The following is a 113,338-nucleotide window of genomic DNA, read 5'->3' on the forward strand; positions in this document are numbered from 1 at the left end:
GATGTTCTGCAATGTCGTCCGGCCCGGCGTCTGCGCCAGCGCCATGGTGGCGCCAAAGCTCATCGCCGCGCCGAGGGCGATGGTAGATACGATCCGTTTCATGGTGGCAGCCTTTCCCACTCTGTCTGTTGCAGTCGGCGGCGACTGTTGATTCAGTCGCGCGGCGTGTCGTGCGGCTGACGGCCGTTCCCCTGATTTCAGGGCCGTCAGACCCCGCATATCTGCATCACAGGCCATCTCCAAGCGGGGGTCAAGGGCTTGACGCCTTCCCATCCGGCCGGGGAAATGACGTCCCTTCCCGGCCATGGCGGCCACACCTTCCGCAGTCTCGAGGCATTTCATGACAGGCTCGTCCGACACCAAGCGGCTCTCCGAGCGCACGCGGCTCGTCATCGGAGGGCGCAAGCCGGCCGAGCAGTTCGGCTTCGTCAATACGCCGATCTATCGCGGCTCGACCGTGCTCTACCCGACCTACGAGGAACTGAAGGCCCGCCGGCAGAAATTCGTCTACGGCACCAAGGGAACGCCGACGATTCTGGCGCTGGAAGAGGCCTGGGCCGACATTTCCGGCGCCGCCGGCACCGTCCTCGTGCCGTCCGGCCTTGCCGCCATCGTGGTGGCGCTCCAGTCCTGCCTCAAGGCCGGCGACCACATGCTGGTGACGGATTCCGTCTATCGCCCGACCCGGCAATATGCCGACGGCCTGCTGAAGCGCTTCGGCGTCGAGACCACCTACTACGACCCGCTCGTCGGGGCGGGGATCGCCGATCTGATGCGGCCAAATACCACGGTGGTATTTACCGAGGCGCCGGGCTCGCAGAGCTTCGAGATGCAGGACATTCCGGCCATCGCCGAGGCGGCCCACGCGCGCGGCGCCGTGGTGGTGATGGACAATACCTGGGCGACGCCCCTGCTCTTCCCGCCGCACGAGCGCGGCGTCGACATCGCCATCGAGGCCGGCACCAAATATCTCGGCGGCCATTCCGACCTGCTGATGGGCCTCGTCACCGCCAACGAGCGCTGCTGGCCGGCGCTGCGGCAGACCTATGACCTGATGGCGATCGGTGCCGGGCCGGAGGACACGTTCCTGGCGCTGCGCGGCCTGCGCACGATGAAGCTGCGGCTGGACGAGGCCGGCCGGCAGGGCATGGCCATGGCCGAATGGCTCCAGTCCCGGCCGGAGGTGAAGACGCTGCTGCACCCCGCCTTCCCGTCCCATCCCGGCCATGCCATCTGGAAGCGCGACTTCAAGGGTGCTTCCGGCCTGTTCTCGGTCATCCTGCACCCGGTGTCCGAGACGCAGCTCGCCGCCTTCCTCGACGGGCTGGAGCTGTTCGGCATGGGCTATTCCTGGGGCGGCTACGAGAGCCTCGTCGTGCCGTTCGACTGCGCGCCCTACCGCACGGCGACGGAGTGGAACCCCGGCGGCACGGCCTTGCGCTTCCAGATCGGTCTGGAGGACGTGAAGGACCTGCAGGCCGACCTCGCCGCCGGGTTCGAGCGGATGAAGGCGGTTTCCTGAGGCACGACCTCGAAAAGTGAGAACCGGTTTTCGGACCAGATCATGCTTCGCCGGGGAGCGAGCCCCGGCGGCTCGCTTCCGACGGCGTGAACCTGGCGCGAAGCCTCAGCCGCGCAGGCGGCGCCCGAAGGTCGCCAGCGCCTGCGCCAGTCTCCGGCGCGGCATGGGCATCGGCGCATGCCCGTCGCCGGGGAGGAAGACGAGGCCGCGGCGCGCGAACCAGTTGCGCGTCATGACCGTGAACCAGGCGCCCCAGAGCGAGCCGACCACGATATCGGTGAAATAGTGCGCATCGACGCCGACCCGGCTGAAGGCGACGACGGCCGCCACGGCCAGCAGCGGCCAGCGCCAGCGCGGAAACAGGAAGGCGAAGGACAGCGCGATGGCGAAGGCGGTCTGCGAATGGCCCGAAGGGAAACTCGCATAGGACGCCTGCCAGCTCGGGAACTGGAAATGCAGCGCGCCGAATTCCTCGAAATAGCGCGGCCGGCCACGGGCGATGATGCGCTTGACGATGGAGATGATCAGGCCGGAGCCGCCGACCGCGATGAAAACGAAGGCGAGCCGCGCGCAGAGCGCCAGCACCACCCGGTCGGCGAAGCGTCGCGCTGGCGGCACCACCGCGAGAATCGCGAGAATCGCCACGCCGCTCGGGATCAGCACCCAGCCTGACTTGCCGACATCGGTGACGATCTGGAAGAAGCGTGCCTGTCCCGGCGACAGCAGATGGCGGCTGCCCTGGATGACAGGATCGAGATAGGCCATGCCAGCCAGCACCAGCGCGAGGCCGAGGGCGACCGCGCAGAACCATTCGGCCCAGCTTGGAAACAGCGCGAAGACCGGCGTTGCCACCGGGCGCGGCGGGCGAAGGAGCCGGCGCACGCCATCGACGAAGGCGGCCGCGAACAGGTCGAGGCGCGCGCGCAGGCCCTCGGCGGGGCCCGGGTGGGTGTCGATGTGTGTCTCCGTCATGGTCCGGGGGCTATCCTTCGGTTGCCGGCCGCTTGCCTCATTCTAGAGCAATCGTCAGGCCGCGTCAGGGCGTGCGCCGCACAAAGCAGGTGACGACCGGTGCTTTCGGGTGTAGACGGCCGCGTTTCCAACGCTCTGCTTGGGGTCCGATGCTCGGTTATTTCGCCCTCACCGGCTTCATCGCCACCATTCCCGCCGCCAACTGGCTGATCGGCAATGTCGGCACGACCTGCGTGCCGAACGGCCCCTGCCTCATCCCGGTCGGTTTCGGGCTGATGGCGCCGAGCGGCGTGCTGATGATCGGCCTCGCCCTCGTCCTGCGCGACGTCGTCCAGCGCACGCTCGGCATCGGCTGGTCGCTTGGCGGCATCATCATGGGCGCGGCGCTGTCATGGTCCGTCGCGGCACCGTCGCTGGCGCTCGCCTCGGCCGCGGCCTTCCTGTTCTCCGAACTCGCCGATACCGCAGTCTATACGCCGCTGGCGAAGCGCCGACTGATCACCGCGGTCCTCGCCTCCAGCCTCGTCGGCACCGCCATCGACAGCGCGCTGTTCCTGTGGCTCGCCTTCGGCTCGGTGGCGCTGCTGCCCGGCCTCGTCCTCGGCAAGGTCTGGATGGTGTCGATGGCGACGCTGGTGCTCTGGCTCAACCGCCGCCGGTGGCAGGACAAGGCGGCCTGACCCGGGCTCCTATTCGATCCGGACTTTCGTTTCCTCGACGACCTTCCTCCAGAAGACGATCTCGTCCCTCAGCGACCGCGCGAACTCCGCCGGCCCCTTGTTGACGACATCGAAGCCGACATCGGCGAGCCGCTGCCGCGCCGCCGGCTGCTGCAGGAATTCCGAGACTTCGCGGTTGATCGTGGTCGCCACCTCGTCCGGCGTGCCGCGCGGCGCCATGATGCCGACCCAGGTGTCCCCGGTGATCTCCGGGAAGCCCTGCTCCGCCATGGTCGGCACGTTCGGCAAGAGCGGCGAGCGCCGCTCGCCGGTCACCGCCAGCGCCTTCAGCCGCCCGCCCGATATCATCGGGCCGGCGGAAGCCATGGTTGTCCAGGCGCTCGAAATCTGGTTGCCGACGACCGCCTGAATAGCCGGCCCGGCCCCCGGGAAGGTCACCGCCACCATGTCGAGCTTCTGCGTCACCTTCAGCCGCTCGGCGAGCAGGTGCCCCTGCGTGCCGAGGCCGCCATGGGCATAGTTCTGGTTCGGTCGGGCCCTCAGATCCGCGACGAAGTCGCGGGCATTGCCGGCCGTCACCGAGGGATGGACCGAGAGCACGTGGGTCGACGACACCGACTGGTTGATCGGCACGAAATCGGCGACCGGATCGTATTGGAGATTGCTGAAGATCGACGGATTGACCGCATGGGTCGAGAGCGCGAACAAGAGCGTGTAGCCGTCGGGCGCGGACCGCGCCGCCTGCGCCGTGCCGCGATTGCCGGTCGCGCCCGCGACATTCTCGACGACGAATTGCTGGCCGAATTTTTGCGACAGGTGCTGGCAGGCGAGCCGCGCATAGACATCGACCGTGCCGCCCGGAGCGAAGGTGACGATGGCGCGCACGGGCCGCGCCGGATAGGCCTGCGCCCGCACGACGGGTGGCGAGGCGAGCAAGGCAAGCGACCCGCCAGCAAAGGCACTCAGCCGTCTGCGGCTAACGAAGAAGTCGGAAGGCCCACCGGACCGGTCACGCGCGGGAGGCTTGCCCATCTGTCGTCATCCCCTGCCTGAGCCCGCGAGATGCCGGGCGCATCAGACTGACAGTGGGAATAGAGGGTGGCAATCGGCGGTGGCGCGCATTTTCGATGACGCGAGCGGGTGGGAAGCTTCGACACCACCCACAGAGCATCTCGCTTGCCATCGCCAGCGGCCACGTCCATACGAACGTTGGCTCCGCATGGTCCCGTAGCTCAGTTGGATAGAGCGACAGCCTTCTAAGCTGTTGGTCGCAGGTTCGAGTCCTGCCGGGATCGCCAGCCTTCGCCGGCGCTCAGTGCGTCCAGGCGCCGACCCGGTTGAACTTGAAATTATCGGAATAGGCGGCCATGCGCCGCTTCGGTTCCTCGGCCGCGGACACCTGATAGGCGATGCCGTTGCGCTCGGCATAGGCGACCGCCTCGTCCCGGGTGTCGAATTCCAGCCGCACCTGCTGGCGCATGTCGGTCGAGCTCGTATAGCCCATCAGCGGCTCGACGGTGCGCGCCACCTCAGGCTCGTAGTCGAGGCGCCAGCGCTCGGTCTTGGCGAGGCCCGACTGCATGGCCGTCTTGGCGGGCTTGTAGATGCGAGCGACCACGGCAACCTCCGGACTTGGTCGGGGCGACTGGATTCGAACCAGCGACCTAGAGTACCCAAAACTCTCGCGCTACCAGGCTGCGCTACGCCCCGTCCGCCCCGCAATAGCCGAGGCGGTGGCGGGCGGCAAGCCGCGCGGCCCGCGCGCCCTCACCCCGCGAAGAAGGGATGCTCGACGCGGTCGCCCGCGGCGAGGCCGAGGCGGCGCGCCGTGCCGGCGATGACTTCCAGCACGCCCTTCACCGGGCCACCGGACGAGATGGTCGCCTCGGAATGGGGCGTGGTGTTCTCGGCGATGTGGCGGATCTGCCCGTTCGCGCGGATGAAGACCATGTCGAGCGGGATGTAGGTGTTCTTCATCCACATCGAGACCTCGGTCTCGCGCGAGCCGAAGTCGAACAGCATGCCGCGACCGTCGGGCAGCTCGCGACGGAACATCAGGCCGCGCGACCGCGATTCCGGCGTGTTGGCGATCTCGAGCTGGAAGACGTGGCGGTCGCCCGCCCGCGTGACGATGGTCAGGCGGTTCATTTCGCCCCGCGCCAGAGCGGGGCGGGTCGCGACAAGCGTTGCGGAAGCGAGGAACAGGCGGCGGTCGATCATCATGGCCGGCAGGCTAGATCAATTTCCGGTTCGGTTGGACCGAAATTTCCGTGACCCTGCCCTCTGCGCAGGATCGCGCGGGGAGGCTTCGCCCACCCCGCCCGGCTCAGGTGTCAGTCAGTGCGAGGCCGGAAAGGCGACGCCGTCGGGCCGCACCTCGGCGGCCATCAGGCCCTTGGAGCCGTCGCCGAAGCGCACCAGCACCCACTGCCCCGGCCGCAGCTCGGTCATGCCGTAGCGGCGCAGCGTCTCCATGTGCACGAAGATGTCCGGCGTACCGGGACCGCGCGACAGGAAGCCGAAGCCGCGCAGCCGGTTGAACCACTTCACCTCGGCCCGCTCGAGACCGCTGGTCGGCACCACATTCACATGGGTGCGCGGCGGCGGCAGCTGCGCCGGATGAACGGCGGTCGAATCGTCCATGGAGAGGACGCGGAAGGTCTGGAGACCGCGCGAACGCGCCGTCGCCTCGACGACGATCCGCGCGCCTTCATGGGCGGTCTGGAAGCCGTCGCGCCTGAGGCTGGTGACGTGGAGGAGAACATCCGGCCCGCCACCGTCGGGAACGATGAATCCGTACCCCTTGGCGACATCGAACCATTTGATGGTGCCGGCAACCTCGACCAGATCGCCGGGCACCTCGTCAACCGAGGTCTGCCCCTCGGCACGCATGTGCAGGCTGTTCTTGCTGCCCAGGCCGTCCGGATCGGACCCGTCGGACGTCATCACACTCACCGCCGCTCTATCGGGATCGTTGGCCTCGATCCCACCCCGCCTTGATTCTCTGTTGAAAAGGATAACACCGGCCCCGGCCTCGCAAAGACCAAATTTGAGGTAGTCCACCATTTCGCGAGCGTTTTGGTGGACGTCTTATTGACGTCGTTCAACAATCGAGCCCGAGGCCAAGTTCCGTCGCGACCGCCATGAGAAGAGGGCCGATCTCGGCGGGAACGACGAGGTCGGCGATCTCGTCCAGCGGCGTCTCCTCGCGGTTGACGATGACCAGCCGCGCGCCATTCTGCTTGGCGGCGATCGGCAGACCGGCCGCGGGATAGACGACCAGCGACGAGCCGATGCAGATGAACAGGTCGCTATCCAGCGTCCACCGCGTCGCCCGCTGCATTTCCCTCTCCGGCATGGCCTGCCCGAAGGAAATCGTCGCCGACTTCACCGGCCCGCCGCATGCCTCGCAATCGGGCGCCGCGCCGCCCTGTGCGTCGAAGCGCTCCCTGACCCAGGCAAGTTCGTAACGACGCGCGCAGGCGAGGCAGGTGGCGTAGCTGCCGTTGCCGTGCAGCTCCACCAGCCGGTCGTCGGCGACGCCCGAATCCTGGTGCAGGTTGTCGATGTTCTGCGTGATGATGCCGGCGAGCCGCCCGGCGCGGGCCATGGTGGCGAGCACCCGGTGCCCCCTGCCCGGCGCGGCGCTGCGGAAACTCTCGTCCATGACGAATTTGCGCCGCCAGGCCTCGGTGCGCGCGTCTCGGCTGGCCATGAAGGCCTGGAACGGGATCGGCTTGTTCTGCGTCCACAGGCCGCCCGGCGAACGGAAGTCGGGAATGCCGCTTTCGGTGGACAGGCCCGCCCCGGTGAAGGCGATAGCGTGGCTGGACTGCCGGATGAGGCTTGCCAGATCGCGCGCCGCCGTCTTCAACTCCGCGTCCGACATCGTCACTCCCGCCCTCGCGAGGACAGCATGCGCTATCTGCACACCATGGTGCGAGTCACCGACCTCGACCAGTCCCTCGACTTCTACTGCAACAAGCTCGGCCTCGTTCAGGTCCGCAAGAACGAGTTCCCGCAGGGCCGATTCACGCTGGTCTTCCTCTGCGCGCCCGAGGACAAGGAACAGGCCGCAGCCGACCTTGCCGCCGGCCGCCGCGATTCGCCGATGCTGGAACTGACCTTCAACTGGGACCCGGAAGCCTATACGGGCGGGCGCAATTTCGGCCACCTCGCCTATGAGGTCGACGATATCTACGCCACCTGCGAGAAGCTGATGCGGGCCGGCGTCACCATCAACCGGCCGCCGCGCGACGGTCGCATGGCCTTCGTCCGCTCGCCGGACAACGTCTCCATCGAGCTCCTGCAGAAAGGCGAGGCGAAGCCCGCCGCGGAACCCTGGGCCTCGATGCCGAATACCGGAGCCTGGTAGCCGTTGCTCCCGCTCAACCCCGAAATAGCCGATACCGGCACGCCGCCGATCCCCGCCGCGCGCGCCTGGATGACGCGCTATGGCGGGGCATTCGGTCCAGCCATCGACCTGTCGCAGGCAGCGCCCGGCGCCCCGCCGCCGGACGACTTGCTGCAGCGGCTCGGCGCGGCGGCCGCCCGGCCGGAGGTCGCGCGCTATGGCCCGATCCTCGGCGACGAACTCCTGCGCGCCGCCTACGCGGCCGATGTCGCCAGTGTCTATGGCGGCGATATCGGCCCGGCCGATATCGCGATCACCGCCGGCTGCAACCTCGCCTTCCTCGCGGCCGTGCTGGCCCTTGCCGGCGCGGGCAATTCGGTGATCCTGCCGCGGCCCTGGTATTTCAACCACCGCATGACCCTCGGCATGCTCGGCATCGAGACGCGCGCGCTCGACTGCGACGCCGCCCGGGGCTTCGTTCCCGACCCCGCCGAGGCGGAGGCGCTGATCGACGCGACCACGCGCGCCATCGTGCTGGTGACGCCGAACAATCCGACCGGCGCGATCTATCCGGAGGCGACGATCGCAGCCTTCGCGGCGCTCGCGAAGCGCCGTGGCCTCGCGCTGATCATCGACGAGACCTATCGCGACTTTCTCGCGGACGGTATGGGACGCGCGCACGGGCTCATGGCGGAGCCCGGATGGCGCGACCACGTCATCCAGCTCTACTCGTTCTCCAAATCCTATGCCGTGCCGGGCCACCGGATCGGGGCCATCGCCGCCGGACCGCGCGCCATGACGCAGATCCTCAAGATTCTCGACAGCTTCCAGATCTGCGCGGCGCGGCCGGCGCAGGAGGCGCTCGTCTGGGCGATCGGCGGGCTCGCCAACTGGCGCGCCGCCATGCGCGCCACGATCAACGGCCGCATCGCCGCCTTCGCTGATGTGATCGATGCCTGTCCCGGCTGGTCGATCTCCTCGATCGGCGCCTATTTTGCCTATGTCCGCCACCCGTTCGAAGGCGTTCCGGCGGAGCGCGTCGCCGAGCGCCTCGCAACCGAACGTGGCGTTCTCGGCCTGCCGGGCAGCTATTTCGGAGAAGGGCAGGAACAGCATCTGCGCTTCGCCTTCGCCAATGCCGACGAGGCCGCCATCGCCGCGCTGCCCGGGCGGCTCCGGAATCTCTTGCCCTGAACCTCTAGAGCTCCATCACCGCCTGCACGCCCGGCACCGCCTTGATGGCTCCGGCGATCTGCGGCGAGACCGCGAAACGGCCGGGCAACTTGACCTCGACCTCGCTCGCGGCATCGGCGAGGCGCAGGACGAGGCTCACCTCGCCGTCGCCCTTGGCCGGCAGACGACGGGCGATGCTGTCAACCGCCGCCATGTCCTCGACGAAGACGCGGAAACCCTTCTGGACGCGCACGGCCGCCTCGTCGAGCGGTTCGACCGACTGGATGCGCACGCGGACATCCTCGCCCTGAAGCTCGGCGCCGACCGCCATCAGCACCGCCTTGCCCGGCTCGAGCAGGTCGCGATAGAGCGCCAGCCCCTCCGAAAACAGCACGGCCTCGTAGTGACCGGAGGCGTCCGACAGCGTCACGATGCCCATCTTGTTGCCGGTCTTGGTGCGCCGCTCCTGCCGGGCGGTGACCACGCCGGCGAGCCGGCCGGCGCTGGCGCCACGCCTGACGCTCCGCGAGAACTCCATGAACGGTTCGATGCGCAGGCGCCTCAGCGATTCCTGATAGTCGTCGAGCGGGTGGCCGGAAAGGAAGAAGCCGATGGCGCGGTATTCCTCGTCGAGCTTCTGCGCCGGCAGCCAGGGCTCCACCTGCGGCAGGCGGATGGCCGCGGGGCCGCCACCGCCGAACAGTTCGTTCTGGCCGCTGGCCCGCCCCTGCGCATGAAGCTGCGCCTCGGCCAGCACCTGCTCGACGGCCGCGAAGGCGCGGGCGCGATTGCCCTCCAGCGCGTCGAAGGCGCCGGCGGATGCGAGGTTCTCCAGCGTCTTGCGGTTCAGCACCTTCGGATTGATGCGGTGGGCGAAGTCGGCGAGGTCCGTGAACGGCCGGTCGCCGCGCGCGGCCACGATCGCCTCGACCGCCTGCGTGCCGACGCCCTTCACCGCCGCCAGCGCATAGAGGATCTTGCCATCCACCACGTCGAAATGGACGCCGGAGCGGTTGACGCAGGGCGGCTCGACCGTCAGCCCCAAACGCACCGCCTCGCGGCGGAATTCCGAGAGCTTGTCGGTATTGGACAGATCGAGCGTCATCGACGCCGCCAGAAACTCGACGGGATAGTTCGCCTTCAGATAGGCCGTATGGTAGGAAACCAGCGCATAGGCGGCCGCGTGGCTCTTGTTGAAGCCATAGTCCGCGAATTTGGCGAGCAGGTCGAAAATCTCGTCGGCCTTGGCCTTGGCGATGCTCCGTTCGACGCAGCCGGAGACGAAGCGCTCGCGCTGCTTGTCCATCTCCGCCTTGATCTTCTTGCCCATGGCGCGGCGCAGCAGGTCTGCCTCGCCGAGCGAATAGCCCGACAGGATCTGGGCGGCCTGCATCACCTGTTCCTGGTAGACGATGATGCCGTGCGTCTCGGCCAGCACCTGTTCCAGCAGCGGGTGTGGATATTCCGCCTGTTCGAGCCCGTGCTTGCGCGCGCAATAGACAGGGATGTTGGCCATCGGGCCCGGCCGGTACAGCGCGACCAGCGCGATGATGTCCTCGAAGCGGCTCGCCTTCATCTCGACGAGCGCCTTGCGCATGCCCGCGCTTTCAACCTGGAACACGCCGACCGTCTCGCCGCGCGCCATCATCTCGTAGCTCTTGGCGTCGTCCAGCGGGATCGCCGCTAGATCGATGTCGATGCCGCGCAGCTTGATGAGATCGACCGCCTTCTGCAGCACGGTCAGCGTCTTCAGGCCGAGGAAGTCGAACTTCACCAGACCCGCCTGCTCCACCCATTTCATGTTGAACTGGGTGACCGGCATGTCGGTCTTGGGGTCGCGGTAGAGCGGCACGAGCTCGACCAGCGGCCGGTCGCCGATGACGAGGCCCGCCGCATGGGTCGAGGCGTGACGGTTGAGGCCCTCCAGCTTCACCGCGATATCGAAAAGCCGGCCGACGACTGGGTCCTCGTCGCGCGCCGCCTGCAGCTTCGGCTCGCCCTCGATCGCCTTGTCCAGCGTGATCGGCGCGGCGGGGTTCTGCGGCACCAGCTTGCAGAGCTTGTCGACCTGACCGTAGGGCAGTTCCAGCACGCGGCCGACGTCACGCAGCACGCCGCGCGCCTGCAGTGTGCCGAAGGTGATGATCTGCGCCACCTGGCTGCGGCCGTAGCGCTGCTGGACGTAGCGGATCACCTCGTCACGCCGGTCCTGGCAAAAGTCGATGTCGAAATCCGGCATCGAGACGCGCTCGGGATTGAGGAAGCGCTCGAACAGCAGCTGGAAGCGCAAGGGGTCGAGGTCGGTCACGGTCAGCGCATAGGCGACCAGCGAGCCGGCGCCCGAACCGCGGCCGGGCCCGACGGGAATGTCCTGTGCCTTCGCCCATTTGATGAAGTCCGAGACGATCAGGAAATAGCCCGGGAACTTCATCCGCTCGATGATCGAGAGCTCGAAATCGAGCCGCTTGTGATAGTCCTCCTCGGTCAGGTCCGGCGCCGGACCATGCGCCGCGAGCCGGCGCGCCAGCCCCTCCCGCGCCTGCCGCGCCAGTTCCGCCGCCTCGTCGATCGCCGTGCCGCCCGGCTCCAGCGTGAAGCTCGGCAGGATCGGCTTGCGGGTGCGCGGCCGGTAATGGCAGCGCCGGGCGATCTCGATGGTGGAATCGATCGCCTCCGGCAGGTCGGCGAACAGCGCGATCATCTCGGCCTGCGTCTTGAACCGGTGCTGGGCGGTCAGGCGGCGCCGGTCGGGGTCGGAGAGAATGCGGCCCTCGGCGATGCTGATCAGCGCGTCGTGGCTCTCATAGTCACCGAGCGAGCCGAAATAGCACTGGTTGGTCGCCACCAGCGGCAGGCCCCGGGCATAGGCCTCGTCGATCAGGTCGGCCTCGACCGCCCGCTCGCCGTCGAGACCATGGCGCTGAAGCTCGACGTAAAGCGCATCGCCATAGATGTCGGCGAGGCGGGCAAGACGCGCCCGCGCGAGCGCCCCCTGCCCGTCCCGGAACGCCTGATCGACCGGCCCGCCGGGCCCGCCGGTGAGGGCGATCAGGCCGCCGGCATGGGCGGCGAGCCTTTCCAGGGGCACGGACACCTCGCCGGCATCGCCGCTCTCCATGAAGGCCATGGAGGTCAGCGCCATCAGGTTGCGGTAGCCCTCCTCGCTCGCGGCATAGAGCGCGATGGCGGGCGGCGTCTGCGGCAGGCCCGGCCGGCGCGGATCCGTGGCCCGGTCGGCGAAATCGATGTTGAGGGTCAAACCGGCGATCGGCTGGATGCCGCTGCCGGCGAGCTTGTCGGAGAGTTCCAGCGCCCCGAACAGATTGTTCGTGTCGGTGACGGCCAGCGCCGGCATGCGGTCGTGCTGGGCCAGCTTGGCGAGCTTGGCGATGGCCAGCGCCCCCTCCAGCAGCGAGTAGGAGGAATGAACGCGCAGATGCACGAAGCGGCGATCCGTCACGTCCCTCTCCTTCGCCTGAGTCGTTGATCCCTACAGGTTGCGGCTCCCGTGCCGGATCACAAGGGCCTGGCGGCCATGATGCCCGTTCTTCACAGCGCGTCTGCCGGTCACATGCCCTGGAAGGCCTGCGCCCACAGCGTCACCATGCCGGTGAACAGACCGAGAGCGACGAGCGATGCCATGTCTTCCATGAACTGCCTGATCATTGCGGCCTCCCCTGTTGTCGATGGAGGCATCATGTTCCGTTTTTGTTCTCATGGCAAGTGATGAGAACAAAACCGCAACATAATGGTTGACGTCAGGTGAATCGCAAGGGGATCAGAGCTCGACGATCAGCCCGTCGCGAATGGTGACGCGCCGGTCCATCCGCGCCGCCAGATCCATGTTGTGGGTCGCGATAACCGCCGCCAGCCGCGAGGCGCGAACGAGCTGCGTCAGCGCCTGGAACACGTGATCCGCCGTCTTCGGGTCGAGATTGCCGGTCGGTTCGTCCGCCATGAGGATGCGCGGCGCATTGGCGACGGCGCGGGCGATGGCGACGCGCTGCTGCTCACCGCCCGAGAGTTCGGCGGGCCGGTGGCTGACGCGTTCGGCGAGGCCGAGATAGCCGAGCAGTTCAGCGGCGCGCGCGCGCGCCTCCTTCTGGCCGAGGCCGCGGATCATCTGCGGCAGGACGACGTTTTCCAGCGCGGAGAATTCGGGCAGCAGATGGTGAAACTGGTAGACGAAGCCGATCTCCAGCCGCCGGATGCGCGTGCGGTCCTTGTCGGCGAGCTTCGAGGTCGCGGTGCCGCCGATATAGACCTCGCCGGCATCGGGCGCTTCGAGAAGGCCGGCGACATGGAGCAGCGTCGACTTGCCGGTGCCGGAAGGCGCGATCAGCGCGACGCTCTCGCCCGGCCAGACCGCGAAATCCGCGCCCTTCAGGATTTCCAGCGCGCCGCCCGCCTGCTTGTAGCGGCGCTCGACGGCCTTGAGCCAGAGCACCGGCGGCTCCTCGCCGGCAGCGCCGGCGACCGTCGCGCCCTGTTCGACCTGATCACTCATAGCGAAGGGCCTCGACCGGATCGAGCTTGGCGGCGCGCCAGGACGGATAGAGAGTGGCGAGCAGCGACAGGGTCAGCGCCATGATCAGCACGGCGAAGGTCTCGCCGGTGGACATGTCGGCGGGGATCTGGGTGAGGAACCTGACCGTCGGGTCCCACAGCGTCGTGCCGGTGGCCCAGGAGACGAATTCCTGGATCTTCTCGATATTGAGGCAGACGATCACCCCGAGCGCGAAGCCGGCGAGCGTTCCCACCACGCCGATGGACGCGCCGGTGATCAGGAAGATGCGCATGATCGAGCCGCGCGTCGCGCCCATGGTGCGCAGGATGGCGATGTCGCTGCCCTTGTCCTTCACCAGCATGATCAGGCCGGAAATGATGTTCAGCGCCGCCACCACCACGATCAGGGTGAGGATCATGAACATGACGTTGCGCTCGACCTGCAACGCCGAGAAGAAGGTGGCGTTACGCTGGCGCCAGTCGACGATGAAGACCGGCCGCTCGACGGCCTCCGACACCGCCCGCCGGTACTGGTCGATCCGGTCGGCATTGTCGGTATAGACCTCGACGGAGGAGGCATCGCCCTCGCGGTTGAAATAGGCCTGCGCCTCCGTGAACGGCATGAACACGAAGGCGGAATCGTATTCGGTCATGCCGACCTCGAAGATCGCCACGATCGGATAGGCTTTGATCCGGGGCGTCATGCCCATCGGCGTCGGCGCGCCGCGCGGCGAGATCAGCGTCAGGCTGTCGCCGAGGCGGAGCGACAACTGGTTGGCGAGCCGCTGGCCGACCATGACGCCCTCGGACGTGTCGAAATCCTCGAGGCCGCCCTGCTTGATCGAGGAGGAGATCAGCGGCAGACGCCTCAGGTCCTCGGCCCGCATGCCCCTGACGATGGCGCCGCCGCCGTTGAACGGCGAGGAGGCCAGCGCCTGCCCCTCGACGATGGGGGCGGCAAGGCGCACGCCCTGCACACGGCTCAGGCGCTGGGCGACCTCGGCGAAATCGGTCAGCGGCGTGTCGATCGGCTGGAGCACCATGTGGCCCTGCACGCCGAGAATCTTGCCGAGCAGTTCCTTGCGGAAGCCGTTCATCACCGCCATCACGATGATCAGCGTCGCGACGCCGAGCATGATGCCGATGAACGAGAAGCCGGCGATGACCGAAATGAAGCCCTCCTTCCGCCGCGCCCGGAGATAGCGCAGCGAGAGCATCCATTCGAAGGCGGAGAAGGGTTTGGTTCCGGTGGCGTCTGACATCGGCCGTTTGCGACTGAGCGCACGGCGGAGCGCCGCGCTGAATGCACAAACTATCTGATTCAGGCCTTCTCGCGACCAGGGCGCGGCGGTTTTTCCTTCCCGTGGTCGCTAGGCCGCATTGACCTTCCGGAACCTGTTGAAAAAAGCGAAGGGCGCGCCGGACAAAAGCGCGTCGAGATAGTGCAGCGACTGGAAATGGCCGTTGAGCGAGACGCGCGGCAGCGCGGTCAGGTGGCCGGCGTGCTCGGCGTGGATGACGCCGGGCCGCGTCGTCACCGCGGTCACGAAGCCAAGTTCGCGCGCCATGTCGAACTCGCGGATGCCGGCCGATGTCGGATCGCCGACCGGATAGGCGAAATGCTGCATCGGCCGGCCAAGCTCGCTCTCGATCCGCAGTTTCGAAGCGAGCATTTCCTCGCGCACCGTCTCGGCCGGGTATTTGGCGAGCATGACGTGATTGACCGTATGCGCGCCATAGGTGACCAGCGGGTCCTCGCCGAGCGCCCGCACCTCGTCCCAGGTCATGCACAGCGAGCGGCAGATATCGCGGAAATCGAGGCCGTGGCGCGCCGCGAGATCGCGGACATAGGCGCGCAGCTCCGTCTCGGGCAGCGAGCGCAGCCACCAGTAGATCTCGCGCCAGGCCTCGTTCTTCAGCGCCGCCGTCGAGCAGTCGAAATGCACCGTGCGGCCGCCGATCGAGGCCACCACGGTCCGCTGAGTCTGGATGGTCTTTTCGAGCACCAGCCACCACAGCTCGCCCTCGTGGTCGATGAACGAGGTCGGCAGATAGATGGTGAACGGCACGCCGTGGCGCTTCAGGATCGGATAGGCGAATTCCGCATTGTCGCGATAGCCGTCATCGAAGGTGAAGGCGACGAAGGGCCGCGCCTCGTCGCCGGACCGGATGCGCGCCGGCACCTCGTCCATCGCGACGATGTCGAACCCTTGGGCGCGCACGCGCTCGACGACGCTTTCGAGGAAACCGGGTGTCACTTCCAGCAGCGAATTGGGCGCGAACTCCGCCCCCTGCGCGGGCCGCACGTGATGCAGCATCAGAATCGCGCCGAGCCCGCCGAAGACGGGCCGCAGCATCCGGTGGGCGCCGGTGAAATAGAGCGTGCCGAGCCCCGCCTTGAAGAGGGTCGTGCGAATTCCGCTCATGACGCTGTCGCTCCCCCGCTTCCCCGCGCTGGATACCGGCGGCGGCGCTGCGATCCTGCCAACCATTTCTTGAGACTTCTTTGACAACCTCCGACGCTTGCAGAGCTCGGATGGACACCGATGACCCTGGTCCTCGACATGACGGCGGCGGACGCGGCGGCGCTTGCCGATGCGGGCAGTCCGGCGACGGTGACGCTCGCCGCCGGCTTCGATGAGATCGAGCCGGCGTGGCGGGCGCTGGAGACGACGGCGGTTTCCTCGGGTTATCGTTCGTTCGACTGGCAAAGCCGCTTTCACCGCCATCTCGGCGACGGCGGCACGCCCTGCCTCGCCTTGCTCGGCGACAGTACCGGCGCGCCCCGCGCCATCCTGCCCCTCGTGGTCGAGCGCTCGGCGCTCGGCGGCGTCGCCTCCTTCATCGGCGACAAGCACGCCAATTTCGGCATGGGCCTGTGGCAGCGCGATTTCGCCGCCGCGATGACCAGGCCGGTGCTGACCGGGGCACTCAGGGAGATCGCCCGTCGCTCGCCGGCGCGGATCGACCTGTTCCGCCTCACCAACCAGCCAGCGGTCTGGGATGGAATGGCCAATCCCTTTCTCGCCCTGCCGCACCAGCCCTCGCCGTCCTTCGGCTATCATCTGGCGCTGGGGCCGGACGCCGATGCGGTGCTCGGGCGGGTCGTCTCAAGCAGTTCCCGCAGGAAGCTGAAGAAGAAGGAGCGCAATCTCGCCGAGGCTGGTCCGGTCTCCTTCCGCGTCGCCGCGACGCCGGCGGAGGTGGAGCGGTTCACGGACCGGTTCCTCGCCTTCAAGGCCGTCAGGTTCGAGGCGCTCGGCATCGCCAATGTCTTCGGCACGCCCGGCATGCGCGATTTCATCGTCGGAGCCGCCAGCGATGGCCTCGGATCGCCGACGCCCGCGATCGAACTCTGCGCGCTGATGGTCGGCGACGAGCCGATCGCCTTCTTCGGCGGAGCAATCTCGCGCAACCGCTATAGTGGCATGTTCAACGCCATGACGCCGGGCCCCCTGATGAAGGAAAGCCCCGGCGAACTGCTGCTGCATCATCTGATCCGCCATTGCTGCGAGCGCAGCCTGGCCGTCTTCGACCTTGGCGCGGGCGAGGCGCAGTACAAAAGCAATCTCTGCGACGGGCAGGACGCGCTGTTCGACCAGTTCATCCCGATGACGGTACGCGGCCTTGTCGCCGCGAATGGCCTGTCGCTGACGGCGCTGGCGAAGCGCCGGATCAAGCAGTCGCCGCGGCTCTGGTCGCTGGTGACGAAACTGCGCCGCGCGCGCGGCCGCAGCGAAGGCTGACGGTTCGGCCGCTTCAGGCGGCGGCCACCGCCTCGTCCGCCGCCGCCAGCATCACCACCACCGGACGCAGGCCCGCGCCACGCAGCCGCTCGAAGGCCGAGACGACGCGCGGGTCGTTGGCCGATGTCTCCGCGACCACGACGGCGTCGCTCGCCAGCGCGGCGAGGCGGTCGAAGGCTTCCGGCTCCGGCGGCAGCAGCCCGGACGCGACGACCACGCTGTCATAGCTGCGCGCCAGCGCCTCGATCACGAAGTCCGCCGTATCGGGATCGGCTTCGGCGGCCGCGCCGAAGGGCACGATATGGACCGAGGACGCCGGGTCGGCATGCAGGATCGCGCCGAAACCGGCGCGGCCCCCGGCGAAATCGCCAAGACCGGACGCGCCGGGCGGCAGAAGCGCGGACAGCGCCCGCCCTTCGGCGTCCAGATCGACCAACGCCGCGCGCCGGCCGTCAGCCGCGACATGACGGCCGAGAGCGACCGCGACGCCGGCGGCGGCATAGCCGCGCGTCACCGGCACGACCAGCGTCCGCCCGCCGCCGGTCTCCGCCGGGTCGAGCATGGCGGCGAGCGCCGCGATGCTGTCGGGCCCCTCGGCAAACGACGCTTCCGTCTCGCCGGCCGTCTCACGCGATCCGGCAAGATCGACGGCGTCGAACGACGGCGCGGTCGGCGGAGCGCTGTCACCGGTCATGTCGGCGCCCGCGTCCGCCCGATCCTCGTCGCCGCGCGCGGCGACCGGAGCCCCGACGCCCATCAGCGCGGCCGTCGCGACGCAGCCGAAGGCCAGCAGCATCGTGCCGAGCGTCGATATCAGGATGGTCGGCAGCTTCTTCGGGAAGGCCGGGATGTTGGAGACCACGGCGCGCGAGACGATGCGCGCATCGGCCGGCAGGGCATCGGGCGTGTCGCGGACGGTGGCGTCGCGGTAGCGGCCGAGCAGCGCTTCGAGCTGGTCGCGCAGCGATTTCGCCTCGCGCTCGAGCACGCGGAGTTGGACTTCCTGCTCGCTCGCTTCGCTCGCCTGCCGCTTCACCTGATCGAGGTTCTGCTGGAGCGCCTCGACCCGCGCGCCTGCAAGGCGTGAGTCGTTTTCCAGCACCCGCACCAGCTTTTCCGCCTCGACGCGCACCTGGCTGTCGAGATTGGTCCGTTGCGCCTGCAACTCCGCGATGCGCGGGTGGCGCGGCCCAAGCGTCGAGGACTGCTCGGCAAGCTGCGCCGTGACCGCCGCGCGCTGTTCGTTGAGGCGGCGGATGATCTCCGAATTGACGATGTCGCCCGCTTCGATCGGCCGGTTTGAGCGCAGGAAGTCGCGCAGCAGGCGGGCCCGGGTCTGGGCGTCGGTCTGCTGGGCCTTCGCCGAGGCGATCTGGCTGTTCACCTCCGCCAGCTGCTGTGCGGTCAGGCTGACATTGTTGGAGCCGACGAACAGGTTGGCGCGGGCGCGGAAGCTCTCGACCCGGCCCTCGGCCTCCTCGACCTTCTTGCGCAGGGTTTCGACCTCGCCGGACAGCCACTGCCCGGCATTGCGCGTGCGGTCGCGCTTGGCCGCCTGCTGCGCCGCGATGAGCTGCGCCGCGATCGCGTTAGCCGCTTCCGCCGCGAGGCGCGGATCGTCCGATTCGAACTGGACGGCGATGATGCGGGACTTGTCGACCTGATAGGCCGCGAGTTTCTCGAAATAGCTGCGAAGCACCCGCTCCTCGGCGGTCATGCGCAGCGGATTGTCGGCGAGACCGACCAGCATCAGGGCCTGCCGGATCGGATTGACGCCGCGCAGCGCCGGGTCGAACTCGGGCCGGCGCGACAGTTCCAGCTTGTCCGCGACCGTGCGCGCGATGTCGCGCGACTGCACCAGCTGGACCTGGCTCAGCACCGTCTCCTGATCGATGGCGGCCCGCTCGCCGCCGGAGCGGTCGCCTTCGGCGCGCGTGTAGCCGGTCTCGCCGCTCTCCACGAGAATGCGGGCCTCGGAGCGGTAGGTCGGGCTCGTCAGATTGACCATCACCGCCGAGCCGACCAGCGCCAGCGCCGTCGGCGCGGCGATCCACACGCGCCTGCGCCAGATGGCTGCGGCGAGCGCAGACAGGTCGAGCGCCCCGAATGACGGGCGCTCCCTCTGGCCGGCGTCGTCTCCGCCCGTCGTCCGCATGTCGCATCTGCCTCAAGGAACCGATGCCTCATCAGAAATGATTAAGGTTGCCACCGCGTTAACCGCCGAACGCCGCGCGTGATGCGCTCAGCGTTTCTTAACCATGACGACGCATCATCCGCGCCATGTTGATTGGCATGCAGAGGCGGGACGCGATGCGTCGGTCAGGGATGCGCCGTTTGCTGGTCGCTTCGGCGATCGGGCTGACGCTGGCCGGCTGCGCCGGGCGCCCGGGCGCAGGACCCGGCACGCTGGTCGACACCACGCGCGGGGTCGTCGGGCCGGTCGGCGGCGAAGGCCATCTGGTTTCCCATGCCCAGATCGAGCCGCAGGGCCCCTATCTCCTGGATACCGGCGACCGCCTGCGCGTCGTCGTCTTCGGGCAGGAGGGCCTGACCAATTCCTATGCCGTCGATTCGGCCGGCGCCATTTCCATGCCGCTGATCGGCGCGGTGCCGGCAGCCGGGCGCTCCGCTCCGTCGCTCGGACAGGAGATCGCCTCGCGCCTGCGCGGCGGCTACATCCGCGACCCCAGCGTCTCCGTCGAGATCGAGACCTATCGCCCCTTCTTCATCATGGGCGAGATCACCGCCGGCGGGCAGTTCCCCTTCGTCACCGGCATGACCGCGCAGAATGCCGTCGCCATCGCCGGCGGCTTCACGCCGCGCGCCAATCGCTGGAACGTCGAGGTCACCCGCAAGGTGAATGGGCAGCTCTATCGCGCCGATGTGCCCCTCACCCATCGGCTCCAGCCGGGCGATACCGTCGTGGTGCGCGAACGCTGGTTCTGAGCACGGTGAACGCTAGCTTCTCGATCCTGCATGTCATGCGCTCGCCGGTCGGCGGGCTGTTTCGCCACGTCGTCGATCTCGCGCGCGAACAGACCGCGCGCGGCCACCGCGTCGGTATCGTCGCGGATGCTTCGACCGGCGGCGAGCGCGCCGAGACAATCCTGACCGAGCTCGGTTCGGAACTGGCGCTCGGCGTCACGCGCGTCGCCATGAGCCGCGAGCTCGGCCCGTCCGACTGGTCGGCCGGCCGTTTCGTGGCGAAGCGCATCGCGGACATGGGCGTCGATGTCGTTCACGGCCACGGCTCCAAGGGCGGCGCCTATGCCCGCCTCGTCGGCGGCAGACGGCTGAAAGCCTACACGCCGCATGGCGGCAGCCTGCACTATTCGCGAAAAACAGCGGTCGGTTTCGCCTATCTGACCCTCGAAGCCCTGCTGGCGCGCCGCACCGACCTGTTCCTGTTCGAGAGCCGCTACGGGCTCGACACGTTCCGTGCCAAGGTCTGTGAGCCTCAGGGCGTCACGCGCGTCGTCCATAACGGCGTCGCGGAGGACGAGTTCGCGCCGGTTGAAGCCGCGAGCGATGCGACGGACCTCATTTTCATCGGCGAACTACGCCACCTGAAGGGCGTCGACGTGCTGCTGGAGGCCATTGCCCTGCTCGCGCGCGATGGACGCCTCGTGACCGCCACGCTGGTCGGGGCCGGACCTGACGCGGAAACGTTCAGGGAGCAGGCATCGCGCCTCGGCCTTGCCGACCGCGTGCGCTTTCCGGGCGCCCTGCCCGCCCGGCAGGCTTTCACGCTCGGACGACTGATGATCGTGCCGTCCCGTGCGGAATCCCTGCCCTACGTGGTTCTGGAGGCCGGCGCCGCCGGCCTGCCGCAGATCGCCACCGCCGTCGGCGGCATCGGCGAGATTTTCGGCGAGGATGCCGGACGACTGATCCCGCCGGACGATGCGCCAGCGCTCGCCCGCGCCATAGCCGGCATGCTGGACGACCCGGCCGAAGCCGCTGTCTTCGCCGCCCGCCTGCGCGACCGCGTCGCCGGCGGCTTCTCGACCGCCGCGATGACGGAGGGCGTCCTCGACGCCTATCGCGCGGCTCTTTCCGCCCGCAGCGGTCGTTAGCCTCTGCCGCGAGCGATCAAGCGAAAAGCAACCATTGGTCTCTATCCTCACGCGCGGGAATACGGGTGAGGCAGGACCATGCTGGGCATAACCGGGCGGGATATCATCAAGGCCGTCGAGGCGGATCAGGCAGCAAAGCCGGCCGTCGACGGCGAGCGGCGCGAGCTGTCCGCCCTTGCGGCCAAGATCGCCGACGAGGCGGTCGGCGCGGCCTATTCGCCGGTTGTGCTCGGCGGCTTCGTCCGCCTCATCGAGTTCACCGTCGTCCTGTCGCTTGGCGCGGTCATCTATCTCGGCTGGGTCTATCCGGTCCACGGCCTGCAATGGACCTCGACCGTCAGCCTGTTCGGCCTCGCCATGCTGACGCTCGCGGCCTTCCAGGCGGCCGGGCTCTACGACGTTCACGTCTTCCGCACCCATGTCGCGCAGTTCAGCCGCCTCCTGATCGCCTGGACGCTGGTCTTCCTCGTCGCCGTGGCCGCAGCCTTCTTCTTCAAGGCCGGCGACGAACTGTCGCGGGTCTGGCTTGGCAGCTGGTACGCCACCGGGCTGATCATTCTCGCCTCAGCGCGCATCGCCCTCGCGCAGGTGGTCAAATCATGGTCGCGCGCCGGCCGCCTCCAGCGCCGCGCCGTCGTGGTCGGCGGCGGCGAGCCGGCCGAGGAGCTGATCCAGTCGATCCTCGCGCAGGAGGATTCCGACGTCACCATCTGCGGCACCTTCGACGACCGCACCGATGCCCGCTCGCCGGCCCATGCCGCGCACGTGCCGAAACTGGGAACAGTCGACGACCTCGTCGAATTCGCCCGCCGCACGCGCGTCGATCTCGTCATCGTCACGATCCCGATGACGGCCGAGGCGCGCGTGCTGACCATGCTGCGCAAGCTCTGGGTTCTGCCGGTGGACATCCGCCTTGCCGCCCATACGGCCAAGCTGCGTTTCCGCCCGCGCGCCTATTCCTATATCGGCAACGTTCCCGTCCTCGACGTGTTCGACAAGCCGATCCAGGACTGGGACGTCGTGCTGAAATGGATCTTCGACAAGGTCGTCGGCACGCTGGCGCTGATCGCGCTGTCGCCGGTCCTCATCACCACCGCCATCGCGGTGAAGCTCGATTCCAAGGGGCCGGTCTTCTTCCGCCAGAAGCGCTACGGCTTCAACAACGAGCTGGTCGAGGTCTTCAAGTTCCGTTCCATGTACACCGACATGAGCGATGCGACCGCCTCGAAGCTCGTCAGCAAGGGCGATCCGCGCGTCACCCGCGTCGGCCGGTTCATCCGCAAGACCTCGATCGACGAGCTGCCGCAGCTGATCAATGTCGTCTTCAAGGGCAATCTGTCGCTGGTCGGCCCGCGCCCGCACGCGGCGCACGCCAAGGCCGCCGACAAGCTCTATGACGACGTTGTCGACGGCTATTTCGCCCGCCACAAGGTCAAGCCGGGCATTACCGGCTGGGCGCAGATCAACGGCTGGCGCGGCGAGACCGACACGCCCGAGAAGATCCAGCGGCGCGTCGAGCACGACCTCTACTACATCGAGAACTGGTCGATCCTGTTCGACCTCTACATCCTCGCCAAGACGCCGATCTCGCTCGCCCAGCACCGCGACAACGCGTTCTGATGATCGCTGCGAACCCCGCCCGGAACGTCGCGGCCGCGGGTTACGGCACGGCCGGCTGGCTGGTGGACAGGGAAGCGCTGCGCCTGCGCGTCCTGTTCCTGATGCTGGTCGGCAGCGCCTTCGTCTTCGCCGAGCCGTCGCCCTATGAGATCGGCGCTCTCGTGGCGATCGGCTGTTTCGCAGCCACGGGCGGACTGAGGCTGCGCGCGGCTTTCATGCCGCTGGTGCTGATTCTCGTCGTCTACTGCCTCGGCCTGACGCTCTCGGCGATTCCCGTCCTCGGCGCGAAGAAGGTGGCGTCGTGGGTCGCGGTGTCCTGGTATCTCGCTGTTACCATGGTGTTCTTCGCCATCGTCGCGGCCGAGAACACCGCTGCGCGCATGGATGTGGTCGTTCGCGCCTGGACACTCGCCGCTGTCATCGCCGCTCTTGCCGGTCTCGCCGGCTATTTCCGCGCCTTTCCGGGGGCCTTCGACCTTCTCACCCTTTATGGTCGCGCCAAGGGAACCTTCAACGATCCCAATGTGTTCGGGCCGTTTCTGATCCTGCCGATGCTGACGGCCATGCAGGCCTTCTACGCGGGCGGCCGCGTGCAGATATTGCGCGCCGGCGCCGTCTTCGCGGTGCTGCTCGTTGCCCTGCTTCTCTCCTTCTCGCGCGGCGCCTGGATTCACTTCGCGCTATCGGCGGCGGTGATGACCGGTCTCCTGTTCCTCACCGCGCAGACGCGCGCCGACAGGCTTCGCATCCTTGTCGTGGTGACGGCCGGGCTCGTGCTGATGGCCGCGCTGCTCGCAGTGCTGCTCTCCATCGACAAGGTCGCGGACCTGATGAAGGAGCGCGCCAGCTTCAACCAGAGCTACGATCATGGCCCGATGGGCCGTTTCGGCCGGCACGCCTATGGCTGGCAGATGGCGCTCGACCTGCCGATGGGCATCGGGCCGCTGCAATTCACCCGCTTCTTCCCCGAGGATGTGCACAACGTCTATCTGAACGCCTTCATGTCCGGCGGCTGGACGGCGGGCATCGCCTATCACGTGCTGGTCGGGCTGACGCTGTTCGTCGGGCTTCTCGCCGCCTTCCGCCGCACGCCGTGGCAGCCGGCGGCCATCGCCGTATTCGCGACCTTCTGCGGCCTCGCCTTCGAGGGCAAGATCATCGACACCGACCACTGGCGCCACTTCTGGGCGCTCGGCGGTCTCTTGTGGGGATTGGCCGTCGCAGGCGGGTTGCAGCCGCCGCCGAAACGTCCTAAATCCCCCGGCACGGTCGGAGTGTAGCGCAGCCCGGTAGCGCACTTGCATGGGGTGCAAGGGGTCCCGAGTTCGAATCTCGGCACTCCGACCAATTTTCTCCGAATTATCCGACAGCACCGGCCGCCTGTTCGCTTGGTCGATCGGGGACCGGCGTGCCAACGACGTCTGCCAGCCCCCTCGGTCCGGTCGCGACCGGCGGGAAGGGGCCGTCGTCGTTCCAGCTTGTTCCAGTGCGGCGGTATTCGTTCGCTTTAGAGAACGAAACGCCACTGATAGCGGCAATGCAGTTTGTTATTCTGACCTCAATCCGGCACAACTTGCGCCAATCATCATGAAATTTCTCCAATCGGGCCGCAGATTGCGCTGCCGTTCTACAGGCGACCGTTCTTTTTAGAGAATGATTTTGTTGACAGGGCACCCCCGCGAACCGCATGATCAAGGCTCAGTCGTCGGCTTCGCTCCGGCGCCTGACGCGGCTTTTGATGGAGCAGCTTGCACCGCGTGACCAAGGGCTAAAGCGCCACGAATGAAGTTCGTGGGCTCCTCTGAGGAGTTGGTCCGATGAATTTCGTTGCTTCCGCGGCTTCGCGGCCGCGCTTCTCTTCCCAGACCTGGCTCTGCCGCCGGATGCGCCGCAACGGACGGTGTTGTCGGTCCATGTGACCGATACGCCTCTCCCACCCCCCGCGCTCATCGCAATGGAGACGCCGGCCCCGTCCGGCGGCAGGTCCGTCATGTTCCAGTCCCACGTCCCGCATCCGCTCCGCTCGGATGTCTCTCTCATCGAGTTCGACAACGAAGCCGTCGGCCTCGCGGTCCAGGATCGCGGTGGATTCCGCTTCTTCGCGGCGACGCCGACGCTGAACCGGCTGGACTCGCAGCTCTTCCGATCCCTGAAGGTGTTGCGACGCGCCATCGCCGATGCCCGGCGCGGCGTCCTGCCGGCTGCCGTCCTGCGCGCCGCCTGAACCTCATCGCCTCGCAACCCGACCAGTCTCACCACCCCCGCCCATTCCGCGCGGGGCCGGTGCCTCATTCCCCGAAGGCCGAGCCGCCATGAATGCACTGACACGCTTTCCAGATCCCGTGGCGATCCCGTCGTCCGGACCGCCCCCGGCGGAAGACCCGGGCCGCGCGGGTTCAGCCATCCTGTTCCGCAGCGTTTCCAAGGCGTTCCGGGCCAAGGGCGGAGATCCCGCCGTGACGGCGCTCGACAGCGTCGACCTCTCCGTGCCCGGCGGCGGTATCACCGGCATCATCGGCCGGTCCGGCGCCGGCAAATCGACGCTCCTGCGGATCATCAACGGGCTCGACCGGCCGACTTCGGGATCGGTCGTCGTCGACGGCGCCGAGGTCGGCGATCTCGATCCCGACCGCCTGCGCGACCTCAGGCGCAGCATCGGCATGATCTTCCAGCACTTCAACCTGCTGTCGTCGCGCACCGTGTTCGACAATATCGCGCTGCCGCTGGAGCTCGCGGGCACGCCCCGCGCGGAGATTCAGCGGCGGGTCGACGAACTCATCGAGCTGGTCGGCCTCGGCGACAAGCGCGGCCGCTACCCCGTCGAGCTATCCGGCGGACAGAAGCAGCGGGTCGGCATCGCCCGCGCGCTGGCGACGCGCCCGAAAGTGCTGCTGTCGGACGAAGCGACCTCGGCGCTCGACCCGGAGACGACGCGCGCGATTCTGGCGCTGCTCAAGCGCATCAACGCGCTGACCGGCGTGACCATCGTGCTGATCACCCACGAAATGCAGGTCATCAAGGAGATCTGCGACCGGGTCGCCGTCATCGAGCATGGCCGGATCATCGAAGAGGGTCCGGTCTACGATGTGTTCGCGCGGCCGCGGACGGAAACCACCCGCAACTTCATCGCCTCCGTCACCGGCAGCGCCCTGCCCCGCGATCTCGCGGATCGGCTGAGCGCCTCGCCAAACGGAGCGGGCTCGGCGGTGATCCGCATCGTCTTCACCGGCGAACATGCGACGGCGCCGGTCATCTCGCGGCTGTCGCGCTCCCTCGACATCGACGTGAACGTGCTGTCCGGCCAGGTCGACGAGATCGGCGGCCGGCCGTTCGGCAACCTCATCGTCACCGTCCCCGCCCGGCGCGATGTCGGCGACGCGCTGCAGGCGCTCGCCACGACGCACGGCCTCCACACGGAGATTCTCGGCTATGTCCCCTGAAATCGCGCGACTTCTCGCGGAAGCCACCTGGCAGACGCTCTACATGGTCACGGCGGCCGGACTGATCGGCACGCTGTTCGGCCTGCCGCTCGGCGTGTTCCTCGCGACCAGCGGCAAGGGCGAGCTGTTCCAGGCCGTCGCGGTCAACCGCGCGCTCGGGCTCGTGGTGAACGCGACCCGCTCGACGCCGTTCATCATCCTCGTCGTCGCGATCATCCCGCTCACCCGCCTCGTCGCCGGCACATCCATCGGCACGACCGCCGCCATCGTGCCGCTGACGGTCGCGGCCACGCCGTTCATCGCGCGCATCGTCGAGGCGGCGATCCGCGAGGTGGACCAGGGGCTGATCGAGGCCTCGCGGGCCATGGGCGCGACCGCCTTCCAGATCGTCCGCAAGGTGCTCCTGCCCGAGGCGCTGCCGGCCATCGTGCTCGGCCTCACCCTCACCGCTGTCAGCCTCATCGGCTACTCGGCCATGGTGGGCGCCGTCGGCGGCGGCGGCCTCGGCGATCTCGGCATCCGCTTCGGCTACCAGCGCTTCATGCCCGAGGTGATGGCCGCCGTCGTCATCGTCCTGATCGTGCTCGTCCAGGGCGTCCAGAGCGTCGGCGAATGGATCGCCCGCCGCGTCAACAGGCGGCTGCGCACCGCCTGAACCTTCAGCTCACTCCCCAAGCTCCTGCAAACCCAAGCCACTGCAAACCCAAGCCCCAAACCAAGGAACCTACCGATGACCTACTCCGCCCCCGACCGCCGCAGCCTCATCCTGTCGGCTGCCGCCCTCCTCGCCGCGCCCGCCATCGCCCGCGCCCAGGCGCCGACCAAATTGCGCGTCGGCGTCACCGCCGGCCCGCACGCCCAGATCCTCGAAGCCGTGAAGCCGGTGGCCGCGAAGCGCGGGCTCGACCTCTCGATCACCGAATTCTCCGACTACATCCTGCCTAATGCCGCGCTCGCCTCGGGCGATCTCGACGTCAATTCCTACCAGCACAAGCCCTTCCTCGATCAGCAGAACGCCGACCGGAAATACAATCTCGTCGGCGTCGGCTTCACGGTGAACTTCCCGATCGGCGTCTATTCCAAGAAGCACAAGCGCTGGGAGGAGGTGCCGGCCGGCGCGCAGATCGCCATCCCGAACGATCCGACCAATGGCGGCCGCGCGCTGCTGCTGTTCCAGGACAAGGGGCTCGTGAAGCTGAAAGAAGGTGTCGGCTACCGCCCGACCATCGCCGACATCGTGCAGAACGAGAGGCGCTTCCGCTTCATCGAACTGGAGGCTGCCCAGACCGCCCGCTCGCTCGACGATGTCGCCGCGGCCGTGATCAACACCAACTATGCGCTGTCGGCGGGCCTCACGCCCGGCCGCGACGCGCTGCTGCGCGAGGACCCGAAGGGGCCCTATGTCAACCTGATCGCCGTCCGCGACGCCGACAAGGACAAGGCCTGGGTGAAGCCCTTCGTCGAGAGCTACCAGTCGGCCGAGGTCAGGGAGTTCGTCCAGAAGACGTTCCAGGGATCGGTGCTGTCGTCCTGGTAAGGCAACGGGAGGAGCCTCGCCGCACTGGCGAGCTCCTCCCGATGATCGGACTTGGCTCGCCAACTGCGCGGCGCGTCAACAAAAAAACGGACGGCCGCACATGGCGACCGTCCCGGCCCCGTCGTAACCGTCGTTCCCCCGAAAGACGGCCCGAGATCAGGCCAACGTCATCATGGCAAATTCGGCAGGGACCGCTTTGATGCGGATCAATCGCGAGCCCGTCTCAGCCTCGCGCCAGCTGCGCCAGCCGGCCCTCGTCCAGAATGCGCACGGCCTCCGGCACGATGAGGATGACGCGGTCGCGCGCCAGCCGGGTGAGCGTGCGGCTCACCGTCTCGATGGTCAGGCCGAGATAGTCAGCGATGTCGAGGCGCTGCATCGGAAGCTGGACGGTCACCGACGCACCGCTGATGCGCGCCCAGCGGTCGCGCATGGTCAGCAGGAAGGCGGCGATGCGCTCCTCGGCCGAGCGGCGGCCGATCAGCGTCATCTGCTCCTGCGCGATGACCAGTTCATGGGTGGCGAACTCGTGGAGGCGGCGCAGGAAATGCGGCTTGGCCGAGACCAGCCGGTCGAACTCCGCGCGGTCGAACTTGCAGAGCGCCACGGCGTCCACCGCATCGGCGGAGAAGCCGTAGCGGTTGTGCAGGGCCAATCCGAGGAAGTCGCCGGGCATCGCGAAGCCAACGATCTGGCGGCGGCCGTCGGAGAGCAGCTTGTAGAGGCGCACCGTGCCCTCGACCACGGAGAAGACCGAGGTCGCGTCCTCACCCTGATGGATGAAGGTCTCCTTCGGCGCGACGCGGCCCTGATGGACGATGGCATCGAGTTCGTGCAGTTCACCCGCCTCGAGGGCGGCGCACACGGCGAGCGGCCGCACCTTGCACGCATCGCAATAGCTCGGCCCGCCGGGGCGGGCGCAGGCACTGCGCTGAGAAGGCATGGCTAACGCTGCAAGCGTGGTCATGGCAGTGACCCCTTGGTTGAGAGCGCTTTTGCTGAAGATCAAACTACCAGCAGGCGCGGGCCGCGCGATTGATCTAGCACAAAGACCGTGGCGTCGCGCGCGCCGATCCTCAGCCGGGCCAGTTGCCTTGATGGGAAGCCGCGCCCGATGTTCACCGCCCGCCTCGTGCATGGCGCAGATGCGATGGCCGCGCTCGGCATCGTTCGCATCTGCCATCCCGATATTGAAATCGAGAACTGGCGCGCCCTGTTCGACCATGACGAGGCCGGCGACAGCGGCCATTTCGGCTGCGTGGTGGTCGCCGACCAGCGCGGCTATGCGCATGCCGCGTGCCTGTTCCGCATCGCACTCGACCCGCGCTTCGGCCGGCGGCTGGAAGTATCCTACCTCTCGCGCGCGGATCTGCCCGCCAGCACTGCCTCCGACGTCCTGTTCGACTTCATCGACTCGCTGGCGGCGCGGCGGGGCTGCACCCAGATCGTGATCGAGGACGCCGATTCACGAATCGCGGCGGAGCGGATGACCAGCTGGACCGATATCGGCCAGGTGCTGACCGATCACCACTTCCGGCCGGGCTCCGTCGGCTTCGTCAAGTCGGTCGCCGTGGCGCCGACGGCCTGAGCCCCATCGGTCCCCAGCGATCCGTCCTCGTCGGCGATGGCGCGCCAGGCGGCGCCGTCGAGGTCTTCGTACTGGCCGGTGTTGAGCGACCAGAGAAAAGCCGCGAGGCCCAGCAGGCCAAGGCCGAGCGCGAGCGGCACCAGGAAGACCAGCACATCCATTCCAGCCTCCCTCAGAGCCGTGCCGACCGCGCGCGCAGCGCGTTGGCCGTGACGATGACCGATGAACCCGACATGGCGAGCGCGGCGATGAGCGGCGTCACCAGTCCGGCAATGGCGACGGGCACGGCGATGGCGTTGTAGACGACCGCGAGCCACAGGTTCTCGGTCATCAGCCGGCGCGCCTTGCGGGCGATGGCGAGCGTGGCGGCGACCGGCGCGAGCCTGTCGCCGAGGAACACGGCGTCGGCCGCGGCCTGCGTCAGGTGCACGGCCGTGATCGGCGAGATCGATACATGGGCGCTGGCGAGCGCGGGCGCATCGTTCAACCCGTCGCCGACCATCAGCACCTTGGCGCCGATGGACTTGAGGGCCTCGATGCGACTGATCTTGCCGGCTGGCTTCAAGCCGCCCTCGAAGGCCGTGATGCCGAGTTCCCGCGCGACTGTTTCGACGGCCTCGACGCGATCGCCGGAATAGATCGCAAGTTCGAAGCCGGCGCGGCGCAGGGCCGCGACGACCGCGACCGCGTCCGGCCGCAGAGCCTGCCGGACCGCGAAGACGTGACGCAGATCGCCGTGCGCGAAGGCGATCAGCGAGGCGTCCGGGTAGCGGGAGGCAACCTCCGCCGATTCGCGTTCGGCACCGCAGAAGGCCGGGCTTCCCAGCCGGGCCTCGGCGCCGTCGATGAACGCGCGCACGCCCTGCCCCGGCACTTCCTCCAGATCGGTGGGCGGCTGCGCCTGAGGCACCGAGACCGCCACGGCCCGCGCCAGCGGGTGGTGCGACCCCTGCGCCAGCGCGGCAGCGCGGCCGAGAGCCTGTTCCGGCAGGGCTCCGGCCTCCGCAATGGCCGGCTCCGGCAGGGTCAGCGTGCCGGTCTTGTCGAAAACGATCGTGTCGACCTCGGCGAGCCGCTCCAGCGCATCGCCGGACTGGAGCAGGACATTGGTGCGGAACAGCGCACCGGAGGCGACCACCTGCACCGCAGGAATGGCGAGGCCGAGCGCGCAGGGACAGGTGATGATCAGCACGGTGATCGCGATGACCAGCGCCGGCTGCCAGGCAAGGCCGAAGGCGAGCCAGCCCGCGAAGGTCGCGATGGCCGTGACGTGGACCACGGGCGAGTAGAGCGCCGAGGCCCGGTCGGCCAGCCGGCGATAGGTGGACCGCGACTGCGCGGCGGTCTCGATCAGCCGCTCGACCTCGTCCAGCAGCGTGCCGCGCGCCGCGGCCCTGACCGTGACGCGCAGCATGCCCGACAGGTTGGTCGTGCCGGCGAAGACCGGATCGCCCGGCGCGACCGTCTGCGGCAGCGTCTCGCCGGTGACGAGGCTCTGGTCGATGGCGGAGGTTCCGCCGGTGATCACCCCGTCCACGGCGATGCGCTCGCCGGGCCGGACCAGCACGATATCGCCGGCAGCTACAGCCGCGATGGGAACCTGCCGCAGCGCGCCGTCCGCCATGACCTTGAGCGCCGTCTCGGCCTTCAGCGCGGCGAGATTGGCCGCGACGGAGGAGGTCTTGCGGCGCATGAGCTGTTCGCAATACCGCCCGGTGAGCAGGAAGAACAGCAGCATGACGGCGCTGTCGAAATAGGCGTGGGTGCCGTGGTTCCAGGTCTCCGCCAGCGACAGGCCGACGGCGAGCAGGACGCCGAGGGAGATCGGCACGTCCATGTTGAGCTGGCCGGCCGCCAGCGCGGTCCGCGCCGACCGGAAGAACGGCCGCCCGGCATAGGCGACCGACGGCACGGCGATGAGCGCCGAGAGCCAGTGGAAGAAGTCGCGCTGCTCCTGCGTGATGTCGCTGACATTGCCGGACCAGACCGAGACCGACAGCAGCATGATGTTCATCATGGCGAAGCCGGCGACGCCGAGGCACTTCATCAGGAAGCGCGCCTCGGCCGCCTCGGCGCTCTCGGCGGCCTTCGGATCGAAGGGAAACGCCCTGAAGCCGAGCCGGTCGAGCCGCTTCACGACGGTCTCGGCGTCGGTGCGATCCTGCCGCCATTCGACCGCGACGCGCCTGTTGGTCAGATTGACCCGCGCGGCGACGACGCCGGGAACCGCCTTCAGCCCCTGTTCGATCACCGGCATGCAGGCGGCGCAGGTGATGCCATCGACCGCAAGATCGAGACGCGCCATGCCGTCGCCCAGCGGCTCGACGAACAGCGACAGGTCGGTGGCGGGCGGAACCGCGGCCGCGTCGGGCAGAAGGGCATCGGCCGCGGCGTGATGGAGGGCGCCCGCGGCGAGGGCAGCCTGGCTCATGGCAGCATGATCCGGTTGCGCGAGCGGAACAGGACGGCACCGTCGCGGCTGACCTCGACGACCAGGTCATGGGCGCCCGACGTCACGTCGGCGGCCGTGCCGGCATAGAGCCCGATGCCGGTCCTCGCCATGTCGAGGGGCCGGTCGAGTGCCCGGCGCGCGGGATGTTCGAGCCGCGCGGCAAGGCTCACCCCCTCGACCGGTCCGCCGGCCGGATCGCGCAGCGAAACCGTCACGGCGGCGAACCCGGCCGGATCGCGATCGGCGCGCGCGTCGACGGTCCAGCCGCGAGCGTCGCGCTCGCGCGCGGCCGCGAGGTCGCGATTGAAGCGCTGGCTCGCCTGATAGGAGCTCGCTGTCGTCAGGCCGGGCATGGTGTCGAGGGCCAGCGTCAGCATCAGCGCGTTGACGGTGAAGATGACGCCGAAGAAGGCGACGAACATCAGGAACACCATCCGGCCGGTCAGTCTGCGCGGCCGGCGATCCGAAGTGTCGAGAACAGCCATGGCAGTGGCTCCTCTAGCGGGCGATGAAATGGTCGCGGGAAGAGACCTTCTCGCCGGACCCGAGTTCGGTGATGCGGAAGGTGACGTCGGTCGAGGCCGGCAGCGACGCCGCGTTCGGCGCGGTCACGTGGACGATGACCTCGCGCGTCGCATCCGGCCCCACTTCGATCAGCGGCCAGCCGATGTCGGTGTTCGGGATGCCGACCGCGGTGGCGCGCGCCATCGGCAGCCCGTCCACGGCCAGAACGAAGATGCGATGCAGCGGCCGCTTGTTGAGCAGGCGCACCGTGTAGCTGTTGCGCACCGAACCGTCCGAGAGCTGCACGAACAGCGGATTGCGGTCGTGCAGCACCGACAGGTCGGTGAACGAGCGCGTCATCAGCCCGTAGAGCATGGCGAGGCCGACAAGCGCGATCATGCCGACATAGAGCACGGTGCGCGAACGGACGATCGGATAGGTTTCCTCGAGACCCTCGGCGCGCCGCGCGATATTGACGTCGTTGTCGTAGGCGATCAGGCCCAGCGGCCGGTTCACCTTGGTCATGACCGTGTTGCAGGCATCGATGCAGAGGCCGCACTGAATGCAGCCCATCTGCGAGCCATCGCGGATATCGACGCCGGTCGGGCAGACGACGACGCACTGACGGCAGTCGATGCAGTCGCCGGCCGGCTCCTCGGCCGCGCGCGCCTTCGCCGCCGACTTGACCGACATGCGCGGCTCGCCACGGTCGTAGCGATAGGTGACGTTGAGCGCGTACTGATCCGTCAGCGCGGCCTGGATGCGCGGCCAGGGGCACATGTAGAGGCAGACCTGCTCGCGCATCAGGCCGGCCAGCGCATAGGTCGTGAAGGTCAGGATGGCGATCCAGACATAGGCGATCATCGGCGCCTGGAAGGTGGCGAGGTCCTTCACCAGCGTCGGCGCATCGGCGAAATAGAGCACCCAAGCGCCGCCGGTCCACCAGGCGATCATCAGCCAGACGAAATGCTTGAGCGCGAGACGCCCGAGCTTCGCCGCCGTCATCGGCTTGGCGTCGGCCAGCATCCGCTCGCGGCGATCGCCCTCGATCCAGCGCTCGACCGTCATGAACAGATCGGTCCAGACCGTCTGCGGGCAGAGATAGCCGCACCAGACGCGGCCCGCGACCGCGTTGCTCAGGAACAGGACGAGCGAGGCGAGCACCAGCAGGCCGGTGAAGTAATAGACTTCCTGCGGCCAGATCTCGATGAAGAAGAAGTAGAATCGGTTGTTGGCGAGATCGACGAGGACCGCCTGATCGGGCTGGTTCGGCCCGCGATACCAGCGCAGGAACGGCAGGAAGTAATAGACGCCGAGGCAGATGAACAGCACCGCCCACTTGATGGTGCGCAGCCGCCCCTTGACGCTCTGCTGATAGATGCGCGGCCCGCCGACATAGAGCGGCTCGTCGTCCGGTGGGGGGGCGGTGGTCTCGGAAAGGCTCGCGGAGTTCTGCATGGCTGTCCCGGGGGAAAAGGTTCGCGCCGTCCCTGCACCCTGCCCCGCCGCCGGCGGAGCTGCCTTGACCTGTCTCAAGCGCGGTTCGCGACACGGACAAGGGCGCGTGCCGCTGCCACGACACGCGCCCCTCCGATCACGCCCCTTGCGGTTGGCGCTATTGCCCGCCGCCGAGCGCGTGGACGTAGATGGTGAGCGCCTTGACGGTGGTGTCGTCGAGGCGGCCGGTCCAGCCGGGCATGACCCCGCCGCGACCGTTGTTGATGGTCTCCACGATGGTCGCCTCGTCCGAGCCATAGACCCAGTTGGCGCTGGTCAGGTTGGCGGCGCCGAGCTCGCGATTGCCGCGGCCATCGGCCCCGTGACAGGCGACGCAATTGGTCTCGAACAGTTCCTTGCCCTTGGCAAGGTCGGTGCCCTGCCGGACCGAGAGCCCCGCCAGCGAGCGCACATAGTTGGCGACCGTGATCACTTCGTCGCGCTTGAGGACGCCGTTCGGGCCGCCGAGCGCCGGCATGGAGCCTTGACGGGAGCGATCGTCGCCGGTCCTGACGCCGTGGGCGATGGTCTGGCGGATCTCGGCGAGCGAGCCGCCCCACAGCCAGGTGTCGTCGCGCAGGTTCGGGAAGCCGCGCGCGCCGGTGGCGGAGAGGCCGTGGCAGGGCGCGCAATTATCGCCGAAGGCCGCCTTGCCCTGCGCCAGGGCGAAGGTCAGCAGGTCCGGATTGCGCTGGATGTCCTCCAGCGAGGCCGAGGCGAGCGCCGTGCTGCGCGACGCCCGCAGCGCCTTCAGGGCATCGAGCTCGACGACGACGCTCTCGCGGGACGAATAGCCGAACAGCCCCTTGGTGTAGCCGGTGACCAGCGGCCAGGCGGGATAGACGATCCAGTAGCCGATCGACCAGACGATGGTCGCGTAGAAGACGTAGAGCCACCACTTGGGCAGCGGCGAGTTCAGCTCCTTGATGCCGTCCCACTCATGGCCTGTCGTTGAGCGGCCGGTGGCGGCATCGATCTCGGGGGGATGGTTGGCCATTGATCAGTCCTCCCGCAGCGGGATGGTCGAAGCCTCGTCGAACCGCGCCCTGTTGCGCGGCCAGAAGGCGTAAGCGGCGATGGCGAGAAACATGCCGACGAAGTAGAGAAGTCCTGCCGTCTGGGCGAAACCGGCAAGCCAGGAATAGACGCTCATCGGTATCTCCTCAGCGGATGTTGGCGCGCGCGTCGTAGGTGCGGAAATCGACCATCGTGCCGAGCACCTGGAGGTAGGCGACCAGCGCATCCATCTCGGTGACGGTGCCGTTGGCCGCGGCGGACGCGTTGCCGCCGAAGGCGCGGACGATGGCGCCGGGATAGCGGCTCTGGAAGGCCGCGAGAGTAGGACCGTCCGGGTTCACCTGGGCCCGCAGGTCGCCCCAGGCATTGGCCACCTGCTCGGGCGAATAGGGCACGCCGCCGCGGCGGTTGGAGATGAAGTGGCCCTCGATCTGCTCGGGCCGCACCTCGGTCTGCGAGAGGAAGGCGTAGCCCGGCATGATCGACTGCGGCACGATCGAGCGCGGATTGGCGAGGTGGGCGACGTGCCACTCGTCCGAATACTTGCCGCCGACGCGGGCGAGGTCCGGACCCGTGCGCTTGGAGCCCCACTGGAAGGGCTTGTCGTACATGCTTTCCGCCGCCAGCGAATAGTGGCCGTAGCGCTCGACCTCGTCGCGCAGCGGGCGGACCATCTGGCTGTGGCAGTTGTAGCAGCCCTCGCGCACGTAGATGGCGCGCCCGGCCAGTTCCAGCGGCGTGTAGGGCCTGACCCCCTCCACCCGCTCGATGGTGCTGCGCAGGTAGAAGAGCGGAGCGATCTCGACGAGGCCGCCGATGGCGACCACGATGATGATGCCGATGGTCAGGATGATCGAGTTCTTCTCGAGGATCGCGTGCTTGTTCCAGAGCGACATGGGGGGTCCTCACTCGGCCGGCACGAGCGCGGGGGCGGGCTCCTGCTCCGCCTCCTCGCCGCTGCGCACGGTCATGATCAGGTTGAAGGCCATGATCAGGGAGCCGGCGACGAAGAAGGCGCCGCCGAGAGCCCGGATCGCGTAGTAGGGGTGCATGGCCGCGACGGACTCGATGAACGAGTATTCGAGGAAGCCGAGCGCGGTGTAGGCGCGCCACATGAGGCCCTGCATGATGCCGGCGACCCACATCGACGAGATGTAGAGGACGATGCCGAGCGTCGAGACCCAGAAGTGCCACTCGACCAGCCGGTTCGAGTAGAGCTGCTTGCGGTTGTAGAGCCACGGGACCAGGCAGTAGAGCGCGCCGAAGGACACGTAGGCGACCCAGCCGAGCGCGCCGGAATGGACGTGGCCGATGGTCCAGTCGGTATAGTGCGACAGCGAGTTGACCGCCTTGATCGACATGAGCGGCCCCTCGAAGGTCGACATGCCGTAGAAGGCCAGCGAGACGACCATCAGGCGCAGGACCGGGTCGGTCCTGAGCTTGTCCCAGGCGCCTGAGAGCGTCATCAGGCCGTTGATCATGCCGCCCCACGAGGGCATCCACAGGATGACCGAGAAGGTCATGCCCAGCGTCTGCGCCCAATCCGGCAGCGCGGTGTAGTGGAGGTGGTGGGGGCCTGCCCAGATATAGAGGAAGATCAGCGCCCAGAAGTGAACGATGGACAGTCGATAGGAATAGATCGGCCGCTCAGCCCGCTTCGGGATGAAGTAATACATGATGGCGAGGAAGCCGGCGGTGAGGAAGAACCCCACGGCGTTGTGGCCGTACCACCACTGGAACATGGCGTCCTGCACGCCCGACCAGACGATATAGCTCTTGGGCGAGTAGATCGACACCGGCACGGCGGCGTTGTTACCGAGATGCAGCACGGCGATGGTGACGATGAAGGCGAGATAGAACCAGTTCGCCACGAAGATGTGCGGTTCCTTGCGCCGCCAGATGGTGGCGAGGAAGACCAGCAGATAGACGACCCAGACCACCGTCAGGAACAGGTCCGCATACCATTCGGGCTCGGCGTATTCCTTGCCCTGCGTGATGCCGAGCAGGTAGCCGGTGCCGGCGACGACGATGAAGAGGTTGTAGCCGAGGATGACGAACCACGGCGCGATCTCGCCGGCGAGGCGGGCCCGGCAGGTCTTCTGGACGACGTAGAACGAGGTGCCGATCAGCACGTTGCCGCCGAAGGCGAAGATGACCGCCGATGTGTGCAGCGGCCGCATGCGCCCGAAATTCGTCCAGGGCAGATCGAAATTGAGCACCGGCCAGGCGAGCTGGCTGGCGATCAGCAATCCGATGGTGAAGCCGGCAATGCCCCAGAACACCGAGGCCCAGACCGCGAACTTCACCGGCTCCATGTTGTAGTTGGGCTTGCCGTCGATCTCGAGCGGGATCGAGGCCGGGCGCGCCATGTAGCGATTGCCGACCAGGAAGATGGCCGCGACCGAGGCCGCGGCGAAGATGAGCGCGTGGAACGTGTAGCCCTGATCGACAGAACCGGCGGCGATCACGAGGCTGAGCAGCGCGGTCGCCGCGAAGGCGAGTATCGAGCCCGCCTCCGCGAGGCTGAATGTCTTCTGGGCTTGCGCCGTCATGATGGTCTGCTCCTGGGGGCACCGGGCGGCGCAGGGGCCGGCACGGGATCACGTCGGACCATCGCAGGCGGCGCGCGCGTCTCATTGACCTGCGTCAATCGCCGACCTTTCCGCGCGCATCGGCCACGACGCGATTTGACGCCGATCAACGCGCGCCGCGCGCGCCCGTCGTTTGGTGGGCAGGAAGACATCCAAGGACCGGACGTCCCGCCATGATCGTTCCCCCGCCGGCCGGCGGCGCGCCAGCCGCCCGCGATCCCACTCCCATTCCGGCCGCGCTCGCGGGCCGGCAGGTGCCGCGCTACACCTCCTATCCGACCGCTCCGCACTTCCATTCCGGGGTCGATGCCGGCATCTACCGGGACTGGCTCGGGCAGATTTCGGCCGGCACGACCCTGTCGCTCTATCTGCACGTGCCGTTCTGCGCGGCCATGTGTTCCTATTGCGGCTGCCATACCAAGGTGACGCGGCGGCGGGAGCCGGTGGACGCCTATGCCGACCGCCTCGCGGCGGAGATCGACCTCGTGTCGGCATCGACGGCGGCCCGCCGGGTGGACCACCTCCACTGGGGCGGCGGCACGCCGAGCACCTTGCGGGCCGACGGCCTCGCCCGGCTGGTCGACCGCATGGCGCTGCGCTTCGCGCTCCCTGCCGGTCTCGACCACGCCATCGAGCTCGACCCGCGCACCGTCGACGACAAGTTCGCCGCCGCGCTCGGCGCCATCGGCGTGACGCGCGCCAGCCTCGGCGTTCAGGACCTGAACCCGCATGTTCAGGCGGCCATCGGCCGCGTGCAGCCCTATGCGGCTGTCGCCGCGGCCGTCGGCGCGCTGCGCAAGGCAGGAATCGCCGCGATCTCGTTCGACCTCATGTACGGCCTGCCGCACCAATCGACGGCCGATCTCGTCGCGACCGTCGGTCTCGCCGCCACGCTTCGCCCGGACCGCATCTCGCTGTTCGGCTATGCCCATGTGCCCTGGATGAAGAGCCACCAGCGGCTCATCGACGAGGCGGCCCTGCCGGATGCGGCGCTGCGCTTCGAACAGGAGCGCGAGGCGCGCGTCGCCCTCGTCGCCGCCGGCTATGTCGCGGTCGGCCTCGACCATTTCGCCCTGCCCGCCGACGCGATGGCGCAGGCCCACCAGGGCGGCGACCTTCGCCGCAACTTCCAGGGCTACACGGTGGACGACGCCGACGCCCTGATCGGTCTTGGCGCCTCGGCCATCGGCCGCCTGCCGCAGGGCCATGTCCAGAACGCGCCGGACACGGCCGGATATCAGCGCGCCATCGATGCCGGCAGGCTCGCCACGGTGCGTGGCCTTGCCTTCACCCGCGAGGACCGGGCGCGCGGCGAGGTCATCGAGCGGCTGATGTGCGGCTATCCCGCGGATCTGCCCGCCATCCTCAACCGTCACGACCTCGCGCCGAACCTGTTCGACGCCGCGCTGGATGCGCTGCGGGACCTTGAAGCCGAGGGCCTCGCGCGGCACGAAGGCGGCCTCGTCGAGGTCACCGAGGCTGGCCGGCCGCTGACGCGCCTCGTCGCGGCGGTGTTCGACGCCCGGCTCGGCCAGGCCGGTCGCCATTCGGCGGCGGTCTGACCATGTCGGCGACGCTGCCTCTGGCCCTCGGGAGCGGTTTCCTCGTCGGCCTTGCCTCCAGCCTGCACTGCGCCGGCATGTGCGGCAGCATCGGCAGCGCGCTGACCATGACCATCCACCCCGACGGCAGCACCGCCGCGGCGGCCCGGACGCTGGTGCTGACCCAGATCGGCAGGGTCGTCGCCTATGCCGTGGCGGGCGGCGCTGTCGGCCTCGTCGGCACGTCGGTCGTCCATCTGTTCGATCAGGCGGCCGCCTTCAATGTCCTCCGCACCGCGGGCGCCGCCGTGCTGATCTGGATCGGGCTGTCCACCGCCGGCCTCCTGCCCTCGCTCGCCCTTTTCGACCGCTGGGCCGCGCCCGTCGCCAATGCCGTCATCGCCGCATCGCGCGCCCTGCCCGCCGGTGCGGCCGGCGCGCCCATCGCCGCCGGCATCGTCTGGGGTTTCATGCCCTGCGCCATGGTCTATGCCGCGCTCTTCGCCGCGATGCTGCAGGGGACCGCCGCCGGCGGCAGCACATTCATGCTCGGTTTCGGGCTTGCCACCATGCCGGCCGTCATCGGCGCGGCGCTCGGCATTGCCGCCCTGCGGTCGGCCGCGCGCCGGGACGGCATGCGCCGGTTCGTTGGCGTCGCGATCGCCGGCGCGGGCGCGCTGTCGCTGGTATTTTCGCCGGTCGCGGCCTTCCTCTGCCTCCCGGTCTGAGGCCTCTTCGGGGGCGGAAGACGACGTTCGGGACCGCCAACAGGAGCTCGATCACCGCCTCGTTCCGCCGGCGGCTTGCGCAACGGGGGCGCCCCCGGCCACACTGATGCTCCGTCATGTCGGTGCTCGGGGTGAATCGATGAGAGTGACGAGCCGGCTGAGGCCGCGCCTGGCCGGGGTCGTCGGCATTGTGCTCGTGCTGGTCCTGCCGGCAGCCGCGGGCGCCGCCTATGTCAGCGCGATCAACGCGGCCAGTTTCGAGGACCGCAACCTGCTCTGGCAGGTGACGCTGGCGCTCAGCCTGCTCCTGCCGGCCGGTCCCTTGCTGATCCTGTTCGGCTCCGAAGTCGTGACCAGGCCCGACCCGGAGGCGCTGGCCAAGGTCGACAAGCTCATTTCCGAACTGGAATACGCCAACCAGCAGGCAAGCGACCTGTCGCACGGACTGGAACCGGTGCGGGACGTGGCGGCGCATATGAAGGCGCGGATCGACGAGGCGGCGCGGCCGCCTCAGCCGAACTGGAACCGGTAGGCGCGCCTAGAGAAGGCCGAGATCCGCCAGTTCCTTCGCCAGTTCCGGCGGCATGCCCTTGGTCGGCCCGGCATCGAGATCGGGCGGCGCGTCCTTCGCGTCGAAATAGCGCCAGCCCTGGAACGGCCCGCGCCGGCGCGGCTGGACGCGGACGATGAGCGGCTCGAGAATCAGGTCGCAACGCCCGATCCCCTCCGAATCCGTGAAGGGCCTGATGCCGAGAATGCGCTGGCGGCAGAGAATCGTGCCCTTGATCACCCAGTAGAGCGATCCCTCGCCGATGATCTCGTCGCCGCGCTTCGGCACCATGCGGGTGGTGTGGACCTGCTCGCCATGCATGCGCATGCGCCGGTCGACCCAGTCCTGGAGGTCCTCGACCGATTCCGCGCCGACGCAGAGCTTGATGAGATTGAGTGCCACGGCGCGATACTAGCGCCGACGACGCCCCGCCCCAAGGGGCGCGGCCTCAACGGTTGGGGACAAAGGGCGCGGGCCGCAGCGCCAGAGACATGCAATTGTCGGTGCGCCAGACCCGCCCGTCGCGCATGGCGGCGACGATCACGCGCTGGGTGACGCGAAACGGCACGCCGCAGGCGGCCGTGGAGCCCGGCGTCAAAAGGGTGAGCGAGGTGACGGGCGGCCCCTTCTCGATGCGCGAGACGTCGATGGTCGCCTGCAACAGGCCCCGCACCTCGGTCACCACCGCCACCGTGCCCTCGAACACGATATCGGCGCGCTGGACGATCTCCGCGCGGGAGAAATTGTAGCACTGGCAGGCACTTGCCGCTGCGCTTGTGAGCGCGAGCGCCGCGAAGCCGGCAGCAACCGACCTCACGCCGCCTTCTCCTGCCCTTCAGCCGCCTCGATGGCCGCGACCGGCGCGCCCTCGGCCACCTGTTCGCCCGCGAGCACAGCGACCATGGTCACCGTGCCGCCGGTCGGCGCGACCAGCGTGTGTTCCATCTTCATGGCCTCGATGACCGCGATGCGGTCGCCCTTCTCCACCTGCTGTCCCGGTTCGACGAAGACCTGCACGACCTTGCCGTGCATGGGCGCCTTCACCGAGCCGCCGCCGTCGAGATGGTCGAGGTCGACGTCGAGCGAATCGAAGGCGCGGACCTCGGTCTGACGGCCGTTGCGGATGACGAAGACGCGGTCGAGACGCTCAATAGCTCGCGCCTCACCGTCGATCTGAGCATCGTGGCCGTAAGGATACCATCTGCCGACTTGGTCCATTGGAAACTCGCGGCCCTCCAAGGTAACAACGGGGCCATTGACCGACCATCGCAGACCAACCGTCTGCTTTTCCCCATCGACCAGAATGCTTTGCGTTCTCGCCCAAGCTGTTGACGAAAGAACAAAGCCATCTGACCCGACAACGCTCCACGGATCTGCGGCGCGCATGGCGCTCTCCGAATCTTCCGAGCGAGCGAACCGCTTCAGTTGTTTCCTGATGAGATGATGAGCTCCCACCGCCGCCGCCTTCGCATCCATCGGCTGCGGCACGGCGCCCAGCGCCTCGACATTCCGGTCGATGAACCCCGTGTCGAAATCACCCGCCCGGAAGCCCTCGGCCTCGGTCAGCGCCTTGAGGAATGTCACATTGGTCCGCGGCCCCGCCACCACCGTTCCGCCCAACGCCTCGCCGAGCCGGTCCAGCGCCTCGTCGCGGGTCGCGCCGTGGGCGATGACCTTGGCGATCATCGGATCGTAGAAGGGCGAGACCTCGGCCCCTTCCTCCACGCCCGTATCGATGCGCACGCCCTCCGCCATGCCGAATTCCAGCGCATGCAGCTTGCCGGTCGAGGGCAGGAAGCCCTTCTCGGGGTCCTCGGCATAGAGCCGCGCCTCGACGGCGTGGCCGTGGATGGCAAGGTTTTCCTGCAACAGCGGCAGGCGCTCGCCGGATGCGACCCTGAGCTGCCATTCCACCAGATCCTGGCCCGTGATCGCCTCCGTCACCGGATGCTCCACCTGCAGGCGGGTGTTCATCTCCATGAACCAGAACCTGTCCGGCTGGAGCCCCGCCGAGCCGTCCGCGATAAACTCCACGGTCCCCGCGCCGACATAGCCGACCGCCCGCGCCGCCTCGACCGCCGCCTGCCCCATGGCGGCCCGCATCGCCTCGGGCATGCCGGGGGCCGGCGCTTCCTCGATCACCTTCTGGTGGCGGCGCTGAAGCGAGCAGTCGCGCTCGAACAGGTGGACGACATTGCCCTTGGTGTCGCCGAAGACCTGAATCTCGATATGGCGCGGCGAGAGCACGTATTTTTCGATCAGCACGCGCGGATCGCCGAAGGCCCCCTGCGCCTCGCGCTGGGCAGAGGCAAGCGCCTCGTCGAAATCGACAGCCTTGTCGACGCGCTTCATACCCTTGCCGCCGCCGCCCGCGACCGCCTTGATCAGCACGGGATAGCCGATCTCGTAGGCCTTCTCCTTCAGGAACTTCCCGTCCTGCATGGCGCCGTGATAGCCCGGAACGACCGGCACGCCGGCCTTCTGCATCAGCGCCTTGGCGCCGTCCTTCAGGCCCATGGCGCGGATGGCGGAAGCCGGCGGCCCGACGAAGACGATGCCGGCGGCCGCGCAGGCCTCGGCGAATTCGGCGCGCTCGGAGAGAAAGCCGTAGCCGGGGTGGATGGCCTCGGCCTTGGCCTGTTTCGCCACCGAAATGATCTTGTCGATGACCAGATAGCTGTCGCGCGCGGGCGCCGGTCCGATGGGATAGGCCTCGTCCGCCAGCTTCACGTGCATGGCGTTGGCATCGGCATCCGAATAGACGGCAATGGTCCGCAAACCCAGCCGCTTCGCCGTCCGGATGACGCGGACGGCGATCTCGCCACGGTTGGCGATGAGGACGGACGACAGCATGCTGGGCCTCGAAGCTACAGGGGTGCCGAATGTAGCGGGTTCGGCCGGGGATTCCAGCCGGACGAAGGAAAGAACGCCGCGCATGGCCCCTCAGCCGCCGCTGCCCCTTGCGGATCGGCCGCCCGGAGAGGAATTGTGGCGCAACAGCCTTCCGGAGCCTCTATGTCCGACCTCGCCGATCTCTCCGCAGCCGACCTGTCCAGGGCCTACAAGTCGAAGAAACTGTCGCCGGTGGAGGTGACCCGGGCCGTTCTCGCCCGCATCGAGGCCTGCGAACCGCATATCAACGCCATGTATATCGTCGCGGCGGAAGCGGCGCTGAAGGCGGCGAAATCGGCCGAGCGGCGCTGGAACCGCGGCAAGGCGCTTTCACCTCTCGACGGCGTGCCGGTGACCGTGAAGGAAAACCTGATGACGGCGGGCGATCCCGCGCCCATCGGCGTGCCGATCGCCGACATGACGCCGAAGGAGACGGATTCGCCGGTTCCCGCGCGCCTGCGCGAGGCCGGCGCGGTCATCCTCGGCAAGACCACCATGCCCGATTACGGCATGCTGTCGGCGGGCCTCTCCTCGCTGCACGGGATCACGCGCAACCCCTGGAACCTCGCCAAGAACCCCGCCGGCTCCTCCTCCGGCGCGGGCGCGGCGGGTGCCGCCGGCTACGGCCCGCTCCATGTCGGCACCGATATCGGCGGCTCGATCCGCCTGCCCGCCGCCCATTGCGGCCTGTTCGGGCTGAAGCCCTCGCTCGGCCGCGTGCCGATCAATCCACCCTTCCTCGGCCGTGTCGCCGGCCCGATGACCCGCACGGTGCGCGACGGCGCCATGCTGATGAACATCATTTCCAGGCCGGACGAGCGCGACTACCGGAGCCTCCCCTACCATCGTACCGACTACACGAGGAACCTCGAAACCCTGCCGCTCAAGGGCCTGAAGATCGGCGTGATCACCGCGATGCAGGCGGGCCTGCCGGCCGATGCGACGATCATCCGGGCTGTGAAGGCCGCCGCCAAGGCGCTGGAGGCCGAGGGCGCCATCGTCGAACCGGTTCAGGGCTTCCTGACCCATGAGATGCTCGACGGCATCTGCCGCTTCTTCGAGGCGCGCTCCTATGGCGACGTCGTCAAGCTCAAGGCCGAACAGAAGCGCCAGCTCCTGCCCTATATCGTCGAGTGGGCGACCTGGCGTGCCCGCAAGTTCACCGGCGACGACGTGATGAGCGGCTATCTCGCCGTGCAGGCCATGCGCGAGGCGGCCATCGCCACCAACGAGCCCTACGACTACATCCTCTCGCCGGTCACCTGCCCGGTCAGCTATTCGGCCGAGGCGCATTCGCCGACCGACGATCCGCACCGGGCGCTGGACCACATCCCCTTCACGGTCGCCGCCAACATGAGCGAGCAGCCGGCGGCGAGCGTCAACTGGACCTTCGCGCGCAACGGCATGCCGGTCGGCGTGCAGGTGATCGGCAAGCGCTTCGACGATGCCGGCGTGATGAAGCTCTGCGCGTCGCTGGAAGTGCTCAGGCCCCAGCAGAAGCCCTGGCCGGTGGTGGGGTAGCCGCGACGAACCCTCTCCCGCAACGCGAAGTAACCCTCTCCCATGGGGAGAGGGTTCATTCGCCCCTCAGATCGGCGCGACGCCCACGGTCATGCCGCCGCAGACATAGAGAATCTGCCCGGTCACGAAGCTCGCCCCCTCCGACAGGAAGAAGTCGGCGGCATGGGCGATGTCCTCGGGCTGGCCGAGGCGCTGCACCGGCACACCGCGGATGATCGCCTGCGTGCGCGGCGAATTATGCGGATTGGCGGACTTGAACAGTTCCGTCTCGATCGGGCCCGGCCCGACCGCGTTGACCGTGATGCCGTGTGGCGCAAGCTCCAGCGCCCAGGTGCGGGTGAAGCCGATGACGCCGGCCTTTGTTGCGGAATAGGCAGTCCTCAGTTCCTTGCCGAGCGCCGCGCGCGAGGAAATGGTGACGATCCGCCCCCTGCCCGCCTGTTTCATGCCGGGCACCACGGCCTGCGCGGCCAGCATGACCGCGCGCAGGTTCACCGCCACCACGCGGTCGAAATCCTCGAGCGTCGTCTCTTCCAGCGAAGCGGGCGGCGCGATGCCGGCATTGTTGACCAGCCAGAGCACCGGCTGGTCCGTGACGATCTCGTGCAGGGCGTCGCGGGTGGCATCGACATCGGTCAGATCGACCTCGACGAAATCCGCGCCGCTGTCCGTCTCCGGCGGCGCGCGGTCGAGATTGACGACGGGTATGCCGCGACGGATCAGCCGCTCGACGATGGCAGCCCCGATGCCTCTGGAGCCGCCGGTGACGAGGGCTGCGGGTTCGTGATCGTGTGCCATGCCTGTATGTCTCCGGCGCCCATGGTTCGAGCGCTCATCCCAACGTCATGCCCGGGCCACAGGCGGCCTATGGCCGCCGTTCTTCTCTCTTGAACGCCGAGGCAAAGCCTCGGCTATGCCGGCCATCCACGACTTGTCGTCGAGGTGAGTGTTCCAGCCGTGGACGGCCGGGACAAGCCCGGCCATGACGTGGAGGGGTGAGCGGAAACGACGGAGCGGGATCACATCCTGAACACGCCGAACTTCGTCGGCGGCACCGGCGCATTGAGGCAGGCGCTGAGCGCCAGCGACAGCACCCGCCGCGTCTCCGAGGGCAGGATGATGCCGTCGTCCCAGAGCCGCGCGGTCGCGTAATAGGGGTGCCCCTCGGTCTCGTAGTTCGAGCGGATCGGCGCCTTGAACGCCTCTTCCTCGTCCGCCGACCAGTCCTTGCCCTCGGCCTCGAAATTCTCGCGCTTGACGGTCGCCAGCACGCTCGCCGCCTGCTCGCCGCCCATGACGGAGATGCGCGAATTCGGCCAGGTGAACAGGAAGCGCGGCGAATAGGCTCGCCCGCACATGCCGTAATTGCCGGCGCCGTAGCTGCCGCCGACAAGCAGCGTGATTTTCGGCACCTGCGCGCAGGCGACCGCCGTCACGAGCTTGGCGCCGTCCTTGGCGATGCCGCCCGCCTCGAACTGCCGGCCGACCATGAAACCGGTGATGTTCTGGAGAAACAGCAGCGGAATGCGCCGCTGGCAGCAGAGCTCGATGAAATGCGCGCCCTTCATGGCGCTTTCCGAGAACAGGATGCCGTTATTGGCGATGATGCCGACCGGCATGCCGTGGAGACGCGCGAAGCCCGTCACCAGCGTCGTGCCGTAGAGCGCCTTGAACTCGTCGAACTCGGAGCCATCCACCAGCCGCGCGATGACCTCGCGGATGTCGTATTGCGTCTTGAGGTTGGTCGGCACCAGCGCTTCCAGCTCGGCCGGGTCGTATTTCGGCTCGCGCGGTTCGGCGAGCGCGATATCGATGGTCTTGACCGAGTTGACGTTCGAGACGATGCGCCGGGCAATCGCCAGCGCGTGGGTATCGTCCACCGCGTAATGATCCGCGACGCCGGACTGGCGGGCATGGACCTCGGCGCCGCCGAGATCCTCGGCGGTGACGATCTCACCGGTCGCCGCGCGCACCAAGGGCGGGCCGCCGAGGAAGATGGTGCCCTGCTTGCGAACGATCACCGTCTCGTCCGACATGGCCGGCACATAGGCCCCGCCCGCCGTGCAGGAGCCCATGACCACCGCGATCTGCGGGATGCTGGCGGCGGAAAGGTTCGCCTGATTGAAGAAGATGCGGCCGAAATGCTCGCGGTCGGGGAAGACCTCGGTCTGGTGCGGCAGGTTCGCGCCGCCGGAATCGACGAGATAGACGCAGGGCAGCCGGTTCTGCAGCGCGATCTCCTGCGCGCGCAGGTGCTTCTTCACCGTCATCGGGTAGTAGGTGCCGCCCTTGATGGTGGAATCGTTGGCGACGATCATCACCTCGCGGCCCTCGACGCGGCCGATGCCGGTGATCACGCCCGCGCCGTGGATCGGCTCGCCGTAAAGGCCGTTGGCGGCAAGCTGGGACAGTTCGAGGAAGGGCGAGCCGGGGTCGATGAGGCCCATGACGCGGTCGCGCGGCAACAGCTTGCCGCGCGCGACGTGGCGCTGGCGGGCGCGCTCGTTGCCGCCGAGGGCGGCGTCGGCGCGCTTCGCCTGAAGATCGTCGACGAGGCCGCGCCACGCCTCGGCATTGGCTTTGGCCTCGGGCGCGGCGGCATTGAAGGCGGATTTCAGAATGGCCAAGGCGGCAGGCTCCGGCGCGGAAGCAATTCCAGCAAAAGCGCGAAGCGGTTTTGCGTCCGGAATTGCGGGTAACGAGAAACGACGATTGGGCCGTCTTGGTTAGCCTGCAATCGACAGCCTGTCATCCGGGCGGAGCGGCGGAGGTCAGCGTCCCGCGGCCGGCTCCATGTGGACGGCCCGGATGGCCTGCTCCGCCGCCGGGCTGTTCATCAGCGCGATGAAGGCGCGCGCCGCCTCCGCCTCGCGCGGCTGCACCGCAAGGCCGGCGGAATAGGTGGTGACGAGTTGCAGCTCCGCCGGCAGCGGGCCGACGAGGCGGACGCCGCTGACAGGCATGATCTCGCTGATCTGGTGGAACACGACATCGGCCTCACCGCTGGCGACGAGTTCGGCGGCATAGCCGCCCATTTTCGGTTTCGCCTTGGCGCGCAGCACGTCGGCAAGGCCGAGGCGCTCGACCATGCGGACGAAATAGATGCCGCTGGTGCCGCCGCCGGCCGGATCGACATAGGCGATGCCGCGCGCATTGACGATCAGCCGCTTCACCGCCTCGACCGAGGAGATGTCGGGCACCGCCGCACCTTCCGCTATGCCGATCCCGATGCCGGTGCGGGCGAGATCAAGCCGCGACCCCCGCACGAGGCGGCCCGACATGGCGAGCGCATCGATGACGACCGGCGTCGCCACGACGACATCGGCCGCCTCGCCCGCCTGAATGCGCCGCTGGACGCCGCCCGCCGTGTCCGTGTCGAGAATGATCCGGTGGCCGGTCTGTGCCTGGAACAGGTCTCCAAGCATCTGCACCAGCGCCTTGGACGCCCCGGTGGCCATCACCCTGAGTTCGGCGGCGGACGCCCGGCCCCCGCCAACCGCCACCGCCAGCGTGAGAGCCAGGGCTCCGACAATCGCCTGCGCCGCGCCCGATGCCATATCCGCCTCCCCCGATAGCGGCGCCGATCATGCGGTGGCCTCAGCCGGTGGCAACCGGAAACGCGCGGCGCTCCAATCGCATTCGCGTGAGGCGTCAGATCACGTCGTCGCTGTCGGCGAGGTGCCACGGCTCGGCATCCGCCGCCTCTTTCCATTCCTGCCAGGCCGGCAGGGCCATGATCCGCTCCATATAGGCGCGCACCGGCGGCGGCACCGCCACGGCATAGGAATGAAACCGCGAGACGACCGGAGCGTACATGGCATCCGCGCCGGAGAAGGCGCCATAGAGGAACGGGCCGCCCGCGCCGAAACGGCTTCTCGCCTCCGTCCACCCGGCGACGATGCGGGCGACATTGGCCTCGACATCCGGGCCGAGGGTCACGGATTTCGGCGCGCGGCGGATATTCATCGGACAGCGGGAGCGCAGGGCGGCGAAACCGGCATGCATCTCGGTCGATAGCGAGCGGGCATGGGCGCGGGCCGCCCTATCGAACGGCCAGACCCGATCAGGGAAGCGGTCGGCGATATATTCGATGATCGACAGGCTCTCCCAGACGACGATGTCGCCGTCGATCAGGGCCGGCACCTTGCCGCCGGGCGAGGCGGCACGGATGCGCTCGGCGGAACCGTCGCGGTAGAGCGGGATCAGTTCCTCCTCGAACGGCAGCCCGAGCACCCGCATGAGCAGCCACGGCCGGAACGACCAGGACGAATAGGCCTTGTTGCCGATGACGAGCTTCATGACGCCCCCCGTTTTTTTGAGGCGTCACGATGCCCGGCAGCCGCTGCCCGCTCCAGCGAATTGCCGTGATCGGCCCATTCGCGGCGCTGATCGATCAGGCCTTCGCCTTCGGCACCCACGCCTCGACCGGGCCGCCGGTCTTCTTCCACGCGCCGAAGCCGCCCTCGACATGGGCGACAGGCTTCAGTCCCATGTCCTGCGCGGTCTTGGCCGCGAGTGCCGAGCGCAGGCCGCCGGCGCAGAAGAACACGAACTGCTTGTCCTCCTGGAAGATCGGCTTGGCATAGGGGCTTTCCGGGTCGATCCAGAATTCCAGCATGCCCCGCGTGCAGGAAAAGGCGCCGGGCACCTTGCCGTCGCGCTCCTGCTCGCGCGGGTCGCGGATATCGACGAGCACCACGTCGTCGCGGCCGTGCAGCGCCTTGGCCTCCTCGATGGTCAGCGTCTTCACCGCGCGATTGGCCTCGTCGAGCATGGCCTTGTAGCCGCGCGTGATGGTCTGGGGCATGTCGTCCTCCACTGTTTCAGCCGAACCTAGCACCGCCCTCGCCGCCCGGCACAGGCCCGCCGGCGCATGACGCTCTGGACGAAGCCGCGCGGCCCGCGCTACCGATTGAACTCATGCTTGGCCTGACGCTCCTCGACGGCATCGCTTTCGGCTATTTCGCCATCGCCTGGGCGACCTATGCCTGGATCGTCGAGGTCTGGGGCGGCCGCCGGCGCGGGCTCACCGCGATCATGCACGACTACCGGCACCGCTGGATGGCGGAGATGCTGGTGCGGCCCAACCGCATCGTCGACACCCAGATCAACATGACGCTGCAACAGGGCTCGTCGTTCTTCGCCTCCACCTCGCTGCTCGCGGTCGGCGCCTGCCTTGGCCTGATGAACGCCTCCGACCGGGCGCTGGAAGTGGTGCAGGGTCTGTCCTTCGGCCATGCCGGCTCGCGCCAGCAGTGGGAGGTGAAGCTCGCCGGGCTGATGGTGATCTTCGTCTATGCCTTCTTCAAGTTCGGTTGGGCCTACCGGGTGTTCAACTACTGCGCCATCCTGATCGGGGCTACACCCGAGGGCGACCGCCGGACCAGCGACGAGGCCAAGGCCATGGCAAACCGCGCCGCCAAGCTCAACGGCATCGCCGCGGCGCATTTCAACAGGGGCCAGCGCGCCTTCTTCTTCGCGCTCGGCTATCTCGGCTGGTTCGCGGGTCCGCTGGTCTTCGCCGCGACCACGACGGCGGTCTTCGCGGTGCTTTACCGGCGGCAGTTCATGTCGGAGAGCCGCGAGGCGGTGCTTTAACTACGACGCCTCGGGTCCGGGTGCCCATCGAGGCGCATCTGGAACAGGAAATAGGTCGGCGAGCAGTAGCCGAGACCGGCGACGCGGCCGATATCGGGCAGATTGGCGGGCAATGCCTGGCACATGAAATCCTCGCGGCAGAGGCGCTCCGCCGAGCAGGTCGCGCGCATTCCCCTCACGATGGCCCCACCGAGGCAGCCGGCGAAATCGTTGGTGGCGACGCAGAGGTCGAAAGCACGCCCGCCGGCAAAGCCGCAAATGTCGTCCGGCGGCGTCTGGCCCGGACGGAAGCCGGCGAAGCGGCGGTCCTGATCGTTGCACTGACGATAGGCAAGGCCCGCCGGCGTGCCGCCGACCGGCGGACGGCAGGTATGGTCCACGCGGTTGATGCGCGGCGCATGGGCGTTCAGCCGGGTCAGGACGGTGAAGCGATCGACCCATGGCCTGATGCCCGACGAGGGCTCGATGCGGCCAGCAAGGCACGCCTGCCCCGAAAACTCCCGGCTTCGCTCGTTGATCATGCACTGGCCGTAGTCGATGCCGACGGAAGGGTTTTCCGCCAGCACGGTGCAGGTCGCCCCGCCGCCGCAGGTCCAGCCCTGACCGATGTCGCGCCCCGTCACCGCCGGCAGACAGGCTTGGCCGAGCGTCGCCTGCCGGTAGGCCGGCCGGTTTCCCGCCCAGTCGGCGGGAGGGGCCGCCGGCAGCGGCCGGAAGCGCGCGGGATCGCGGCCGGACGCCACGGCATCGGCATAGGCGACACGCCGTGAACGCTCCGCGTGGAAATGCGGGGAATAGCCGACCAGCACCCGGTTCAGCGGCGAGATGCCGGGCTCGTCCTCGCCGATGACGTGAAACCCGGCCGTGGAGCCCGACTGGTGGCAGCCCTGACAGGTCATGCCGTCCAGCCGCTCGATGAAGCCGCGCACCGAGCGCACGAGACCTTCGGACCCGAACTCCGGGCCGGCGAAAGCGACGCCATTCTTGCCGAAGACCTGCGCATAGGGCCGGTTGCCGTAACGAGCCGATCCGTAGGTGGACCAGGACATGACGCGGGTCGCGAGAAAGCGGTCGGGCACGCGGATGACGCCTTGCTCGACCTCGCCGGTGCGCGCCTTGAGGAAGGCGACGAGGTCGTCGCGGAGCGCCGCGTCGTCCCGCAGCCGCGCCACGTCCGGCGTGTTCTCCAGCGGCTTGTCGGTAAGCGCGACCGCCCCCTCGCTCGCCGCGACGGCAAAGACGCGCATGAGGTAGGCCGCCTGCCCGCCGAACGCGACCTCCTGTCCCGACGGAAAGCGGACGATCTGGGCGTTGATCTCGATCTGCTTCGGGCGCACCGAGCCCGCCGCCAGAGGGTCGCCGGCGAGCCACGCCGCCTTGGCTGCGGCATCCCCGAGCCTCGGGGGAACGACAAGGCCGCGCGCGACATCGGCGCAGGTGCCGCCGGGCGGCTTCGGCAGGTCATGGACGACGTTGACCGAGAAGGGCATGCGCGAGGCATAGGTGCGGCCGTCACGCTGGAAGCTGTAGGCGAGACGGTAGAGCAGCCGGATCTCGCCGCAGGTCGCCTCGCGCTCGCTCTCGGCGGCGAAATCCCGCCGGTCGAGCCGCGCCACCACGCCGACCAGCGCGAAACGCGCGGTGGGCGACGACAGCCACGCCAGCTCGAAGACCCGCCCGGCATTGGCGCTGGTGATCTCGTGCAGCGGCCGGCCGGTCGCGGCCATGTCGGCGCGCAGCTCGCGGACATCGGCCGAAACCGTCTCGACGACCTGCCGGTAGGCCGGGCTCGCCTGATACAGGGCGGCGTTGGTCGCGCCGGGCACGCCGAAGGCACGGGCCATGCCGAAGCCGCGCGCTTCCAGCGCCCGCAGCGTGGCATTGTCGAGCGTGTCGAGAAACGGCCGCCCGGCCTCGAAAGCTGAGGCTGGCGCGGCGGCGGCGATCATGGCCGCCAAGGGAAGGATCAGGCGGAGCAGCATGAGGTCGTAAGTCCCACATCTGGATTTCCGCCGGATGCCGCGACGGGCTCGACGGCGTATCGGCACTCGGGCATGAGGGGGCATGACCCTCGAATCCGAACTCGAAGACGCTATCCTGACGCTGGCCCGCGCGCGCGGCCCGACCAAGTCCATCGACCCCTCCGAACCCGCCAAACAGGTCGCGGCGGCGCGGGGTAGCGACTGGCATGGTCTGATGCAGCCTGTGCGGCGCGCAGCGGTCAGCCTCGCCAAGCAGGGACGACTGGTCATCCTGCGCAAGGGCAAGCCGGTCGATCCCGCCGAATTCAAGGGCGTCTATCGGCTCACCGTGCCGCGCGAGGATTGAGGGCTTCGGGCAATTCGCGAGTCCAGGGAATCGCTTGGCTCGCGGTCTTGAGGTTTTCTCTCAACGCGAGTCGGGCGCCGGGAACAGCGCGTCGGTGCGCCCGCCGACGCGGTAGGCCAGCAATCCCAGCCATTCGCGCGCGATTCTGTCGACGAGGTCGAGGCCACGGCTGGCCGGCAGGATCGGCCGCCAGAGTTCGCGGTCGGTGTTCCGCGTCTCGAAGTCGGTGGGATAGGCGATCACGTCGAAGCCCGCACGCCGGAAGATGCCGACCGAGCGCGGCATGTGCCAGGCCGAGGTCACCAGCACCCAGCGCTCGCCGGGCTTCGGCCGCACCAGTTCCCGCGTCAGCGTCGCGTTCTCGAACGTGTTGCGGCTTTCGCGCTCGATAGTGATGCGCTCCGGCGCGATGCCGAGCTCGGCGAAGAGCTTCGCCGCCGATTGCGCCTCGTCGGCCGCGTCGCTTCGTAGCAGCGCGGACGAGCCGCCGGTGAAGACCAGCCTCGCCTCAGGGTAGCGGCGGGCGAGCGCCACCGCCTCGGTCATGCGGCCGGGAGCCGCGCCCATCGTCACCTGCCCGCCGCGCGCAGCGGTGGTCAGCTGGTCGATGGAGCCGCCGAGGACAAGGATGCCGGTCGGCGGCTGCATTTCCTGCGACTGGACGGGAAAGCGGTTCTCAAGCGGCCGGGCGAGCCAGACGCCGAGCGGCGAGAAGCCGCAGAAGGCAAGGCCGAGCGCGCCGAAAACCACGAAGCGGCGTCCGCCCCGGCTCCAGCGCGTGAACAGCAGCAGCGCGCCGACGAGCACCATGCCGATCAGCACATTGGAGGGAGCCGCGAACCACCAGACGATCTTGGAGAGGTAGAAGAACAGGTTGCTGAGAAAGCTCACGATGCGGGTTGCCTGCGCTGCGGGTGCCGTCGCCCCGGATTGAACTGGACGACGGCCGTTTCAGCGGCGTGACGCGAGCCCCGCCCCCTCACATCGTCTTCGCGAACAGCTCACGGCCGATCAGCATCCGCCTGATCTCGCTCGTCCCCGCGCCGATCTCGTAAAGCTTGGCGTCGCGCAGCAGGCGGCCGGTCGAGTAGTCGTTGATATAGCCGTTGCCGCCCAGCAGCTGGATCGCGTCCAGCGCCATCTTGGTGGCGTTTTCGGCGGCGTAGAGAATGGCGCCCGCCGCGTCCTCGCGGGTCGTCTGGCCGCGGTCACAGGCTTTCGCCACCGCGTAGACATAGGCGCGCGTGGCGTTCATCGAGACATACATGTCGGCGATCTTGCCCTGCACGAGCTGGAATTCGCCGATCGGCTGGCCGAACTGCTTCCTCTCGTGGACATAGGGCATGACCACGTCCATGCAGGCCTGCATGATGCCGATGGGCCCGGCCGAGAGCACGGCGCGCTCGTAGTCGAGGCCGCTCATCAGCACGTTGACGCCGCGTCCAACCTCGCCGAGCACGTTCTCCTCGGGCACCTCGCAATTGTCGAAGACCAGTTCGCCCGTGTGCGAGCCGCGCATGCCGAGCTTGTCGAGCTTCTGGGCGCAGGAGAAACCCTTGAAGTCCTTCTGGATCAGGAAGGCGGTCATGCCGCGCGCGCCGGCCGCCGGATCGGTCTTGGCATAGACGACCAGCACGTCGGCGTCGGGGCCGTTGGTGATCCACATCTTCGTGCCGTTCAGCACGTAGCGGTCGCCCTTTTTCTCGGCCTTCAGCTTCATGGAGACGACATCCGAACCCGCCCCGGGCTCCGACATGGCGAGGGCGCCGACATGCTCGCCGCTCATCAGTTTCGGCAGATAACGCTTCTTCTGCTCGGCATTGCCGTTCTTGCGCAGCTGGTTGACGCAGAGATTGGAGTGCGCGCCGTAGGACAGGCCGACCGACGCCGAAGCTCTGGAAATCTCCTCCATGGCGATGCAGTGCTCGAGATAGCCGAGCCCGGTGCCGCCATCCTCCTCCGGAACCGTCATGCCCAGCAGACCGAGGTCGCCGAACTTCTGCCAGAGGTCCATCGGGAACTGATCGGTTTTGTCGATTTCGGCGGCGCGCGGCGCGATCTCGGCCTGCGCGAAGTTGAACACCGTGTCGCGCAGCATGTCGGCGGTCTCGCCGAGGTCGAAATCGAAGGGGCGCGGCGTGTTCCTCAGCATGACATTCTCCCGGAGCCTTATGTTCAGCGTTATAGAAGGGCCGCCCGACCCTGTCATGATCGCCCGATCGGCGAGGGCCGCGCCAACGAGACCAGCATGAGCGAGACAGCCAACGATCGCCCGAACCGCCTGCCCCTGCCGCCGATCATCTATGTCGGCTGCCTGCTCGGCGGCTGGCTGCTGGCCGAATACGCGCCGATCCCCGTCGACCTGCCGCGCGAACTGATACGCATCAAGGGCGCGGTGATGATCGGCCTCGGGCTGATGCTGATGGTCTGGTCGTCGTCCACCCTGACGCGCGCGCGAACAACGGTCCTGCCCAACCGCCCCAGCACCGCGCTGGTGACGTCCGGGCCGTTCGGCGTCTCGCGCAACCCCATCTATATCGGCAATACGCTGGTTCTCGCCGGCTTCGGCGGCATTGCCGGCTCGCCCTGGTACTGGCTGGCGGCGGCCGTCGCACTGGTCCTCGTGGACCGGCTCGCCGTGCGCCCCGAGGAGGCGCATCTCGCCGCGCGCTTCCCCGCCGAATGGGCCGCCTATTCGGCGCGTGTCCGGCGCTGGCTGTGAGCTAGAACCGCGGCCGGGCGGCCGGCACCGGCGCCGTGGTCATTGCCGGCGCGTCGGCGGCCGGCACGGCCTGAGCCGGCACGCTGGTCGTCGCGGTGGACGCCTGCACCGGCGTCGTGCCGGACGAGGCGAGAACCGTTCCGCCGGCGGCGGGGGCAGCCGCGGGAGCCGGCGCGGCGACCGCCGTGCCGCCATGGCCGCGATGGCGGAAGCCGGTCTGGGCGATCTGCTGCCACTGGTGGCGCGTGCCGGCGAAGACGTTGCGGTCCACCGGCGTATTGATGCCGGCGATGCGGCCCGTCGCGGTGATCTGCCAGAACGCCCAGCGGCGGCCAGGATAGCGCTCGTGCGGTACGGTGCGCACCGAGCGCACCCAGAACGGATATTCGGCGAATTCGTTGCCGGCCAGCACCTCGCGATGGAAGGTGATGTCGGCGTAGATGATCGGCTTCTTGCCGTAATGCCGCTCCATGGCGTGCAAAAACTCACGCATCTTGGAACGGGCGAGATCCACCGAGACACGGCGCGGGCAGGTCGGCGAGTGGAAATTCCACTCGACGTCGAGCACCGGCGGCAGCGCGTCCGGCTCGTTCGGCACGTGGCGCTTGAACCAGGCGATCTGGTCGGCCATCGGCCGGCACCAATAGGTGAAGTGATAGGCGCCGCGCGGCACGCCGGCGCGGCGCGCGGCCTCCCAGTTCTCCTGGAAGCGGCTGTCGACGCGGTCGCCGCCCTCGGTCGCCTTGATGAAGGCGAAGGAGACGCCGGCCGCCCTCACCTGCTCCCAGTCGATCTGGCCCTGATATTTCGACACGTCGATGCCATGCACGGGATGGGCATGGTGGCCGGTCGTGTGCGTCAGGGTCGGGAACGGGTGCTCGCCGCCCACCGGGGCGGCCACTTCGGTCGGCACGCTGCCGCAAGCGGCGAGCGACAGCCCCATCAGGATCACGGTGGCGAAAGAGATGGAGCGTCGCGTCATCGGTGGCGCTTTGGTGGAGAATTGCGGCTGCCGCGTGGCAGCCCCCTGCGGCATCTTATGCTTTACGACCCGTTTCCTTTTCGTAACGAGCCTTGTTTTCCGCATTCGGCGGATAGAGGCCGGGCAGCGGAATGCCGTTCTCGACCTGCTGCATGAGCCAGGTTTCGAGATGCTCCTGCGCCTCCGCCGCCTCGACGACCGCTTCGAGCAGATCCTGCGGGATCAGCACCGCGCCGTCGCCGTCGGCGACGATCACGTCGTTCGGGAACACCGCGACGCCGCCGCAGCCGATCGGCTCCTGCCAGCTCACGAAGGTGAGCGCCGCGACCGAAGCCGGGGCCGAGGCGCCCGAGCACCAGACCGGCAGGTTCGTGCCCTTCACGCCGTCGCCGTCGCGCACGACGCCATCGGTGACGAGGGCCGCGACGCCGCGCTTCTTCATGCGCGCGCAGAGGATGTCGCCGAAAACGCCGGCTTCCCTGGAGCCCATGGCGTCGATCACCGCGATCACGCCGTCCGGCATGGCCTCGATGGCGGCGCGGGTCGAAATCGGCGAGGCCCAGCTGGCCGGCGTCGCCAGATCCTCGCGCGCCGGGACGAAGCGCAGCGTGAACGCGCGGCCGACCTGACGCTTGCCCGTATGGCAGAACGGCGTCGTGCCGGCCATCCAGACCTTGCGAAGCCCCTTCTTCAGGAGGACCGTCGTGAGCGTCGCGGTGGTGATGCCTTCGAGCTTCGTCTTGATGGCGGGATCGAGCGGCAGGACGGGCACGTTCGGCAGGGCTTGGGTCATCGGGCGGTCTCGGGACGGCGGAAATGCCAGGTCGCACTCATGCCCGAGCGCTGCTGCGATGTCGAGTTGGCGGGCGGCATGGCCGCATGGCGCGCGTGTCAGGCGACGGCCGCTCGATCCGCCTGATGCCGCCCATCGCCCCGAAGGCGTCGATGCCCATCGGCCGGCGGCCGCAATAGGCGCGACCTCGGCGTCAGATGCCGGCCAGAACATCGGTTGCCTTGTGATCCTCCGAAACACCCTCGGCGATGACGACCACGCCGTCCGAGAAATCCGTCCGAAGCCTCAGGATGTTCTGGTAGGCCGGCGAGCCGTACCATCCGACGAGCGAGGCGCGGTCCGGGAAGGCGATGACGATAATGTCGCCCTTCCAGTCGCCTTCCAGCACGGTCACATTGCCGCCGTGGACGATGAAGCGGCCGCCGAAGGGGGTGAGCGTCGCATCGATCCGCCGGAGATATTCGACGATCTGCGGGCCCATCTGCACGGACCTCAGCTGGGCGATGGCATAGGCGGGGACGGACTGGCTGGTGGCGGTCATTGGTGGTCTCCTCGGCGTCCGGCCCGTGCCGGATCCGAGGGGACCATGACGGGCCGCCCGCACTGAATCGATTACGCGAGAGGTAAGGACCGCCGTCAGGCCATGCGGAAGGGCGACGGGTCGCCGCGCTCGACAATGACCTGCTCATAGGCGCGCGCGGTTGCCCGCCGGTGCTGCCGCCAGATCTCGCCGATGCCGGGCGAAGCGGCACCCAGCGCCACATGAAGCCGCTCCAGCGTCGCCTCGGCCGGCTCGGTGACCGCCGACCGTGCCCATTCCACGCCATCGAGATCGAAACCGTGGCGGGCATTGAGGTGATCGGCGAGCAGGCGGATCGCGCGGATGCGGACGCGGAACTCGAAATCGTCGAGCCGCGCGCATTCGTGCTCCTGTTTGCGGGTCAGAACCTTGGCGACGTCGAGGGGCGGCATGGCGCCAGTGTCGCCCGTCCGCCCACCGGAGAAAACCCGGGCACGACGAAAAAGGGCCGCCCGAAGGCGGCCCCAAGTTCATGAAGAAGATGCACTGCGTCAGAAAATCAGTACCGGGCGACAACTGCCGACGGGCCGGTCGAGAACAGGTAGCTGACGGAGACCGCGACCTGGTGCACTTCAGTGCGAATGCGCGTCTGCGTGAAGGGCGCCCCCAGCGCTGTGTTGCCCGCACGATTCTCGCTGCCGAGATGGATATACTTGTAGTCGAGCCCGGCCACCCAGTTGGGCGTGATCTGGTAGTTCAGGCCACCACCCACGGCGAAGCCCGAGCGGAAGTTGTTGTTGGAGAAGGAGTCGAGACCCGCATTCACGCCGGTCGTCTGGATATTGGCGCCCGCGTAGCCGGCCGACACGTAGAGCAGCGCACGGTCGACGGCGACGCCGAGCCGTCCGGTGACCGTGGTCAGGAAGTTGGTGCGTGTCCCGTAGGTGACTGCGGGATTGAAGGCGCTTACGGCGCTGGCGCGCAGGCTTGCCGCCGAAAGCGCGACATCGAGGCCCAGCACGATGTTGTTGATCTGGTAATTGTAACCGAAATGAACGCCGCCGAGCACCCCGTTGGGCCTCAGGCTGACAGGCTCGGCCGTAAGGCTGACATCCGCCCAGGTCTGCCGACCAAAGCCGCCGCCGAGATGGGCGCCGAGATAGAAGCCGGTCCAGGCATAGGCCGGAGCGACCACCACCGCCGCAACCGCCCCGCGCGGAACGCCGAGGTCGGCCGCATGCGAAACCGAGGTGAAAGCCGCGACAGCAGCGCCAGCAAGAATAAGCTTCTTCATGTCGATCATTCCCTCCGAATACATGACGTAGGGTTATCATCATCCATGCCTTGGGCAGCGTCACTGAATTACCGTCTCCACATATTCGGTCGCGGCGGTGCAAAATAGCCACAGTTCGGCCCGGCGTCGGTCGCGTTCGGCGGACCGGCGCCTCCTGCTCCGAGCCGGAGCCGCAGGAACACGATCGCGAAACAGGGTCGCAGCACGGCGTTCGCCAACGCGACGTTCTCGCGCCGGAACAGTTCGGCCATCTCGTTCATCCCGCGTGCGATGAACGAGGCCGTTGAAGCTGGCCGATCCGCCGCCAGTCGATGAGACCGCTGCCATGCCGAAAACGTCGGCAGCGGCATGGGTGGCGAAGGAGGAGAACGAGCGTCTCAATATCCATGGCCGCGACGCCCCCTCGAGGCCTGCCGGGGCGCGGGTATCAGCTTGTCATGAGTCTGGAGGCGCGCTGGCCTGTCGTGCCGGCAGACATCGAAGGCCATGGCCAGGGGCTGGCGCCGTGCATCGTCCACGAAGCGGACGCTCCGCTACGATTTGAACCGGGAGAAGATGCGGTCAACCGTGTAGCCGAACATCTGTGTCTGCCGCCACGCCGCGCGGGTGTAGTCGCCTCCTGTCACGGCATAGTCGACCCCAACCAGCAACCCGCAGACGACAGCGACGTTGAGGATCCGGACAAGCATGCCTCACGACCCCAATACCCCAACGGCTCATTGAGCCAATAGGCAAGCCTACCGTAGGGGAAGCTATCTGCGCGACCCTCCCCAAGTACCGGTTCGGTCGAACGAAGCTTCGTGGCCGCCGTGAGCTGACGACCTGGCACACGTGACAGACAGGAAAGCCCCGACGACCTCACGCATCCCAGGCTCCTCCGACATGCTGTTCAGGTCGCCGGAGCGGGTGCCCTCCCACATGCCTGGGCGGTTGAGAAGGCGCGGCGTCCCGTAGACCGTCCAGGAGGCCCTCTCAGCGCTCAGGGCCGCCGGGAGCTCTCTCGGGGCGCCGGCGAACCAAGCGCATCAATCGCCCACCAACGCGAACGCCTCGCGTTCGGTGAGGCTGCGGCCCCAGCCTTCAGGTGTTCTCGGATGGTGTTGGTGCTGACCTGCCACTGATTTGTCATCCAGCCGCGGTTAGAGCCTCGTCGGGTTTTGCGCGGGATTGCGCCGTGTTGGTGAGATTGGCGGCATCGACCGCCGGCGGGATGTATCCGAGCGCCGAGTGTGGGCGCAGCTGATTGAGTCGTCAGCCCAGGCCAAGATCCTGATCCTGGCGTGATCGAGCCCGAAGAACAGGCTCTCATTGAGCAGCTCATCGCGCATGCGGCCGTTGAAGCTTTCGCAGAAGCCTTTTTGCATGGGCTTGCCCGGCGCGATGAAGTGCCAGGTGACCCGGTTCTCCTGCGCCCAGGCGAGCATGGCGTTCGAGGTGAACTCCGTTCCATGGTCCGAGACGATCATGCCCGGCTTGCCCGGACGCTCGATCGTGCGGGTACCGGTTTCGGTCCCGGCTTCCATGATGGCCTGCGAGGAACCGCTTCCGACGGCTGGGATCACCACAGAACGGCAGTTGGCCCGGAGGACAGTGCGGAACGAGGCGCGTCACTGGCGCTGTGTCCGATCGGTGCAATCGATCGTTCGGTTCAACACCGATGTCGCGTGACGATCGGCAGAACAGCTGAAGGCGTTGGGTGAGGTCTACTGAGGCCCAACGAAAATGGGCCACCCGAAGGTGGCCCGAGCCGTGAAGAAGTCAAATGCACTGCGGAGAGATCAGTACCGCGCAACGACCGCAGACGAACCGGTGCTGAAGAGGTAGCTCAGACCGAGCCGGACCGTGTGCATGTTGTGCTTGTGCGAGTGCGCGATCAGCGAACCGGTGTCGGGATAGCTGGCGTTTCCAAAGTCGTAGTACCGGTATTCGACACGCGCCGACCAGTTTGGCGCGAACGCGTATTCGACGCCCGCGCCGATGTTCCAGCCGACGCGATTTTGGCGGAACGTCGCGTCCGTCAACGGGCCACCGCCGGTTGGGAACGTGCGATGCCGGTTGTCCGTGAGCGCAAGACCGCCGATCACGTACAGCAGCGCACGATCGACCGCGAGGCCCGCGCGGAGATCGAGCGACCCGAAGGCGTTCGTCCGTCCGGTGAAGGTTCTGCCCGATCCGCCGTCGATGACCGTTCCGCCGATGCTCGCGGCGTTGGCTTCAGCCTGAACGCCCAGAACGAGCATGTTGATCTGATAATTGAAGCCGATATGGACACCACCGAAGATGCCATTGCTTCGCCATGGCCTATCGAAGCCGCCACCAGCGGTGGACCAGCCCTGATGGGCCCATCCGTAGCCGAGCTGCGCGCCAGCGTAGAAGCCGGTCCACGAGAAGGCGGGTGCATAGACCGAAGCCGCGACGGGCCCGCGCGCCGCACCGAGATCGGCGGCTTGCGCGCCGAGGGAGAGCGATGCGACGGCTGCGGTAGCCAGTAGAATCTTCTTCATAGAGTCCCTCCGATGCGATGACGCAGAGGTAGCATGAAATCTCTAGTTAGATGCTTACGTCGATACCCGCGCCGATCGGCGCTCGCAATTGTTACACCAAAGCCACACACTCGGACAGCAGAAGCCTCCGGCGAACAGGAGGCGTCGCTCCTATTCAGTTCGAGATATGCGGATCGAGATAGATGATTGGCGAGATCGCTCCGCGCGGGCGCGGCGGCAGCCGCGTCCCGACATAGAGTTTCCGCACCGCCTCTGGGGCCTCCACCCCGTCGAACGCTTTCCGCTTGGATGACCGTTCGGTCGTTAGACCCGGAAAGTTCTTCGCGTTCGACTCCGCCCACCGGGTCGGCTGATAGACCTTACGAACCAGCCCACCCGACACCGCCAGCACAAATTCGATCTTCTGCACCCGATGGAGCGACACCTTCCAATCGAAACGGGTGGCATCGTACGGAGATCGCGATCCCTGCCGAAAGCTCAGGTTCACGATGATCGCCATCAACCGGTGCTGCGGCACAATCGGGCGAGCCTCGAACACCTCGATGATCTGCTGGAGCGTCGAAACCCCACGGTCGAACGAGTGGTGGCCCCCAGCGATGTTGGTCAGATCGGGATAAGCTTGGATCAGCGCCGCCTCGACCTGACACGCTTCTTTCGAGCTGAGGCCATGCCGGTGGATCACGTGGCCCACCTCCAGCCCCGCTGAACGGATCGCGTGAATCCGCTCGATCTTCGCCGGCATCGCCTCCGCTTCGGGCTCGATCGTCAGCGCCCCCCGGACGTGCGCCAGCAGCCGTTCGCCCTGCCCTTTGCCAACGTAGAACGTCGCACCGTCCCGAGGATCGATCAGCCGATAAACGTAGAACCCCAGCTTCTCCGCGACACCGGGGGTGAACCGGACGGACGCGATGTCGGTCATGCGGGCGCGCTCGAATCGTTTCCTCGCCTCAATGCTACCGCAGCACCAGCGCCGCCACGCCACCCGCCGATCCGCCGTTCAATCGTACCGATCAATGATCGAGAACGATGGAGACGCGCTGGTCAGTACGTCCAAGCAGGCCCATCCTGTGATGAACCGGTAGTGGGTCTTCTCCCCAAGCCCCGCCTTGAATAACTCTGACTGGACACGGGCGAAAAGAGCCCCCTCCATCCGATATGCGAAGTGCTCCGAAACGAGCCCCTCGTTCGGCGTGACATCATCCTCTGTGCTCAACGGCATTTCGTCCAGAATCCGCACGATGCACTGGCGATCGAATGAGATGCGGAGCAGATGGAACTCGTCGTGCGGGATGATGAAGTCCGCGCGGATGCCTCTGGTCTCCCACTGGAACCCCACGAGGTCACTATCGCTGGCTTGGATCGGCACGCCCACGTCAAACGGTTGGTATTTCGGCATCGCGTCTCACTGTCCAGCTTCGCCCGTCGCGGGTGCAGTAGACGAGATACTCAGCGTTCGGACCCCGCTGACCGTCACGGGTGCGCCACCAGAACTCACCACAGCCACGGGCCTGCTGCGTCGCCAGCAGGAACGCGCACAAAAAAAATTGGCGAATTGCGCCATCGCGCTGATCTCCGACCCGCAGCGCCGTTCTGCCGCGAATCTCCCGACCGACAGAAACGAAAAAGGCGGGCCTGAGCCCGCCTTTTCTTTGCACAAACCCCGGCTCTCGCCTCGGCTTCCCAAGTGAAAACAATCACTTAGGAGGGGTTGGTGCGGTCGAGAGGACTCGAACCTCCACTCGGTTAAGAACTGCCACCTCAAGGCAGCGCGTCTACCAATTCCGCCACGACCGCATGCCGGTTGCCCAGCGAGGCGGCTGTCTAGCAGAGCGTTTCCCGCGCCGCAAGCCGCCAGAGGCACCCTGTGGGAAGCCTCATTCAAACTCCATGATGACGGCGTCCACCGCGAGGCTGTCGCCGGGCTTGGCGGCGATGGATTTGACCTTGCCGTCGCGCTCGGCGCGCAGCACGTTCTCCATCTTCATGGCCTCGACGACGCAGAGTGCCTCGCCCGCCTTGACCTCCTGGCCGACCGCCACCGCGATCGATTTGACGAGGCCCGGCATCGGGCAGGTCAGCTTCTTGCCCGAATCGGCGGCGACCTTGACCGGCATCAGCGCGGCAAGCTCGGCCTCCCGGCGCGTATAGACGTGGGCGGTGGCCGCGATGCCGCGATAGGCGAGCCTGACGCCATTCGGCACGGTGCGCACCAGCACGTTGACCGGCTGGCCGTCCACCTGCCCCGAGAAGACCGGCTGCCCCGGCGTCCAGGACGAGACCACCGTGTGGGTCGCGGTTTCCGTTCCGCCCGGTCCGTCGAACAGGCGCACCGCGATCCGGCCGTCCTCGTCGATGACCTCGGCGTCGTGGCGCTGGTCGCCGAGCAGCACGACGCGCTCGCGATCGAAGGCGACACGGTGGCCCTGGCGCATCTGGCCGGAAATCTTGCGCTTCCGCGCGTTTTGGAGGTGGTCGATGAAGGCCGCGACGGCCGCCATCACACCCGCGGCCGCGCCTTCCGGCACACGCGGCTTGAAGCCTTCCGGATATTCCTCGGCGATGAAGCCGGTCGAGAGTTCGCCCGACTGCCAGCGCGGATGCTGCATCAGCGCCGAGAGGAACGGGATGTTGTGCTGAATGCCGTCGATGGCGAAGGCGTCGAGCGCGTCGGCCTGCGCGGCGATGGCCTTGGCGCGGGTCGGCGCCCAGGAGACGAGCTTGGCGATCATCGGGTCGTAGTAGAGCGATATCTCGCCGCCCTCGCCTACGCCGGTATCGTTGCGCACGATGGCCTCGCCCGCCTTGCCCTCGACGGGCGGACGGTAGGTCACGAGGCGGCCAATGGAGGGCAGGAAGTTGCGGAACGGGTCCTCGGCATAGATGCGGCTCTCCACCGCCCAGCCGTTCAGCTTCACCTTGTCCTGGCTGATCCGGAGCTTCTCGCCATAGGCGACGCGGATCATCTCCTCGACGAGGTCGATGCCGGTGATCATCTCGGTGACCGGATGCTCGACCTGCAGGCGGGTGTTCATTTCGAGGAAGTAGAACGACTTGTCCTGCCCCGCGACGAATTCGACCGTGCCGGCCGAGTCGTAGTTCACAGCCTTGGCGAGGGCGACGGCCTGCTCGCCCATGGCGCGGCGCGTCGCCTCGTCCAGAAGCGGCGACGGCGCTTCCTCGATGACCTTCTGGTTGCGCCGCTGGATCGAGCACTCGCGCTCGCCGAGATAGACGACGTTGCCGTGCTTGTCGCCGAGGACCTGGATCTCGATGTGGCGCGGGTTGACGATGAACTTCTCGACGAAGACGCGGTCGTCGCCGAACGAGGACTTCGCCTCGGACTTGGCCAGCGCGAAGCCTTCGGCCACCTCGCCGGCGGAATGGGCGATGCGCATGCCCTTGCCGCCGCCGCCGGCGGAGGCCTTGATCATCACGGGATAGCCGATCTCGTCGGCGATGCGGGTCGCATGGGCCGCATCCTCGATCACGCCGAGGAAGCCCGGCACGGTCGAGACCTTGGCCGCGGCCGCCGCCTTCTTCGATTCGATCTTGTCGCCCATGGCCGCGATGGCGTGCGGGTTGGGACCGATGAAGACGATGCCGTTTTCCTCCAGCGCGCGGGCGAAAGCCTCGCGCTCGGAGAGGAAGCCATAGCCGGGATGGATCGCCTCGGCGCCGGTCTGTTTCGCCGCCGCGATGATCTTGTCGATGATCAGGTAGCTTTCGGCCGCCGGGGCCGGACCGATATGCACGGCCTCGTCGGCCATCTCGACATGCATGGCGTCGCGGTCGGCGTCGGAATAGACGGCCACCGTCGCAATGCCCATCTTCCTGGCGGTCTTGATCACGCGGCAGGCGATCTCGCCGCGGTTGGCGATCAGGATCTTCTTGAACATGCAGGAAGTTCTTTCAGGCAGCACGCAAAAGGAGCGGAAGGACGGGTTCTAGAGCGTGGCCCGCCCGCCCGTCCACTCCGCTAATGGGATGACAAACGGTTCAGGTCGCCCGCAGGGTATCGCAACCATCGTGCCAGCCGGCGCATCGGCGGCGCGAGGCAACTCAGATCCAGCCATTCTTGCGGAAGCGCCAGAACAGGACACTGCAAATGGAGGCGATGACCACCAGAACCGCGTGGTAGCCGAACCAAAGCTCCGTCTCCGGCATGTATTTGAAGTTCATGCCGTAGATGCCGGCGATCGCGGTCGGCACGGCGAGGATCGCCGCCCAGCCGGCGAGCCGCTTGGCGATGGCGTTTTCCTGGCTCTGGCCGATCAGCAGGCTCGCCTCGAAGGCGAAGGCGAGCACTTCGCGCAGGCTGTCGATCTTCTCCTGCACGGTGCGTACGTGGTCGGTCACGTCGCGGAAGGCGGGGCCCATCCCCGCGCTGATCTGCGGCAGTTCGCCGTTGCTCAAACGCCGGCAGACCTCCACCAGCGGTCCTATGGCGTTACGCAGGCGCAGGAGGTCGCGGCGAAGCATGTAGAGGCGTTCGACATCGGCGCGCGCCATGGGTTTTTCCAGCACCCGGTCCTCGATGGCCTCCACCTCATCGTGCATGGACTCCAGCACGGGCATGTAGTTGTCGACGATGAAATCGAGGATCGCATAGAGGATGAAGTCCTCGCCGCGCGCCAGCGATGTCGGGCAGGTCTCCCAGTGCTGGCGCACCGCCGCATAGGAGGTCGAGGCGCCGTGGCGCACGCTCACCGTATAGCCCTTGCCGACGAAGATATGCGTTTCGCCGAAGGCGATCCGGCCGCCGATCATCTGCGCGGTGCGGGCGACGACGAACAGCGCGTCGCCATATTGCTCCAGCTTCGGCCGCTGGTGCGCGTGCTCGGCGTCCTCGATGGCGAGGTCATGCAGGCCGAACTGCGCCTGCACCCGGTGCAGGAGGTCGCGATCGGGTTCCAGCAGGCCGATCCAGACGACGTGGCCGGGTTTCCTGGCCCATTCGCCGGCCTCGTCGACGGAAATGTCCGCGACACGCCTGCCATCGACATAGGCGCTGGACGCGACCACGCCCGCGGGAACCGGGGCGGGGGCGGCCCGCTGCGACGGGACTGCGCTGGCAAGCTGCATCGTTTCCCCCGTTTCTTTATCGCGCGGAGCCGCCGTCGAGGGCGGCTCCCGGCAATCCTAGCACGGCGGGGAGATTCCGCGCAGGCCGCCCCTCGGGCTCAGCCGCGCAGGGGTTTCAGCGCGCCGGTCCACTTGTGGAGCTCGTCGAGCATCAGCGTCGCGCCCTGCTTCATCGGGTCGTTCGGCGTGAAGACGCCGTCCTGGCCGATGAACTGAGCGAAGTTCGGCACCGGAACGCCCTCCGGGATCGGCATCATCTTGAGGGTCGTAACGATGGAGCGGGCGATCTGCGCTGCGCGCAGGCCGCCGGAAATGCCGCCGTAGGAGACGATGCCCAGCGGCTTGTAGTTCCACTCGGCGGCCAGATAGGTCAGCGCGTTGAGCAGCGAGGGCGGCGGGGCGTAATTATACTCCGGCGAGACGAAGACGAAGGCGTCGGCGGCCTTGACGCTCGCGCTCCAGCGCTTGGTGTGCTCGTGCTCGTACTGGCCGAGCCGCGGGTGCTTCGGCTCGTCGAAGACCGGCAGCTTGAAATCCGCGAGGTCGATGAGCGTCGCGTCGAACCTGCCGTGGGCAACCGCATGGTCGTGGAACCAGTTGGCGACGGTCGGGCCAACGCGGTTCGGGCGCGTCGAGGCGATGATCGTATGGAGCTTGAAGGTCATTCGCGGGTCCTGCGGGAGAATTCGACGGAAACGGCCGCTGGCGCGGCGCGGTGCATACTGAAAGCCTTGACGCAGCGCAGCAAGCGCCGCGCATCGCAACGAAATCACGTCCGGTTGAAGATCGGGTTCAGGGGATGGCCCGCAATTCGCTGTCGCGGCCGACGAGACGGCCCAGCGTGCGCAGCCGGTTGGCGAGACGCTCGCCGGCAAGACCCGCGAGATCGCCGGCGAGCGGCAGCACCAGCCGCCTCTCCTCAACCGTCAGCGGCGCGCGCGGCAATGCCCCCGGCATGGCGGCGGAGACGAGATAGGCGACGCGCATGGCCGCGCCGAGGATGCGCGCGCGGTCGAGCAGCCTGACGCCGACCAGTTCGCGGATGCGCGGCGACATGAACTCGTCCATCAGCCCTTCGTGCCGGTAGAAGCTCGCCAGCGCGATATAGGCGCGTCCGGGGTGGTCGACCCCGACGAAATTGGCATGGGCGATGATGTTGAGGCTCTGCTCGCCGCGATAGTCGGGATGGGCGCGCCAGCCGATATCGGCGAGCAGGCAGGCGGCGTGGCGCAGCCGCCGCTCCTCCGGCGTCTCCTCGAGGTGCGCGACCTCCATGAACCTGTCGGTCCAGGCGATCAGTTCCTCCCCATGGCGGGGCGAACGGGAGCGCAGCAGGCAGAGTTCGCGCGCGGCCGCTATCAGCGGGTCCTGCGCCCGCTCCTCGTCGTCGAGCAGCGAATAGAGCAGGCCTTCGCGCACCCCGAGCACGGAAATGACCACCTGGTCGACCCGCGCCGCCCGAACCACGGCCTCCAGCACCAGCGCGCCATAGGCGAGCAGCGGGCGGCGGCTCTCCGCCACCACGTCGATACGGGCGATGGAATCGGTCGGCTGACGCGAGACGAGGTAGCAGAAGTCGGCGATCTCCTTCCCCGACAGCGCATAGCCGTGCATGACGTTGAGCGGATAGCCGCGCTGGGCCATGTGGAGCTTGGCGAGCGAGCGCCAGGTGCCGCCGACGGCGAAGAAGGTCTGGCCCTTGCCCTTCTTCAGAAGCTCCACCTTGCCGACCAGCTTGGCCGCGATCCGCTCGGCCTTCTTGATCGAGTGGCCGGACGTGTCCTGCAGCGCGAGGCCGCCGAGCGGCAGGGTGACCCCCTCGCCGATACGGCCGTTCTTCAGGCCGACCAGTTCCAGCGAACCGCCACCGAGATCGCCGACGATGCCGGTCGGGTTGTGCATGCCCGACACGACCCCGAGGGCGGCGAAATGCGCCTCCTCACGACCGGACAGGAGGCGCAGCGGCACGCCGCAGATCTCCTCGCAGGCCGCGATGAAATCCGAACCGTTCTTCGCGTCGCGCACCGCGGCCGTCGCCAGCACGTGCAGTTCGCCGACGCGCAGCTGCCGGCAGAGAGCGCGGAAGCGGCGGATCGAGGCCAGCGCCCGCGCCACCGCATCGTCGGCGAGCCGGCCCGATGTCAGCACGTTGCGCCCGAGGCCGCACAGCGCCTTTTCGTTGAAGATCGGCGTCGGCGAGCGGGTCAGCGCCTCGTAGACGACGAGGCGGACCGAATTCGACCCGATATCGATGACCCCGATGGTCGGCCCGAGCTGCAAGCGGCCCGGGGCGATCTCGAAGACGTCAGCCACCTGCTCGCTCGCTCCGGCTCGCGAAGCGACGGGGAGACGATTCCTTGAGCGATTTTCCACGTCCGGACAGGCTCGGATTGGTCATGAAATACTTGTGGGCGTTGAAAGCCTCTTCGCCTTCGGCGGGCTTGATACGCTCGGCGGTTCCGTCGGGCAAGAGACGCCAGCTCTGCTGGTTGTCCTTGAAGTTGGCGACCATGATCTGGTCCAGTGCCTGTTCGTGGACGGTCGGATTGGCCAGCGGGCACAGGGCCTCGACACGCCGGTCGAGATTGCGCGGCATCAGGTCCGCGGAGGAAATGTAGACGTGCGCCTTGGGATGCGGCAGGCCATAGCCGCCGCCGAAGGCATAGATGCGCGTGTGTTCGAGGAACCGCCCGACGATCGATTTCGCGCGGATATTGTCCGAGAGGCCGGGCAGGCCCGGCCGCAGGCAGCAGATGCCGCGCACCACCAGATCGATCTGCACGCCCTCCTGGCTGGCGTCGTAGAGCGCGTCGATCAGGACGGGATCGACCAGCGAATTCATCTTCAGCCAGATCTGCGCCGGCTTGCCGGCCCTGGCGAAGGCGATTTCCTCGGCGATGTGGTCCAGCAGCTTCTTCTTCAGGTTCAACGGCGATATCGCCATCGCCTCCAGTTCCTGCGGCTCGGCATAGCCGGTGATGAAGTTGAAGATGCGCGCGACATCGCGGCCGATGGCCTTGTCGTCGGTGAAATAGGACAGGTCCGTGTAGATCTTGGCGGTGATCGGGTGGTAGTTGCCCGTGCCGACATGGCAATAGGTGTTGAGGCTCTCGCCCTCGCGCCGGATCACCATGGACAGCTTGGCGTGGGTCTTCAGCTCGATGAAGCCGAAGACCACCTGCACGCCGGCCCGTTCAAGGTCGCGCGCCCAGCGGATATTGGCTTCCTCGTCGAAGCGGGCCTTCAGCTCCACCAGCGCGGTGACTGACTTGCCGGCCTCGGCGGCCTCCTGCAGCGCCTTGACGATCGGCGAGTCCGAGGAGGTGCGGTAGAGCGTCTGCTTGATGGCGACGACATTGGGATCGCGCGCCGCCTGGTTGAGGAACTGCACCACCACGTCGAAGCTCTCGTAGGGGTGGTGGACGACAAGGTCCTTCTGGCGGATCGCCGCGAAACAGTCGCCGCCCTGGTCGCGGATGCGCTCGGGGTAGCGCGGCGCATAGGGCACGAATTTCAGGTCGGGCCGGTCCAGCGCCACGAGCTGCGACAGTTCGTTCAGCGCCAGAACGCCTTCGACCCGGAAAATCTCGTCGTCGACGACGCCGAGGGCCGTCGCGATGAAGTGCCGGAGGTCGTCCGGCATGCCGGCTTCGGCCTCGAGGCGGATGACCGAACCGCGGCGGCGACGCTTCAGCGCGGATTCGAAATGGCGGACGAGGTCCTCGGCCTCTTCCTCGATTTCAAGATCGCTATCGCGGATGATGCGGAAGGAGCCCTGCCCTTTCACGGTGTAGCCGGGGAACAGGCGGTTGATGAACAGGCCGACCGTCTGTTCCAGCGTGATGAAGCGGCGCGCGCCGGTCTCCGCGAGGTCGGGCAGCTTGATGAAGCGCTCGATCTTCGCGGGCACGCGGATGAGCGCGCGCATCGCCCGCGCATCGCTCATGCGCTGCAGCGACAGCGCCATGGTGAAGCCGAGATTGGGAATGAACGGGAACGGGTGGGCCGGGTCGATGGCGAGCGGCGTCAGCACCGGGAAGACGTGACCGAGGAAGTGGTCCTCCAGCCAGGCCCGCTCGGCCTTGGTCAGGTCCGGCGCATCGACCAGCACGATGCCCTCGTGCAGAAGCTCTTCGCGCAGTTCGCGCCAGCGCTTCTGCTGGTCGGAGGCGAGACCTGCGACCGCCTCGGAGATCTTCACCAGCTGCTCCGCCGGCGTCAGGCCGTCGGGCGACAGCGCCGTCAGGCCGGCCAGCACCTGCCCGCGAAGGCCGGCGACGCGCACCATGAAGAACTCGTCGAGATTGTTGGCCGAGATCGACAGGAAACGGAGCTGTTCAAGCAGCGGATGGTTGCGATTGGAGGCCTCCTCCATCACCCGCCGGTTGAACTGGAGCCAGGACAGTTCGCGGTTGATGAACCGCGCCGGCAGGTGGCGCAGGGTAATCGCCGCATGCCCCGGCGCGCCGTTTGCGGCCGTCCCGGCCTTGGCGTCGGCCGCCGGTTTGGCCTCGGAGGCCGGGGCAGACTTTGCCCGCGCGGCTTCCTTCCTGGTTTCGAGCGTCGCCATGTCATCCTCGCCGGGTGTCGCGCACCCTTTCAGCCGTCCGGCCTGAACCGACCCTTTGGGCCGCCATCATGACGCCGCTGTGACCATCTTCAAAGTGCGGGGCTCGCCGCCGCACGACAACCGCTCAGATCAGATTCGGTTGCATGACGCGGTCGAGAACCTGTGCGGCGAGAGGTCGCGTCAATCGCCGGCCGGTTTCCAGCGCCTCGCGGTCGATGGCGGCGACGAGCCGGCGGGCAGCATCGAGCGAGCGCTCCATGCGGCGGGCGAGAAACTCCACCACCTCGCTGTCGACCAGCAGCTGCCGGTCCGCGAACAGCTTGACGAGGACGGCGCGCAGCAGCCCGTCCTCGGGTTCGGCGAGAGTGACGGCCGGCAGCGCGCGCAGGCGCGAGGCAAGGTCCTTCAGCCCGACGCCCCAGGCGACCGGCGCCTCGCGCGCCGTGATCAGCACGAAGGCGTCCTCCTCTTTCGCGGCGTTGATCAGGTGGAACAGCGACACTTCCGAGGTCTTCGGCCCGGCATCCTCCAGGAGCAGCGCGCCGGTGGCCAGCGCATCGGCCGGCGCGGTGCCGGCGAGGTCGCGGGCGGCGAGCCTGCGGGCGCCCGACAGGTCCGCCCAGATCGCGCCGAGATGGCTTTTTCCCGCGCCCGGCGGGCCGACCAGCGCCACGACGCGCGCCGGCCAGTCGGGCCAGGATTCCACCAGTTTCAGGGCCTCCGCGTTGCAGGCGGCTTCCAGAAAATCGTCGCGGGCAAGGCTTTCGGGCAGGGCCAGGTCCAGCGCCATCTGGCGGGGACCCGCCCTCGGCGCGGACGGAACCATCTCAACTCTCCGGCGGCGCCGGCCCACGGGGCGGCAGAACCTGCGGCATGCCCGTATAGAGCGGGCTTGCGAGGTACTGCCGGATGGCAAAGCGCGTCAAGACGCCGACGGAGGCAGCGAGCGGCACGGCAAGCAGCAGCCCGGCGAAACCGAACAGCGCGCCGAAGGCGAACAGCGCGAACATCAGCCAGACCGGATGCAGGCCGACGGATTCACCGACGAGGTTCGGATAGAGGACATAGGACTCGAAGAAGATGCCGACGCCGAAAATGCCGAGGATGACCAGCACCATGGTCCAGTCCGGCCAGAACTGCACGATGGCGACGCCCACCGCCAGCGTCAGGCCGGCAACCGAGCCGACATAGGGGATGAACGACAGGAAACCGGTGCCGAGCCCGATCAGCAGGCCGAAATTGAGCCCGGCGCCCGACAGGGAGACGCCATAGAAGATCATCAGGATGACGCAGACCGTCGCCTGCCCGCGCACGAATCCGGCCATGGCGATGTTCATTTCGCGCATCAGGCCGAGGATCGTCTCGCGATGATGCAGCGGCAGCCAGGAATCGACCTTTTCCATCATGCGCGGCCAGTCCTTCAGCAGATAGAAGGCGACGACCGGCGTGATGACCGACAGCGCGAACAGGTAGAGGAACGTCGTGCCGCCGGTCCACAGGCTTTGCTGGACGAAGCCGGCGAGCCATCCCGTCGACTGGGTGACGACATCGGCGACGGAGCGCGAGACATCCGGCAGACGCTCGCCCAGCACGCGCTGGAGCCATTCGCGGTTCTGCTCGGTCGCCAGCGCCTGCAGCTGGACGACATAGCTCGGCAGCCGCGCGACGAAGGCCGTCAGCTGATTGGCGAGCACCGGCACGATCAACACCGCGAGAACCACGAAGACGACCACGAAAGCGCCGATGACGGCGATGGCGCCGAAGGCTCTGGGAATGCCGACGCGCGCCAGCCGACTCACCACGGGATCGAGAAAATAGGCGAGCGCGAGGCCGGCGATGAACGGCAGCAGGATGCCGCGAAGCACGTAAAGCGCCAGCGCGATCGCGAGCAGTCCGCCGATCCAGAATCCGACCTGTCTCTGCAGCGTCAAGGGCGGTCCTTCAGGCGAGCGGCGGCCGGGCTGGTCACGCTGCAGGGAAGGTCGCAGGCGAAGGCGGCGCTTTCAAGGGGCGGCCCAGCGCGACTTTCGGACCTCAGCTCGACATGTGCCGGGTCCAGGCCACCAGATAGGCTCCCGCGGAAGCCAGCGTCAGCGCCGCCACGGCCCACATGACCACGAGGATCGCCCAGTCGAGGTCGATCTTCAGCCCCTTGGCGGCAAGAACCAGCGCCGCGAAGACGATCTGCGCGGCAGTATTGGCCTTGGACACCATCAGCGGGTGGATCGGCAGGGGTTTCTCGACCAGCGTCGACAGAACCACGGCACCGACGATCATGATGTCGCGGGAGACGACGAGGATCGCGACCCAGGGCGGGATGAAGCCGAAAATCGCCAGCGACACGTAGATCGAGACGATCAGCGTCTTGTCGGCGAGCGGGTCGAGATAGGCCCCGAGCTCGGTCTGCTGGTTGAAGTGCTTGGCAATGTAGCCATCGACGGCGTCGGTCACGCCAGCCAGGACGAAAGCGGCAAGCGCAATCCCCATCTGCCCTTGCGATATGGCCCAGACGACGACGGGCACTAGCAGGATGCGGAGAAGCGTCAGTAGGTTCGGAATATTCACGTGCGCGTTGTCGCGATGGCCCCCGGGAAGCGGACACTAGGCCGCCGCCCGGTGACTGCCAAGACGTCCGAAGCGCACATCCCGTGACGCGGTGTCACGCGCCTGCCTGATCGCAGCGCCCGGCGAAGGCGCGGATGCGGCCGATGGTCGGCAGGTCGGTCAGCAGCGGCGCATGGCCCTGCCCCGGAACCGTCAGGATATCGAGATCCGGCCGGCGAGCGGCCATGGCCTCGACCGTGTCGGCGGTCAGGATGTCGGAATGCTCGCCGCGGATGACCATGACAGGCATGGCGGCGAGGCCGTCGAACTGCGGCCAGAGCGTCGGCATCGGCTGGTCGAAGCTGACCTGTTCCAGCGTCCTGGTCAGCGCCGGGTCGAAGGTGGCGACGAGGCGGCCGTCCTTCTCCGTCCAGATGCTCGTGGCCTGTCCGCGCCAGTCGTCGTCGGAGAGGGCCGGAAACCGCGACGCGCCGATGGATTTCAGCAAGGCCACCGCCTCGTCGAGGTTCTTCGGCTCGGGCAGCTTGCCGAGATAGCTCTTGATGCGCGCAAGGCCGGTGCCCTCGATCACCGGCCCGATATCGTTGAGGATCGCGCCGCCGATCAGGTTCGGACGGACAGCGCTCATCAGCATGGTCAGGATGCCGCCGCGCGAGGTGCCGAGGAAAACGCACCTTTCGACGCCGAGAACGGTGGTCACCGCCAGCACGTCGTTCAGTTCGACGGGAAGCGCGTAGTTCTCCCACTTCTCGTCCCATTCGGAGAGGCCGCGGCCGCGATAGTCCGGGGCGATCACCTGCCGCTCGGCCGAAAGCGCGCGCGCCAGCACATCGAAATCCCCGGCATTGCGGGAAAGGCCCGCGAGGCAGAGGAGCGGCAGGCGGCCCGGCACGGGCTTGCCATAGACGCGCACATGCAGCTTCAGGCCGTCCGTCGCGGTGACGAACAGGCTCTCGAAAGCCGCCTCCCCCGCCTGAACCTGCATCAGGCGTTGCCCTTGGCCGGGTCGACCGCGACGCGGATCGACAGCTCGCGCAGCTGCTTCGGCGTCGCCTCGGAGGGCGCGCCCATCAGCAGGTCCTCGGCGCGCTGGTTCATCGGGAACAGCGAGATTTCGCGGAGGTTCTGCGTGCCGCAGATCAGCATGACGATGCGGTCGACGCCCGCCGCCATGCCGCCATGGGGCGGCGCGCCGTAATGGAAGGCGCGATACATGCCGCCGAAGCGCTCGATCACCGTCTCCTCGCTGTAGCCGGCGATCTCGAACGCCTTCACCATGGCCTTGGGACGGTGGTTGCGGATGCCGCCAGAGGCGATCTCGTAGCCGTTGCAGGTGATGTCGTACTGGAACGCCTTGATGGTCAGCGGGTCCTGCGTCTCCAGCGCCTCGAGGCCACCCTGCGGCATGGAGAACGGGTTGTGCGAGAAGTCGACCTTCTTCTCGTCCTCGTCATATTCGTACATCGGGAAATCGACGATCCAGGCAAGCGCGAACTGTTCCTTGTCGACGAGGTTCAGCTCCTCGCCGATCTTGGTGCGCGCAAGCCCTGCGAACTTCACGAACTTGGCGGGATCGCCGGCGACGAAGAAGGCGGCATCGCCCTCCTTGAGGCCGAGCTGGTCGCGGATCGCGGCGGTGCGCTCAGGCCCGATGTTGTTGGCGATGGGGCCGGCGCCCTCCGGAGAACCGCTTTCTGCTTCACGCCACATGATGTAGCCGAGGCCCTTCTGGCCTTCACCCTGCGCCCACGAATTCATGCGGTCGCAGAAGGCGCGGCTGCCGCCGGTGGGCGCGGGAATCGCCCAGACCTGGTTGCGGGCGTCCTCGAGCATCGAGGCGAAGACGCGGAAGCCCGAACCCCGGAAATGCTCGGAGACGTCCTGCATCTCGATGGGATTGCGCAGGTCCGGCTTGTCGGAGCCGTATTTCCGCATGGATTCGGCATAGGGAATGCGCGGAAAGACCTGCGTCACCCTTTTCCCTTCCGCGAAATCCTCGAACACGCCGCGAATGACCGGCTCGACCGAGGCGAACACGTCCTCCTGCTCGACAAAGCTCATTTCGAGGTCGAGCTGGTAGAACTCGCCGGGCAGGCGGTCGGCGCGCGGGTCCTCGTCGCGGAAGCAGGGCGCGATCTGGAAGTAGCGGTCGAAGCCGGACATCATCAGCAGCTGCTTGTACTGCTGCGGCGCCTGCGGCAGGGCGTAGAACTTGCCGGGATGAATGCGGCTCGGCACCAGGAAGTCGCGCGCGCCCTCGGGCGACGAAGCGGTCAGGATCGGCGTCTGGAATTCGAAGAAGCCCTGCCCCTTCATGCGCCGGCGGATCGAATCCACCACCTCGCCGCGCGTCATGATGTTCTTGTGCAGCTTCTCACGGCGCAGATCGAGGAAGCGGTATTTCAGCCGCGTCTCCTCCGGGTAGTCCTGATCGCCGAACACCTGCAGCGGCAGTTCGTCGGCCTTGCCGAGCACTTCGAGGTCGGTGATGAAGATCTCGATGTCGCCGGTCGGGATTTTGGGGTTCTTCAACCCCTCGTCGCGCGCCTTCACGCGGCCATCGATGCGGATCACCCATTCGGCGCGGCAGGCTTCCAGCGCTTTGAAGGCCGGGCTGTCCGGGTCCGCGAGGCACTGGGTGATGCCGTAATGGTCGCGCAGGTCGACGAACAGGATGCCGCCATGGTCGCGGATGCGGTGGCACCAGCCGGACAGGCGGACGGTCTCGCCCACATGGGTTGCGCGCAACTCACCGCAGGTATGGGAGCGATAGCGATGCATCGGAGCCTCGAACACGAATCGAAAGGCGTCGCGGAGCCCGCGCCGCCGGAAGAAGGATGCGTCCCTTTAAAGGAAGGCCGCGCCGGCTTCAAACGGAAGCGCCCGGCGGCCAGGTCCGTAGCGCGCAGTTCCTAGCGCGTCACGAACTCGATGCGCCGGTTCCGCGCCTTGTTGGCGGCCGAATCGTTCGCCACCAGCGGCCGGCTCTCGCCATGTCCCTCCGCGAGCAGGCGGCCCGCCTCGATGCCCTGGCGGATCAGCAGGCCGACGACCGCCTGCGCCCGGCGCAGGGAAAGATCGACGTTCTGCTCGGGATTGCCGTCGGAATCGGTGTGACCCTCGATGGAGAACCGCACATCCGGGCAGCCCTTCATGATCGCCGCGATCCGCCTGAGCCGGGCGATGCTGTCGGGCCGCATGGTTTCCCGGCCGAACTGGAACACGATGCCCCCGGCCGCCATTTCCTCTGATATCTTCGGCGAGCAGGTATCGACCGAGGCGCGAACCGGCGGCGCGGCCGGGGCAACCGTCACGGGCGGCGCCGTCACGGCCACGGGGGCGGTGATGGTCTCGCTGAAGGCCCAGCCCTCCGGCGCGAGCCGGCGGAGCGCCGCGCGCGCGGCATTGGCATAAACCGCCGAGGGCACATCGCCCGTCACCGCGATGCTGCGGTTGTCGAGATTGACGCGCCCGCGCGGCAGAAGGGCCAGCTGCTTCACCGCCGCAGCCACCGCATCGCCGAATCCATCCGGCGCGCCTTCCGCGATTTCCAGATTGTCCCTGAGTCGCAGTGCGCCGAACTGGCCCGCTATCGCCGCCTTCGCAGCCGCGTGAGCCTCCTCGGACGGCACATAGCCCTGGACGAGGATGCCCTCGGGCCCCTTGTCGATGAACCAGCGATAGGGCGCGACAACGGGCGCGCGGATGGCGACCGCGCCAAGCGTGACCCCGGTCGGCAACGCCTCGCGCAGCGCGCGCTGGGCCGCCACATAGCCCGATCTGTCCGCCGCCTGCCCTTCAACCGACAGCGTCGCGTCGGACAACCGCGCCACACCGGCCTGCAGGCGCCCCGCGACCAGGGCAGCGAGGCGCGCGACAGCGGCCCGGTCGACCCCTGCCGGCGCGCCGTCGGCCAGCGTCATCCGGTCGGTCAGGGGCAGGCCCGGCGCCGCCGTGCGCGCCGCCTCGGCAATCGCGGCGCGGTCATCCTCGCTGGACGCGACGCCTTCGAGTATCAGGCGGTCGCCGTCGCGCCGGATGGTCTGCGTGAAGGGTTTCGCGACGGGCAGTGCCAGCGCCACGCGCTGAAGCGCCAGCCCGGCCGGCAGCGAGGCCAGCGCCGAGGCAATCGCGGCGCGGGACATGTCGCCGTCGGGGCGGCCTTCGATGGAAAGCGAACCGCCCTCGATGAGCACGGCCCCCGGCTTGAGCTTCATGACCAGGGTCGCCGCCAGTGTCGCCGCCGCTGCGAAGGGCTCGCTCGTCCCGTCCCGCACCTCGCTCATGTCCATGATGCCGATATCCGGCTCGACGGCACGGAGCGCCGCGAGAATGGCCTCGCGCGCCGGCTCGCCCGGTAGGACACCGCCCATGGCGAGCGTATTGCCCTCGCGGACAAGCGAAAGCTGATACTCGGCGGCTGGGGTGGCAGGCGGCTGGATGGCGGCCGACTGGGCGAGCGCCGACGGCGTCGCAACCAGAAGCCAGCATACGACCAGCGCCAGTACCGCGCCGAGAACCCCCGCGCCCTTGTGCCTCAGGTCGTGTGTGCTCATGCCATGCTCCTGTCCGTCCGCCGCGAAACAGGCGCGGCGCGCGGCAGACCATCCGGGATCAGCCCGCCGGAAGCAACCATCGGGCATCAGCCGTTCAGATGATGTTTCACATCATCTCTTCATTTTATAATATTGATATTTCGCTATTTTTCTAAGTTACCGTTCAGCGCGCGGCGGCTATGCGGACCGCGTTTCACACCAGATATTCCGTGTCGGCCAAGGCTTGGCCGGCAATGCAAAGCTGGGAACCCGGCAAGCACAAAAAGAAAACCCCGGCGGTTGCCCGCCGGGGCTTCCATCTGAACCGGTGCTAGGACCGGATCGGATCAGAAGTTGCGCTGAGCGCGGAAGGTACCAACCCAGGCGCCTTCCGAGGCACGGGCGATGCCGTTGAACACCGGAATGCCACCAGCCTGCGTGCGGTTGGAGAGGTTGTGGTAAACAACTTCCACGCCGAGGTCGAGGTTACGAACCGGCGACCAGACCGTGTTCACGCCGACGGTGTAGTACTTGATATCGTTCAGCGTCGAAGCGAGCGGCTGATCGATATGCGTGTACGAACCGAAGATCGCCGAACGCAGAGCCGGGGTCCAGAAGTGGCGGAAGCCCGCCGCAACCGACCAAGCCTTGGTCGTCTGGATCGCCGGGTTCACCAGCGCGGTGTTCACGATGGCGTCGCGGATCTGGTTGTTGGTGGCGTTCACGCCGGCGAGGTTACCCGCGCCGGAGATCGTGCCACGATCGCCGCCCTGGTTGGCCGTGCCGAAAGCGTAGTCGAGAGCGCCGTCCGAGTACACAGCCTGCAACCACAGCACGTCGCCACGGGCGAGCATGTCGAGGTTCAGACGGAGACCGGCACCGACGGCCCAGCCGTACTTGTCGCCAGCGCGCAGCGTAGCCGGCGTGCCGGGGCCACCCACCTGAGCGTAACCGAAGTCACGCAGCTGGTGAAGAGCACCCATGACCTGGACCGAACCCCAGCCCTGATCGACGCGCAGGTTGGCGACGACATCCGGGATGTTCTGGCCGGCATAGGTCATGCCGCCGAGGCCGGAAACCGGACGCACGAGCGCCACAGCCGTACCAGCGGTCACGGCGTAAGCGTCGCCGTTGCCGTAGCGGCGGTACATCTGGTCTTCCAGCGAGATCGTCGCCGAGAAGCCCGAACCGAACGAGGCGGTGTAGGCGAGGACCGTGGTGGAGCGGGCGGTCGCGGCGAGGTTGCCGGACAGCTGCACGTCACCCTGGTAGAAGTTGAAGAACGAGGCCGAGAAGCCGAACGTGAAGCCAGCGAACTGGATGAAGGCACGCTCAACCGAGATCGCCGAAGCGCGCGGCGACTGGCCGGCACCCGAGTTGATCAGGCCCTGCGACGAGGTCGAGCCCGAGAAGGCGCCACGATAGGCCGAGAACTGGCCGAAAGCGCGGAGCAGGCCGTACTCGGTGTTCGAGCGGGCGTCCGTGAACAGCGTCAGGCGGACCGAGGTCGAGTAGGCCTGGTCGAAGTACGACGTGTTCAGGGCGCCGTTGCCGCCCGGACCGGTCGCATTGCCGTTGTTGCTGTTGACCGTGTAGTCCGCACGGACGAAGCCGCCGATGCGAAGGCAGGTGTCGGTGCCCGGGATGAAGAAGAAGCCCGCGCCGTACGTGTCGCAGATGCGCACGTATTCAGCCGGAGCAGCCTTGCCCGGGAGATCAGCCGCCTGAGCGCCCGTCAGGCCGATAAAGCCTGCGGCGGCGCCGAGAAGAAGGCTCGCAGCGAAAGGAAATTTGGAGCCGCGCCGAGTCACGCGTAATACACGCATTGAGTGTATTTCTTATTTCACTCTTGCAATACAATATAGGCAATCATTCCTTATATATCGATAATGGGCGCCGAGCCCGCCGCATTCCTTTCCGAGAATTGGCGTCGGAACTCTCCAAATGATTTCCGAGCTTATTCAAACCACAGCAACTGAGCAGACGGACAACAAAATGGGCGTCCCGAAACGCATCAACGATTTCGTCACGACCGGGGAAGGCATGTACTGCGACATGTGCATCCAGAGCGCGCTAAGGATCGCCCGCACTGCACAGGTGCAACCTGTTACGGCCACCCTAGGGACAACCCGTGACTTCACTCGCAGACGGGGGGAATGCGACATATGCAAAAGCTTCAGGCTTGTGATCCGGCGAGTTTAGTCATTTGACCTATGCACGCTTGCTAGCGAGGCCATACAACTGCTCCTCGTTCATGCTGTCTCGCAAAAACGATGGGATACGGACACGCTGTACGGAGCGTCGGGATCGCGGCTCGTGCTGCTTAAGCCATTGCCCCAACTGAAGTCCTCACAATTGCCTGGGCAATGACGGCAGCGTCATCGCCAGCACCCATGATTAAGCCGGAAGCTCTGTTGCGCTGCCACGGGCGGCCGACAAAGAAGAGACCGGGCACCGGCGATAGCCCGGCTTCATGGGCAAACTGGCCTCTGTCATCGACAGCACCACGTATCTGCACCCAGGCAGTCTCGTCGCGATAACCCACCGCCCAAACGACCGAGTCGATCTCCACGGTATTACCGTCTGAAAACCGCACGCCGCGGCCTTCCGCTCCTACCACCCGGCCCACGATCTTGACGCCCCGATGCGCCAACTCCTCAAGACTGCGGCCACGGTTTGGGAAAGGGTCGGCCTGTCGCATCCGGCGGCCGATGGGTGATCTGGACCCTGCCCGCAAAAGGCCGGTCCGCGACAGCCACCACCATATGCTGCGCCCAAGGATGCGTTCGGGCAACCGTCGTCGGGACTTACCCGTCGCGAGCAAGACGGAGTGGGTTGCGCTCAGCTCTGTCGCGATGTCGCGCCCGGTAGCCCCATCACCAACAACGAGCACGGATCGGCCTATAATGTCCTTAGGCGTCCGATAGTTCGTGATCGTAAGCTGGTGGACACTAGGGCCCAACTCCTTCGCAACCGTCGGCAGCGCCGCCGTCTGAAATCCCCCGGTTGCGATGATCACGCTCCGACACCGTGCGATCTCTCCGGTCGACAGCCCCAACTCAAAACGGCCGTCCGGCAGTCGCGTCAGCTTCTCGACACGGGTCGCCGATCTAACCGCCAGCTGATGATGGCGCGCATACTCATCGAGATAGCTCGCAAACTCATCGGCAGAGGGATAGCTATCCGGATCGCCAGAAGGCGTTAGTCCGGGCAGAGCGCTATATCGGCGAGGAGTGAACAGCGTCAGCGAAGCATAACGCCTGCGCCAGCTGTCCCCAACGCGCGCTCCAGCATCGACGATTTGGAAGGCGACGCCTCGCTTGCCCAACTGATAGCCCGCCGCAAGACCCGCCTGTCCTGCTCCAATAATGACCACAGGCAGATCATCGCCTGGCCATTCCGAACCGACCTCTGGCGCAATCATGCGGCGACCTCCCGACCGAGTTTCGCAGCAAGATAAATTCTCAAGTCACTAGAGGATCAAGCGGACCATACACCTCGACATCTGACCCTGTATGGCGTGACGGATGAACCGGATGGCAGCGGTGGTCTCCGTTCAAAAGACATTTGGGCGCATAGGGTAGTTTCAGACTTTCACACTGAGGCACGCGAGCCCCCATCTTGGGCCCCTGGGGGACATTCAGAAGGCGAAAGCGATCTGCGGCTTAGACACCGATGATTCCTGACGCCAAACCCATGCGTCAAACTGTCTGCGTGAGACAGACATCAGGTCGGCAGCACAGCAGAAAACGGACTTGAGGTAGTCGTAGTCCGTTTCTGTAATACCAACCCTCCTGGCGAATGTTTTCACATGGCGATCTACGGCAATGGATTCAATTCCAGACAGGCACTTCATATAGTCGACGGTTTTCGGCCCGATGCCTCTAATCTCTCTTAAGGATAGCGCAAATGATTTGTCATGCAAGAACATCCTAAGATCATCTGTCCGCTCAACAGACTTTGCGCCAAGGTATCTCACCAAAGAATCGAAACGCGCGATCTTCTCTATATGGGTCCAATTCAGGAAGGTTGCCGTCTCACCACGATAGACGACATTGAGAAGTGTCGAAGTACGGTCCTGATCCGGATAGCGAGCAAGAATCGTGATTATGCGAGGGCGCACGACGGAGTTGTAATTTAGGCCGGCCTGTAGGATTGAGTCGGCGAGGAGTGCGCCCATGTGCTCATACGCTGGTCGAATTTCCTGCGATGCTACGTCTGCCCCCAATTCGGTCGCATAGTCTGCCAGACGGCGAGCAGCTACTAGCATTTGCACCGTAGACGATTGCATAGTCATTCGGCCTGTTCGGTAGGATGCGTAAGACCCGCGTCCTCTAGTGCATGAAGGCGCTCGACACAATTCGGGCAGGCGCCACAAGGGAAGTCACTTGCTGCTTGGCACGAGTATGTCCGGCCGATCGGGACCCCCAGACGAATGGCCATCTGCGCTACTTCAGTTTTCGACGAGTTACGGAAGGGGGAGATAAAGCGAACCGGCCCAATGTTTTCGACCAGTCCGTCGAGCTTGTTCATGAACTCAGCTGTGCAGTCAATTTCCTTGGCGTGGTTGCTGTTGATGAAGCCTGTATAGACCTCCACAATTCCCATCGTTTGGGCGCGAGCAGCGGCGGCAGCAAAAAAAAGCATCGTCCGATAGGGAACGTAGAGGTCATCGTCAGAAACGCTATCTCGCCAGAGATCTGCTTCGTTGATAAGGCGAGATGTTGAACCCTTGAAGAGGTCGGAAATATCAAAACGCTCCGGTCTGCGCATAGCCGTTGGAAGGACCTCATTCACTCGGTTCCATTCCATCTCTACGCAATGCTGACCGTAGTCGAAGAAAACTGGATTAACATCCAGCTGTTGGGCTTTGAGCGAATAGGCGACGGTCGTCGAGTCTAAACCGCCCGAGGCCATCAGGATGACGCTTCTCACAATTCAGCCATCCGCAGTTTTGATAGTGTGACAAACAAGGCGTTCAAGCTCGCATCCAGGTCGTCAGAGTAGCTCACGCTCCCGCCGGCGACCATCGTATTGTTGTTTTGGTTGCGTGCGTCGAATGTTATGACCGGCTTACTGAGAGCCATTGCCATTCCCATCTCCACGAGCGTCCCAGGATCGCGTTCTAACGGGATCGCGAAGACGACGTGGCACTTCTCAAGTAGCGCGACATCTGCCGCAAATGTTTGACGAAGAGTGGCGTCAGCGCTCCCCAATGGAACCTCGCCATTCTCCTGGACTGGTCGGCGAAGATGGAAATTATGATAGCGTAGCGCTTCGGCAGCTCGGTCAATCTCCGGCTTATGCAAATACGTAAAGTCCGGTGCAGCCAAATAGATGTGGAAGCGAGGTCGGTCGTGCCAAGGTAAAATCGTGCCACCGAGCTCCCGCAGTTCATCAAATGATAGCTTGAATTCCCGTATTACATCCCGTCGAAAGTCATCGGGATAAGTGGTCTGCGAGTATGCAGTAGCCGCCCTCGAACCACGCCATGCCGCATTCTCCCACCCTTGGTCGCTAAGGCCCACCATCACGGCAGAATAGACGTCGCCGACACCGACAGAATTTACTGTTGTGGACAGTATGGCGGGGATTGCCTCGCTCTCGCCGGTCCCTAAATTGAACAGGCGGCTTCCTCCACGGTTCTCTTTGAGGAGGAATGCCTCAGCACCCAAATGTCTCGCTGCGTCGATCATTGGGGCAACATCTTTCGACCCGATGCGCGCAAACAGCGGCGACGACGTCGAGATAATGATGGCTCTCACATGCCCCGCAAAGGCGTCCAGCAGCGAAAAGCTCTCGACATCGTACGCGATATCGAAGCTGAACCGCGCGCTTTGCGAAAATAAATGCTGTATATCTGAAATAACAAAGCTGCCTGGGAAAATAAGAATATCATCATAAGAGCACAGGTTCGCTTTCACATCATGGATTTCAACGGCCTTTTCATCTCGCAGCAGATCCTCGTAATCTTGATCCGCAACCTCAGTGGCATCCCCGATGATTGTGACATTGGGAGAACCAATGACTTCCCCAAGCCAAACAAATTCCTTACAACCGTGGTGCATCAAGTAATTGCGAGCTTGATCAACAAGATATTTTGGGCAGACTGCGGCAATTGCGTATGGCAGGCTGCACGCCCAGAGACCGCGAGCCGCGTGCACAATTCCGCCGAGACGAAGCTTGCACTCAAACCCAGGTTTAGCGGTTGCAAAGTCGACGATGACTTCGCCAACGAGTAGCAGCGTGCTGGTCCTCGACATGGCTACTTGGCTGTAAAATCGGCGGAGACGTACGGAATTGGAGTAAGACCAGACGCCGTCACAACTCCAATGTAGGTGTTCCCTTCCTTGATGCAGCCCGCAAGGTAGTTGCGATCTGTCGGCAATGCACCAACCTTTATGCCGCCTGGGATCACCGCAAAAATACGACGATCGTGGACTAGGGCCAGCTCAGTGCCAGGGGCCGGCACTGACGTGTTCGCTGCATAAAAGTCACTAAGCGCGACCTCTTCGAGCTTACATGAGAAGGCTTGACGGCAGCGGTCATTGCCGCTCTGTCCACCCGTGCCATCCTTCTTGCTTGAACCGCTGTAGTCCGATAGTCGGCCTGATCTTGAGCTTCCCATTTTTACGATCTCCCAGCGGCTGGCTCAATTTTTCTTTCACTACTCAGATGCGCGCATGCGCCAAACATTGAGATGATACCGGCGGATGTGCAATTGCGTGAAGCACTCAATCCACGGAAATTGTTCTGCCCGCAGTGACTAGGACTTAGTTTCCCAACGGCTCGATGTGGAATACGATGGATCGCTGGTCCGTGACCAATTCGTGGACTACCTGAAGGTGGTGTTTCTGGGTGTTGCGAGGTTTTCCCGAAGCGCGGCTAGAGCGCGTGCTTCTTCCAGAGGAGAGCCTGATCGACGCGCGCGCCAGCCAGAATCACGTAAACATCTGATAATATGGAACAATTTGACTTTCTTTCATGTGCGCGCTATCGTGATTCTGCTGCGATTCCTGCCCCCTTTGAGGTCTGATCAGCGTCACCTTTGTGCGCTCTGATCCCTCGCAGCTTCGCTCGACCTAGATCATCTTCATATCTGCTGGAGACACATCCCATGCTGGGGCGCCAAGCCAAGGTGCTCTCGCAGGGCGCGCTCGTGCGCGTCCTTGCGAGGGTTCGTCAACATACATTTGCCGATCGCGACCGGGTGATGGTCCTGCTGTCGGTGCAGGCGGGCCTACGTGCCGCCGAGATCGCCGGCCTCACCTGGTCGATGGTTCAGACCGACAGTGGCCGCGTCGGCGACATCATCGCGATCCATTCATCGATCGCCAAGAAGGGCTCTGGCCGACGCGTTCCGATCCACCCGGAGCTCAGAGCCGCACTCGTCGCGCTGAGGCGCTGCGGTGTCAGAAGCGACCTTCACCCCGATCGACCGATCATCATCTCGGCGCGAGGTGGGCCTATGCGAGCGAACTCTATCGTCAACTGGTTCATAGCCCTTTACGCCGAACTCGGCCTTGAGGGTTGCTCGTCGCATTCCGGGCGGCGGACCTTCATCACCAATGCGGCACGGCAAGCGCACAAGGCGGGCGCGAGCCTGCGCGATGTTCAGCTACTCGCCGGCCACCGATCCATCGAGACGACCCAAGCCTACATCGATGGCGACACCGCCGCACAGCGCAAGCTCGTCGGACTGATCTGAGCGCCGGGCCTGCGCCGGGCGCCTCGCCCGATGCGCCGTGCGACCGCAGCCTCAAGCGGTCTGTCGAGACCTCTCCCATTCCATCCATGACCGGAGCCTAAGACATGGTCCCAGACCGTGATCGATCCCCTGTGCCTGCCGGCGCGCATGACCCGGCGCTTTGCCCAAGCACCGTGTCCGTGGTCAGTGTCGCCGTCCTTGGACACAGCGCCCGTCCCCCGCCGATTGCGCGGCGACGGGGACCGCTCCTGATGCGGATTGTCGAGGGGCTGGTCGATCGTCGCGATTGGCACAGCGTCGACGCGATGCTGTTGCCCGGTGGCTTCTTCCGCCTGCGCAAGGCCATCGGTGCCCTCGGCGAGAATGACCGGCGTTCAGCGCTGCTCGCACCCAAGGCCGCCGGCCTTTGTGCGGAGGCTTCGCGCTTACTCGATGCACAGCATCCCGGAGCGGTGCTGATCATCGGCGTGGACGCCGACCCGGTCTCAAGGAAGATCGGCGGCGATCAGTTGGTGACAGCCTGGCAGGCGGGGGACCTGGTCGGGTTCGCCCGCAAGACCTTCCCCTCACACGGCGATACCCACGGCAAGCAGCCGCCCTATCCGGTCTTCGACCTCGACTTCGCGAGCCCCGCGCGCATCGTCGCGCTGCGTGGTGGACGGCGTGTGTTGCTCCTCGGCTGCTATGATGCCTTCGGTACGCGCTCGGTCGTTCATTCTCGCTTTGCCGATCTGGTCGCGATGCGTCTCGCGCGTGACCGGCCTGGCGGATGGCATAAGCCATCGCTCGCGCTGCGCCGGTCCTTCCTGACGCGCTGGCGGGCGCTGATCCGGGCGCACCCGCCGGACCTCGCGCTCTGCGCCATCCACGGCTTTAAGCGGCCGGGCATGGATGGCTACTGGCAGCGCCACGGCATAGCCGGAGCCTCGGCCGCGCTCGGCGGCATCCCGGTGATCGGTGCCTCTCACTTCAACAAGGCATTGCCCGCCAGCATCCACCGCAGCGTCCTCGCCGCTAGCGGCGTGCCGCTCGCTCATCTCGAACTCGGCCCTCATCGGCCGATGCAGGCCCTCGCACCCCACGAGGGATTCACCATCGCGGATGACGACGGCGAGCCCGTCGCCCTCATCCGCCGCTTCGACCTCGCCCTCAGGGCAAACCACGGAAGGAACATATGATGAACAATACCGATCAGACGAATGCATGCGACGGGAGCGAACACGACGCGGTCTCAATCGCCGAAGCTGCGCGCAGCACGATCATCCGCTGCCTCAACGACACGTTCCGGACGACCTTCGCCGGTGGGCAGGTGATGCTCACACAAGGCATTCTCGCGCTCGGCGGCGAGGCGCAGCGGATCATCCTGGAACGCGTCAGGGCATTTGACGACTTTTGCACTGATAACGATCCGCATGGCGAGCACGACTTCGGTGCATTCGACCATGCTGGCGAGCGCGTCGCGTTCAAGATCGACTACTACGACCGCTCGCTGACCTATGGTTCCGAGAACCCGGCTGACGCGTCGATCACGCGGCGCGTCATGACGATCATGCTGATGGATGAGTGGTGAGCGCCGTGCCCAGCCGCTCGTCAAAGGGGCGGGCGCGAGACCGCCCGACCCCGTTTGCCCAGGGATCGCTCGACGCTCTCTGCGGCATCTACGCCATCGCCAATGCGATCGCACACCTCTGCCCCAAGCTCGACCGAGACGATGCGCGCGCATTGTTCGCGCGGCTCGTCGGTAAGCTCAGGGCAATCCGCCGGAAGGCGCTCAATACCCTCTGGCGGGGTCTCAACTTTGCTCACATGCGCAAGCTCCTGCGCCATGCTCTGCGATGGATCGCGCGACGCCACGACCTCAGGTTAGGCGTGCAGCGTATACGCCACAGGATCAGACGCGAGCCCCGGCTCTCATCGCTCTGGGGTGAGCTCCGTAGGAAGCTCGACGACGGCACCGTCGCTATCATCGGGATCGGCGGACTTGAGGCTCATTGGTCCGTCGCAATCAGGACTGGCCGGACCTGGCTCAAGCTGATCGACAGCGACGGCCTCACCGCACTGAAGCGATCTGCCTGCGCCGTGGTGCCCTGCGCGCGCCGCTACGTGCTCGATCCCGCGGAGATCCTGTTCATTCGCAGGCTGAAGAGCAAGACCTGACCCGCCGCACCGCTGCGCCGCGCGGCGACTGCACCCTCCCCACCTCATCATCAGAAAGGACTATCCCAATGCTTGGGATCGATCACGCACGTCCATGCTACGGCGCACGCAGGCGACAAAAGGACAAGCCGAAAGTCCGGAAGCGTAAGGCGGCTCTCGACCTCGAACCGCTCTATGGCTGGGGAGCCGGGCCACTCGACCAACTCTGCGCGATGGAGCCTGGACTTCACCGCTTCGTCGCAGAGGCGCCCGCGCATACCCGGCACTACATCGCCATGGCGCTGGCCGGAATGGCCAAGCATGGACACGTCACGGAGGCCTGGCTCGCGGGGTCGCTCGCCTCAAGCTCCCGCCGCGAGGTGCTTCAAGCCATATGGGGCCACGATCCCGGCTCGACCCGTGCGCTCATGCGGCTCGGTCCGGACCTGTTGGAGCCGTCGACCTATGAGGCGCTCGGCACGGTGCTCGGGGATGAGCAGCGCCGCCGTGCCTATGGCGATCTAAGGGTTCCGACGGAACGTGCAATCGTCCGCATCGCCGACGCGTCTGCCGATGTGGTGGCGGCCTATCGCGGCAGGCTCATCGGCACCTTCGGTGCGGCAGGCATCCTGTTCCTTAGTGAAGGCATTGCGCGGCTGCGGCCAGACCTCTCGGCCGCTTCGATCCGCCGCTCGCTCAACGCGCTGGAAAAGCCCTCGCGCATCGAACACCTATTCGGCCGGCTCATCCGCAACGTGCAGCTGCCAGAGCCGCCATGGGCGGGGACGTCGAGGATCAGGGCGCTCACGACCGTGCCTGACCTCCGAGCCGCTGGCTTGCGTCTAGAGAACTGCCTCAACACGCTTCCCATCTGGACCGAGGCGCTGACGGGGAAGCGTGCCTTCTATCTCGTCGAGGAGTGCGAGTTCGTCATCGTCGCCCTCGCCCGGCACGAGGTATTCGGCACCTGGTTCGTCCACTCCCTTGCCAAGCGCCGGAACGGCCAGCCGTCAGGGCAAGTGAAGGCGCGGATCATCGCAACCTTCGCAGCCGCCGGCTTCCCCTACTTCGACGGGGCGCCGATCGGCACGAGCCTCGACGGCAACGACTGAGAGAGGTCGAGACTGACCGTAGTCCCGCCGGCGCGGTTCCCTTCACCGCTTGAGGAGATCGGCGGCTTCGACGCCAAGCGCTTTGGCGATCCAGTGGAGGTTGTCGACCGACACGGCATGCAGCCCGCGCTCGATCTTCGAGATGTTGGTGCGGTGGAGGTCAGCGCGGTGAGCCAGTTCCTCCTGGCTGAGTTCGCGCTCGTCCCTGAGGCGCCGGATATTCCCCGCCACAAGCTGACGAACAGGACTGGGTCGATCGCGCTTCACAAGGCGCGACCAGACTGCCTTGACGCATTTATGACTACAGCGTTTATGCTACAACTTGGGAGCTACAATCATGACGGATACAACGCCCGCAACAGCCGGTGAGAACTCTGCCGGCGGAAGATCTCCACCTGCCCAGCCCACATTGATGAGGGATCTGCTCGATCCGGTGGTTCTCGGTCAGTTCATCGAACCCACCAAGCTCGAACACTACCGGGTGCGGTTCGAAGGCATCCTCAGTCGGCACGGCCTCGGCGAGCGGCCGATTGAGCGCGTGTCCTTCGCGCAGGTTGCTTCGGCAGCCGTTAGCCAGCGTCCCATGAACCTCTGGCTGCCAGCCCTCGACGACAGTCAGTTCAATATCCCCGCTGCCTTCTTCCAGGTGACCTGGGCGGCCTGGCGCAAGGTTGCCTTCGCCTGGGTGCTTGTCGCGCTCTGGATCGGACTGATCGCGCTCGACCTCGTCTTGAAGCCGGCGCTCGGGATCAGCTTGTTCGCCCTGATCCTCGTCCCCGCCATCATCGGCTTCGGCGTCCTCGGCAGCTCTCTCTTCCTCTACCAGATCGCGCGAGAGGTTCGGTCTGGCGCGATCCGCCGGGACAAAACCTCGGTCGCGGGCGCCGCGACGGCCATCGCCTTGATCGTTGGAGGCGGTGTTACAACCGCCCTGTACGAGGAGCGCGACGCTGCACGGAACTGCGCCTCCAGCGACGCGCAGAACCTCGTGACTACCATCGTCCGAGACCACTACGATCCGCAAGGGCGCCTCAACCTCCTCGCTAAGGTCGAGCTCGATGCGATCCGGCAGCGCGAGCTCGTGGGCCAGGTTCAGCATTGTGCGGCAGGGCTAACGCTGACCGGACCGAACAATCTCATCCTCACCCGCAGTCACCCGATCTCCTACACGCTGGAGGTCACGACCGACCGACGCCTCTACGCAACTGTGGAGCGCCTGCCATGAGAAGACACATGCACAGGATCGCGCTCTCGGCGCGTCAAACCCTGAACCGTTTATGCTTCAGTCGACCGGGTGGACCATGATCAAACGATCGGCAGTCAATCTCCTGCAAATGGCGGCGGTCGCCATACCGACCCTCCTGAGTCTAGGTACATCCGCTCCTGCGCAAACTCTCGGCGACCTAGAATGCCGCCGCGTCTCGATCTTGGAGTTTGAAGCGTCGGTGCCGCTGTTGAACGAGCTCCGGAGCGTGGCGAACAATCCGGTGGGCATGCTCGCGATCGGCACGTTCGGGCCAGCCTTCGTCACTGAGGTCTCGGCAGAAGGTACGATCGCGGTTGAGCTGGAGGAGGTTCGCGCGATCCAAATCGGCGGAACAGCGCCCCAGCGAGCCTGTCGCATCCGCGCAAGGGTCAAGATCACCTATAGCCGGGCCGCCATGGAACCGGACACACGTCTCCACACCACGACGACGATCATCCGGCGGCCCGTCTCTGCAACTCTCGTCACAGAGCTTGCCTACGACATGACATTCGCGGGCGCCGGCGACAATGTCGAACTGCTCGAAACCGAACTCGGCGACCTCCTGATCCAAACGCTCGCCCTCGATGCGAAGGCGAAGAACGAGGGCGCCGTCACCCGCGAGATGCACCAGGCCATCGCTCAAAAGGAAGCCCTCATCCGCGGCAGGCAGATGGAAGCCGACCGGGCCGAGTTTGAGGCTCGCGAGGCTGAGAACCGCCGTGTTCGGGAACTCAATCGCGACCGCGAGGAGCAGCGGCAGAGGCAAGAGCAAGCAGCTCGCGATCGCGCGAACCAGCAATTTGCTGAAGAGGCACGTCGCCGTGACTCAGAACGGCGAGAAGCAGAGAAATCGCAGGAACGCGCGCATCGTCTCGAACGCCTGCGTGGGTATTTGGCCAACGCAGAGGCCCGTCTCAGCCGCCTCACCCGGCCAAACGAACGCGCCGATCAGGAGCGCAGAGTCGATGAGATTAGGGCTCAGATCGCGATCGAAGAAACGCGCTAACCAACATCGCTCTGCATGATCCAAACCCGCTCATGTTGCTTCAGTGTAGATTGAGTACAAGGCACTTTCGCCTGGTCCGGCTGCAGTCAGCTTTGCGCCCCCAAAGCGGAAGGTAACTCGTCACCGAGAAGCAGACGTCCATATCTTCGTACCGAAGCCGGCCTCGAGCTTGGCGCCCAAGCCGGGCGCACGAAATCTGCCCCAAATGCCCGGCAGCATCAAAGTTAGGCTGGCTCCAAATATAATGTAAATGACATTATCATATATTAAGACTGATGAAAATGTCATTTGCTCTTCTGGGCTCGACGGCCTCTCAAATCTTCGTCGGAAAGGCACAAAGGTGGTGCATGCCGACGCATGGCGAACCCGGGGAGGGCGGGCGCACGATGTCCGGGCGGATCGCCGAGGAGTCGTCCGCTGAGAAATGTTCTGTTTGGGGGTGCGAACGTCTAAGCCAGACAATTGCGGGAGAGGGCTTGGGCGTTCGGCTTTGCCGCTCGCACGCGAATGCATTCCAGCGCCATGGGAGTGTGGACCGGCGGTCCTTCACGGCTACCGAGATCAGGCCGTTGCGGCGCATAGCGCTTGAATGGATCAAAGCGAACGAGAGCGACCCCCTGGTTGCCGAGACTATTGTGAAGGTCAGGGCGCTTTATATCCCAACCGAGGCTTCGGGTGCCGGCCCCCGGCCGGGCGATCCGGCCCGCGCCGCCTGGGAGCTTCGCCATATCTCGGGCCTGGATCCGCGAAAGGTAATGGCCGCGCGACTGGCGGTAGAGATGGCAGGCGAGGCAGATCCGCAATCGGGAAATTCCCGGGAATTCAAACTTGTTCAGACCTCGAAGGTCATCCATCGAATGGCCACGCGCACCCGTCGAGCCTGGGATCGACGCGATGGCTTGGTCGAAATGAATGTTTATCCGCACAACCAGGGCGCGGGCCTCAGATATATGGGACGCGCGGTAGACGACGCATGTTCAAGCCTGCTCGAACGCCTGCGGCCCTTCATGGCAGTGGGCCAGGAGTTGCCGTAAGAGGCCGCGGACTGGGTCCAGCGCTGCCGCGTAACGGCTTCGGCATCGGACTAGCTGGCCTTCCTTTTGGCGAGTGTCCTTGGCGAGCGTAGCGCGGAGCTCGACGCGAGGGCTTCGATCACGCGACAGGCGGCCACTTCCCCCCGTTGGCAGTCGCTGACCATGCGCGACAGCTCCTCGCGCAAGCGCAGGAGCCTGGCTATGCGGCTCTCAACTTCGGCCAACTGCGACTGAGCGATGCGGCTGGCGTCTTCACAGGAAGCGCCCGGCTGTTCCTGCAGGGCCAGAAGTGTGCGGACCGCTGAGAGTTCAAATCCCAGCTCGCGCGCATGTCGTACGAAACCCAATCGCTGAGCATCTGTATAGGTGTATAGCCGCCGGCCGTTGCCTTGTCGCTGTGGCGGCGGCAGCACGCCAATCCGCTCGTAGAACCTGATGGTTTCGATGTTCACGCCGGCGTGACGCGCGAGCTGGCCGATCTGCATATTTTGGTCTTGCTCCTGTAGTCGCTACAGGATGTAGCCTACAGGGAGTCTGACAATTGAGAAGCCCCCATGACGACCGAGACAGCCCCTATCCGCTACCGCATCACCGGCATGGATTGCGCCTCCTGTGCCGGAAAAATCGAGGCAGCCGCCCGTAAGGTTGAGGGGGTTCAACATGTGAAGGTATCGATCGCATCGCAGATCATGACGGTCGATGTCGACGAGCCTGGGCGACGCCTCCCGGAGCTGGAGAGCGCGATCACCGGCATCGGCTACCAGCTCGACCGCATGGGCGAATTTAAAGTCGCGGGAGCTGGCGCTGGCCAGGATGACGACGACAAGATCCCGGATTTGTCGCATGTGACCCCGGCGTACAAGCGGGCGCTGTGGATCGTGGTTCTGCTCAACACAGGCTATGGGGTGGTGCAAATTATCGGCAGCGTCCTGGCTGGCTCACAGGCGCTCCAGGCCGATGCCCTCGACTTCATCGGCGACGGCCTGATTTCGTTCCTCGGGCTGATCGCGGTGGGGTGGGGCCTGGCTGCCCGTGCGAAGGCGGCGCTTCTCCAGGGTATCTTCCTCGCGGTCCTTGGATTCGTCGTGGTCGGCACGACGACCTACCGCGTCTTCGTCACGCACGAGCCGCAGACCCTGCTGATGGGCGGCCTCGCTATCGCTGCCTTCTTCGTCAACGTTCTGGCGGCACTCGTGCTGATCCCGCACAGGAAGGGAGACGCGAACATGCGTGCCGTTTGGCTCTTCTCCCGCAACGACGCGATAGGCAACCTGGCCGTTGCCGCCGCAGCTCTCCTGGTGTGGTGGCTCTCCTCGCCCTGGCCCGACCTGCTGGTGGCGTTCGCGGTCGCTGGCCTGTTTTTGCAATCGGCCTGGGCGATCATCCGGGATGCACGGTCAGACCTTTCCCACGCTGCCTAGGCTCGGGCGCGGGCTTTCTCTGCCCGGCGGTTCTGAAACACCGCTTGCTCCTCTAGCCGCTACAGGATGTACCCTCATTCCCCGTCGGTACTTTGCCGCAGCATGATGCTGAGGTCGGCCGCCATGTCCTTGGAGCGCGTGGACACTATGCGGCTTGTCCATTGGATTGATGGTCTGAGCGAGAAGCTGGCTTCCGTGGTCAGCTGGGCGCTGCTGCTGAACGCGTTGCTGATCACATTTAACGCGATCAGCAGAAAGGTGTTCTCCGTCGCCTGGTCGTCGGCCTTTGACATGCAATGGCACTTCTTCGCTGCCGTGGTTTTCATCACGGCGGCGTATGCCTTGCAGAAGAACGAGCACGTCCGTGTCGACGTTTTCGCAAACCGCATCGGCGAACGCGGCCTGGCCTGGATTGATCTGTTCGGGATTCTTTTCGTCCTTCTTCCCGTATGCGCCGGCATGATGTGGCTCAGTGGGCCGAAGTTCTGGGAAGCTCTGGTAGCGGGACACACCCGGGCGACGCGCGAAAGCTCAAGCGCCATACCCGCATGGATCATTCTGAGTTTTATCCCGTTCGGCTTCGCGCTCCTCGCTCTCCAAGGCCTGGCTGAGGCTGTGCGCTGTATAGCGTTCCTGCGAGGGATCGAGACAGGCAGCCGCGCCAATCGCCGCTTTTTCGACGGGGAATGACATGACATTGCTCGCGCCGGCAATGTTCGTTGCGCTCGTCATCGTCCTCTTTTTGGGTTTCCCGGTTGCGTTCTCCCTCGCGGCAATCGCCAGTGTTTTCGGCGCCATTGGAGTTCTCAACGGGCATTTCGACGTCAGTTTTCTGAGCGCGATCTTCTTCAGGATCCAGGGCATCTTCAGCAATGACAATTTCCTGGCCCTTCCCATGCTCGTGTTCATGGGCCTCCTCCTCGAGCGCATCGGCATCGCAGAAGGAATGTTCGCCGCCCTGAACAGGCTTTTTGGCAATGTATCCGGCGGGCTTGCTTATGCGACCATCATTGTTGGCGCTGTGATTTCCGGCATCACCGGGTTCGTCTCTGCTTCCGTCATCGCAGTGGGATTAATTGCTTTACCGGTGATGCTGCGGGCGGGATATGACCACCGGCTGGCAACAGGTGTCGTTGCAGCAACTGGAACGCTCGCGCAGGTCATTCCGCCAAGCCTCGTCTTGATCGTTCTGGCCGAACAGATGGAAGTGTCCGTCACGGATCTCTACCGCGGCGCGCTGGTGCCCAGTCTGCTGCTGATCGGCTCCTACTTGACCTATGTGTTCGTCCTCACCCGCATCCGGCCCGGCAGCGCGCCGCCCGATCCCTCGCTCGCGACTGAACGTCGCGTCGGCTTACTCATCCGCCAAACGCTCGTTGCTGCGGGACTGCCCTTGGGGCTGGTCCTCATGGTCCTGGCCGCGATCTATTATGGAGTGGCGACACCGACCGAGGGCGGGGCCATCGGCGTGACGGGCACTCTGTTGCTGGGCCTGCTTCAAAACAAGCTCACGTTGAAGAAGTTGCGACAGGCCATGCTCGCAACGGGCATCCTGATCTGCGGGCTGATGTTCCTGCTGATGGGCGCGTCGTTCTTTACGCTGGTGTTCAGGGGATTGAACGGGGAGCAGTGGGTCCAGGCCCTGTTCAATTACGTCCCAGCCGGTCAGATGGGCTTCGTCATATTCGTTAGCCTGGTCGTATTCCTGGTTGCCTTCGTCCTCGATTTCTTCGAGATCGCTTTCATCGTTTTGCCGCTTATCGTTCCTGTCGCGCAGAAACTCGGCATTGATATGATCTGGCTGACCATTTTGCTGGCGGTCAATCTGCAGACCTCGTTTATGCATCCACCCTTCGGCATCGCGATCTACAACCTTCGAAGCATTGCCCCTTCGATCGTTCGGACGGTCGACATATACTGGGGAGCCGTACCTTTCCTCTGCATTCAGATCTCAATGGTCGGCCTGCTTATCATGGCGCCGCAACTCATACTGAAGGCGCCGCCGCCATCAGTTTCGCCGCAGGATATCAACATCAGCATCCCCCCGCTTTTCGGTGATTCTGATACAGCGTCCCCTTGGAAATGATGCTCCCGTGAAAGCCGAGCAGTGGCCGGCGCTCGGCAGGGTCCATACCGCGGGAGCGACGCGAAGAAGCGCCAACAAAGGCTCTTGATCCTGTACTGACTACAGGATGTACGGTGGCGTCATTCGGCAAACGGATGACCAGCACATGACGTATACACCCGCTGCGGGCTATCACTGGCTAAGCCCGCTGTACGATCTCGGCGTCGCGTCGCTCACCCGGGAGAAGCGATGGCGACGCGCTCTCATTGCGCAGGTCGGTCCAGATTCCCGGGATATCATTCTCGACGTGGGCTGCGGCACAGGCTCGCTTCTCGTTCTTCTCGGCAAAGCCGCACCCTCAGCAAGGCTTATCGGGATCGATCCCGACCCGGCGATGCTGGCGCGAGCACGAAAGAAGGCTGAAACGGCTGGAGTTCGCGCCGAGTACCATCTTGGCCTGGCGCGCCAGGCGGTGGAGCTCCTGGGCGCAGTAAGGCCGACCAAGATCGTATCGAGCCTGGTGCTCCATCAGGTGTCGCTGGAGGAAAAGGCGGCATCCCTCGCCGCGATGAGTTCGGCGCTCGAGCCAGGTGGCCACATCCACATCGCAGACTACGGGTTGCAGCGCACGCCGTTGATGCGGACGCTCTTCAGGGCCTCGATCCAGAACCTTGATGGACGCGCCAACACAGAGCCCAACGCCAAGGGGGCCTTGCTTGAGCTCATGCGTAGTGCAGGACTCCGTGAAGTGGAGGAGACCCTCGTCATTCCCACCGTGAGCGGATCGGTTTCGCTCTATCGCGGACGACGCTGAGCCGGCCGTTCCCGCACATGTGAACATGCGCCGAAGATCCAGGGCTTAGAACAGCCTAGCGCTTTCTGGATGGATCTCTGTCAACCCTGAGCCGGGCAGATCGCTCTCTCGAAACCAACGCACCCTAGGACGTAATGGTGGCAACGGTTGATATCTCGCTTGTCGGCCTGGCAACGGCCGCAACCGCCGGTGCGATCTCGTTTCTCTCACCGTGTGTCCTTCCTCTTGTGCCCGGATACCTCTCCTATATCGCGGGCGGGGCAGGTGAACGCCGCTTCGCGAAAGCTCTGATCGCTGCCAATCGGCACTCGGGCGGGGTCGCTGGCGGCGAGTGTGCGACGGCGGGTATCCGTGATCACCACGGAAACGCGGCCCATGCCGCCGCTTAGGGTGGCATTGCGCTCGATAGCATCGAAAACCTCCCACACGTCCTCGCGCAGCACGTAGGGCAGCACCGCAGACGCCATGCCTTCAAGGAAGGTGGCCGACACGACGTTCAGGTGGCGCTCCTGGGTCTCGCGCTGGCGCTCGAGCACGGCATGGGTGATGAAAACGCTCACCGCCAGCATGAACGCCACCACCATAGACGGGGCCTTCACGGCAAGCGGCCAGCCCAGGGGGTTGAGGCGGTTCATCGGGCTACTCATTTCCCACCAAGGCGACGCGGTCGGCAATGCCCTGATAGAGGTTCGACGGAGCCATCATGAACCCGTCGAGACGAAGAAAAGCGAGCGCACGGCGGCCGAGATCATCACCGGGCATCGCGATGAGCGCGCTCTGCAAGCGCGCCGTCCGGGCGTTGCGAAGCCCACCCAGCGATGTCGCGACCGGCGGAAACCCCATCCACTCAGACCGCCAGAGAACACGCGTCCGGCCGGTCAACTCCGGTTCCGTCTCGGTCATCACCTCCCAGACATAGCCATCGACGCTGCCGGACTGGGCAAGTCCTGACGCCACTGCCCGCACGACGTTGCGGTGCCCATATGTGAAAAACGTGCGGCTGAAGAAGGCCTCTGGCGTCTGCCGCCGTTCCGCCAGGAGCGCCCTCGTCACGAGGAAGCCGGAGTTGGAATCCGGATCGGAGAACGCGTGGGTATTGCTGCGCAGCGCATCGATGTCCGTGCCCCTCTGCTCCGGTCCGGCAATGAGGTAGGACTGGTAGCGCGGTTGACCGCGCCAGACCGGCACCGCCAGCAACTCGAGGCGCGGCCGGTACGCAACAAAGGGAAAACCGCAGATCCAGGCTGCATCGATCTCCCCGGCAATGAGCTGGGTTGTGATTTCCTGATATGTGCGCTTGAGCACCAGCTGCACCTCGCCGCCGAGCGCACGCGCGAGATAGCCCTGCAGTGCCTCCAGAAGGGCAAGGTCGTTGCTGAGGAACACCGGCGTTAGGCCGAACCGATAGGGGCGTTCGGCAAGGAGGCGTCGTCGAGGGGCAGCCACAGCTGCACCCGTAAGGGCAGACGCCAGCAGCACGGCCCGACGTGTCCGCAAGGGCTTTCCGCGCTGTCCTTCGCTCCCGCGCACGGTCCGCGTCCTTTCGCCCCCCTCGTTCAGGAGACTGTGCAAGACCAGTTCCGCAGGGTCAAACTGCCACGCGGGGGAGCGCAATAATGGTACTGCACGGACGGTCTTTGGTCGTGGCCATGTGTATCGGCCAGGTCGGCAACCTGGTTCCGCATATGGTGGTCCAGGCCATCATGGCGCAGCACCTGATGCCGCTGTGGGGGCTTTCGGCCAGCCAGGCGGGGTTCATGGCCGGTTCTTACGCGTTCGGCTACATGCTGGCCGTACCCGTCCTCGCCACCCTCACTGACAAGATCGACGCCAGGCGCGTCCTGGTTGGTGGGACCATCATGAGTATGGCGGCCACGCTGGCTTTCCCGCTGGTGGCCACCGACGTCGTTACAGCGTCATTGATGTGGGGACTGGCAGGGTTGGGCTTTGCAGGGGCCTACATGCCAGGCCTGAAGGCACTGACCGACCGGCTGGGGGCCGGCGACATCTCGCGCAGCGTCACGCTCTACACCTCGAGCTTCTCGCTGGGGGTGGCCCTCTCCTTTCTCATCGCCCAGGTCGCAGCCGATCGGTACGGCTGGCAAGCCGCCTTCTACGTGACAGGCGTCGCGCCGATGCTGATGCTGGGCGCCACTCTGTTCATGCGACCCGTGCCGCCGGTCCCGCGTGAAGGATCGGCCTTCGATTTTCGCGCTGTATTCGGCAACCGCCCGGCTCTTGGCTACATCCTGGCGTACGGAGCGCACTGCTTCGAGCTCTACGGCATGCGTACCTGGTTGGTGTCCTTCTGGACCTTCGTCACCGCCGCGAACGCCGGCAACGTTCCTGCCGGAGCGATCACCCTCTCCGTTCTCTTCAGTCTGCTGTCGATGCCCTCGAGCATCCTCGGCAACGAGGCTGCCCTGCGCTTTGGACGGCACCGCGCCATTTCCTGGGTGCAAGGCGCGTCGGGGCTGATCGGGCTGGCTATCGGCTTCGCCGCCGGAGCCCCGCCGTGGATGCTATTCGTACTGATCTTGCTCTACGCCATCACCATCCCGGCGGATTCCGGTGCCCTGACATCGGGCATGGCGAGCGCTGCTACCCCGCACGCAAAGGGCGCGACCATGGCGGTCCATTCCACGGTCGGCTTCGGGCTTTCGGCGCTGGGAGGCTGGGGCTTCGGGTTGGCGCTCGATGCCGCAGGCGGCCCTCAATCACCCAATGCCTGGCTGGCAGGATTTGCCCTGCTGAGTTTGGCGATTTTTCTCGGGCCGTTGGCGCTTCGTTGGTCCCGCAAAGATGAGACACACCGTACGAAATGAGTACTGACCACTGTCGCACTTCACTCAGAGCACCGCGCAACCCCTGAGGGAGGGTCGCCATCATCAAGGGTGACGAAGGTGACGATCCTCACGAACCTTCTGCTCTCGCTTCTCACTCATTCTTTCATTCAATGAATCAGAGAAGAGAACAAGAAAACGAAAGGAAAAGGGGGGCGCGAGCGTCACTTTCGTCACGCTCGCGCCCCCTCGTCTAACCTAGGCCCATCGGCGACGATGCTGACGAAGGAGTTGGATTCCCGCCTCCCCTTAGCCCTGGAGTTTCAGGTCGAGAATGGCTTGGCCCTTGTTGGTTTTTTTCGAGCCATAGCCAAGGTTGGCAAGGTGCCGCTTCATGGTCAGCTTTTGCAGGGTGCGGGTGATACCGCTCTCCTTGGCCCACTCGGCATAAGCTTGGTAGAGGCTCTGGAGCAGTTCCTGGCCGCCGGGTGACCGGGTACACCGCTCTTCAACAAACGCCGTCAGCGGGTTCGCCTGACCAAGGAACGCATTAAGGCCAGCGCGGGCGTCCTTTGGCTGTTCGAAGCGACCCCGCCGCTGGAGCCTTGCAAGGCCACGTAGTGCCCGGTTGAGGATGCCCGGAAGCTCATTGGCCCAGATGCGCGGAAACAGGTCCTTGTCCTCGCGCTTGCCGGTGAACCGCTGCTTAAACTCGACCACCATGAGCCTCCGCTGCATGCCCGGGCTGATATCGGACAGCGTCGGCACGTTGTTGCAGAGGAGCATCGGCACCACCCGCGAGCGGAAGTTGAACATCTCCTTGTGTTTTACGTCGGCGGTGAGGTCCTTTTCCTCGGAGATCTTTTTCAGGGTGCCGTCCGGCAGCCGGACGCCTTGCTCCACATCGTCATCGACAAACAGCAGCTTGCCGAACAGGGCCGAAAAGGCGAACCGGTTCTTGCCGAGGTCATGGACGGAGCCAGAATAGACCGCGTCTTCACCGAGCAGCTTCCGGATGGTCTCGACCAGCTTCGTCTTGCCGTTGCCGCCGGTGCCGAACAGGATGAGGATCAGCGGAATATGCCGTCGGGCCTGAATGATGTACCCGACGATCTCGTCCCACAGGTCGATCATGGCCTGCGGGTCCTCAGCCCTGCCAAAGATCGCGGTCAGCGCCCGGTCATACCCCTTGCATTTGGCCTCTGGCTTGTACTCCACTTGGAGGATCGATCTGAGCCCGGACTGCCATGAGTGCTTACGCAGGTCCGTGCCGCCATCCGCGCTCAGCCAGAGCTCTCCGTTCATGAGGTTGAGAACTGGCGGCGGATCACCGCGAAAGTGCAGCAGGTCATCGACGGCGGCCTGCGAGACCCGCAGATAGTTGACCACTTCCTTGACGTGCGGGACGCGCCGCGTCTTCGGTCCCATCCCGCTCCGCGTCATGAACGCGAGTAGGTCGTGCTCCAGCGTCTTCTCCCGGAGGAGCGCCCAGATCCGGCGATCATAGGCCCAGAACCGATCGTCAACCTCATAGCGGAGCCACTTGCCGCCCTTAAAGCGACTTTTGAGGAACGCGGATGCCAGGCGCTCCATCGGGTCCGCGACCGACTTCCCGTCCGGATACTTCGCCACGCTGTGCGCGATCTTGGCGACCTCGTCTTTCGGTAACGGAGGCTTGCAGCGCTTGGCATTGGCCTTGAGAAGCTGCCGTCGGATCGCTGCCTCGTCATGTCCCTTCCGGCGCAGCTTACCGCCGAGCGAAGTCAGCCCATTGTTGCGCTCGCCCTCCCGAAACGAACTTTTTGTCGCTTCGCGGCGGTCCGACGTGCTCGTCCGCTTCCGCTTTGCGAACGCGCGGATGGTCTTCAGCCACCGAGGGTCAAGTTTGGGAATCTTTGTCCCCGGAGGGGGGAGCTTGTGGACCCATTGGTACGTCTTGCCCGATGGGTGGAGGGACGATGGAACCAGAGCATAGCTACGATTGGCGAGGACCTCGACCCCCGGGCGGATCACCATCTTCGTGAACCCCGCTTTGGCGACTCGCGCGTAGATATGAAACCCATTGCCGGTGCGAACCTTGGGCAGGTCAACGCCAGGGTCACCGAGCTCTGACACGAGCCGGCCCCAGCTGCGATGTCCACCATTCCGTCGGTCAATGTCAAAAACGATGATACCACTGAGGTCGCCAGCAGCGACGCCCAGATTGAAGTCCTCCATGTTGCGTACGATGCGCTTCAGCTTGACGTAGCTTTTGACTGCATCACCGACGCCGTGACGTGTCGCAGGTTGTTTCTGGCCTGGCTTCAGCACGACAGCTCGAAGGCCCTGCTTGAATAGCCGCTTGCCCTCTTTCAACATCAGCTCCTTGTGGAGCCGCTTGTCTTTGGGAGAGAGCTTCGCGAACGAGAGGGGCGTTGTTTTGCTGGATTTGGGCATGGTTGTTCCTTTCCGCGCATCGAAGGCGGATTGTTGAGGTTGATTTTTTGAGATGAGCGTGGACGCGACGGCGCCTGTGGAGCAGCCGTTCACTGCTCCAGATTCCAAATCGAAGACGGCGCAAACGGCGGTCCGTGCGCGTAGGCAACGCCGGAGTGGAGCCGAGCGGCAATCATCGGGCACCTCCCTTCGGCAACGCCGTCAGGAAGCTGCGCAGTTCCTCGACAATGATGAGGGTACGGGAACCGAGTTTGCGAGTGGGCAGGCGGCCGGCGGCGATGCACCGAAATATGGTCGCTCGACTGAGCCCACTGATCTGGCACGCCTGCGCAATGCTCACCGCGATGGGCTTATGGCCATCTACGGTGCCGCTCTCCGTCAGTTCCTTGTTCCTTGGGGCGCTCATCGCCCAGACTACAGCGACAGTCTGGGTCGAAAGCCTAGGCGACAATCAATTCGTGGAATTACCGGAATCGCGAAATGCAGCCGTCAACGCCTTGCGAATTTGCTTGGCCCGGGTGTGCAACAACTCCTCCGTGTAGAGCAGATTGCCATCCTCATCCGTGCGTTTCCGGTCTTTGTCAGAAAGAGCCCCGTCCATGGTTTCGTATATTTCGTCGATTGTGGGCGATTTGTCTTTCCTTGAGACCACCAAAACCAAGACGGCTTCCCACATCGCATCCGGGCCAGGGACAGCAAATCGACCAGCATTTGATTTTGGTTTTTGCTCACGTTCATAAGCTTTCAGCGAGCTTTGCGAAACTAGCGCATCGCAGAGATCGTTGCCACGACGAAAATACTCCGATAACAGAAGACTATAAACGAAAGACAAATCTTTAATTTGCTCGGAATGACGCCAATCTTCGATCAATGCGGCAAACCAACTACCCAAAAATGGAAGATCTTGAGGGGGCACCTGGGTCTTCTGCTCCACAGCAGCGCGTAACCTTTCTATGTCATGTATGGCAGCGTCTCTAAGGTCAAAAAGAGAAAGGTGAAAATCAGGCGCGTCAGGTGAGAAACTAAAATGAGCGGTATCGTACTTCTCCCAGAATAGAGCTGGAATATCGAAACGGTGGCGCGCGTCCAATCTGATAAATGCATTTAGCACCCCCGATTGGAGGGCGGTTAAGAAATCAAGCTTTTTAAGCTTGAGGCGTTTAATTCGATGTATCGCATTGCGGAACGAGAGGCCTACATCACACTCACTGGCCACGGGCAAAGTCTCCCCACGATCTCATTAGTTCCCGCCGACGCTCGAACATGTCGCCACGCCGGTACGCTGCTTCGACCTTGTTGCTGACGGTATGCGCCAGCGCCATTTCTGCAAGCTCGTTCGGGAATTCGGTCTTCTCGGCAACCCAATCTCTAAAGGTCGAGCGGAATCCATGGCCGGTCAGGCCGGTGCGCCCCATTCGCTTTAGCAGCGCGAGAAACGCCATATTGGAAAGGGGAGCGTCGCCACGTCCTGTTTTGAAAATCGGACCCATGCGGGACGCGGGAGGCATCCCCAATAGCTCGACTGCGCGATCTGTCAGCGGCACACGATGTTCTCGGCCGGCTTTCATGCGGTCGGCAAGTGTCGTCCAGATGCGCCGCTCCGGATCGATCTCCGACCAGTCGGCACCAATGACCTCACCGGTCCGCGCAGCGGTCAGAATGAGAAATTCCAAGGCACGAGGAGCAGTGCCGTCGCACTCGCGGAGAGACTTAATGAAGGCCGGCAGTTCCTCATAGGGCAGTGCCGGATGATGCTTGACCTTCCGCACACGGGAGCGGGCCGGCAGCAGCGCGTCGAGATGGCCACGCCAGCGAGCCGGATTTTCGCCCCAACGATGACCGCGGACGGTGGCCCAATCGAGCACCGCTTCGATCCGCCCGCGAACACGACTGGCTGTCTCGGTCTTCTCTGCCCAAATCGGCTGTAAGGCCTGCATAACCAAGCCGAGATCGACCGTGTCGATTGGCTTCTCGCCGAACACCGGGCCGGCGTGAGTCTCTAGAGTGCTGCGCTACTGCGAGGCGTGCTTGTCGTTCCGCCAGTCGGCCCCACGGTTCATCCGTTCGATGGAAAAAGAAGCGGGCGGAAGCGATGCCGGCATATTTTCAGCTCCCAGGTGCCCTAGTAGGTGCCCCAGGGCTTAAAATAGCAGTGATTTCAATGATGAATGGCGCTCCCTACGGGATTCGAACCCGTGTACCCAACGTGAAAGGCTGGTGTCCTAGGCCTCTAGACGAAGGGAGCGAACCGCTTGGCGGCGGCGGGCGTTATAGGGGTGTTCGCCGCCACCATCAAGCTCTGTCGGGCAGATCATTTCGTCGCGGCGGAATAATCGCAAAAAACCTTGATGGCCATGCGCTTGCAGCCGGGGCGGGCAGGCCGGAACGGCGCGGAAAGCAGCAGAGACCATGCCCGCCCCACGCCATTCCGCGACAGGCAAGACACCAGCCGGGGAATCATCGACCCAGCCGCACCTCGCGCGGCATTCGTCCGCCGGCAATCCGGTGGCACAGGCGCGCGGCGCCCGCCACCGGACGGCCGGACAGCATCAGGGGATGCGCAGCACCCAGCCCGGCTGGATCAGGTCGGGATTGACGATGGGCGGATTGTTGGCGGCGACGATCTTCGGGTACTCCGCACCTTTGCCGTAATGCGCCTCGGCGATCTTCCAGAGCGTGTCGCCCTTCTTCACCGTGTACATCTTGGCGGCCGCTGCCTCGTTGCTGACGATCAGCTGGCTGGTATCGACCTGCGACACGCCGACCGTGTTGCCCAGCGCGAGGATGATCCGCTCGGCCTCTTCCTGCGACTTCACCTGGCCGGAGACCTGGACATTGTTGCCGCTCGACTGGATCTGCAGGCTGCCGGCGTCGAAGCCATGGCTCGCGACCTCCTTGGCGAGTTCCGGCGCGGGCGCTGCCTGCGCCTCGCTGGCTCCGACCAGCTTCTTGCCGACATTCTTGACGAAATCGAAGAAACCCATGCTGTCCTCCTGACCGCGGCCCGGGCATTCAACCCAGACGGGCAGTGAGACTAGCCAGCGGACAGGCGTCTGACCAGTCGCCCCGCACGCCAGCCTACATCGCCCGCTGGCGCACCGGCTGTGGATAAGCTCCGCAACGTCATATTGCCGCCTTGCGACACAGGGCCGGCCGGCGTGGACTTGGTTTCCGTCGGTGCGTGCCGACTCATTTCGTGACAGTTGCGTCTCGGGTTCGCCATGAAGGGTTCGGCGTTTGCGGATTTTTCCGCCACGGCGGTAGCGTCTCAGCATGAGGGCGTCGCGGCACTGGTGCGCTGGCGGCTCGGCGATCCCCTGTGGAAGCCGTCCTTCGCCGCGCTTCTCGATGATGCCCGCACCTGCATTGATCCCCAGATCGAAGCGGCCGCCCTGCTCGGCGCGCTCAGGGAGGCGGTGATGACCGATACATCGCTTGCCGTGGTCGCCCGCCGCGTCGCCGTCGAGGCCGGGCGCTCCATGGCGGGTCCCACGAGCCCCACGGGCAAGCGTCAGGGCGCGATCGCGGGGCTGTTCGCCCGCTGGCGGCGCGGCAGGGAGAAGGCCGAGCCGGCCCGTCAGGATCGCTGGGGCACGGCCGCATCGAGAATGCGGAACTGAACCCTGTCCTGCCCCTGCCAGCGATCGAGGGATACCGCTCCGGCGAGGTGTAGCGCCCTGCCCCGGTGATCGGCGAGCGCCTTGCCGACGGGCTGCCCCGCCGCCCGGAAGGCGATGGCATCCACCGTCTGACCGTCACCCGCTTTCAGGCGCGCGCGGACGTGCGTCCCACCGACCTCCTCTGCATAGACGACCGTGTGCGACGGCAGCACCAGAACCGGCTCGGGATTGCCGCTGCCGAAGGGCCCTGCCCGCTCCAGCATGGCGACCAGTTCCGGACGAATGCCGGCCGCCGTCGTTGCGGCATCGATGAACAGGGCCTCCTCGCGGCGGGCGGCTTCGACCGCCGTGGCGAGCCGTTCCTCCAGGAAGGCACGGAAATCCGCCAGCCGTCCCCGCGATACGGTGATGCCAGCCGCCATGGTGTGGCCGCCACCCTTGGCGAGGATGCCGGCGGCAACCGCCCGGCGTACGGCGGCGCCGAGATCGACGCCCGCGATCGAGCGCCCGGAGCCTGTTCCCGTGTCGCCGGTGAAGGAGACGGCGAAGGCTGGCCGCTTGAACCGTTCCTTCAGGCGCGCGGCGACGAGCCCCACGACGCCCGGATGCCAGCCGTCGCGTGCCGTGACGACCACCGAGGCGCCTTCCTCCAGCGGTCCGAGCGCGGCCAGCGCCTCGGCCTCGGCCTCGGCGACGGTTCCCTGCTCCACCACCTGCCGCTCACGGTTGAGCCGGTCGAGTTCGCCCGCGATCCGGATGGCCTCGCCGGTGTCCTCCGTGACAAGCAGGCGCGCGCCGAGGCCGGCATCGCCGATCCGCCCGCCGGCATTGATCCTGGGACCCAGCAGGTAGCCGAGATGATAGGGCGACGGCGGGCCGTCGAGCCGCGCCGCGTCCATCAGCGCACGCAGACCGACATTGTCGCGCCGGCGCATGACGCCGAGGCCCCGCGCGACGAAGGTGCGGTTCAGCCCCTTCAGCGGCACGACATCGGCGACGGTGCCAAGCGCGACCAGGTCAAGCAGGCGCATCAGGTCGGGTTCGGGCCGCACGGTGGTCCAGAAGCCTCGCGCACGCAGCCGGCGGTTGAGGGCGACGACCAGCATGAAGGCGACGCCGGCGGCGCAGAGATGACCAAGGCCGGAAAGGTCGTCCTGCCGGTTCGGGTTCACCACCGCCTCGACCGCCGGCAGCGTCTCGTCGGCCTGATGATGGTCGCAGACGATGACGTCGAGGCCGAGGGCGGCCGCTCCGCCCAGCACCTCGTGGCTGGTCGTGCCGCAATCGACGGTGATCAGCAGCGTCGCGCCGCCGGCCGCCAATTCGCGGAGCGCGTCGATGTTCGGCCCGTAGCCTTCGTAGACCCGGTCGGGGATGCGGACCGCGGGATCGAGCCCGGCCTGCCTCAGGAACAGGGTCAGCAGTGCCGAGGAGGTCGCGCCATCAACGTCGTAGTCGCCGAAAATGGCGACACCCTCGCCGTCCAGAACGGCCTTTGCCAGCCGCTCGACTGCCCGGTCCATGTCCGCCAGCATCGAGGGATCGGGCATCGAATCCCGGATGGTCGGCTCGAGAAAGGCTTCCGTCGCCTCCGCCGTCACGCCGCGACCAGCGAGCACGCGCGCGAGAATGTCGGGCAGATCGTGCGCCTGCGTGATGGCCAGCGACTGCGCCCGTTCGGGATCGGTCATCCGGTCGCGCCAGGCGCGTCCGAGGACCGATTGCCCGACGCCGAGGAACAGCCGGCGCTCGCTCATCGGCTCAGTCGAGGTGGAACTTCGACAGTTCGCGGTGCTCGCCGAAAATCCGCCGGACGGTGCCGGTGGTCGAGCGGTAGACGATGGTCTCGGTGGTGATGATCTCCTTGCCGAACACCACGCCCTTGAGGAGCGCGCCGTCGGTGACGCCGGTCGCCGAGACGATCACATCGCCGGAGGCCATTTCCTCCATCGCGTATTTCTTCTTCGGGTCGGTCACGCCCATCTTGCGGGCGCGCTCGACCTTGGCCTCGGTGTCGAGGATCAGGCGGCCCTGCATCTGGCCGCCGACGCAGCGCAGCGCCGCCGCGGCCAGCACGCCCTCGGGCGCGCCGCCGATGCCGAGATAGATGTCGATGCCGGTCTCGGCAGCGCTCGCGGTGTGGATGACGCCCGCCACATCGCCATCGGTGATCAGGCGGATCGCCGCGCCGGTCCCGCGCACGGCCTCGATCAGCTTGGCATGGCGCGGCCGGTCCATGATCAGGGCCGTCACCTCGCTCGGCTTGACACCCTTGGCCTTGGCGACCGCGTGGATGTTGTCGACGGGCGAGGCATCGAGATCGACGATGCCCTTCGGGAAGCCCGGACCGACGGCGATCTTGTCCATGTAGACGTCGGGCGCGTAGAGCAGCGAGCCGTGCTCGGCCATGGCGATCACAGCGATCGAGCCCGGCATGTCCTTGGCGCAGAGCGTCGTACCCTCCAGCGGGTCGAGCGCGATATCGACCTTCGGGCCGTGCTTGGTGCCAACCTCCTCGCCGATATAGAGCATCGGCGCCTCGTCGCGCTCACCCTCGCCGATAACCACGCGGCCATCGATCGGCAGCTTGTTCAGCTCGCGGCGCATGGCGTCGACGGCGGCCTGGTCGGCGGCCTTCTCGTTGCCGCGCCCGCGCAAGCGCGCGGAGGCGACCGCGGCCCGCTCCGTTACCCGCACGAGCTCCATCGACAGGACGCGCTCGATCACGAGATTCTTCGGAATGGACAGCCCCTGCTCGGCCATGATGGTCCCCTTCGGTAGAGTTTCTTAGTTGCGCTCGATGCGGATGACCTGCGGGCCGCCGATCAGGATGCCGTCGGCCTCCATGGCCTTCAGCGCACGCCTGACAGCCGCTTCGGTCGTCGCATAGGTGATGAGGACGACCGGAGCCGGCGCCGCGGCCTGGCTCGGATCGGTGCCGCCGCGCACCGGGCCGGAGCGTCGCTGGACGATCGATTCCAGCGAGATGTTGTTCTGCGCCATGCGCGAGGCGATACGCGCCGCCGTGCCCGGCCTGTCCACCACTTCGAGGCGGATGTAGTAGCCGCCCTCGTGGCGGGTCATCGGCGCGCGCGTCGGCTTTTCGAGGCTCGCGACGGGCCGGATGAACGGCGCGGTGCGATGGCCGCGCGCAATATCGGCAATGTCGGCGATGACCGCCGAAGCGGTGGCGTCACCGCCGGCACCGGGACCGACGAGGGTCAGGTCCACCGCGTCCGCATCGATGGCGACTGCGTTCAGGACGCCGTTCACCTGCGCGATGGCCTCGTCCTTCGGCACGAAGGTCGGGTGAACGCGCTGCTCGACGCCGTCATGGGTGCGCTGGGCCACACCCAGAAGCTTCACCTTGTAGCCGAGTTCGTCGGCCATCTTCAGGTCCACCGGCTTGATCGACCGGATGCCCTCGATGGAAATACCCTTGGTATCGACCAGCGTGCCGAAGGCAAGGCTCGTCAGCAGCGACAGCTTGTGCGCGGTGTCGAAACCGTCGACGTCAAAGGTCGGGTCGGCTTCCGCATAGCCGAGCCGCTGGGCGTCCTTCAGGCATTCCTCGAAGCTGATTCCCTCTTCCGCCATGCGGGTGAGGATGTAGTTGCAGGTGCCGTTGAGGATGCCGTAGACGCGCTCGATCGTGTTGCCGAGCAGGCTCTCGCGCAAGGTCTTGATCACCGGGATGCCGCCGGCGACCGCCGCCTCGAAATTGAGCGCGACGCCCTTCGCCTCAGCGCGTTTCGCCAGTGCAGGCCCGTGCGCCGCCAGCAGCGCCTTGTTGGCCGTGACGACCGCTTTTCCGGCAGAAAGAGCCGCCTCGACGGCCGCCTTCGCCGGATCCTCGGCACCGCCCATCAGCTCGACGAAAACATCGATCTCGGGATCGGTGGCGAGCTGGATCGGGTCACTTACCCAACGCGCGGCGCCAAGATCGATACCGCGATCCTTTTTCTTCGAGCGCGCCGTGACGGCGGCGACCTTGATCGGCCGACCGGCCGCCTCGGTGAGGCGGTTGTCGCGCTTGGCGATGAGGCGCACGACCGATGCACCGACGGTGCCGAGGCCGGCAATGCCGAGCTTCAAGACATCCTGCATGAAAAGCCGATCCGCGCCCTGCTACGGCCAATGCGCCGCGCCGGGCTTGTGCCCGATTTGACCGGCCAGTGCAAGGAACCGACCGGCAGGCCGGCCATTGCGAGGCCGCCCATGCGGTTCAACCGATCAGGTGGTCGATGCCGCGCACCAGACCGGTGATCTCGCCAACCCGGCGGGCAGCGAGCAGCGTGCCTGCCACATAGGGCGCCGCCGATGATCCCGCATCGTGGCGGATCGTCAGCCGCTCGTCCGGCATGCCGAAGATCGCCTCGGCCGACAGCACGAAAGACGGCATGCGGACCGAGTGGACCTGCACCGCGATGCCACCGTCATTGACCGCTCCACCGCGCGTCTCGCGGATGCCGCCGAGCTCGCCCACCGGCTTGGACGTCGGCTCCAGCCGCACCTTCGAGAGGATTTCGCCAAGCTCGCGCCCGGTTCCCGACGGCGTGTCCGGCTTCTTGGCCGAGGCATAGTCGATGATCTCGACATCCGGGATCAGCCGCGCGGCGATGGTCGCGAAACGCTTCAGCAGCGACGCCGTGATCGAGAAATTGCCGGCGGCGATGACGCCCCTGCCCGCAGCCTGCGCGGCCGCCTCGATCTCGGCATAGTCTTCGGCGGAAAGGCCCGACGTGCCGACTACAACGTGGCGGCCGGCCTTGAGCGCCGTCAGCGCATGCCCCTTCACGACATGGGGCTTGGTGTAGTCGATGACCACGTCGCTCGGCACGGCCAGAGCCTCGTCGAGGCTCGCGGCAATCGTCACGCCGAGACGCGTGCCGCCGGCCGCCTCGCCGGCATCCTGCCCGGCCGCCGAGCGCGAAACCGCACCGGCGAGTTCGAGGTCGGGAGCGGCTGCCACCGCCTTGACGAGCTCGCGCCCCACCCAGCCGGACGCGCCGGCGACAACGATCCTGATCATGCGAATGCCCTTGAAAGATCAGCGGCCGGCGGCAGCCAGCGGCACGACATTGTGCAGCGTCGTTGCTGCGGTGTCGAAGAACCGTTTCACGTTGCGCGCGGCCTGCCGGATGCGCTGCTCGTTTTCGACCACGGCGATGCGGACATAGTCGTCGCCGTGCTCGCCGAAGCCGATGCCGGGGGCAACCGCCACTTCCGCCTTCTCGACCAGGAGCTTTGCGAACTCCAGCGATCCCAACGGCTTGAACTGCTCCGGGATCGGCACCCACGCGAACATGGAGGCGCTCGGCGACGGGATATCCCAGCCCGACTTGCCGAAGCTCTCGATGAGCGCATCGCGGCGCTTCTTGTAGGTCGCGCGCATCTCCTTGATGCAGTCGTCGGGGCCGTTGAGGGCCGCGGTCGCCGCCACCTGCACCGGCGTATAGGCCCCGTAGTCGAGATAGCTCTTCACCCGCGCGAGCGCGGCGCAGAGCCGCTCGTTACCGACCGCGAAGCCCATGCGCCAGCCGGCCATGGAGAAGGTCTTGGACATGGAGGTGAACTCGACAGCCACGTCGAAAGCGCCGGGCACCTGCAGGATCGAGGGTGGCGGCGAGCGATCGTCGAAATAGACCTCGGCATAAGCGAGGTCTGAAAGCACGATCAGTTCGTGCTTCTTCGCGAAACGAACCAGCTCCGCATAGAAATCGAGATCGGCGACCTGCGCGGTCGGGTTCGACGGATAGCAGGTCACCACCGCGATCGGCTTCGGAATGGAGTGCTGCATGGCGCGCTCCATGGCCCGGAAATAGTCCTCGTCGGCGGTCGCCGGCACCGAGCGAATGACGCCGCCGGCCATCAGGAAGCCGAAAGCGTGGATCGGATACGACGGATTGGGGCACAGCACCACGTCGCCGGGCGCGGTGATCGCCTGCGCCATATTGGCGAAGCCCTCCTTCGAGCCGAGGGTCGCGATGACCTGCGTCTCGGGGTCGAGCTTCACGCCGAAGCGGCGCTCGTAATAGGCGGCCTGAGCGCGGCGCAGGCCCGGGATGCCCTTGGAGGCCGAGTAACGGTCGGTGCGCGGCTTGCCGATCGCCTCCTTCATCTTCTCGATGACGTGCTCCGGCGCCGGCAGGTCCGGATTGCCCATGCCGAGATCGATGATGTCGACGCCTTTGGCCCGGGCGGCGGCCTTCACCTTGTTCACCTGCTCGAACACATAGGGCGGCAGCCGGCGGATGCGGTGAAACTGGGTCGTGCTCATCGGATCGATTCGCGTTTGGCGGCAGGCCCTGCCGCTGGGGGGGTGCTGAACGGGACGCAAGGCGTATCACGAGGCGATACGGCCGGCATAGCCTCGCGGCGATTTCGGACAGCCGACCTTCGGCCTAGTCCTCGCTGCCGCGCTCGGCGGGATCGATGGCTGGGCGTGAACCGGGATCGGGACCGCGGACACGACCCCGGGACTGGATTCGCCGGTCCATGGCGGCGCCGTGGCTGTCGCGGAGGCTCTCAAGCCCGCGGCGGCGGGCCGCCTGCTGCTCGGGCGTCAACAGCTCCGGCGTTTCCGAGGATCGCGGCGGCGGGGCGACAGTCTGTGGCTGCGGCAGGCGCGTGATCAGCGTCGCGGCGCCATAGCCCGTGGCGCGCACTGGCGCGGGATTCCACAGGCCGCCGCCCGCAACCGGCGGCAGCGGCGTCGGGGTCGACGGGCCGTAGGGAGAGGGATAGCCGTCCGCGGCATGCTGGCAGCCGGCCATGACCACAGCCGCAAGCGCGACTGCTGCAAAACCTGCCCGTCTCAGCATCGACCGACGCATCGTCCCGACCATGTCACTCTCCAAGCGCGCCACCATCTTTCTCTTGGCGACCTGCGCTTCGCCTTCCTAATATGCTCAGATCGAAAAGTGGACCGATTTCGTGACGGACGAAAGCGGCGATTTTCGGAGGCACGCTCATGGCGAAACGCTCGACGGGCAAGCCCGGCAAGTCGAAAGCCGCGAGTCCGGCTGGCTCCGGTGCGAAGCAGGCGCCGAAGAAGCCGGCGCGCGCGCCGAAAAAGGTTGCCGCGCAGGATGCCGGAAAGCCTGCCGCGAAGCGGCCCGTTGCCGCAGCCGATCGCCCCGCCGCCGCGCGGCCGAAGCTGGTCGCCATCGAGGGCGGCGGCGCCCGCAAGCCGCTGTCCGACAGTCTTCCTCACAAGGCCGAATCCGTCCGCCCGGCGCCCGCGCCGCAACCGGTCTTCGCGCCACAGGCCGACGCCGCCACCGACGATCCGTTCCGCTTCCAGGCCATGGATGTCGAGCGCCTGTCCGGCAACATCGCCCGCATGGTCGAGCTCGGCGGCAAGGCGCTCGCGGCCTATATGAAGCCGCGCGAGACCGGCGCCCACCCCTCCGATTCGCCCGACAGCGTCGCCGACGTCGTGAAGACCCTCGGACAGGTCGCCGAATACTGGCTCAAGGACCCGAACCGCACGGTGACCGCCCAGCAGCAACTGGCCGGCCGCTATATGGAGCTGTGGACCCAGTCGCTGAAATCGATGGCCGGCGAGCCGGCCGAGCCGGTCGTGAAGCCGGATCCGCGCGACGCCCGGTTCAAGGATCCGCAATGGGAGAAGAACCCGTTCTTCGACTTCCTGAAGCAATTCTACCTGCTGACGACCAATCTCGCCGAGACCTTTGTCTCCGATGCCGAGCTGGACGAGCACGTCAAGCAGAAGGCGGCCTTCTATACGCGCCAGATCGCCAACGCCTTCTCGCCCTCCAACTTCGTGCCGACCAATCCCGAACTGCTGCGCGAGACCATCGGCTCGAACGGCGAGAACCTCGTGCGCGGCATGACCATGCTGGCGGAGGATATCGAGCGCGGCGGCGGCGACCTGCGCATCCGCCAGTCCGACGACACCAAGTTCGCGCTCGGCACCAATCTCGCGATGACG

The 113,338-nt window shown here is 66.2% G+C and carries 108 protein-coding genes, 5 tRNA genes and 2 pseudogenes (2 of these 115 cut by a window edge); 39 read left to right on the top strand and 76 right to left on the bottom strand.

The genetic code is table 11. From position 1 onward, the window contains the following. Positions 1-45, bottom strand: partial view of an amino acid ABC transporter substrate-binding protein gene (locus JNK84_RS12065; protein WP_441343243.1) — the start only. Its footprint begins 930 nt before the window's first position; 45 of the gene's 975 nt are visible here — the first part of the coding sequence; it begins with the start codon at positions 43-45; the stop codon falls past the left edge of the window. Between the two features lie 295 nt (positions 46-340). On the opposite strand from JNK84_RS12065, the gene metC reads away from it, so the two are divergent. Continuing rightward, positions 341-1,522: a cystathionine beta-lyase gene (gene metC, locus JNK84_RS12070; RefSeq protein WP_293424385.1), complete on the top strand. Its 1,182-nt coding sequence runs from the start codon at positions 341-343 to the stop codon at positions 1,520-1,522. Positions 1,523-1,627: 105 nt separating this feature from the next. On the opposite strand, the gene JNK84_RS12075 is transcribed toward metC, so the two are convergent. After that, positions 1,628-2,494: a phosphatase PAP2 family protein gene (locus JNK84_RS12075; RefSeq protein WP_293424387.1), complete on the bottom strand. Its 867-nt coding sequence runs from the start codon at positions 2,492-2,494 to the stop codon at positions 1,628-1,630. 149 nt (positions 2,495-2,643) lie between these two features. Between JNK84_RS12075 and JNK84_RS12080 the strand changes: the two genes are divergently transcribed. After that, positions 2,644-3,174: a VUT family protein gene (locus JNK84_RS12080; RefSeq protein ID WP_293424389.1), complete on the top strand. Its 531-nt coding sequence runs from the start codon at positions 2,644-2,646 to the stop codon at positions 3,172-3,174. Positions 3,175-3,183: 9 nt separating this feature from the next. Here JNK84_RS12080 and JNK84_RS12085 read toward each other — a convergent pair whose 3' ends face one another. Next, on the bottom strand, positions 3,184-4,206 hold the full coding sequence (locus JNK84_RS12085; protein WP_293424391.1) for a Bug family tripartite tricarboxylate transporter substrate binding protein: 1,023 nt from the start codon (positions 4,204-4,206) through the stop codon (positions 3,184-3,186). Between the two features lie 189 nt (positions 4,207-4,395). Here JNK84_RS12085 and JNK84_RS12090 point away from each other — a divergent pair. Next, positions 4,396-4,472: transfer RNA gene (locus tag JNK84_RS12090), tRNA-Arg, on the top strand. A 14-nt stretch (positions 4,473-4,486) separates the two neighbouring features. Here the strand turns inward: JNK84_RS12090 and JNK84_RS12095 are convergent. The 5 genes from JNK84_RS12095 to JNK84_RS12115 all read right to left on the bottom strand — a co-directional run bounded on the left by JNK84_RS12095 (position 4,487) and on the right by JNK84_RS12115 (position 7,063). Beyond that, the gene (locus tag JNK84_RS12095) at positions 4,487-4,792 is read right to left on the bottom strand and encodes an ETC complex I subunit (protein WP_293424393.1); all 306 of its coding nucleotides are present in this window, start codon (positions 4,790-4,792) and stop codon (positions 4,487-4,489) included. A 15-nt stretch (positions 4,793-4,807) separates the two neighbouring features. Beyond that, positions 4,808-4,884, bottom strand: a tRNA-Pro gene (locus tag JNK84_RS12100). 57 nt (positions 4,885-4,941) lie between these two features. Continuing rightward, a complete protein-coding gene (locus JNK84_RS12105; RefSeq protein ID WP_293424395.1) occupies positions 4,942-5,397 on the bottom strand; it encodes a DUF192 domain-containing protein in 456 nt (151 codons plus the stop codon). Between the two features lie 114 nt (positions 5,398-5,511). After that, a complete protein-coding gene (locus JNK84_RS12110; protein ID WP_293424935.1) occupies positions 5,512-6,066 on the bottom strand; it encodes a cold-shock protein in 555 nt (184 codons plus the stop codon). Positions 6,067-6,277: 211 nt separating this feature from the next. Then, complete coding sequence (locus tag JNK84_RS12115) at positions 6,278-7,063, bottom strand: SIR2 family NAD-dependent protein deacylase (RefSeq protein WP_293424936.1); 786 nt, start codon at positions 7,061-7,063, stop codon at positions 6,278-6,280. Positions 7,064-7,090: 27 nt separating this feature from the next. Between JNK84_RS12115 and gloA the strand changes: the two genes are divergently transcribed. Together gloA and JNK84_RS12125 are read left to right on the top strand one after the other, a co-directional pair. Continuing rightward, positions 7,091-7,549, top strand: coding sequence for a lactoylglutathione lyase (gloA, locus tag JNK84_RS12120; protein ID WP_293424397.1), 459 nt, complete (start codon positions 7,091-7,093; stop codon positions 7,547-7,549). A gap of 3 nt (positions 7,550-7,552) precedes the next feature. Continuing rightward, entirely contained in the window at positions 7,553-8,722 is a 1,170-nt protein-coding gene (locus JNK84_RS12125) for an aminotransferase (RefSeq protein ID WP_293424399.1), read from the top strand. 4 nt (positions 8,723-8,726) lie between these two features. Here the strand turns inward: JNK84_RS12125 and dnaE are convergent, their stop codons facing one another. The 4 genes from dnaE to JNK84_RS12145 all read right to left on the bottom strand — a co-directional run bounded on the left by dnaE (position 8,727) and on the right by JNK84_RS12145 (position 15,633). Continuing rightward, positions 8,727-12,161 carry a DNA polymerase III subunit alpha gene (dnaE, locus tag JNK84_RS12130; protein WP_293424401.1) on the bottom strand — a complete coding sequence of 1,145 codons (3,435 nt, stop codon included), beginning with the start codon at positions 12,159-12,161 and terminating at the stop codon, positions 8,727-8,729. Positions 12,162-12,479: 318 nt separating this feature from the next. Then, complete coding sequence (locus tag JNK84_RS12135; protein WP_293424403.1) at positions 12,480-13,208, bottom strand: ABC transporter ATP-binding protein; 729 nt, start codon at positions 13,206-13,208, stop codon at positions 12,480-12,482. Then, the gene (locus JNK84_RS12140; RefSeq protein WP_293424405.1) at positions 13,201-14,469 is read right to left on the bottom strand and encodes a lipoprotein-releasing ABC transporter permease subunit; all 1,269 of its coding nucleotides are present in this window, start codon (positions 14,467-14,469) and stop codon (positions 13,201-13,203) included. Before JNK84_RS12140 ends, JNK84_RS12135 begins: the two co-directional genes overlap by 8 nt. 108 nt (positions 14,470-14,577) lie before the next feature. Next, the gene (locus JNK84_RS12145) at positions 14,578-15,633 is read right to left on the bottom strand and encodes a polysaccharide deacetylase family protein (protein WP_293424407.1); all 1,056 of its coding nucleotides are present in this window, start codon (positions 15,631-15,633) and stop codon (positions 14,578-14,580) included. A 120-nt stretch (positions 15,634-15,753) separates the two neighbouring features. Here JNK84_RS12145 and JNK84_RS12150 point away from each other — a divergent pair, with 120 nt between their 5' ends. Next, complete coding sequence (locus tag JNK84_RS12150) at positions 15,754-16,953, top strand: GNAT family N-acetyltransferase (RefSeq protein ID WP_293424409.1); 1,200 nt, start codon at positions 15,754-15,756, stop codon at positions 16,951-16,953. A 13-nt stretch (positions 16,954-16,966) separates the two neighbouring features. On the opposite strand, the gene JNK84_RS12155 is transcribed toward JNK84_RS12150, so the two are convergent. Then, complete coding sequence (locus JNK84_RS12155) at positions 16,967-19,108, bottom strand: GumC family protein (protein ID WP_293424411.1); 2,142 nt, start codon at positions 19,106-19,108, stop codon at positions 16,967-16,969. 170 nt (positions 19,109-19,278) lie between these two features. Here JNK84_RS12155 and JNK84_RS12160 point away from each other — a divergent pair, with 170 nt between their 5' ends. The 9 genes from JNK84_RS12160 (at position 19,279) to JNK84_RS12200 (ending at position 27,626) form a co-directional block, all read left to right on the top strand. After that, a complete protein-coding gene (locus JNK84_RS12160; RefSeq protein WP_293424937.1) occupies positions 19,279-19,899 on the top strand; it encodes a polysaccharide biosynthesis/export family protein in 621 nt (206 codons plus the stop codon). Between the two features lie 5 nt (positions 19,900-19,904). Further along, positions 19,905-21,029, top strand: a complete 1,125-nt coding sequence (locus tag JNK84_RS12165; RefSeq protein ID WP_367272322.1) for a glycosyltransferase family 4 protein — start codon at positions 19,905-19,907, stop codon at positions 21,027-21,029. A 78-nt stretch (positions 21,030-21,107) separates the two neighbouring features. Then, entirely contained in the window at positions 21,108-22,649 is a 1,542-nt protein-coding gene (locus JNK84_RS12170; RefSeq protein WP_293424413.1) for an undecaprenyl-phosphate glucose phosphotransferase, read from the top strand. Further along, complete coding sequence (locus tag JNK84_RS12175; RefSeq protein WP_293424415.1) at positions 22,649-23,929, top strand: O-antigen ligase family protein; 1,281 nt, start codon at positions 22,649-22,651, stop codon at positions 23,927-23,929. Before JNK84_RS12170 ends, JNK84_RS12175 begins: the two co-directional genes overlap by 1 nt. Continuing rightward, a tRNA-Pro gene (locus JNK84_RS12180) sits at positions 23,920-23,996 on the top strand. The genes JNK84_RS12175 and JNK84_RS12180 overlap by 10 nt, the downstream gene beginning before the upstream one ends. A 643-nt stretch (positions 23,997-24,639) precedes the next feature. Continuing rightward, positions 24,640-24,873, top strand: a complete 234-nt coding sequence (locus tag JNK84_RS12185; protein WP_293424417.1) for a hypothetical protein — start codon at positions 24,640-24,642, stop codon at positions 24,871-24,873. A gap of 88 nt (positions 24,874-24,961) precedes the next feature. Further along, positions 24,962-26,089 carry a methionine ABC transporter ATP-binding protein gene (locus tag JNK84_RS12190; protein ID WP_293424419.1) on the top strand — a complete coding sequence of 376 codons (1,128 nt, stop codon included), beginning with the start codon at positions 24,962-24,964 and terminating at the stop codon, positions 26,087-26,089. After that, positions 26,079-26,744 (top strand): methionine ABC transporter permease, encoded by a 666-nt coding sequence (locus tag JNK84_RS12195; protein ID WP_293424421.1) that lies wholly within the window; start codon positions 26,079-26,081, stop codon positions 26,742-26,744. Before JNK84_RS12190 ends, JNK84_RS12195 begins: the two co-directional genes overlap by 11 nt. A 75-nt stretch (positions 26,745-26,819) precedes the next feature. After that, positions 26,820-27,626 (top strand): MetQ/NlpA family ABC transporter substrate-binding protein, encoded by an 807-nt coding sequence (locus JNK84_RS12200; protein ID WP_293424423.1) that lies wholly within the window; start codon positions 26,820-26,822, stop codon positions 27,624-27,626. Between the two features lie 223 nt (positions 27,627-27,849). Here JNK84_RS12200 and JNK84_RS12205 read toward each other — a convergent pair whose 3' ends face one another. Beyond that, positions 27,850-28,569 (bottom strand): Crp/Fnr family transcriptional regulator, encoded by a 720-nt coding sequence (locus JNK84_RS12205; protein ID WP_441343234.1) that lies wholly within the window; start codon positions 28,567-28,569, stop codon positions 27,850-27,852. 171 nt (positions 28,570-28,740) lie between these two features. Between JNK84_RS12205 and JNK84_RS12210 the strand changes: the two genes are divergently transcribed. Then, positions 28,741-29,214, top strand: coding sequence for a hypothetical protein (locus JNK84_RS12210; protein ID WP_293424427.1), 474 nt, complete (start codon positions 28,741-28,743; stop codon positions 29,212-29,214). Here the strand turns inward: JNK84_RS12210 and ccoS are convergent. The 8 genes from ccoS to ccoN all read right to left on the bottom strand — a co-directional run bounded on the left by ccoS (position 29,151) and on the right by ccoN (position 37,236). Continuing rightward, the gene (ccoS, locus tag JNK84_RS12215) at positions 29,151-29,375 is read right to left on the bottom strand and encodes a cbb3-type cytochrome oxidase assembly protein CcoS (RefSeq protein ID WP_293424429.1); all 225 of its coding nucleotides are present in this window, start codon (positions 29,373-29,375) and stop codon (positions 29,151-29,153) included. The genes JNK84_RS12210 and ccoS overlap by 64 nt on opposite strands. Before the next feature lie 11 nt (positions 29,376-29,386). Continuing rightward, on the bottom strand, positions 29,387-31,519 hold the full coding sequence (locus tag JNK84_RS12220; RefSeq protein WP_293424939.1) for a heavy metal translocating P-type ATPase: 2,133 nt from the start codon (positions 31,517-31,519) through the stop codon (positions 29,387-29,389). Positions 31,520-31,641: 122 nt separating this feature from the next. Continuing rightward, a complete protein-coding gene (locus JNK84_RS12225) occupies positions 31,642-32,151 on the bottom strand; it encodes a FixH family protein (protein WP_293424431.1) in 510 nt (169 codons plus the stop codon). Between the two features lie 13 nt (positions 32,152-32,164). Further along, positions 32,165-33,628: a cytochrome c oxidase accessory protein CcoG gene (gene ccoG / locus JNK84_RS12230; protein ID WP_293424433.1), complete on the bottom strand. Its 1,464-nt coding sequence runs from the start codon at positions 33,626-33,628 to the stop codon at positions 32,165-32,167. Between the two features lie 157 nt (positions 33,629-33,785). After that, positions 33,786-34,664, bottom strand: coding sequence for a cytochrome-c oxidase, cbb3-type subunit III (gene ccoP / locus JNK84_RS12235; RefSeq protein ID WP_293424435.1), 879 nt, complete (start codon positions 34,662-34,664; stop codon positions 33,786-33,788). A 3-nt stretch (positions 34,665-34,667) separates the two neighbouring features. Continuing rightward, the gene (locus JNK84_RS12240; RefSeq protein WP_293424437.1) at positions 34,668-34,820 is read right to left on the bottom strand and encodes a cbb3-type cytochrome c oxidase subunit 3; all 153 of its coding nucleotides are present in this window, start codon (positions 34,818-34,820) and stop codon (positions 34,668-34,670) included. Between the two features lie 10 nt (positions 34,821-34,830). Then, a complete protein-coding gene (ccoO, locus tag JNK84_RS12245) occupies positions 34,831-35,580 on the bottom strand; it encodes a cytochrome-c oxidase, cbb3-type subunit II (protein ID WP_293424439.1) in 750 nt (249 codons plus the stop codon). A 9-nt stretch (positions 35,581-35,589) separates the two neighbouring features. After that, complete coding sequence (ccoN, locus tag JNK84_RS12250; protein WP_293424441.1) at positions 35,590-37,236, bottom strand: cytochrome-c oxidase, cbb3-type subunit I; 1,647 nt, start codon at positions 37,234-37,236, stop codon at positions 35,590-35,592. Between the two features lie 212 nt (positions 37,237-37,448). On the opposite strand from ccoN, the gene hemN reads away from it, so the two are divergent. The 3 genes from hemN (at position 37,449) to JNK84_RS12265 (ending at position 40,076) form a co-directional block, all read left to right on the top strand. After that, positions 37,449-38,837 (top strand): oxygen-independent coproporphyrinogen III oxidase, encoded by a 1,389-nt coding sequence (gene hemN / locus JNK84_RS12255; RefSeq protein WP_293424443.1) that lies wholly within the window; start codon positions 37,449-37,451, stop codon positions 38,835-38,837. A gap of 2 nt (positions 38,838-38,839) precedes the next feature. After that, the gene (locus tag JNK84_RS12260) at positions 38,840-39,544 is read left to right on the top strand and encodes a sulfite exporter TauE/SafE family protein (protein ID WP_293424445.1); all 705 of its coding nucleotides are present in this window, start codon (positions 38,840-38,842) and stop codon (positions 39,542-39,544) included. Between the two features lie 139 nt (positions 39,545-39,683). Continuing rightward, positions 39,684-40,076, top strand: a complete 393-nt coding sequence (locus JNK84_RS12265; RefSeq protein ID WP_293424447.1) for a hypothetical protein — start codon at positions 39,684-39,686, stop codon at positions 40,074-40,076. Positions 40,077-40,082: 6 nt separating this feature from the next. Here JNK84_RS12265 and JNK84_RS12270 read toward each other — a convergent pair whose 3' ends face one another. From JNK84_RS12270 to JNK84_RS12280, 3 genes are read right to left on the bottom strand one after another with little or no spacing between them, the layout of a single operon-like run. After that, positions 40,083-40,496, bottom strand: a complete 414-nt coding sequence (locus tag JNK84_RS12270; protein WP_293424449.1) for a DUF1489 family protein — start codon at positions 40,494-40,496, stop codon at positions 40,083-40,085. 46 nt (positions 40,497-40,542) lie between these two features. Beyond that, on the bottom strand, positions 40,543-40,911 hold the full coding sequence (locus tag JNK84_RS12275; protein WP_293424451.1) for a hypothetical protein: 369 nt from the start codon (positions 40,909-40,911) through the stop codon (positions 40,543-40,545). Continuing rightward, positions 40,908-42,947 (bottom strand): acetyl/propionyl/methylcrotonyl-CoA carboxylase subunit alpha, encoded by a 2,040-nt coding sequence (locus JNK84_RS12280; RefSeq protein ID WP_293424453.1) that lies wholly within the window; start codon positions 42,945-42,947, stop codon positions 40,908-40,910. The genes JNK84_RS12275 and JNK84_RS12280 overlap by 4 nt, the downstream gene beginning before the upstream one ends. A 162-nt stretch (positions 42,948-43,109) precedes the next feature. On the opposite strand from JNK84_RS12280, the gene JNK84_RS12285 reads away from it, so the two are divergent. Further along, complete coding sequence (locus JNK84_RS12285; protein WP_293424455.1) at positions 43,110-44,507, top strand: amidase; 1,398 nt, start codon at positions 43,110-43,112, stop codon at positions 44,505-44,507. 66 nt (positions 44,508-44,573) lie between these two features. Here JNK84_RS12285 and JNK84_RS12290 read toward each other — a convergent pair whose 3' ends face one another. The 5 genes from JNK84_RS12290 to JNK84_RS12310 all read right to left on the bottom strand — a co-directional run bounded on the left by JNK84_RS12290 (position 44,574) and on the right by JNK84_RS12310 (position 49,314). Further along, positions 44,574-45,305: an SDR family NAD(P)-dependent oxidoreductase gene (locus tag JNK84_RS12290; RefSeq protein WP_293424457.1), complete on the bottom strand. Its 732-nt coding sequence runs from the start codon at positions 45,303-45,305 to the stop codon at positions 44,574-44,576. 221 nt (positions 45,306-45,526) lie between these two features. Next, positions 45,527-47,134, bottom strand: coding sequence for a carboxyl transferase domain-containing protein (locus JNK84_RS12295; RefSeq protein ID WP_441343235.1), 1,608 nt, complete (start codon positions 47,132-47,134; stop codon positions 45,527-45,529). 144 nt (positions 47,135-47,278) lie between these two features. After that, positions 47,279-48,064, bottom strand: coding sequence for a molybdate ABC transporter substrate-binding protein (locus tag JNK84_RS12300; RefSeq protein WP_293424459.1), 786 nt, complete (start codon positions 48,062-48,064; stop codon positions 47,279-47,281). A 94-nt stretch (positions 48,065-48,158) separates the two neighbouring features. Continuing rightward, positions 48,159-48,806 (bottom strand): glutathione S-transferase family protein, encoded by a 648-nt coding sequence (locus tag JNK84_RS12305; protein WP_293424461.1) that lies wholly within the window; start codon positions 48,804-48,806, stop codon positions 48,159-48,161. Positions 48,807-48,900: 94 nt separating this feature from the next. Then, entirely contained in the window at positions 48,901-49,314 is a 414-nt protein-coding gene (locus JNK84_RS12310; protein WP_293424463.1) for a rhodanese-like domain-containing protein, read from the bottom strand. 113 nt (positions 49,315-49,427) lie between these two features. On the opposite strand from JNK84_RS12310, the gene JNK84_RS12315 reads away from it, so the two are divergent. After that, on the top strand, positions 49,428-50,105 hold the full coding sequence (locus JNK84_RS12315; RefSeq protein WP_293424465.1) for a DUF599 domain-containing protein: 678 nt from the start codon (positions 49,428-49,430) through the stop codon (positions 50,103-50,105). Here the strand turns inward: JNK84_RS12315 and JNK84_RS12320 are convergent. After that, complete coding sequence (locus JNK84_RS12320; RefSeq protein WP_293424467.1) at positions 50,102-52,087, bottom strand: hypothetical protein; 1,986 nt, start codon at positions 52,085-52,087, stop codon at positions 50,102-50,104. The two genes, JNK84_RS12315 and JNK84_RS12320, sit on opposite strands and share 4 nt — an antisense overlap. A gap of 82 nt (positions 52,088-52,169) precedes the next feature. On the opposite strand from JNK84_RS12320, the gene JNK84_RS12325 reads away from it, so the two are divergent. Beyond that, entirely contained in the window at positions 52,170-52,433 is a 264-nt protein-coding gene (locus JNK84_RS12325) for a DUF3253 domain-containing protein (protein ID WP_293424469.1), read from the top strand. Between the two features lie 60 nt (positions 52,434-52,493). On the opposite strand, the gene JNK84_RS12330 is transcribed toward JNK84_RS12325, so the two are convergent. Further along, the gene (locus tag JNK84_RS12330; RefSeq protein WP_367272325.1) at positions 52,494-53,324 is read right to left on the bottom strand and encodes a YdcF family protein; all 831 of its coding nucleotides are present in this window, start codon (positions 53,322-53,324) and stop codon (positions 52,494-52,496) included. An 88-nt stretch (positions 53,325-53,412) separates the two neighbouring features. Then, the gene (locus JNK84_RS12335; RefSeq protein WP_293424471.1) at positions 53,413-54,585 is read right to left on the bottom strand and encodes an isovaleryl-CoA dehydrogenase; all 1,173 of its coding nucleotides are present in this window, start codon (positions 54,583-54,585) and stop codon (positions 53,413-53,415) included. A gap of 96 nt (positions 54,586-54,681) precedes the next feature. Between JNK84_RS12335 and JNK84_RS12340 the strand changes: the two genes are divergently transcribed. After that, entirely contained in the window at positions 54,682-55,155 is a 474-nt protein-coding gene (locus tag JNK84_RS12340; RefSeq protein ID WP_293424473.1) for a methyltransferase family protein, read from the top strand. A 1-nt stretch (position 55,156) separates the two neighbouring features. Here JNK84_RS12340 and JNK84_RS12345 read toward each other — a convergent pair whose 3' ends face one another. The 27 genes and pseudogenes from JNK84_RS12345 to JNK84_RS12475 form a co-directional block, all read right to left on the bottom strand. Then, positions 55,157-56,137: a glycoside hydrolase family 25 protein gene (locus JNK84_RS12345; protein ID WP_293424475.1), complete on the bottom strand. Its 981-nt coding sequence runs from the start codon at positions 56,135-56,137 to the stop codon at positions 55,157-55,159. Positions 56,138-56,192: 55 nt separating this feature from the next. Then, positions 56,193-56,930 (bottom strand): ribonuclease activity regulator RraA, encoded by a 738-nt coding sequence (locus JNK84_RS12350; RefSeq protein WP_293424477.1) that lies wholly within the window; start codon positions 56,928-56,930, stop codon positions 56,193-56,195. Positions 56,931-57,123: 193 nt separating this feature from the next. Next, entirely contained in the window at positions 57,124-57,471 is a 348-nt protein-coding gene (locus tag JNK84_RS12355; RefSeq protein WP_293424479.1) for a DUF1330 domain-containing protein, read from the bottom strand. Positions 57,472-57,566: 95 nt separating this feature from the next. Continuing rightward, positions 57,567-57,902, bottom strand: a complete 336-nt coding sequence (locus JNK84_RS12360; protein WP_293424481.1) for a hypothetical protein — start codon at positions 57,900-57,902, stop codon at positions 57,567-57,569. Positions 57,903-58,009: 107 nt separating this feature from the next. Next, complete coding sequence (locus JNK84_RS12365) at positions 58,010-58,744, bottom strand: outer membrane protein (RefSeq protein WP_293424482.1); 735 nt, start codon at positions 58,742-58,744, stop codon at positions 58,010-58,012. A gap of 533 nt (positions 58,745-59,277) precedes the next feature. After that, positions 59,278-59,433, bottom strand: coding sequence for a hypothetical protein (locus JNK84_RS12370; protein WP_293424483.1), 156 nt, complete (start codon positions 59,431-59,433; stop codon positions 59,278-59,280). 436 nt (positions 59,434-59,869) lie between these two features. Then, positions 59,870-60,243: pseudogene (locus JNK84_RS12375) on the bottom strand (transposase family protein); the annotation flags it as partial. Positions 60,244-60,522: 279 nt separating this feature from the next. After that, positions 60,523-61,248 carry an outer membrane protein gene (locus JNK84_RS12380; protein WP_293424484.1) on the bottom strand — a complete coding sequence of 242 codons (726 nt, stop codon included), beginning with the start codon at positions 61,246-61,248 and terminating at the stop codon, positions 60,523-60,525. A gap of 154 nt (positions 61,249-61,402) precedes the next feature. Then, positions 61,403-62,167, bottom strand: a complete 765-nt coding sequence (locus JNK84_RS12385; protein WP_293424486.1) for an LEM-3-like GIY-YIG domain-containing protein — start codon at positions 62,165-62,167, stop codon at positions 61,403-61,405. Positions 62,168-62,245: 78 nt separating this feature from the next. Next, positions 62,246-62,644: a hypothetical protein gene (locus JNK84_RS12390; RefSeq protein ID WP_293424488.1), complete on the bottom strand. Its 399-nt coding sequence runs from the start codon at positions 62,642-62,644 to the stop codon at positions 62,246-62,248. Between the two features lie 313 nt (positions 62,645-62,957). After that, positions 62,958-63,042, bottom strand: a tRNA-Leu gene (locus JNK84_RS12395). An 80-nt stretch (positions 63,043-63,122) separates the two neighbouring features. Further along, positions 63,123-65,144, bottom strand: a complete 2,022-nt coding sequence (locus JNK84_RS12400; protein WP_293424491.1) for an acetyl-CoA carboxylase biotin carboxylase subunit — start codon at positions 65,142-65,144, stop codon at positions 63,123-63,125. 163 nt (positions 65,145-65,307) lie between these two features. Next, complete coding sequence (locus JNK84_RS12405) at positions 65,308-66,330, bottom strand: magnesium and cobalt transport protein CorA (RefSeq protein ID WP_293424493.1); 1,023 nt, start codon at positions 66,328-66,330, stop codon at positions 65,308-65,310. A 98-nt stretch (positions 66,331-66,428) separates the two neighbouring features. After that, positions 66,429-66,995, bottom strand: a complete 567-nt coding sequence (locus tag JNK84_RS12410) for an NADPH-dependent FMN reductase (protein WP_293424495.1) — start codon at positions 66,993-66,995, stop codon at positions 66,429-66,431. Positions 66,996-67,122: 127 nt separating this feature from the next. Next, positions 67,123-68,643 (bottom strand): exopolyphosphatase, encoded by a 1,521-nt coding sequence (gene ppx, locus JNK84_RS12415; RefSeq protein WP_293424497.1) that lies wholly within the window; start codon positions 68,641-68,643, stop codon positions 67,123-67,125. Further along, complete coding sequence (locus JNK84_RS12420) at positions 68,636-70,900, bottom strand: RNA degradosome polyphosphate kinase (RefSeq protein WP_293424499.1); 2,265 nt, start codon at positions 70,898-70,900, stop codon at positions 68,636-68,638. Before JNK84_RS12420 ends, ppx begins: the two co-directional genes overlap by 8 nt. A gap of 124 nt (positions 70,901-71,024) precedes the next feature. Beyond that, positions 71,025-71,726, bottom strand: a complete 702-nt coding sequence (locus JNK84_RS12425; protein WP_293424501.1) for an HdaA/DnaA family protein — start codon at positions 71,724-71,726, stop codon at positions 71,025-71,027. A gap of 1 nt (position 71,727) precedes the next feature. Continuing rightward, entirely contained in the window at positions 71,728-72,831 is a 1,104-nt protein-coding gene (locus JNK84_RS12430) for an AI-2E family transporter (protein ID WP_293424503.1), read from the bottom strand. 103 nt (positions 72,832-72,934) lie between these two features. Beyond that, positions 72,935-73,465, bottom strand: a complete 531-nt coding sequence (locus tag JNK84_RS12435; protein WP_293424505.1) for a CDP-alcohol phosphatidyltransferase family protein — start codon at positions 73,463-73,465, stop codon at positions 72,935-72,937. Between the two features lie 94 nt (positions 73,466-73,559). After that, positions 73,560-74,450: an alpha/beta fold hydrolase gene (locus JNK84_RS12440; protein WP_293424507.1), complete on the bottom strand. Its 891-nt coding sequence runs from the start codon at positions 74,448-74,450 to the stop codon at positions 73,560-73,562. Next, the gene (gene aspS, locus JNK84_RS12445) at positions 74,450-76,246 is read right to left on the bottom strand and encodes an aspartate--tRNA ligase (protein ID WP_293424509.1); all 1,797 of its coding nucleotides are present in this window, start codon (positions 76,244-76,246) and stop codon (positions 74,450-74,452) included. The genes JNK84_RS12440 and aspS overlap by 1 nt, the downstream gene beginning before the upstream one ends. A gap of 131 nt (positions 76,247-76,377) precedes the next feature. Further along, positions 76,378-78,021, bottom strand: a complete 1,644-nt coding sequence (locus JNK84_RS12450; protein ID WP_293424511.1) for an OmpA family protein — start codon at positions 78,019-78,021, stop codon at positions 76,378-76,380. 326 nt (positions 78,022-78,347) lie between these two features. Further along, positions 78,348-79,685, bottom strand: a complete 1,338-nt coding sequence (locus JNK84_RS12455) for a porin (RefSeq protein ID WP_441343237.1) — start codon at positions 79,683-79,685, stop codon at positions 78,348-78,350. Positions 79,686-80,323: 638 nt separating this feature from the next. Then, positions 80,324-81,424, bottom strand: coding sequence for a flavin-containing monooxygenase (locus tag JNK84_RS12460; protein WP_293424515.1), 1,101 nt, complete (start codon positions 81,422-81,424; stop codon positions 80,324-80,326). Positions 81,425-81,640: 216 nt separating this feature from the next. After that, positions 81,641-82,297, bottom strand: coding sequence for a hypothetical protein (locus JNK84_RS12465; protein WP_293424517.1), 657 nt, complete (start codon positions 82,295-82,297; stop codon positions 81,641-81,643). Continuing rightward, positions 82,294-82,935 carry a 7-cyano-7-deazaguanine synthase gene (locus tag JNK84_RS12470; RefSeq protein WP_293424519.1) on the bottom strand — a complete coding sequence of 214 codons (642 nt, stop codon included), beginning with the start codon at positions 82,933-82,935 and terminating at the stop codon, positions 82,294-82,296. The genes JNK84_RS12465 and JNK84_RS12470 overlap by 4 nt, the downstream gene beginning before the upstream one ends. Next, entirely contained in the window at positions 82,932-84,263 is a 1,332-nt protein-coding gene (locus JNK84_RS12475) for a nucleoside 2-deoxyribosyltransferase (RefSeq protein WP_293424521.1), read from the bottom strand. The genes JNK84_RS12470 and JNK84_RS12475 overlap by 4 nt, the downstream gene beginning before the upstream one ends. 854 nt (positions 84,264-85,117) lie before the next feature. On the opposite strand from JNK84_RS12475, the gene JNK84_RS12480 reads away from it, so the two are divergent. The 5 genes from JNK84_RS12480 (at position 85,118) to JNK84_RS12500 (ending at position 88,956) form a co-directional block, all read left to right on the top strand. Next, positions 85,118-85,708 (top strand): tyrosine-type recombinase/integrase, encoded by a 591-nt coding sequence (locus JNK84_RS12480; RefSeq protein WP_293424523.1) that lies wholly within the window; start codon positions 85,118-85,120, stop codon positions 85,706-85,708. Between the two features lie 251 nt (positions 85,709-85,959). Then, entirely contained in the window at positions 85,960-86,886 is a 927-nt protein-coding gene (locus JNK84_RS12485) for a hypothetical protein (protein WP_293424525.1), read from the top strand. Next, positions 86,883-87,278, top strand: a complete 396-nt coding sequence (locus JNK84_RS12490) for a DUF3768 domain-containing protein (protein WP_293424527.1) — start codon at positions 86,883-86,885, stop codon at positions 87,276-87,278. The genes JNK84_RS12485 and JNK84_RS12490 overlap by 4 nt, the downstream gene beginning before the upstream one ends. Further along, on the top strand, positions 87,275-87,865 hold the full coding sequence (locus JNK84_RS12495) for a hypothetical protein (protein WP_293424529.1): 591 nt from the start codon (positions 87,275-87,277) through the stop codon (positions 87,863-87,865). Before JNK84_RS12490 ends, JNK84_RS12495 begins: the two co-directional genes overlap by 4 nt. A 212-nt stretch (positions 87,866-88,077) precedes the next feature. Then, entirely contained in the window at positions 88,078-88,956 is an 879-nt protein-coding gene (locus JNK84_RS12500; protein ID WP_293424531.1) for a hypothetical protein, read from the top strand. A 42-nt stretch (positions 88,957-88,998) separates the two neighbouring features. On the opposite strand, the gene JNK84_RS12505 is transcribed toward JNK84_RS12500, so the two are convergent. Then, entirely contained in the window at positions 88,999-89,187 is a 189-nt protein-coding gene (locus JNK84_RS12505; RefSeq protein WP_367272327.1) for a helix-turn-helix domain-containing protein, read from the bottom strand. Between the two features lie 106 nt (positions 89,188-89,293). Between JNK84_RS12505 and JNK84_RS12510 the strand changes: the two genes are divergently transcribed. The 3 genes from JNK84_RS12510 to JNK84_RS12520 all read left to right on the top strand — a co-directional run bounded on the left by JNK84_RS12510 (position 89,294) and on the right by JNK84_RS12520 (position 92,242). Beyond that, positions 89,294-90,181 carry a hypothetical protein gene (locus JNK84_RS12510; RefSeq protein WP_293424535.1) on the top strand — a complete coding sequence of 296 codons (888 nt, stop codon included), beginning with the start codon at positions 89,294-89,296 and terminating at the stop codon, positions 90,179-90,181. A 76-nt stretch (positions 90,182-90,257) separates the two neighbouring features. Continuing rightward, positions 90,258-91,208 (top strand): hypothetical protein, encoded by a 951-nt coding sequence (locus JNK84_RS12515; protein WP_293424537.1) that lies wholly within the window; start codon positions 90,258-90,260, stop codon positions 91,206-91,208. Positions 91,209-91,684: 476 nt separating this feature from the next. Continuing rightward, positions 91,685-92,242 (top strand): hypothetical protein, encoded by a 558-nt coding sequence (locus tag JNK84_RS12520; RefSeq protein WP_293424539.1) that lies wholly within the window; start codon positions 91,685-91,687, stop codon positions 92,240-92,242. A gap of 50 nt (positions 92,243-92,292) precedes the next feature. On the opposite strand, the gene JNK84_RS12525 is transcribed toward JNK84_RS12520, so the two are convergent. Beyond that, on the bottom strand, positions 92,293-92,727 hold the full coding sequence (locus tag JNK84_RS12525) for a MerR family transcriptional regulator (RefSeq protein ID WP_293424541.1): 435 nt from the start codon (positions 92,725-92,727) through the stop codon (positions 92,293-92,295). 69 nt (positions 92,728-92,796) lie between these two features. Between JNK84_RS12525 and JNK84_RS12530 the strand changes: the two genes are divergently transcribed. The 5 genes and pseudogenes from JNK84_RS12530 to JNK84_RS12550 all read left to right on the top strand — a co-directional run. Then, on the top strand, positions 92,797-93,663 hold the full coding sequence (locus JNK84_RS12530) for a cation transporter (protein ID WP_293424543.1): 867 nt from the start codon (positions 92,797-92,799) through the stop codon (positions 93,661-93,663). A gap of 123 nt (positions 93,664-93,786) precedes the next feature. Further along, positions 93,787-94,353: a TRAP transporter small permease subunit gene (locus JNK84_RS12535; protein WP_293424545.1), complete on the top strand. Its 567-nt coding sequence runs from the start codon at positions 93,787-93,789 to the stop codon at positions 94,351-94,353. A 1-nt stretch (position 94,354) separates the two neighbouring features. Then, positions 94,355-95,749 carry a TRAP transporter large permease gene (locus JNK84_RS12540; RefSeq protein ID WP_293424547.1) on the top strand — a complete coding sequence of 465 codons (1,395 nt, stop codon included), beginning with the start codon at positions 94,355-94,357 and terminating at the stop codon, positions 95,747-95,749. A 145-nt stretch (positions 95,750-95,894) separates the two neighbouring features. After that, positions 95,895-96,542 carry a class I SAM-dependent methyltransferase gene (locus tag JNK84_RS12545; protein WP_293424549.1) on the top strand — a complete coding sequence of 216 codons (648 nt, stop codon included), beginning with the start codon at positions 95,895-95,897 and terminating at the stop codon, positions 96,540-96,542. 134 nt (positions 96,543-96,676) lie between these two features. Next, positions 96,677-96,802 (top strand): annotated as a pseudogene (locus JNK84_RS12550) (cytochrome c biogenesis protein CcdA); the annotation flags it as partial. Here the strand turns inward: JNK84_RS12550 and JNK84_RS12555 are convergent. After that, positions 96,749-97,177, bottom strand: a complete 429-nt coding sequence (locus tag JNK84_RS12555; RefSeq protein WP_293424956.1) for a hypothetical protein — start codon at positions 97,175-97,177, stop codon at positions 96,749-96,751. The pseudogene JNK84_RS12550 and the gene JNK84_RS12555 overlap by 54 nt on opposite strands. A gap of 4 nt (positions 97,178-97,181) precedes the next feature. Next, complete coding sequence (locus tag JNK84_RS12560) at positions 97,182-98,072, bottom strand: substrate-binding domain-containing protein (protein ID WP_367272328.1); 891 nt, start codon at positions 98,070-98,072, stop codon at positions 97,182-97,184. 119 nt (positions 98,073-98,191) lie between these two features. Between JNK84_RS12560 and JNK84_RS12565 the strand changes: the two genes are divergently transcribed. Continuing rightward, positions 98,192-99,367 carry an MFS transporter gene (locus JNK84_RS12565; protein WP_293424551.1) on the top strand — a complete coding sequence of 392 codons (1,176 nt, stop codon included), beginning with the start codon at positions 98,192-98,194 and terminating at the stop codon, positions 99,365-99,367. A 267-nt stretch (positions 99,368-99,634) separates the two neighbouring features. Here the strand turns inward: JNK84_RS12565 and JNK84_RS12570 are convergent, their stop codons facing one another. From JNK84_RS12570 to lysM, 6 genes are all read right to left on the bottom strand, one after another. Beyond that, positions 99,635-101,761 carry a phage/plasmid primase, P4 family gene (locus tag JNK84_RS12570; protein ID WP_293424553.1) on the bottom strand — a complete coding sequence of 709 codons (2,127 nt, stop codon included), beginning with the start codon at positions 101,759-101,761 and terminating at the stop codon, positions 99,635-99,637. A 172-nt stretch (positions 101,762-101,933) separates the two neighbouring features. Next, complete coding sequence (locus JNK84_RS23470) at positions 101,934-102,167, bottom strand: helix-turn-helix domain-containing protein (RefSeq protein WP_367272329.1); 234 nt, start codon at positions 102,165-102,167, stop codon at positions 101,934-101,936. Between the two features lie 45 nt (positions 102,168-102,212). Continuing rightward, a complete protein-coding gene (locus JNK84_RS12575; RefSeq protein ID WP_293424555.1) occupies positions 102,213-102,977 on the bottom strand; it encodes a hypothetical protein in 765 nt (254 codons plus the stop codon). Then, the gene (locus JNK84_RS12580; protein ID WP_293424557.1) at positions 102,967-103,743 is read right to left on the bottom strand and encodes a tyrosine-type recombinase/integrase; all 777 of its coding nucleotides are present in this window, start codon (positions 103,741-103,743) and stop codon (positions 102,967-102,969) included. Before JNK84_RS12580 ends, JNK84_RS12575 begins: the two co-directional genes overlap by 11 nt. A gap of 187 nt (positions 103,744-103,930) precedes the next feature. After that, positions 103,931-104,006 (bottom strand) — tRNA-Glu (locus JNK84_RS12585). A gap of 304 nt (positions 104,007-104,310) precedes the next feature. Further along, a complete protein-coding gene (gene lysM / locus JNK84_RS12590; RefSeq protein WP_293424559.1) occupies positions 104,311-104,745 on the bottom strand; it encodes a peptidoglycan-binding protein LysM in 435 nt (144 codons plus the stop codon). Between the two features lie 237 nt (positions 104,746-104,982). Here lysM and JNK84_RS12595 point away from each other — a divergent pair, with 237 nt between their 5' ends. Continuing rightward, positions 104,983-105,381: a hypothetical protein gene (locus JNK84_RS12595; RefSeq protein ID WP_293424561.1), complete on the top strand. Its 399-nt coding sequence runs from the start codon at positions 104,983-104,985 to the stop codon at positions 105,379-105,381. Here the strand turns inward: JNK84_RS12595 and recJ are convergent. The 6 genes from recJ to JNK84_RS12625 form a co-directional block, all read right to left on the bottom strand. Further along, positions 105,339-107,138: a single-stranded-DNA-specific exonuclease RecJ gene (recJ, locus tag JNK84_RS12600; protein WP_293424563.1), complete on the bottom strand. Its 1,800-nt coding sequence runs from the start codon at positions 107,136-107,138 to the stop codon at positions 105,339-105,341. The genes JNK84_RS12595 and recJ overlap by 43 nt on opposite strands. A 4-nt stretch (positions 107,139-107,142) precedes the next feature. Beyond that, positions 107,143-108,144, bottom strand: a complete 1,002-nt coding sequence (gene glpX / locus JNK84_RS12605; protein WP_293424565.1) for a class II fructose-bisphosphatase — start codon at positions 108,142-108,144, stop codon at positions 107,143-107,145. A gap of 24 nt (positions 108,145-108,168) precedes the next feature. Further along, the gene (locus JNK84_RS12610; protein ID WP_293424567.1) at positions 108,169-109,488 is read right to left on the bottom strand and encodes a homoserine dehydrogenase; all 1,320 of its coding nucleotides are present in this window, start codon (positions 109,486-109,488) and stop codon (positions 108,169-108,171) included. 118 nt (positions 109,489-109,606) lie between these two features. Beyond that, positions 109,607-110,413: a 4-hydroxy-tetrahydrodipicolinate reductase gene (gene dapB, locus JNK84_RS12615; protein ID WP_293424569.1), complete on the bottom strand. Its 807-nt coding sequence runs from the start codon at positions 110,411-110,413 to the stop codon at positions 109,607-109,609. A gap of 18 nt (positions 110,414-110,431) precedes the next feature. Next, positions 110,432-111,661 carry an LL-diaminopimelate aminotransferase gene (locus tag JNK84_RS12620; protein WP_293424571.1) on the bottom strand — a complete coding sequence of 410 codons (1,230 nt, stop codon included), beginning with the start codon at positions 111,659-111,661 and terminating at the stop codon, positions 110,432-110,434. A gap of 124 nt (positions 111,662-111,785) precedes the next feature. Next, entirely contained in the window at positions 111,786-112,157 is a 372-nt protein-coding gene (locus tag JNK84_RS12625) for a hypothetical protein (RefSeq protein ID WP_293424573.1), read from the bottom strand. A 533-nt stretch (positions 112,158-112,690) separates the two neighbouring features. Here JNK84_RS12625 and phaC point away from each other — a divergent pair. Then, positions 112,691-113,338, top strand: the 5' end (the start) of a protein-coding gene (phaC, locus tag JNK84_RS12630) for a class I poly(R)-hydroxyalkanoic acid synthase (RefSeq protein ID WP_441343244.1). Its footprint extends 1,113 nt past the window's final position; 648 of the gene's 1,761 nt are visible here — the first part of the coding sequence; it begins with the start codon at positions 112,691-112,693; the stop codon falls past the right edge of the window.

This window comes from Phreatobacter sp. (assembly GCF_016793595.1).
In the GTDB taxonomy this organism is placed as follows: Bacteria; Pseudomonadota; Alphaproteobacteria; order Rhizobiales; family Phreatobacteraceae; genus Phreatobacter.

Bases quoted from the DNA above. Each gene is read 5' to 3' on its own strand.
- JNK84_RS12620 (WP_293424571.1), bottom strand. From the start codon at position 111,661: ATGAGCACGACCCAGTTTCACCGCATCCGCCGGCTGCCGCCCTATGTG.
- JNK84_RS12150 (WP_293424409.1), top strand. From the start codon at position 15,754: ATGACCCTGGTCCTCGACATGACGGCGGCGGACGCGGCGGCGCTTGCC.
- JNK84_RS12195 (WP_293424421.1), top strand. From the start codon at position 26,079: ATGTCCCCTGAAATCGCGCGACTTCTCGCGGAAGCCACCTGGCAGACG.
- JNK84_RS12320 (WP_293424467.1), bottom strand. From the start codon at position 52,087: ATGCTGCTCCGCCTGATCCTTCCCTTGGCGGCCATGATCGCCGCCGCC.
- recJ (WP_293424563.1), bottom strand. From the start codon at position 107,138: ATGAGCGAGCGCCGGCTGTTCCTCGGCGTCGGGCAATCGGTCCTCGGA.
- JNK84_RS12475 (WP_293424521.1), bottom strand. From the start codon at position 84,263: ATGTCGAGGACCAGCACGCTGCTACTCGTTGGCGAAGTCATCGTCGAC.
- lysM (WP_293424559.1), bottom strand. From the start codon at position 104,745: ATGGGTTTCTTCGATTTCGTCAAGAATGTCGGCAAGAAGCTGGTCGGA.
- JNK84_RS12360 (WP_293424481.1), bottom strand. From the start codon at position 57,902: ATGCCGCCCCTCGACGTCGCCAAGGTTCTGACCCGCAAACAGGAGCAC.
- JNK84_RS12500 (WP_293424531.1), top strand. From the start codon at position 88,078: ATGGAGCCTGGACTTCACCGCTTCGTCGCAGAGGCGCCCGCGCATACC.
- JNK84_RS12390 (WP_293424488.1), bottom strand. From the start codon at position 62,644: ATGCCGAAATACCAACCGTTTGACGTGGGCGTGCCGATCCAAGCCAGC.
- JNK84_RS12545 (WP_293424549.1), top strand. From the start codon at position 95,895: ATGACGTATACACCCGCTGCGGGCTATCACTGGCTAAGCCCGCTGTAC.
- JNK84_RS12570 (WP_293424553.1), bottom strand. From the start codon at position 101,761: ATGCCCAAATCCAGCAAAACAACGCCCCTCTCGTTCGCGAAGCTCTCT.
- JNK84_RS12205 (WP_441343234.1), bottom strand. From the start codon at position 28,569: ATGCCTTCTCAGCGCAGTGCCTGCGCCCGCCCCGGCGGGCCGAGCTAT.
- JNK84_RS12400 (WP_293424491.1), bottom strand. From the start codon at position 65,144: ATGTTCAAGAAGATCCTGATCGCCAACCGCGGCGAGATCGCCTGCCGC.
- JNK84_RS12305 (WP_293424461.1), bottom strand. From the start codon at position 48,806: ATGAAGCTCGTCATCGGCAACAAGGCCTATTCGTCCTGGTCGTTCCGG.
- JNK84_RS12220 (WP_293424939.1), bottom strand. From the start codon at position 31,519: ATGGCGCGTCTCGATCTTGCGGTCGATGGCATCACCTGCGCCGCCTGC.
- JNK84_RS12510 (WP_293424535.1), top strand. From the start codon at position 89,294: ATGACGGATACAACGCCCGCAACAGCCGGTGAGAACTCTGCCGGCGGA.
- ccoP (WP_293424435.1), bottom strand. From the start codon at position 34,664: ATGGCCAACCATCCCCCCGAGATCGATGCCGCCACCGGCCGCTCAACG.
- JNK84_RS12105 (WP_293424395.1), bottom strand. From the start codon at position 5,397: ATGATGATCGACCGCCGCCTGTTCCTCGCTTCCGCAACGCTTGTCGCG.
- JNK84_RS12285 (WP_293424455.1), top strand. From the start codon at position 43,110: ATGTCCGACCTCGCCGATCTCTCCGCAGCCGACCTGTCCAGGGCCTAC.
- JNK84_RS12465 (WP_293424517.1), bottom strand. From the start codon at position 82,297: ATGACTATGCAATCGTCTACGGTGCAAATGCTAGTAGCTGCTCGCCGT.
- hemN (WP_293424443.1), top strand. From the start codon at position 37,449: ATGATCGTTCCCCCGCCGGCCGGCGGCGCGCCAGCCGCCCGCGATCCC.
- JNK84_RS12170 (WP_293424413.1), top strand. From the start codon at position 21,108: ATGCTGGGCATAACCGGGCGGGATATCATCAAGGCCGTCGAGGCGGAT.
- dapB (WP_293424569.1), bottom strand. From the start codon at position 110,413: ATGATCAGGATCGTTGTCGCCGGCGCGTCCGGCTGGGTGGGGCGCGAG.
- JNK84_RS23470 (WP_367272329.1), bottom strand. From the start codon at position 102,167: ATGAGCGCCCCAAGGAACAAGGAACTGACGGAGAGCGGCACCGTAGAT.
- JNK84_RS12185 (WP_293424417.1), top strand. From the start codon at position 24,640: ATGTTCCAGTCCCACGTCCCGCATCCGCTCCGCTCGGATGTCTCTCTC.
- JNK84_RS12325 (WP_293424469.1), top strand. From the start codon at position 52,170: ATGACCCTCGAATCCGAACTCGAAGACGCTATCCTGACGCTGGCCCGC.
- JNK84_RS12085 (WP_293424391.1), bottom strand. From the start codon at position 4,206: ATGGGCAAGCCTCCCGCGCGTGACCGGTCCGGTGGGCCTTCCGACTTC.
- JNK84_RS12200 (WP_293424423.1), top strand. From the start codon at position 26,820: ATGACCTACTCCGCCCCCGACCGCCGCAGCCTCATCCTGTCGGCTGCC.
- glpX (WP_293424565.1), bottom strand. From the start codon at position 108,144: ATGGCCGAGCAGGGGCTGTCCATTCCGAAGAATCTCGTGATCGAGCGC.
- JNK84_RS12380 (WP_293424484.1), bottom strand. From the start codon at position 61,248: ATGAAGAAGATTCTACTGGCTACCGCAGCCGTCGCATCGCTCTCCCTC.
- JNK84_RS12280 (WP_293424453.1), bottom strand. From the start codon at position 42,947: ATGCTGTCGTCCGTCCTCATCGCCAACCGTGGCGAGATCGCCGTCCGC.
- ccoG (WP_293424433.1), bottom strand. From the start codon at position 33,628: ATGCAGAACTCCGCGAGCCTTTCCGAGACCACCGCCCCCCCACCGGAC.
- JNK84_RS12315 (WP_293424465.1), top strand. From the start codon at position 49,428: ATGCTTGGCCTGACGCTCCTCGACGGCATCGCTTTCGGCTATTTCGCC.
- ccoO (WP_293424439.1), bottom strand. From the start codon at position 35,580: ATGTCGCTCTGGAACAAGCACGCGATCCTCGAGAAGAACTCGATCATC.
- JNK84_RS12530 (WP_293424543.1), top strand. From the start codon at position 92,797: ATGACGACCGAGACAGCCCCTATCCGCTACCGCATCACCGGCATGGAT.
- ccoS (WP_293424429.1), bottom strand. From the start codon at position 29,375: ATGGATGTGCTGGTCTTCCTGGTGCCGCTCGCGCTCGGCCTTGGCCTG.
- JNK84_RS12225 (WP_293424431.1), bottom strand. From the start codon at position 32,151: ATGGCTGTTCTCGACACTTCGGATCGCCGGCCGCGCAGACTGACCGGC.
- JNK84_RS12310 (WP_293424463.1), bottom strand. From the start codon at position 49,314: ATGCCCCAGACCATCACGCGCGGCTACAAGGCCATGCTCGACGAGGCC.
- JNK84_RS12175 (WP_293424415.1), top strand. From the start codon at position 22,649: ATGATCGCTGCGAACCCCGCCCGGAACGTCGCGGCCGCGGGTTACGGC.
- JNK84_RS12160 (WP_293424937.1), top strand. From the start codon at position 19,279: ATGCGCCGTTTGCTGGTCGCTTCGGCGATCGGGCTGACGCTGGCCGGC.
- JNK84_RS12365 (WP_293424482.1), bottom strand. From the start codon at position 58,744: ATGAAGAAGCTTATTCTTGCTGGCGCTGCTGTCGCGGCTTTCACCTCG.
- JNK84_RS12480 (WP_293424523.1), top strand. From the start codon at position 85,118: ATGCTGGGGCGCCAAGCCAAGGTGCTCTCGCAGGGCGCGCTCGTGCGC.
- JNK84_RS12190 (WP_293424419.1), top strand. From the start codon at position 24,962: ATGAATGCACTGACACGCTTTCCAGATCCCGTGGCGATCCCGTCGTCC.
- ccoN (WP_293424441.1), bottom strand. From the start codon at position 37,236: ATGACGGCGCAAGCCCAGAAGACATTCAGCCTCGCGGAGGCGGGCTCG.
- JNK84_RS12450 (WP_293424511.1), bottom strand. From the start codon at position 78,021: ATGAGCACACACGACCTGAGGCACAAGGGCGCGGGGGTTCTCGGCGCG.
- JNK84_RS12140 (WP_293424405.1), bottom strand. From the start codon at position 14,469: ATGTCAGACGCCACCGGAACCAAACCCTTCTCCGCCTTCGAATGGATG.
- JNK84_RS12210 (WP_293424427.1), top strand. From the start codon at position 28,741: ATGTTCACCGCCCGCCTCGTGCATGGCGCAGATGCGATGGCCGCGCTC.
- JNK84_RS12410 (WP_293424495.1), bottom strand. From the start codon at position 66,995: ATGACCTTCAAGCTCCATACGATCATCGCCTCGACGCGCCCGAACCGC.
- JNK84_RS12460 (WP_293424515.1), bottom strand. From the start codon at position 81,424: ATGATTGCGCCAGAGGTCGGTTCGGAATGGCCAGGCGATGATCTGCCT.
- JNK84_RS12535 (WP_293424545.1), top strand. From the start codon at position 93,787: ATGTCCTTGGAGCGCGTGGACACTATGCGGCTTGTCCATTGGATTGAT.
- JNK84_RS12440 (WP_293424507.1), bottom strand. From the start codon at position 74,450: ATGCAGGTTCAGGCGGGGGAGGCGGCTTTCGAGAGCCTGTTCGTCACC.
- JNK84_RS12565 (WP_293424551.1), top strand. From the start codon at position 98,192: ATGTGTATCGGCCAGGTCGGCAACCTGGTTCCGCATATGGTGGTCCAG.
- JNK84_RS12260 (WP_293424445.1), top strand. From the start codon at position 38,840: ATGTCGGCGACGCTGCCTCTGGCCCTCGGGAGCGGTTTCCTCGTCGGC.
- metC (WP_293424385.1), top strand. From the start codon at position 341: ATGACAGGCTCGTCCGACACCAAGCGGCTCTCCGAGCGCACGCGGCTC.
- JNK84_RS12425 (WP_293424501.1), bottom strand. From the start codon at position 71,726: ATGGTTCCGTCCGCGCCGAGGGCGGGTCCCCGCCAGATGGCGCTGGAC.
- JNK84_RS12110 (WP_293424935.1), bottom strand. From the start codon at position 6,066: ATGCGTGCCGAGGGGCAGACCTCGGTTGACGAGGTGCCCGGCGATCTG.
- JNK84_RS12540 (WP_293424547.1), top strand. From the start codon at position 94,355: ATGACATTGCTCGCGCCGGCAATGTTCGTTGCGCTCGTCATCGTCCTC.
- JNK84_RS12300 (WP_293424459.1), bottom strand. From the start codon at position 48,064: ATGGCATCGGGCGCGGCGCAGGCGATTGTCGGAGCCCTGGCTCTCACG.
- JNK84_RS12625 (WP_293424573.1), bottom strand. From the start codon at position 112,157: ATGGCCGGCTGCCAGCATGCCGCGGACGGCTATCCCTCTCCCTACGGC.
- JNK84_RS12405 (WP_293424493.1), bottom strand. From the start codon at position 66,330: ATGCAGCTTGCCAGCGCAGTCCCGTCGCAGCGGGCCGCCCCCGCCCCG.
- JNK84_RS12115 (WP_293424936.1), bottom strand. From the start codon at position 7,063: ATGTCGGACGCGGAGTTGAAGACGGCGGCGCGCGATCTGGCAAGCCTC.
- JNK84_RS12145 (WP_293424407.1), bottom strand. From the start codon at position 15,633: ATGAGCGGAATTCGCACGACCCTCTTCAAGGCGGGGCTCGGCACGCTC.
- JNK84_RS12370 (WP_293424483.1), bottom strand. From the start codon at position 59,433: ATGCTTGTCCGGATCCTCAACGTCGCTGTCGTCTGCGGGTTGCTGGTT.
- JNK84_RS12080 (WP_293424389.1), top strand. From the start codon at position 2,644: ATGCTCGGTTATTTCGCCCTCACCGGCTTCATCGCCACCATTCCCGCC.
- JNK84_RS12350 (WP_293424477.1), bottom strand. From the start codon at position 56,930: ATGACCCAAGCCCTGCCGAACGTGCCCGTCCTGCCGCTCGATCCCGCC.
- JNK84_RS12075 (WP_293424387.1), bottom strand. From the start codon at position 2,494: ATGACGGAGACACACATCGACACCCACCCGGGCCCCGCCGAGGGCCTG.
- JNK84_RS12335 (WP_293424471.1), bottom strand. From the start codon at position 54,585: ATGCTGAGGAACACGCCGCGCCCCTTCGATTTCGACCTCGGCGAGACC.
- JNK84_RS12355 (WP_293424479.1), bottom strand. From the start codon at position 57,471: ATGACCGCCACCAGCCAGTCCGTCCCCGCCTATGCCATCGCCCAGCTG.
- JNK84_RS12135 (WP_293424403.1), bottom strand. From the start codon at position 13,208: ATGAGTGATCAGGTCGAACAGGGCGCGACGGTCGCCGGCGCTGCCGGC.
- JNK84_RS12340 (WP_293424473.1), top strand. From the start codon at position 54,682: ATGAGCGAGACAGCCAACGATCGCCCGAACCGCCTGCCCCTGCCGCCG.
- aspS (WP_293424509.1), bottom strand. From the start codon at position 76,246: ATGCATCGCTATCGCTCCCATACCTGCGGTGAGTTGCGCGCAACCCAT.
- gloA (WP_293424397.1), top strand. From the start codon at position 7,091: ATGCGCTATCTGCACACCATGGTGCGAGTCACCGACCTCGACCAGTCC.
- JNK84_RS12385 (WP_293424486.1), bottom strand. From the start codon at position 62,167: ATGACCGACATCGCGTCCGTCCGGTTCACCCCCGGTGTCGCGGAGAAG.
- JNK84_RS12265 (WP_293424447.1), top strand. From the start codon at position 39,684: ATGAGAGTGACGAGCCGGCTGAGGCCGCGCCTGGCCGGGGTCGTCGGC.
- JNK84_RS12525 (WP_293424541.1), bottom strand. From the start codon at position 92,727: ATGCAGATCGGCCAGCTCGCGCGTCACGCCGGCGTGAACATCGAAACC.
- JNK84_RS12595 (WP_293424561.1), top strand. From the start codon at position 104,983: ATGAAGGGTTCGGCGTTTGCGGATTTTTCCGCCACGGCGGTAGCGTCT.
- JNK84_RS12290 (WP_293424457.1), bottom strand. From the start codon at position 45,305: ATGGCACACGATCACGAACCCGCAGCCCTCGTCACCGGCGGCTCCAGA.
- JNK84_RS12485 (WP_293424525.1), top strand. From the start codon at position 85,960: ATGCGGATTGTCGAGGGGCTGGTCGATCGTCGCGATTGGCACAGCGTC.
- JNK84_RS12345 (WP_293424475.1), bottom strand. From the start codon at position 56,137: ATGACGCGACGCTCCATCTCTTTCGCCACCGTGATCCTGATGGGGCTG.
- JNK84_RS12515 (WP_293424537.1), top strand. From the start codon at position 90,258: ATGATCAAACGATCGGCAGTCAATCTCCTGCAAATGGCGGCGGTCGCC.
- JNK84_RS12490 (WP_293424527.1), top strand. From the start codon at position 86,883: ATGATGAACAATACCGATCAGACGAATGCATGCGACGGGAGCGAACAC.
- JNK84_RS12555 (WP_293424956.1), bottom strand. From the start codon at position 97,177: ATGAACCGCCTCAACCCCCTGGGCTGGCCGCTTGCCGTGAAGGCCCCG.
- JNK84_RS12610 (WP_293424567.1), bottom strand. From the start codon at position 109,488: ATGCAGGATGTCTTGAAGCTCGGCATTGCCGGCCTCGGCACCGTCGGT.
- JNK84_RS12240 (WP_293424437.1), bottom strand. From the start codon at position 34,820: ATGAGCGTCTATTCCTGGCTTGCCGGTTTCGCCCAGACGGCAGGACTT.
- JNK84_RS12155 (WP_293424411.1), bottom strand. From the start codon at position 19,108: ATGCGGACGACGGGCGGAGACGACGCCGGCCAGAGGGAGCGCCCGTCA.
- JNK84_RS12420 (WP_293424499.1), bottom strand. From the start codon at position 70,900: ATGGCGACGCTCGAAACCAGGAAGGAAGCCGCGCGGGCAAAGTCTGCC.